This window comes from Alphaproteobacteria bacterium, assembly GCA_030739735.1.
Taxonomy (GTDB): domain Bacteria; phylum Pseudomonadota; class Alphaproteobacteria; order UBA7887; family UBA7887; genus UBA7887.
The window spans coordinates 1-112,416 of the sequence record JASLYQ010000003.1; the positions used below are offsets into that span (position 1 = coordinate 1).

The following is a 112,416-nucleotide window of genomic DNA, read 5'->3' on the forward strand; positions in this document are numbered from 1 at the left end:
GCGGTCCCCTTATTCTCGCGGGTACGGTGTCGTTGGGTTCTTCTGCCTGCGGTGTCGTTGTTGATGATTCCGATGTTGTCTCGCCGGCGTGTAACGAAGACGCTGTGTTGCGCCAGGATGATCGGCTTATCCTGCGTATTTACCACCCCAAGAATGGCGTACAACACGATCTCACGTACAAGATTATTGACAGATTTTCCTTGCCGCAGCCGTTTCGCGTTAGCCCCATCATCGATATGAACGGCAATCCGCGCTTCACCGAGTATATCGTCGAGGCCTATACGGACCGCGACGGTCGTGCTGGTGAGGTGGGCGACGGGGAGGTCTTCGCGACCAGTGGAGAAACAGTGTCGCTCGGAACTACGGACCTGGCTCTCGAGTTGACCGCTCAGTAAGCGCTCTTAGTTTTACGAAACTTCCGCCGCCCGCGTCAGCGCCACACGGGCATTGGCATCTGCAGTTTCCTGTATAAAGCTCGTCGCCACGGTCAACAAACCTCGGCTTTCCTCGCCGCCGGGCTGATGGCGGGCAAATTTCACCTGATCGCAACTCTTGAGAAAATTTTGCGTGAGTTCACGTTGCATGGCGACGAGGGCAACTGCGCTCGGTTCGGCGATGGCGCTGACGACCTCGTCGGTCGTACGTTCAGCGGCCCGTAGACCAAACCGCCAATCGAGATAGCGACGAAAAATGGCCGATAATCGCACGTGAAAAATATCGATCTCCTCGGCTGTTGCGAACCGCATGTCTTCCAGGTTGGCAAGAGCCGCGAGCGCCAGCTCATGGGCCGGCGCCATGGGCACAGGCTTCGCCCGGGGTGGCTGTGAGAGCCGTTGCCGTAGCCACAGGCCGAGCAGGATAGTCGTTAGGATACATGCCGCGACAATGGCATAGGGCTGCCATACGATCGGGGTCGGCGGTGGTGGCAGCAGGGTGACCGGCGGCAGGATGTCCTTAGGCTTGGTGATATCGGCGTCGGGGGGTAGCACTGATGTAACCTCAATCGCGATCGGTGCTGTGCGCATGAACTCTGACGTAACCGTATATCCACGCTCAAAATTTTCTACTTTGCACTCCTCGCGGTAAACACATGCAACGGAAGGCAGGTTACTCGAATCCAATATCGATAAGAGTAAGGTTGGCATTGAATGAAAGCCAGGTTCTGTCGGTTCAAGAATATAGCGCCGTTGACTTCTATGCAGCTGATCGCCGGAGTTTCTGATTGCTTTCTTTGGCACCTTGATTTCTTTGACGACTTTGAAGGCGCCCCATTCCCCACGGACATGGGGAAACGTCACCAGGTACCAAGGTAGGGTATCAACCGTGACCGTGACCTCGACCGGATTGACGATAGGCGTGACGCCGATGTTCGCCGATACCACTATCTTAGTTTTTTCGTCGCCGCTTTCGGCAATGAAACCGAGCTCGCGGCGCGGCACGCTATCGTCGATGCCTTGCGCATGACCCGGCCCTGCGTGGCTCACCACAAAAACTGTCAGGGCGATGAGGCTGAGGCACCTGATCATGGCCGGGTTCAGAACTCCGCTTGGCCGTATCCAAAGACTTGGAGGCTGCCGATCGTTAATCGCACGCCGGTTTACTCCGAGTGTCACTTTAGCCCGCAGCTTTCGCATTTTGTTGGTATGGATCAAGAGAAACGCTAGAGCGACGCGAGGAAGGCCAAGAGCGCGTCCCTGTCGGAGCTTGACAGCTCGATCACCGTGTCACGTGCTACCTGTGCTTCGCCACCATGCCAAAGCACGGCCTCCATGAGTCCACGTGCTCGTCCGTCATGCAGGAAATTGTTGTGCATATTGACGCGATGGACCAGGCCGATGCCCCATAGCGGCGGCGTGCGCCATTCCCTGCCGGAAGCGGCGTAATCCGGACGGCCGTCTGCCAGGCCTTCGCCCATGTCGTGCAGCAAGAGGTTCGTGTAGGGCTGAATGGTAATATTGGTGAGTTCGGGCAGGGCCGGATCTGAGCCCGTGCTGAGCGTCGGCGTGTGGCAGGCGGCACAGCCGATGTCGTCGAAGATCTCTGCGCCGCGGTGCGTTGCGGGGTCGTGGACGTCGCGCTTCGCCGGCACCCCCAAGGAACGGGTATAGAGTACCAGCGTCGCGAGGCGTGCGTCGTCGAGCTCCGGCGCATCAGTGATGTGGGTCTCGGCGCAGGCGGCCTGTGCTGCAGGGCAATTTTCCTGCGGAAAGACCGATGTGGTTAGTCCCATGTCGCCATGCGCGGCGGCCGCCACTTGGGTATAGAGGTTCGGCGTGTTCGCCTTCCAGCCGAAGCGGCCGATCGCTTGTTGCCCCGAGACGGGGTCCCATACTCTGTTGACGCGACCGGAAATTCCGTCGCTGTCCGCGTCATCCGGGTCAGCGTTAGCTTCGATTGTCGCTTGCTCCACCGCCTCTAGTAAGCCAAGGCCATAGATTGCTGGTGCCACGCGCGGCGATACCAGAACATCCGCGCCGACAGGGCCGTGTTGCAGGTCTCCAAAGGCGTAGACGGGTTGGCGCAGGCTGAAGGGCTCACCATCCGCAAAGCTACCGGTGATCTCGCGATATTCGATCGTCACGCGGCCTTCACGTGGCACGCCGACGATGCCCTTGTCCTGCAATTGACCACCGTAAACGGGGTGGGGCAGCGGCCCGCCATGCGCGGATTTGCCGGGCACGCTGAGCCTGACCAGCATCGATTCCATCGGCTTGTCCACAGTTGCCGGCGGCTGGCCGCGGCCGTCCTTCAAATGGCACCCGGAGCAAGAGTTTCTGTTGAAGGTCGGGCCTAAGCCGTCGAAGCCGTCCTGCACTGTGCTTCTTCCCGACCAGCGTACGCGAAATAATTTTCGACCCAAGGCGAAGGCGCGCAGCCGGTCTTGATCGAGCGTGGAGATTGGTGCAGAGAAGGCCTCCCGAGATCGAGAAAATGTTGTCGCTGTGCCGGCGGATAGTCCCGCCATGGCCAACTCCTCGGGTGCAATCGGAGCGCCGAAATTCAGCCAGGCCCAGCGATTGAACTCGGCGGCGTAGCTACCTTGCCCGGGGACCCATACATCCTCATCCGTAAGCTTGAGCATGGCCACGGGAGGCTCACCAGCCCGCGCCACGCTGCCCGCTGCCAGCGCCAGCCAGAAAAGACATAACGTGAAGATCCGTAACACAGACGATCCCTCCGGCGATTTTGCCAGGGTCACGCTATCATGCGGCCCTGCCTGACTCAATTTCTCGCCATCCGATCACGGCTTAAATAGCCTAAATGCTACGTTCGAAACGAGCCGTCTTGAGGCGCCTCAACCGGAGATGTTCACCTTGTCCTTCCTGGTCAAGGTTTCGTAAAGCTCGTCGCTGATCTGAAAGCTCTCTAGCGAAGATTGAAGACAGTGCCGCAGAGCGTGACGCTGTCATCGGTATGGGGTAGGTCGGCTTTCGCCGCTGCTGCCAATATGGCGGTACGGGCTTGGGTTGCAACATCGAGCGAGAGGATACCGTCGCCGCCGGGGCGGAAGCGCAGCTTGGCATTGGGTAGGGCGAGCGTGACCGGATCGATAAGATCGTGCTGCAGGATCTCCGCCCACTGCTGCGCCATGGTTGGCGGGTCGGCGGCCGCGATGTCGACGCCGGTAATCGCGCTGATCCGCCCAGTCTGCACATGGTCGCGCCAGTCAGGGCCGGCCGGGGGCCAGTCGCACATGGGCTCGTGGATTGCCGTGACGCCGGGTTGGGATTCGATCGACAGCAGAATACCCCCGACATCGTGTGGATGATATTGGCCCGCGATATGGTTTGGTCGGTCGATATTCCAAATGATGCGAATGCCCATATCGGCGATGCGCTGGCGGTCGCGGGCCGCATCGTCCGTTTGCAAGATCACCATATAGCCGCTGTCGCCGCCGCGTCTTGCCATGTAGCGGCCTGCGGCCGTGTTCTCCTCGACTGGCGAGACGATCTCCAGAAACTCGCCACCGATCGGGGCCAGGATGTTTTTGAGACCGAAGACGCCGACATTGGGGTCGCGATAGCCGACCTCGATACCGAGTATATCATGCAGGAGCGTGACTTGGGCCTCGAGATCCGTTGCGACAAGCGCGATTTGGCGAAGTCTCATTGCGTCTCCCTCATTCTCGGACCGGTGCTACTTGGTAGACCTCGCGGCAGATGAGCCCCGATGACACACCCTCGCGGCGTTTGCGTAGTGTGGCTAACCGCTGACCTTGCCGAGCGTCACCGCGCAGCGCGGCCAGGCGCAAGGCGTGCCGCTCCTCCTCCTCGATAAGCGTATCGGCGGTTTGCAGGAATCCGGCGGAGACGTCGATATGTTTCGTGATCCGCCAATTCACCATTTCCAGCATCGTCACGTAGTCGAAAGGGGTGTCAACGAAAGCTGGACCCGTGTCGGCGGCCTTTTCCGCTTCTGTTTTGCTGAGGCCGGGGCATATGGCAAGGACCGAGAATACCATGGCTCCGGTCGGACGAAGGACCCGTCGGCATTCGCGCAGGACATCGAGCTTGGCTTCCAGGCAGCACAGAACGTCGGAATGGTGGATCGCATCGAAGCTGTTGTCGGCAAAGGGAATCGCGCCGGCATCGGCACGCACCGGCTGACAGCGCCCCGCCGTGTCGTCTTCTGCCGCCCGGCGCGCAGCCGCCTGCAAGCCGCTAAAGGGTAGGTCGAGCAACATTGCCTCACAGCCGCTGGCCGAGGCTAGATAGAGACCTGGCCAACCGCAGCCGGTACCAACATCGAGCAGTCGCCTTCCGGGCGCCAATCCCAACATGTCCGCCGCCGTGTCGGCCTCCTCGCGGGTCGTCCAGCTGCTGGCACCATAGGTGCAGCCGCACACGGATTTCTCAATCTCATGGAGTAGGGCGTCGCCGGCGAGCTTGTATTCGTTCGAGAAGCCGTCGATCAGGGTAGTTTCGGCATCGGTCAGTGGCATGTGGTCTCTCGGCAGATACGTTAGTGAAAGGCGAGCACCGCCTCCATCGGTATGCCGCCAAACGCTGCAACCTCGCCACCGAAATCAGCGGCAAAGGCCAGCGCAGCCTCTCTGGTCGAGAATGGTACCGTTTCTACCGCGCCCATGCTACCGGCGCGACTACCGCTGACCATGTACCACGCGGTGGCGCCGTCTATCCGCGCGGACGGAGCCGCATTGTTCCAGTCGACCTCAACCATATCCATGATGTGGAAGGCGCTAACGCCCTGCGGCATCTCCTCACGGCGCTGGTAGGCGTTGCCCGCGCGGATCGGCATTCTCATCTAGGCTTTGACATAGAAGATAGCGAATGTGCCCAACGTGGCCTTTTTGCCAGCTTGTGAGCCTTTCGGCGGGCCGATATGTTGCGATTGCGAAAGGCACAAAACGACAGGCGAGTATGATGGGCGGTGTGGAAGTTACTGCCGGTGAAGGCGTAGCGGTCCCGATCGGCGAGACCTATCCTGAGATACGCGACGGCGTGCGTACGCTTTGCCAGGATTTCCCCGGTGAATACTGGCGCGCTCTCGATCGCGAGCGGGCCTATCCGACGGACTTCGTCAGGGCTTTGACCGAAGCGGGCTATCTGGCTGCTCTCATTCCCGAGGAGTATGGTGGTAGTGGCCTGCCCATTTCGGCAGCCGGCGCCGTGCTGGAGGAGATCCACCAGGCCGGCTGTAATGGCGCCGCCTGCCATGCTCAGATGTACACCATGGGTACCGTGCTCAAGCATGGCTCGGAGGCGCAGAAGCAGCAGTATCTGCCTAGCATCGCCTCCGGAGAGTTGCGCCTGCAGGCTTTTGCCGTGACCGAGCCGACCACGGGCTCCGATACCACCAATCTCCGCACTACGGCGGTACGCGACGGCAACGGCTATCGTGTCAACGGGCAAAAGGTCTGGATCAGCCGTACGGAGCATTCCGATCTCATGGTGCTGCTTGCGCGCACCACATCGCGCGAAGAGGTGGCATCGCGGCGTCAGGGCTTGTCGGTGTTTCTTGTCGATATGCGTAGCGCGGTCGGTGAGGGGCTCACCATCCGGCCGATCAGGACCATGATCAACCACGCCACGACAGAGCTGTTCTTCGACGACCTGCATATCCCAGCCGACACCTTGATCGGCGAGGAGGGGCGTGGCTTTGACTACATTCTCGATGGCATGAATGCCGAGCGCATCTTGATTTCCTGGGAAAGCCTGGGCGATGCCCGCTTTTTCATTGATCGCGCAAGCGCCTATGCCAGCGAGCGCGAAGTCTTCGGGGGGCCGATCGGGAAGAACCAGGGGGTACAGTTCCCCATCGCACGTGCCTGGGCGCAATTGCAGGCGGCTGAGATGATGGTCCGCAAGGCTGCGGCTTTGTTCGAAGCAGGCAAGCCCTGTGGGCCGGAAGCTAACACCGCGAAGCTGCTCGCCTCGGAAGCGTCGTGGGCCGCGGCCGAGGCCTGTCTACAGACCCACGGCGGCTTCGGCTTCGCCGAAGAATACGACATAGAGCGCAAATATCGTGAGGCGCGGCTCTATCAGATCGCGCCAATCTCGACCAATATGATCCTCGCTTATATCGGGCATAAGGTGCTTGGTATGCCGCGCTCGTACTGACCACGATGACGACCGAAGCGCCTCCTCTCGACGGCATCCTGGTCATTGCGCTCGAACAGGCGGTGGCGGGGCCGCTGTGTTCGTCGCGTTTGGCCGACGCCGGTGCCCGCGTTATCAAGATAGAGCGCTTGGAAGGCGATTTCGCGCGCAACTACGATCACGTAGTGGATGGTGAAAGCGCCTATTTCGTCTGGCTTAATCGCGGCGAAGAATCATTGACGTTGGATATAAAAAACCCTGGTGATCTATCTGTTTTAAAAGCAATATTAAGAAAAGCGGATATCTACATTCAGAACCTGGCGCCGGGTGCGGCGGCACGTGCCGGGGTTGGCAGCGAGGAGATGCGGGAGGCCAATCCGCAACTACGCACCATCGGCTGTCCAACGCAAAACGGCGAAGTAGGCGTGATCGCTCCAGCTCTCGTTGACCTAGCAGATGATACAACTTACCGGCCGGTGCCCGCTCTTGGCGAGCATTCTGAGGCCATACGCAAGGAGTTCGCAGCATGAGCGAGGCCCTGACCGACTGGGTGGGAAGCACCCGTGTCAGCGATGATCTGATTGCGCCGTTTCAGGCGCGCGGCATGGCGGCGGCGCTCGACTATGACAGCGCGCCGGGCGAGGGTGAGGCTTTGCCGCCAGGTTGGCACTGGCTCTATTTCCCCGATATCGCGGCGCAGTCGGCGCTCGGTCTGGACGGGCACGAGGCGCGCGGCGAGTTCCTGCCGCCTGTGCCGTTGCCGCGGCGCATGTGGGCCGGCAACAGATTGGTCTTTCACCGCCCCTTGATTATCGGTGCCAAGGCACGCCGGGAGTCGGATATTGTCTCGGTGGAGGAGAAGAGCGGTCGTGCCGGTGCGTTGGCCTTCGTCACTGTGCATCACCGCTACCTGTCGGGCGGTGAGCTGGCGCTGGAGGAATGGCATGACATCGTCTATCGCGTGCCTGCGGCGCTCGATGCCGAGCCGCCGCCGATCCAGGCGCCACCGTCGGAAAGGCAGTGGCGACGCGCGCTGGTGCCCGACGAAGTGATGCTGTTCCGCTATTCGGCCGTCACCTTCAACGGCCACCGTATCCATTATGACCATCCCTACGTAACCGAAGAGGAAGGCTACGAAGGCCTGATCGTGCACGGGCCACTGACCGCCAGCCTACTGCTCGACCTCGTGGCGCGCGAAGCGCCGGAGCGTACCCTCGCCGGTGTGCGTTTTCGCGCTATGCGGCCGGTCTATGCCGGCCGTGCCCTGATCGTGGAAGGTGCGGCGGACGGCGATGGCCGAGGATCTGCCTGGGCGGTGGATGCCGATGGCGCCATGGCCATGCGGGCCGATCTAACATTTGCTTGAGAGGACAGCAGTGGCCGCGCAGAATCCCGGACCTACCTCACACAGTTACGTCTCACAACGGCTACGTCTGCATTATGTGGACTGGGGCAACGAGGACGCGCCGCCGCTCCTAATGGTGCATGGCGGGCGCGATCACTGCCGCAACTGGGACTGGGTGGCCCAGGCGCTACGCGAGGAGTACCACATCATCGCGCCCGACCTGCGTGGCCACGGTGATTCCCAGTGGATGATTGGCGGCACCTACGAGCTAACCGACTACGTCTACGATATCGCCCAGCTCCTACATCAGACCAAGCTAATACCGGTCCGCATTCTCTCGCATTCTCTGGGCGGCATGATCTGCCTGCGCTATGCCGGGCTTTATCCGGAAAGCGTGACGCATCTGGTCTCGATCGAAGGCCTCGGCCCGTCGCCGCGGGTGATCGACGAGGCCATGGGCAAGCCGCTCGACGAGCGCCTGCGTAAGTGGGTCAATACCTTGCGCAAGATCTCCGGCCGCCTGCCCCGGCGCTATGCCAGCGTCGAGGACGCCTTGGCCCGCATGCAGGAAGAGAACCCGCATCTGTCGCCCCAGCAGGCGCGCCATCTCACCGTGCACGGCGTCAATCAGAACGAGGATGGGAGCTATAGCTGGAAGTTCGATAACTATGTCCGCATCTTCCCGCAGACGGGTTTGAGCGAAGCACAGGTGGCGCAGCTTTGGCGGCGCATCACATGTCCGGTGCTGCACGTGCGCGGCAGCGAAAGCTGGGCCAGCGATCCGGAGCAGGATGGCCGTGTAGACCACTTTCAGAACACGCGCGTGATCAATTTCGAGGGCGCTGGACACTGGGCGCACCATGATCGCACTGATGATTTTGTTGCTCTGATAAGAGACTTTCTAGCTGACTGAGGTTACCCCATGGAGACACGCAAGCTCGGCCACTCCGGCCTGACCGTTTCGCGCCTTTGCCTCGGCACGATGATGTTTGGTGGGCAGACCGACGAGAAGACTTCGCGGCGCATTATCGATATGTCGCGCGATGCCGGGATCAACTTTCTCGATACCGCGGACGCCTATAACGCCGGCAAGTCCGAGCGAGTGGTTGGGCGCGCCATCAAGGCAACCAGGGATCACTGGGTTGTGGCCACCAAAGTGGCGCAACCTATGCACCGAGACAATCCGAACATGCGCGGGTTGTCGCGTCGTTGGATCACGGAGGGGCTTGATGCCAGCCTCAAGCGCCTTGGCGTTGATGCCGTGGACATTCTCTATTTTCATCGTGACGATCGCACGGTGGCGACCGAGGAGGCTATCGATGCGGTGGCAACGGCTATCCGGGCGGGTAAGACACGCACCTTCGGGCTGTCGAATTTCCGCGCTTGGCGTCACGCCGATGTCGTGCGGCTCTGCGATGCCATGGGTGTGCCGCGTCCCGTCGTTAGCCAGCCCTATTACAACGCACTCAACCGCATGCCAGAGGTCGAGCTGCTAGAGGTTTGCGCCAATTTTGATATGGGTGTCGTGCCTTATAGCCCGGTCGCACGCGGCGTGCTGACGGGCAAGTACAAGCCCGGCACGGCACCGCGCAAGGGAACCCGCGCGGGTCGTTCTGACAAACGCATGATGCAGACAGAATTTCGCGAGGAGTCGCTGCAAATAGCCGAGAGGGTCGTGTCTCACACCAGCGATCGCGGCATGAACCCAGTGCATTACGCTATTAATTGGGTGCTAGCAAATCCGTTAGTTACAGCAACTATCGTCGGCCCGCGTACCGTCTCGCATATGAAGGATTATCTTGCCAGCAGCGAGCACGCTTGGACGGCTGAGGATGAGGAGCTGATCGCGGCTTCGGTGCCGGCGGGGAACCCCTCCACGCCAGGCTATACTGACCCGGAATATCCGCTGACGGGGCGGCCTGTGGAGGCAGGGTGAATGCACCGGATGGGTGTATCGCGATAGGCGTTATGGCCAAACAATCCATGGCGATCCTACGGTTTGATTTATCACCTGAGTAGAAGTGGTGTTGAAATTGCTAGGTTTTGCGCAGGTAAAGATCACGATCGAATAGCTTATGACCCTTCTCAAAGTTCAGCCTCTGGAATTGCCATGACGGTCGCCTTTGCGGCCATGATAGGTCTCGCTTCCGCCGCTGCTGGAGCCAAATATTGGCTGGCATAGTGGCGAGCGGTGTCGAGCTTGGCGGTGTAGAAGGCCTCGTCATCCGGAAAATGGTCGATCTTGGAGTCGGCGACCTGAGCGCTCTTGGCGAGCTGCCAACCGCCGGTGATCCAGCCCAGCATGCGCATGTAGCGTGTGGCGCCGGAAGCGGCGGCGACGGGATCCGCACGAAAGGTCTCGGCGATCCATTTCGTTGTTGCAGCAAGGGCGTCGATGGCAGGTGCGAGGTCGCTGCCGATGGCGGTCAGCGCTTCGTGGTCGCTGGCTGAGCAGGCGCGCGCCGTCTCTCGCATCTCTTCGATCATGGCCCGAGCTACACCGCCGCCGTCATGCTGCAGCTTGCGGCGCACCAGATCGAGGGCCTGGATACCATTGGTGCCTTCGTAGATCATAGTGATACGGGCATCGCGCAGGTGCTGGGCCGCACCCATCTCCTCGATATAGCCAATGCCGCCATGCACCTGCACGCCAATCGAGGCTACGGCGAAGCCCTGGTCGGTGCACCAGCCCTTGACCACTGGCGTGATGAGGTCGGCGTAGCCTTGCGCACGGGCGCGAGCTTCCGGGTTGGTCTTGCGTGTCGCGGCGTCCAACGCGCTGGCCAGCGAATAGCAAAGCAGGCGCATGGCCTCGATCTGGCTGCGCATGTCCATTAGCATACAGCGCACGTCGGGATGGCGGATGATAGCCACGGCCTCGTCTGAGCGTTCACCGATCATGGTGCCCTGGACGCGGTCGCGGGCATAGTCGAGCGCCGCCTGGTAGGCGCGCTCGGCGATCGCCAGCCCTTGCACGCCGACGCTGAGGCGGGCCGAGTTCATCATCGTGAACATGCACTGGATGCCGCGCTGCTCACCGCCGATCAGCTCCGCGTGAGCGCCGCCGTCGTCTCCATATGACATGACGCAGGTGGGGCTCGCCATGTGCCCCATCTTATGTTCCAGAGAGACTGGGCGCAGATCGTTATGCTGGCCGAGGCTGCCATCGTTGTTGACTAGCACTTTCGGCACGATGAATAGCGATATGCCCTTGACGCCTTCGGGCGCGCCTTGCGTGCGGGCGAGAACGAGATGGATGATGTTCTCGCTCATGTCCTGATCGCCGTGAGTGATGAAGATCTTGGTACCGGTGACACGCCAGCGTTCGCCGTCGCGCATCGCCCGGCTCTTGAGCGCGCCCACATCAGAGCCGGCGTTGGGCTCAGTCAGGTTCATCGTGCCTGCCCATTCGCCCGAGATCAGCTTGGGCAGGTATTTGGCTTTCTGCTCTGGTGTCCCGTGGGCCTCGATGGCTTCGATCGCGCCCTGGCTTAACATCAGTCCGTCGGCAAGCCCCATATTGGCCGACTGCCACATCTCGCCGATGGCCGTCGCCATGGTTACGCCGAGCCCCATGCCGCCGTGCTCTACGTTGCCGGCGACCGAGGGCCAGCCCGCCTCGCACCACTTGCCATAAGCCTCGACCACGCCATCGGGCATGCGCACGACGCCGTTGACCAGTTGCGCGCCTTCGAGGTCGCCTGGTTGGTTGAGGGGTGCGAAGACCTCGGAGGCGAACTTGCCTGCCTCGTCGAGCACCTGGCCCACTAGGATCGGCGTCAGTTGCTCCAGGCCATCGAGCTTGGACAGGGCGTCGAGGCCTATCACCTCTTCCAGCACGAATCGCATGTCGCGCAAGGGGGCCGTGTATCCAGTTGCCATGGGGGTCGCTCCGTGTCACGAGTTGGGTGTTAGAAGGGTGGGAGGTCTAGCGTCTCGCCGACGGCACGACCGAACGTGACCTGCTGCTCGTGGGTGAGACTGTGGTCGGCGACCCACACGCCGGTGGCCGATTGTCGCCCTGTTGGCGAAGGCCGCACTCAGATTACCTTGCCGGGGTTCATCAGCCCATGCGGATCGAGCGCCGCTTTGATCGCGCGCATCATCTCGATCTCGACGGGCTGGCGGTAATGGACCAGCGCCTCGCGCTTGAGCTGACCGATGCCGTGCTCTGCCGAGAAGCTGCCGCCCATCTCCATCACCAGGTCGTGGATGACGGCGTTAAGCTCTTCCCAGCGAGTGAGAAATTCCACTTTGTTGGCGCCTTCGGGTTGGGTGACGTTGAAGTGGATATTGCCGTCGCCGGCATGGCCGAAGGGAACGGGGCGGGCGGCTGGGATGGTCTCCTCGGTGAGCGCCGTGGCGCGGCGCAGGAACTCGGGCATGCGGCTCACCGGCACCGAGACGTCATGCTTGATGCTACCGCCTTCTGGTCTCTGAGCCTCGGAGACGTTCTCGCGTAGGGCCCAAAGCGCCCGGGCCTGCGCCTCGCTGGCAGCGATGGTGCCGTCTAGCACCAGGCCATCCGCCATGGCGGTTTCGAGAATAGTCTCCATCACCGCATCAAGCCCGGCGTTGCTGGCCGGCGAGGTCAGTTCGACGAGCACGTACCAGTCATAGTGTTGGGTGAGGGGGTCCATCGTACCGGGGATATTGCGCAGCACGAAATCGACGCAACGACGCGCTTCTAGCTCGAATGCCGTCACCGTGTCGCCGCTCGCCTCGCGGGCGCAGGTCAAAAGCGTTAGCGCGGCTTCCGGATCGGACACGGCTAGCCAGGCGGTGCATGTGCTGCGCGGAATCGGCGAAAGCTTGAGCATCGCCGCGGTGATGATGCCGAGTGTACCTTCAGCGCCGATGAAAAGTTGCTTGAGGTCGTACCCGGTATTGTCCTTGCGCAGCGCTCGCAGACCGTCCCAGATCTGGCCATTCGGCAGCACCACCTCGAGGCCCAGCACCTGCTCGCGTGCCATGCCGTAACGCAGCACGTTGGTGCCGCCGGCGTTGGTAGAGATATTGCCGCCGATGAGGCAGCTGCCTTCGGCCGCGAGACTGAGCGGGAGCAGGCGCTCGGCGTTCGCCGCTGCGGCTTGCAGATCTGCCAGAACGCAGCCAGCTTCAGCGCACAAAGAGTAATTGGCGGCATCGACCTCGCGGATTGTGGTCAGGCGTGAGAGCGAGAGTATGATCGCATCGCCGCTGTCGTTCGGCACCGAGCCGCCGACCATGGACGTGTTGCCGCCCTGGGGCACGATGGGAACGCGCGTGTCGGCGCACAACTGCACCACCGCGGCAACCTCCGCCGTGTTCGCGGGACGCACTAGGATCGACGTCTTGCCCCGATACTTCTCGCGTTGATCCAGCAAATGGGGCGCGAGTTGGTCTGGGTCGGTGATACAGCCGATATCGCCGACGATCGAGCGCAGGTGGTCGGTAATCATCATTGGCCGCGGTACCGAAACGACGACAATGTTTTGCCGTTGCGGGTCTTAGCGAGATCGTCGAGGAGGTGCAGCGTCACCTGGGATTCGAGGATGTTCGAGACTGCCAAAATGCTTTCGGTATGGTCCGGATTGGGAATGCCGACGAGGTGCAGATGCACAAGCCCCTCGACGCTGATCACATTGAGCTCGAAGGAGGAACTGTCATCTTCCTGAGCAGCAGAGATCGGCGGAAACAGAACTAAGCTCGCGGCGACGACGGCGGCACGCATGGCAAATCTCCCTCCAAATCGTAACGATCGGTACCACATTCGTCGGGTGGCCGGAACCGCTTCCGATATCGTAGTCTGCATGAGATGAGGTCGCAGCAGAAAGCGAATCTGGTGGAACCGTATCGGGAGACACTCATCGAAGTGGACGCGCGCGCCGACCAAAAGACGGGCTTTGCCGCCATCGCTGTCGCCTATGGCGAACCGCATCGCCATTGCCACACGCTCGAGCATATTGCTGTCTTTCGGAACGCATTGTACTTAGTTCGGCAATAGGTGCAAGAGTCGAGGTAGCTGGCGCTGATCATTTGGCTCGATAACGTCGTCTGTGACACACACCTTAGAGATAACGAAGTGTGCGGTGCCGCCTGAGCCGAGGCGTTCTGTGGTGGCGCCGGCCTGGACCACATGAGTCGGCCGATAGTGGACGTGATTCTAGCAACCAAATATGCGGCAATTGTGTCGGTGGAGACACCGCGCTACTCGTCGGTTTGAATCTCTCTATCTTAGGCCAAAATTCCCAGACCCTCGGCCGGTACGGCGCACAGATTAGGCATAAATACGCCTGGGTACCCGCGCTCGTCTATCGCCGAGCGCGCGGCGAAGTCGTGCAAGGCTTTCTCGGCCGCCCGCAACATATCTGAGCATGGACGCAAAGCGCCGGCTCGAGGATCAGACTCGTGCCAATTTGCGGCAAGCGCTTATCGTGCTGCAGCGCGCCTGAGCCGGTCGTTGATGGCGCCGCCGAGACCATCGTCGGGGATCGCGGTGACGGCGATAGCCCTAGCGCCGTAATCGTCGAGCGCGTGCAACATGGCGAAGAGATTGGCGGCAGCTTCGGCGAGATCGCCGGCGGGGCTGAGATTGTGCACGACAGAGGCGCCATCCAGGACACTCGGGCCGAAAGCAAGCAAGGCCTCGTCGGTGTCGACGCCCGTGGCGTTGAGACGCAGGGGTGTGTGCGGGGCATAGTGGCTGAGCAGCTGTCCCGGCGCTTTCGGGACGTGCGCATCACCTTTCCCGTCGCGGATATCGATGATGGTCGCGATGTCCTCGCGCGTGATGGCGCCCGGGCGTAGAAGGACGGCTGGGGTGACGGAGAGATCAACGATGGTCGATTCCACGCCGATGGAACACGGACCGCCGTCGAGGATGAAGTTGACTTTGCCGTCGAGATCATTGGCTACATGCTGCGCCGTGGTCGGGCTGAGACGGCCAGAGCTGTTGGCACTCGGCGCGGCAATCGGGCAGTCGACTTCCGCCAGCAAGGCCTGGGCAACTGCTGCAGCGGGGCATCGCAGGGCCACGGTGTCGAGGCCGCAGAGGGCGAGCATGGATATGGTGCAGTCAGGCCGCTTCGGCAGCACTAAAGTGAGGGGCCCCGGCCAATAGGCCTCGGTCAGCGTAGTCGCGTCCTGGTCGAAAACCGCCTGGCGCTCGGCCGCGGCGCGATCAACGACGTGGGCGATCAGCGGGTTGAATTCGGGCCTGCCCTTGGCTTTGAATATGCTTGCCACGGCATGGTCATTTGTGGCGTCGGCGCCAAGGCCGTAGACGGTTTCGGTGGGAAAGGCGACCAGGTCGCCGCCGCGCAGCTTCGCTGCCGCGTACGCAATCTCTTCCGGTGAGATGGCGCTCACGCGTCGAGCAACGGCGCCAGACGCTCGAAGGCCTCGGCCAGCAGCTCCGGCGACTTGGCATAGCAGATGCGCAGGTAATCCTCGCCGCCTTCACCGAAGGCTGTTCCCGGCGCCACGCCGACATTGGTTTCGTCCAGGATGCGCTTGGCAAAGACGCGGCTGTCGTCCACGCCATCGACCGCGAAGAAGGCGTAAAAGGCGGCCTCCGGGCGGGTCAGACGTACGCGGCGCATGGCGCCGAGGCGTTGCTGCACCATATCGCGGGCGATGCGATAGCGGTCCGCCATATTGGCTACGAAAGGCTCGCCGTCACGGATCGCCGTGATGCCGGCATACTGGGCGTTGGTGCTGGGGGAGGCCACGTTGTACTCGCTCAAGCTCTCCAGCGCCTGGCCGATCGAGGCCGGCGCTGTGATCCAGCCCAAGCGCCAGCCGGTCATGGCCCAAGTCTTGGAGAAGCTGTTGACTACTAGCATCAGATCCTCGGGCTCGGCGAGTTCGAGAAATGAGGGCGCATAGGGCCGGTCGTAGATGATGCGGGCATAGACCTCGTCGGCGATCAGCCAGATGCCACGCTGGCGACAACGGGAAAGCACTTCGGCCTGGGTCTTGCGGTCCATCATCCAGCCCGTCGGGTTGCTCGGCGAATTGACGCAGACGGCGCGGGTGCGCCCGTCACACGCCTCGAACAGGCGGTCGATATCGAGTGCCCAGCCGTCACCGCTACGTTGCAGCGGCACCTGGCGCGCCTCGCCGCCCATGATCTCGACGCAGCGGAAGAAATTGGGCCACAGCGGGGTGACAAAGACGATGTTGTCGCCCGGCTCTACAAGCAATTCGGCGATCATCATGAGCGCGTTCATGCCAGCCGAGGTCACTGTGATACGGTCGATGTCTAACGCCATGCCGTACAGGGCGTTGGTGTAGTCGCTGATTGTGTCGCGCAGCTCCGGCACGCCACGATTGTGGCTGTAAAAGGTCTCGCCGGCGCGCAAGGCCGCATCCGAGGCGGCGATGATGAAATCCGGCGTCGGCAGGTCGGGTTCGCCGAACCAGAGCGGGATGACGCCGGGCCGGTCCATGCCGACATGGGCAATCTCGCGGATGCCCGAGTGCTGCAGCTCACGCACTTGGGTGCGGATGTGATCGGTGGCACTCATAGGCAGCTTTCTTTCGCTGTGCCGGCATGTTTCTGTGCGAGCTGTGGCGCGTCGATCAGCTCGCATGCAGCGCGGCTGCAATGGCCTAGGCCCATCTGGTAGTCGACGAAGACCGGTCCCATAGGCGCCTTCTGAGAATAGGCGAGCATCGTCTCCGCCATAGCGCTGTTGGGCGTGGTGACCACGGCAACGGCGCCTAATCCGCTCACGATATCCGACATCAGCGCGATGGTGTTTGGATCATCGTCGACCACAACCAAGATCGACGGCTTGCCGAGATCGTAAAAGGCCATGACGCTCCAATATCGGCCATTTTTTGCCTGTGCGTAGATGCCTACATGTAGGCGCCGATTTGCCAGGGCACAAACTCGTTGTCGCCATAGCCAAGTGCCTCGCTCTTTGTGGGCTCGCCTGACGCTGTGGCGAGGATCTTGTGGAAGATGCGCTCGCCGACCTCCTCGACGCTCTCGTCGCCATCGACGATCGGTCCGCAATTGATATCCATGTCCTCTTCAAGGCGCTGATACATGGTGCTGTTGGAGGCAAGCTTTAAGATAGGTGTCGGCTTGCAGCCAAAGGCCGAGCCACGTCCGGTGGTGAAGCAGACCACGTTTGCGCCACCCGCCACCATGCCGTTGACCGAGGTCACATCGTAGCCTGGCGTGTTCATAAAACAGAAGCCCTTTTCCGTAACCAACTCGCCATATTGGTAGACATCGACTAGATTCGTCGTGCCGCCCTTGGCGACGGCGCCGAGGGACTTTTCCAGGATGGTTGTCAGCCCACCCGCCTTGTTGCCGGGCGAGGGATTGTTATTTAGCTCGGCGCCGTGTTTTTCGGCGTACTCCTCCCACCACAGGATATGCTTGACCAGCTTGTCGCCGACCGCTTTGGAGACCGCACGCCGGGTGAGCAGGTGCTCGGCTCCGTAGACCTCGGGCGTTTCTGCAAGCACCGCGGTGCCGCCATGACGTACCAACAGGTCCGCCGCGGCACCCAGTGCCGGATTGGCGGTGATGCCAGAATAGGCATCTGAGCCGCCGCATTCGAGACCCAGGACGATATGGCTCGCGGGCACGGCCTGGCGTTCAGCCTTGTCGGCCTCAGGCAGCATCTCGCGGATGCGCGCGATGCCCTCCTCGATGGTTTTGCGGGTGCCACCCGTGTCCTGGATGGTCATGGTTGAAAGCATTTTGCCAGTCTGCCAGCCGTGCTGTTCGATCATGCTCGAGATTTGGTTAACCTCGCAGCCGAGTCCGACGGCGACGACGCCGGCGAAGTTAGGGTGCGACTTGTAGCCGTTGAGTGTGTTCTGCAGGAACTCCCAGCCGATGCCGTAGTTGGACATGCCGCAGCCCGAGCCGTGGGTCAGCGCTACCACGCCGTCGATATTGGGATAGTTCGCCAGGGCATCGCCGCGAAAGGCGTCGGCAATATAATTTGCCACCGTCGCCGAGCAATTCACCGAACTGATGATGCCAATGTAGTTACGCGTTGCCACGCGACCGTCGGCACGCATGATGCCCTGGAAGGTAGCGCACTCCGCTTCCGGCACGAAAGCCGTATTGCAGGCATCGACGCCATAGGCGTAGTCACGCTTGAAGGCTTTCATCTCGACGTTCTGGGTGTGAACGTGCTGGCCGGCCGGAATCCCCTCGGTCGCGAAACCAATGATCTGGTTGTATTTGCGCACTGCCTCGCCCGCCGCGATAGCCTGTGTTGCCACCTTATGGCCGGCGGGTATCTCCGCGATGGCCAAAATCCCTTGGGGAGGAACGGGAGCGCCGGCGACGATGGTTTGTTTGGCTGTGACCACGTTGTCCGCCTGATGCAGGCGGACGGTCAGAACTTGGTCGGACATGCGAACCTCGCGAGCTTCTATAGTTCTGATAATTCGCAGCAAATATGGCCATTCCAGCACCTCGCGCAAGCACCGTTTGCCGACAATGGCAAAGTCCTTGCCGCCACAACCGTCGCGCCGGTATGGTCGCGCCGCCAGATCAGGAGGATAGCGACGGCATGCACGGGGTCGAAATCGGGTCGCGAGTGGCCCAGAAAAATAGTTTCATTCGATGAGCCTGGCAGGCAAAACGGCACTGATTACGGCTGCCGGCCAGGGTATCGGGCGCGCCACGGCCGAGCGCTTTCTGGCCGCCGGCGCAAAGCTTTGGGCAACGGATATCGATACTGCCAAGCTGGGGGGTCTCGATGGTGCCAAGACCTTCACCCTCGATGTCACCGATGCGCAAGCGGTTGCCTCTGCGTGCGAGCGCACGGGTCCTGTGGACATTCTATTCAATTGCGCCGGTTATGTCGCTGTCGGTAGTCTGCTCGACTGCGATGACGAGGACTGGGAACGCTCGTTCGACATCAACGTTGATTCCATGCGCCGGACCATCACCGCCTACCTGCCCGGGATGGTCGAGCAGGGCTACGGTCGCATCGTCAACATGGCCTCGGTCGCGTCCTCGGTGAGCGGGGTGAAAAGCCGTGCCGCATACGGCACTACCAAAGCGGCCGTTGTAGGTTTGACCAAGTCGGTTGCAATGGACTACATCGAGCATGGAATCACGTGCAATGCCGTTTGTCCTGGAACTGTTGAGACGCCATCGCTCGGAGAGCGTATTCAGGCCTTCGACGACCCCGAGGCCGCGCGGCGCATGTTTATCGATAGACAACCCATGGGCCGCCTCGCGCAGCCCGATGAAATCGCCGGACTCGTTGCCTATCTCGCATCAGAGTCCGCAGCGTTTATGACCGGCCAGGCAATCGTGGTGGATGGAGGCATTAGCCTCTAAATCACATGATTGCCCAGCTACTTTTGTAACTTTCTATCGGCCCTGAAGGGGTTGGGAGGCAACATGAAACTCGTACGTTACGGCCGCGCTGGTAGGGAAAAGCCTGGTCTCGTCGATGCCGACGGTAAGCTGCGCGACCTCAGCGGTAAGATCGACGACATAACGCCAGATCTGCTGAGCCCCAAGTGCATGGCCAAGCTTGCGCGCTACAACCCGAAGCGTCTGCCACTGGTAAAGGGGCGCCCGCGTCTCGGCGTGCCATGGTCACCGGTCGGCAAGATCATGTGCATCGGCCTCAACTATGTCGATCACGCCAAGGAGACCGGCAGTCCGATCCCCACGGAACCAATTCTCTTCATCAAGGCCAACAGCGCTCTCAATGGCCCGAACGATACCGTGATCATGCCCAAGGGCTCGAAGAAGTCAGATTGGGAGTGCGAGATGGGCGTGGTTATCGGCACTGCCGCCAACAACGTGACGCAGAAAGCCGCGCTAAGCCACGTTGCCGGTTACACCATCTGCAACGACGTTTCCGAGCGTGAGTGGCAGATGGAACACGGCCCGACCTGGACCAAGGGTAAGAGCTGCGACACCTTCGGGCCGATCGGCCCGTGGCTGGTCAGCGTCGACGAGGTGGAAAATCCGCAGCGCCTCGCCATGTGGCTCGACGTCAACGGTGAGCGCCGCCAGACAGGCAACACCAAGACCATGATCTTCGGCGTTGCCAAGCTGATTGCCTATCTCAGCAAGATCATGACGCTCAACCCGGGCGACGTGATCTCCACCGGCACGCCGCCCGGTGTTGGTGCTGGCATGAAGCCGCAGACCTTCCTCAAGAAGGGTGACGTGATGACCCTTGGCATCGAGGGTCTTGGCCGGCAGCGCCAGAAGGTCGAAGCCTGGAGCCGCAAATGAGCCAGGCATGAAGCCTTCCGTTCTGGTTGTGAGCTGGGCGTCGGAGGCGGTTCTCACCGATCTCCGGCGCCATTTCGATGTCTCACATGTCGATATTTTTGAGGATGGAGTGCCCGATGCGGCCGAGCTGGCACGCCTAGCCGAGGGCAAGGACGGTCTGCTGATCCATATGATTCCAGTGAGCTCCGACTTGCTCGTGGCGGGCAAGGGCAAGCTCAAGGTGTTGGCGAACGCTTCAGCCGGGGCCGACAATGTCGATCTCGAGACAGCGACCGCCGCTGGCATACAGGTCACCAATACCCCAGGGGTTCTCACGGACGCGGTGGCCGATTTCGGCATGGCCATGGTGCTTGCGGTCGGCCGACGTCTTGGCGAGGCTGAGCGCTATGCTCGTGCCGGCAAGCTCGACACTTTCTCGTTTCCCTTGTTCTGGGGCACTGCCTTGCAGGGCGAGACGCTCGGCATCGTCGGCATGGGCCGCATCGGCCAGGCGCTGGCGCGCCGAGCCAAAGGCTTCGGTATCGACATCGCCTATCACAACCGCAACCCCGTTGCGCCCGAGATCGAGGCTGAGCTTGGTGCGACCTGGATGCCGTTCGACCGACTGCTGGCCGAGGCCCGTTTCGTGCTGCTGTTGACGCCGTTGACGCCTGAGACACGGCACTTGATTGGCGCGCCGGAGCTCGCAGCAATGCGCAAGGACGGCTACCTGATCAATATCGCCCGCGGCCCCGTGGTGCATGAAGAGGCGCTGTTGACGGCGCTGCAAGAGGGCCAGATCGCTGGAGCGGGTCTCGATGTCTACGAGTTCGAGCCCAAGGTCACGGACGGCCTCAAGTCGCTCGATACTGTCTTTCTGACCCCGCATATCGCCAGCGCTACGGTGCAGTCGCGCCATGGCATGATCGAGATCGCGGCGGCGAATCTGAAGGCGGTGTTATTCGGCGAGCCCGTCCCCAATCCCGTGAACACGCTTGACTGAGGCAGGACATGGCACGCGCGATCGATCTTTCCGGTAAATCAGCGGTAGTGACGGGCGGTGCCTCCGGCATCGGCTACGGCATCGCCTTGGCGCTTCAGGAGGCTGGCGCCGAGGTCGCCGTGACCGGGCGCAGCAGCGAGACCATCAAGGCTTGCGAGCACAGCACGCCCTACGGTGAGTTTGCCGTCCATCGCCTCGATGTGACAAACGACCTGTCGATCGAGGAGTTCTTGTCGCAAATTCCGCGCATTGACATTCTTGTAAACAATGCCGGCACCATCGTGCGCCAGGGCAAGGAATACCAGCCTGACCAGTTCGCCCAGGTGGTCAACACCAATCTGATCGGTGCCATGCGCATGAGCCATGCCTGTCTCGGCAAGCTGGTCATCGCCAAGGGCGCGATCCTCAATATCGCCTCGATGTTCAGTTTCTATGGCTCGCTGGCGACGCCCGCCTATGCTGCGAGCAAGGCCGGGCTGGTTAATCTGACTAAGTCGCTGGCTATCGGCTGGGCGGCGCAGGGTCTGCGCGTCAACGCCATTGCGCCGGGTTGGATCGAGACCAAGCTGACTGCGAGTCTCTCGGAGAGCCAGCCCGAGCGCTACCAAACGATCATCGAGCGGACGCCCATGAAGCGCTGGGGAAGGCCGCAGGAGATCGGTGATGCAGCGCTGTTCCTGTGTTCGCCGGCGGCCTCGTTCATCACCGGCCACACCCTGATCGTTGATGGCGGTTACGCGGCGGCCTAAGCACCCGGTGCTAGCTGCTGCTTTGCAAACGGGGCATCCTTTCGGGGCCGGGGCGAAATGGCTTTAGGCGGATTGGCTCGAAGTGGTGCGGCCAAAGACGATATGTTTCAGCGCGTGCTTGACGCCTTCACTTTTGACCTTCTTGCTGCCCGTGAACAGGGTTTGAAAACAGCCTTTGTCCGGCGAACCGAGGAATGGGGAGATCTCGACCTATTCGATCAAGTCGATGAACCGGATCAAGTCCACGACGTCATCGCCGAGGACTTTCACGATCTGGTCGAAAAAATCGCGTCGTAGCCGCTGGTTTCAATGATTAGCGGCACGCGAGATAACTGAAACAGTAACCTGATTTGAATGCTTTGGCGGAAGTGCGTCGTGATCCGATTAACTAGCCTCCTATCCAGCGGCCTTGAAGTCGTTTAGGCATCTCTCAGCGGATAAGAACTCGCAGCCAGCGTTACTTCATCAGGTAGGCGATGATCTTGCTGCGGCTCGGCTCGGCGACCTTCAGGTACATGATGTCCGTGCCCTGAATCGAGAAGGTCTGGTCCGACCTCGGCTACGTACGTTGAGATGTATGATCTTGATCAAGGATCATTGGCGCTTGATTTGAGACTATCGGCGACTAGGTTAGATTGGCCTCGGGCCAAAGAACGGAAACGAGCTAATGAATTACGATAAGTACTTCTCTCAATCTCTTGATTCTCTTAGAGAAGAGGGGCGTTATCGAATATTCGCAGACTTGGCACGCCATGCTGGTAACTTTCCGAAAGCGACCTATTTTCAGAATGGCGGCGAACGCGATGTCGTGATCTGGTGCTCGAACGACTATCTCGGCATGGGCCAGCATCCCGATGTCGTTAGCGCCATGACCGAGGCTTTGCAGAAGGTCGGGGCCGGCGCCGGCGGCACACGCAATATCTCCGGCACGACCCATTATCACGTGTTGCTGGAGCGCGAACTGGCCGACCTGCACCGCAAGGACGCGGCGTTGCTGTTCACTTCTGGCTACATCTCGAATGACGCGACGCTCTCCACGCTGGGCTCGATCCTGCCAGGCTGCGTCATTCTCTCCGATGCTCTCAACCACGCTTCTATGATCCAGGGCGTGCGCCATTCCAAGGCGCCTAAAAAGATCTTCCGCCATAATGATCCTGGCCACCTTGATGAGCTCTTGGGCGAGCTTGATCCGGACGCGCCCAAGATCGTGGCCTTCGAGTCCGTCTACTCCATGGACGGCGATATCGCGCCCATCGGCGAGATCTGCGAGGTTGCCAAGCGTCATAACGCACTGACCTATCTCGACGAAGTCCATGCTGTCGGCATGTACGGTCCGCGCGGTGGTGGCGTTGCCGAGTGTGAGGGTCTGATGGAGCAGGTCGACGTCATCGAGGGCACGCTGGGTAAGGCATTCGGCGTCATGGGCGGCTATATCACGGCTTCCGCCTCGATCGTCGACGTGGTGCGCTCGTTCGCTTCTGGATTCATCTTCACCACCTCGTTGCCGCCGGCCGTGGCGGCGGGCGCTCTAGCAGCGGTCAAGCACCTTAAGGCCAGCAATGCCGAACGCGAGTGCCACCAGGAGCGAGCACGGACCCTTAAGCGGCGGCTCGCCGAGGTGGGCATACCGGTGATCGAGAACCGTAGCCACATCGTGCCGGTGATCGTGGGTGATCCCGTGCTCTGCAAGCGTGCCAGCGACGAGTTGTTGAGCGATCACGGGATCTACGTGCAGCCGATCAACTATCCGACCGTGCCGCGCGGCACGGAGCGGCTGCGCATCACGCCGTGCCCGCTGCATGATGACGCCATGATGGACCATCTGGTCGATTCCCTGCGCCGGGTCTGGGGTAATCTCGATATCAGCCGCGCCGCCGCCTGATTTGCGCATGGCTGGGGCGGCCTGGGACCCGACCGAGGTCATTTACGATTTCATCCAGGTCGGCGGCGCACTGAAGATCACAGCTGTTGATTTTGATACCGGCATCGAGGTTTCCACGGTCGGCTTGCCTGCCTTGAGTGAGCGGAGTTAATGGGACTTGCCTAGAGCAACCTGGAATATGTCCTCTTAAAGCAAGGCAAGATTCCGTCGCCATAAGCCGGTTCCCAATGAGGGGAATCTGCTCTAGGTGTGGAGCACCGCGGGCGGGGGGCGAATGGCCTATTTTCTTCAGCAACTGATCAACGGCGTGACGCTCGGCAGCATCTACGGGCTGATCGCGATCGGTTACACGATGGTCTACGGCATTATCGGCATGATCAATTTCGCCCACGGCGAGATTTACATGATCGGTGCCTTCGTCGCCATCATTAGCTTCACCATTCTTGGTGCCGCCGGCATAACCTGGGTGCCGCTGGCGCTGCTGCTGGTGCTGGTGGTGACGATGCTGTTTACCGCGCTCTACGGCTGGACGGTGGAGCGGGTGGCTTATCGGCCGTTGCGCGGCTCGCAACGCCTGGCGGCACTGATCTCGGCCATTGGCATGTCGCTCGCCCTGCAGAACTACGTACTGCTCAGCCAGGGCGCGGGCGTCAAGGCGATCAGCCCGATCATTGAAGGCAGGTTTGATGTCTACGAGGCCGACAACTTCCTCGTCACCCTGAGCTATATTCAAATCTTTATCGTCATTTTGACCGTGGTTCTAATGGCGGCTTTCGCCTCGCTGATCAGTGGCACTTCGTTGGGTCGGGCCCAGCGTGCCTGCGAACAGGACCGCACCATGGCCACCCTGCTTGGCATCGATGTCGACCGTACCATCTCGCTGACTTTCGTCATGGGGGCGGCGCTGGCGGCGGTGGCCGGAGTCATGGTGACGCTTTATTACGGCGTAATCGACTTCTTCATGGGGTTTATCGCCGGTCTCAAGGCCTTCACGGCGGCCGTTCTTGGCGGCATCGGCTCGCTGCCCGGCGCCATGCTGGGGGGCATGCTACTGGGCATGGTTGAGGCGTTTTGGTCCGGCTATTTCACTGTCGAATACAAAGACGTCGCGGCCTTCGGTATTCTTGTTCTGGTGCTTATCTTCCGTCCCTCGGGCCTGCTCGGTCGACCCGAGATCGAGAAGGTCTGAGGGCGTGGGCGAAATGACTGCCGTCCAAGCGCTACGGGAGGGGGCGCTCGCCGCCCTGGTGGCGGTGGCGCTGGCTGTGCCCATGCTCGGCCTCAAGCTTGAGCACGGCGTTGGTGGGCTCTCGGTGCATGGCCGCTGGGAGTTCCTGTTGCTGGCGGCGGCGATCGTCGGCCTTGGCCGAGGGCTGATGGTCTGCGCGGGCACCAGCGGTATCTTTGAGGGCTTGTGGCGTGGACGTGGCGGGAAGGCTGCGGCGCCGGGGCAGACCCTGTGGCAGCGCCACTGGGGCTATGCTGCGCTCGCAGCTTTGATCGCCGCCATCGCATTGCCTTTCATGCCTTTTGCCGACCGCTACGTGGTCGATACCGCAACCCAGGTGCTGATCTACGTGTTGTTGGGCTGGGGTCTTAACATTGTGGTTGGGCTCGCAGGCCTGCTCGATCTCGGCTATGTGGCGTTCTACGCCGTCGGTGCCTACAGCTTCGCACTGCTCGGTACCGAGTTCGGCTTCGGTTTCTGGATGTGCCTGCCGCTGGCCGGGGTCTTCGCCGCCAGTTTTGGCATCCTGCTGGGATATCCGGTGCTACGCTTGCGCGGCGACTACCTAGCCATCGTCACTCTTGGTTTCGGTGAGATCGTCCGCGTCGTTCTGGTCAACTGGGTCGATTTCTCGGGCGGCCCCAATGGCGTCACCGGCGTGCCGCGCCCCACCTTGTTCGGGCTCGAATTCACCAAGCGTGTCGGGGACGGCACGGCGTTTCACGATTACTTCGGCATCGACTATTCCGGCCAGTACCGCATCATCTTCCTCTATTTCATCATCCTCGGCATCGCGCTACTGACAAACTTCTTCGTGCTGCGTATCCGCAAGCTGCCATTGGGGCGTGCCTGGGAGGCTTTGCGAGAGGATGAGATTGCCTGCCGCGCGCTCGGCATCAACCCGGTCAACACCAAGCTCTCGGCCTTCGCGCTAGGTGCTATGTTTGGTGGTTTCGCGGGTTCGTTCTTCGCCACGCGCTCGGGCTTCATCAGCCCCGAGAGCTTTACCTTTATAGAATCCGCCATCATTCTCGCGATCGTCGTGCTCGGCGGCATGGGTAGCCAGATCGGCGTCGTGCTTGCGGCTGCGGCGATCATTCTGCTGCCCGAATTCCTGCGCGAGTTCTCGGAGTTCCGCATGCTTGCTTTCGGCAGTGCCATGGTGCTGATCATGATCTGGAAGCCGCGCGGCCTGCTCTCGCGGCGCCAGCCGACCATCCGCTTGGCGGGTCGGGAGGCGCCGCCATGAGCGTGTTGCTGACGGTCGAGCATCTTACCATGCGCTTCGGCGGCCTGGTGGCGATCGACGATCTCTCTTTCATTGCCGAGCCCGAGCAAATCACTGCCATCATCGGCCCCAACGGTGCCGGCAAGACCACCGTGTTCAACTGCCTGACCGGGTTCTACAAGCCGAGCGTCGGGCGCCTTGCCTTGCGCGGTCACGGCGATGAAACCTATCTGCTTGAGCGCATGGATGGATTTCGCAGCGCCCGCGCCGGAATCGCCCGCACGTTCCAGAACATCCGCCTGTTTCCCGCCATGTCAGTGCTGGAGAACCTGGTCGTCGCTCAGCACAACGCGCTAATGCGGGCCTCGGCTTTCTCCATCGCCGGGCTGCTCGGCTTGCCGGCCTACCGTGCCGCCGAGGACGAGGCAATAGAACTTGCCCGCCATTGGCTGGAACGCGTCGGCTTGGTCGAGCACGCTGATCGCGGCGCCAGCGAGCTGCCGTACGGTGCTCAACGACGCCTGGAGATCGCACGTGCCATGTGCACCCGCCCCGTGCTGCTTTGTCTCGACGAGCCAGCGGCCGGGCTCAACCCGCGCGAATCTGCCGAGCTGAATCAGCTGCTGCTCAATATCCGCGACGAGCAGCAAATCGGTATCTTGCTCATCGAGCATGACATGAACGTGGTCATGGGCATCTCCGACCACATCGTCGTACTCGATTACGGTAAGCTTATCGCCGACGGCGATCCGGCCACCGTGCGCGCCGATCCGGCCGTTATCCGCGCCTATTTGGGCGAGACCGAGGAGGGCGCGGCATGATGCTTTCGCTAGAAGGTGTGCACACACATTACGGGCCCATCGAGGCCTTGCGCGGTGTCGATCTCAGTGTCGGTGAAGGCGAGATAGTCACTTTGATCGGCGCCAATGGCGCCGGCAAGTCGACATTGTTGATGACCATTTGCGGCAACCCCCACGCTAGCGCCGGGCGCGTGCTCTTCGAAGGCGAGGAGATCACGGCGCTACCGACCTTCCAGATCGTCCGCCGCGGCATAGCGCAGTCGCCCGAAGGGCGACGCATCTTTCCTCGCATGACGGTGCTAGAAAATCTGCAAATGGGCGCCATCGTGGGCGAGGAAGCGAACTTTCAGGAAGATCTTGAAGCGGTTTTCGCCACCTTTCCCATTTTAGCCGAGCGCCGCGGCCAGCGAGGCGGCACACTCTCGGGTGGGGAACAGCAGATGCTCGCCATCGCTCGCGCCCTGATGAGCCGGCCGCGCCTGTTGCTGCTCGACGAGCCCTCGCTCGGCCTGGCGCCGTTGATCGTCAAGCAGATCTTTGCGATCATTGCCGAGATCAACCGCAGCCGTGGCATGACCATTCTGCTGGTTGAGCAGAATGCCTTTCACGCTCTGCGTCTTACGAACCGCGGCTATGTTATGGCCAACGGCAAGATCGTGTTGCAGGGCACGGGTGAGGAGTTGATGGCCAATGCCGAGGTCAAGTCGGCCTATCTCGAGGGAGGGCATTGAGCATGGGGATGTGGGGCGACGCGGCGACACTGACCGGCACCACGCTGGATGTCTGGATCGGTATCACCCTGGTCATCGCCGGCGGGGCGGCTCTGATGACGGGGCGCGCCATCGCCATAACCTGGCGTCCGCCCTGGCAGGTGATCTTGGCCTGTATTGGCTTGGGTCTGGGCGATCGTTTTCTGATTTACGGCCTCTTCGACGGTCCGCTGTTATTGCTGTCCGGCTATGTCATTGATACGGCTGTAATTATCTCCATCGGACTGGTCGCCTATCGCATTGCCATGGTGCGGCTAATGGTGAGGCAATATCCCTGGCTCTACCAGCAGACAGGGTCTTTTACCTATCGTCCGCATTAGGGGGCTTGGCAAAGTCGGTTTGAATCGCGATCTTTTGGGTAGGTTTCTGCCGGATCGGAGAGAGGTGAGGAAAGATGAAGACTTCAGTTCAACATACGCTGATCGTACTGGGCACGGCTGCCGCCTTGGCGACGCCGGCCATCGCCGACGAGATCATCATTGCCACCGCTGGGCCGGTGACGGGGCAGTACGCAATTTTCGGCGAGCAGATGGTGCGCGGCGCCGAGATGGCCGTGGCCGACATTAACGCCGCCGGTGGCGTGCTCGGCAAGAAACTGGTGTTGGAAATTGGCGACGACGGCTGCGAGGCCAAGCAGGCGGTGGCCGTGGCTAACCAGATGGTCAACAAGGGCGTGGTCTTCATGGCCGGGCATTTTTGCTCCTCGACCTCGATCCCCGCCTCCGAGACCTATTACGAGGAAGGTGTGTTGCAGATTTCGCCGGCCTCGACTAACCCGCTGCTGACGGAGCAGGGCTTCGACAATGTCTTTCGCACCTGCGGGCGCGACGACCAGCAAGGTGCCGTGGCCGGCTCCTTCCTGGCGGACCATTTCGCTGGCCAGAATATCGCCATCCTTCACGACAAGACGGCCTACGGCAAAGGCTTGGCCGACGAGACCCGCAAGCAGCTTGCGGGTCTCGGCATCAGCGAGGCGATGTACGAGGCTTATACGGCGGGCGAGAAGGACTATTCGGCGCTCGTCAGCAAGCTCAAGGCAGCCGGCATCGATGTCATCTATCTCGGTGGCTACCATACTGAGGCCGGGCTGATCGTCCGTCAGGCCCGGGCGCAAGGTTTGGAGGCGCGGTTGGTTTCGGGCGATGCCCTGGTGACCGAAGAGTTTTGGTCGATTACTGGCGATGCGGGCGAGGGCACGCTGTTTTCCTTCAGCCCCGATCCCGCCAAGAACCCCAATGCGGCCGATGTGGTCGAGCGTTTTCTGACCCAGGGTTATAAGCCCGAGGGCTACACACTCTACACTTACGCCGCCGTCCAGGTGTTCGCACAGGTGGCGGAAGCCGCGGGCTCGACCGATCTCGACGCACTGATCGCGGCGCTGCGTAGCGGTAGTTTTCAGACCGTGCTCGGCGATATCGGCTTCGACGACAAGGGCGATGTCTCGGCGCCGGGATACGTCTTCTACGAATGGAGCCAGGGCTCCTACGACTACACGGATATGTAGCCCGGTATTAGCTGCTGCGGGACAGCGGTAGGCGGTCGACGCCTGGGCTCCCCACCGTGGCGTGCTGCACCGTGCCGTCGGCGATAACCAGCATCGCTGAGGCGGCAGTCGCCCGTGGCACGGTATGGAACTAGGGGAATCGGCGGATCAGTGCGAATGCACTCCCAGTGCTTGCCTGGTGGCGCCGTCGAGAGGCAGATTCGTGGCCAGGGGAAAGAACTTCGACTCGGCCGCTCCAGCCATTCCGGCGCGGAACGGCAGGCTGCGAATGCGATGACCGCAACAAAGTGGGAAGGGCTGACCATGGCTAAACTGGCCCAAGCGCCATGCCAAAGAAAAGACCCAGAGGGCGCGTCCTGCGGGCCTTGAAATCGTTTTGCCGCGGCGTTAGCTCTTGGCGTGCCGCCTGCGGCTACTCGCCTTCTTCCGGCCGAGGCCGATCTTCTTGGCGAACTCCGAGCGTTGCTTGGCATAGTTTGGCGCGACCATCGGATAGTCGACAGGAAGATTCCACTTGGCGCGATAGTCTTCCGGAGACATGCTGTAGTTGGTGCGTAGATGGCGTTTTAGCATTTTCAGCTTCTTGCCATCTTCAAGACAAATAATGTAGTCGGGCGTTATCGAGCGACGCACTGAAACCGCAGGCTTCTGCGGCTGCCCTGTTGCCTCACTGGTGGATGGCTGCACACCATCGAGGGATGTATAAACGGTTTTAATCAGCTCCGGGATTTGATCCGCAGGCAAAGCATTGTGGCTCACATATGAGGACACAATGTTCGAAGTCATCCCCAGAACACTCTCGGGAGATACGTTACTCTTATTATCATGCGTCATTCTTTACATACTCTAGAAATATTGTCTCATATCTAGTATTTACTGCCAGTATGACTATGCCATGTCAATTGTAAAATCTTTCATCTCAGATCAATATATAATAAAATTTAATGGTTCTATTAAAGAAAAGAATAGGAAACAAATTAGAAATAATACTATTTGGAATACAACTTATTTTCTGGACAGAAATAGTCGGTCTTGATCTGGTGCGTGAACCCCACATGTGGTAATCAACCGCCAACCGGAAGCGATCAGACCACAAAATGCGAGATCTGCCGTGGCAAGCGAATCCCGATCGGACGTGATAGCCATTGCTGCCGACCATGCCGGCTATCCTTTGAAAACCGTGCTCGCTGAAGACTTGCGCGCGTCAGGCCTGAATGTGCTCGACCTGGGCACGAACTCGTCGAACTCCGTGGACTACCCAACCTATGGCAAAGTCCTGGTCAAAGCTCTTCTGGAAGGCAAGGCGGCTCGCGGCGTTTTGGTCTGTGGCACGGGCATCGGCATGGACATCACTGCGAATCGTTTCAAAGGTGTACGGGCGGCCAATTGCTATACGGCGGAAGTTGCGCGTCTGGCCCGTCAGCACAACAATGCAAATGTTCTCGTACTGGGGGGCCGCTTCATCGACCAGGAGACGGCAGGGCAATGTTTGCGCGCTTTTCTAGAAACCGATTTCGAAGGCGGCCGGCACCAGCGCCGTGTCGCCATGTTCGACGAAACCTAACCTCCTGCGGAATTGCCTAGATGAGCACATCGTCTTCCACCGCTTGCGAACCTATCTTCAGCATATCCGCTTACTTTGACGCCGATCCGGACCTGTTTGGTGCCATCGAGACCGAGCGCCATCGCCAGCAGGACCAGGTCGAGCTAATTGCTTCGGAGAACATCGTCAGCGAGGCGGTGTTGGCGGCACAGGGCTCGGTCCTGACCAACAAATATGCGGAAGGTTATCCGGGTCGACGCTACTATGGCGGTTGCGAGTTCGTCGATGTGGCCGAGCGCCTGGCAATTGAGCGTGCGACAAAGTTGTTTGATTGCGGCTGGGTCAACGTCCAACCCCATTCCGGCGCCCAGGCGAACCAGACCGTGATGCTGGGTTTGCTGCGGCCCGGTGATACGGTTTTGGGCATGTCGCTCGCGGCAGGCGGCCATCTCAGCCATGGCGCCAAGCCAAACATGTCCGGCAAGTGGCTTAACGCTGTTCAATACGGCGTGCGCGAGGCCGACGGGCGCATCGATATGGACGAGGTGGCGTGCCTAGCCGAAAAGCATCGTCCCGCCCTTATTATTGCAGGGGCGTCGGCTTATTCGCGTGAGATTGATTTTGCGGTTTTTAGGGCCATTGCTGACTCCGTCGACGCCTATCTCCATGTTGACATGGCGCATATCGCTGGCCTGGTCGCGGTCGGCGCTCATCCGAGCCCCTTGCCGCACGCCCATGTAGTTACCAGCACCACGCACAAGACTTTGCGCGGGCCGCGCGGCGGTATGGTCTTGAGCAATAATGCTGCCATCGGCAAGAAAATGGATTCGGCCCTGTTTCCGGGCCTTCAGGGAGGGCCGCTGATGCACGTCATTGCGGCCAAGGCAGTGGCGCTTGGCGAGGCGTTGCAGCCGACCTTCGCTGATTATATTCGTGCCGTGGTGGCCAATGCTCAGGCACTTGCCGGCACTCTGAAGGCGCGCGGCGTTGATATCGTGACCGGCGGCACCGATAACCACATGCTGTTGGTTGACCTCCGCAGAAAGGGCCTGACCGGCAAGGTCGTCGAGGCCGGATTGGAACGCGCCGGGCTCACTTGCAACAAGAATGCCGTGCCCTTCGATCCGCGGAAGCCTTCAGTGACTTCGGGTATCCGCCTCGGCAGCCCGGCGGCCACCAGCCGCGGCTTCGGTGTTGCCGAGTTCCGCCAAGTCGGCGAGTTGATCGGCAATGTTTTGGACGGGCTTGCCAAGAGGGGTCCCGACGGCGATGCCCAGGTCGAGGCGCGCACTCTCGGCGAGGTGCGCGAGCTCTGCCAGCGTTTCCCAATCTACCAGCATAGATAGGGCTCTAGAGTATGCGCTGTCCATTCTGCGGCGACAAAGACACTCAGGTTAAGGATTCGCGCCCGACCGAGGACAATGCGGTCATTCGCCGGCGCCGCTTTTGCCCCTCTTGCGGTTCGCGCTTCACGACCTTCGAGCGGGTGCAGCTGCGCGATCTGACCGTGGTCAAGAAGGATGGTACGCGCACGCCCTTCGACCGCGAGAAGCTGGCGCGCTCGATCGAAATCGCAGTGCGTAAGCGTCCCGTTGAGCCCGAACGCATAGAGCGCCTAGTCAGTGGCATTGTGCGCCGTCTGGAGAGTTCTGGCGAATCCGATATTCCCTCCAACGAGATTGGCGAGATGGTGATGGAGGCTTTGTCCGGTCTCGATCCGGTTGCCTTTGTGCGGTTCGCCTCGGTCTATCGCAATTTCCGCGAGGCCAGGGATTTCGAGGAGTTCGTCGAGCTGCTGCCCCGTGACAAGGAGGACTGAGCATCACAGGCACATGACCGCCGCGCTGACCCTGGCGCGGCGCGGCCTCGGCGCGGTCTGGCCCAATCCCGCCGTCGGCTGCATCCTGGTGCGTGAGCAGCAGGTGGTGGGACGCGGCTGGACCCAGCCTGGTGGCCGGCCGCACGCTGAAACCGAAGCCTTGCGGCGCGCTGGTGAGGCGGCAGTCGGCGCTACGGCCTATGTCACCCTCGAGCCCTGCGCCCATGAGGGGAAGACCCCACCTTGTGCCGACGCCTTGATCGAGGCCCGCATTGGGTGCTGCGTTGTGGCTACGGAGGATCCCGATCGGCGCGTGGGTGGGGCCGGCCTAGCGCGCCTCCGGGATGCCGGCATCCAGGTCATAGAGGGGCTCTGCCGCGAAGAAGCTAGGGACCTAAATGCCGGCTACCTGTTGCGTTGCGAGCAGGGGCGTCCCCTAGTGACCCTGAAGACAGCGACCACGCTCGACGGTCGTATCGCGACGGCGGGCGGCGACAGAGAATGGATAACGGCTGAGTTGGCGCGGGCCCGGGCGCATCTCCTGCGGGCCGAGCATGATGCGGTGATGGTCGGTGCGCGCACCGCCATGTCGGACCGACCGCGCCTGACCTGTCGGCTTCCTGGGCTCGCCGAACGTTCGCCGGTGCGCGTTGTGGCCGACAGCCGGTTGCGCCTGCCGCTCACCGACCCGCTGGTCGCCGAACACGAGGAGGCGCCAACTTGGATCGTGGCCTTGCAAAACGCCGATACGGCGCGCCGCCGCGCCTTTTCAGATTGCGGCGTTGAGGTGATTTCCGTGGCTGCTGACGACGGCGGTGTTTCTGTGGCTGCGACACTACAGGCTCTGGCCGCGCGGGGCATCACGCGGCTGCTGGTTGAAGGTGGCGGACGCCTGACCGCGAGCCTGATCGCCGCCGATTGCGTCGATCGCATCGCCTGGTTCCGGGCCGCCTCGGTGATTGGCGGCGATGGCGTGGCCGCCGTAGCAGGGCTGGGCCTGGATGCGATGGCCGACAAGCCACGTTTCGAGCGCATATCGCTCATGGCTCTTGGCGAGGATGTGCTGGAAACTTACGCTCGTCGGGAATAGTTTCTCGCCATGTTTACGGGATTGATCAGTGATGTGGGCAAGGTGCGCGCTCTCGAGCACTCCGGCGATTTGCGTCTGACCATCGGCACTGCGTTCGACATGGATGCGGTCGCTATCGGCGCTTCCATTGCCTGCTCAGGGGTCTGCTTGACGGTAGTCGACAAGGGCGCGGACTGGTTCGCTGTCGATGTCTCGGCCGAGTCCCTAGCCAAGACCACGCTTGGCGATTGGCAGGAGGGCCGTGCCATCAATCTGGAGCGCTCTTTGACCGTTGGCGACGAAATCGGCGGCCATCTGGTAAGCGGCCACGTGGACGGCGTGATCAAGGTGCTGTCGCGCAAGCCATCGGGAGATTCCGTTGTGTTGGCCTTCGTTTTACCGGAGTGGCTCGCGCCGTATGTGGCGCCCAAGGGCTCGATCGCCCTAGACGGCATCTCGTTGACCGTAAACTGGGTCATGGCCGATTGTTTCGAAGTCAATATCATTTTCTACACCCAGGAGGTGACGACCTTCGGCGCTCTTGCGGTAGGCGACTTGGTCAATGTGGAGATCGACATGCAGGCCCGTTACGCGCGTCGCGCACTGGCACATGCGGGGGTGGCGACATGAACGTGGTGGCTGATTCGACATCGATGGACTCGCCCTTCTCGCGGATCGAGGACCTGATCGACGACGCGCGTAACGGCCGCATGTTCGTTCTAGTTGATGATGAAGGTCGAGAGAACGAGGGCGATCTGATAGTGCCGGCTGAGTTCGCCACGCCAGAAGCGATCAATTTTATGGCTCGCCACGGTCGCGGGCTGGTCTGCTTGGCGCTATCGCCAGACCGCGCAACCAAGCTTGAACTCGAGCCGATGCAGCGGCGCAACGTCAAGCGCTTTGACACCGCGTTCACGGTCTCTATCGAGGCGACCGATGGAGTCTCTACGGGTATCTCCGCCTCTGACCGCGCCCATACCATCCACACCGCCATCGACCCCCGTAGCACCGCTACTGACATTACGACGCCCGGGCACGTCTTTCCCGTCGTGGCGCGCGATGGTGGTGTTTTGGTGCGCGCCGGCCACACTGAAGCGGCAGTCGATGTTGCGCGCCTCGCCGGCCTGGAGCCAGCTGGGGTGATCTGCGAGATCATGAATGACGACGGCTCTATGGCGCGACGCGACGATCTCATCGCCTATTGCCAGAAGCACGGTCTCAAGATCGGCACGATCGCCGACCTCATCGCCTATCGCCGTCGCGTCGACCGCGTTGTCGAGCGGTTGCTGGAGCGGGACTTTGAGAGCCGTTGGGGCGGCAACTTCCGCATGATCGTGTACGTCAATACTGCGGACGGGACCGAACACGCGGCACTGGTCAAGGGCAATCTTGGCGGCGATGCACCGGTGCTCGTGCGCATGCACCGGGTCAATCCGTTGATCGATATCATGGGCGACACCGCGACGGGGCGCGGCGATGAATTGCATCGGGCCATGGAGTTGATCGCCGAAGAAGGTCGTGGCGTCGTTGTAGTCATCCGTGCGGCACGCCCGGATTCGCTGTCGACGCTGCTTGAGGGGCACGAGATTGAGCCCGACGAGAGCGGCGGCGCCCTGCGTGCTTACGGCACCGGGGCGCAAATCCTGCTTGATCTCGGTATTCGCGAGATGGTGCTGCTGAGCAATTCCGAGCGCATAGTGGTCGGCCTCGGGGGCTTCGGTCTCAGCATCGCCGGACGCCGGCCGATCAAAGGCGGAGACTGAGATGGCGGGATTGCCTTTCGCCCCACGCGTGCTACTGGTGGTGGCGCGCTACTACGAAGACATCGCCGCCGAGCTCGAGGCCGGTGCGGTTGCTGCTCTCGAAGCCTCCGGGGCAAGTTGGGAGAGTGTCGCCGTACCCGGCGCGCTGGAGATACCCGGCGCAATTGCCAGCGCCCACCGCCTTGGCGCCTATGACGGCTATGTCGCACTCGGCTGCATCATCCGTGGTGAGACCAGCCACTATGATATTGTCGCCGGCGAGAGCGCACGCGGGTTGACCAGCCTTGCCATTGACCATGGTGCTGCGCTCGGCAATGGTATCTTAACTACCGAAGACTACGACCAGGCCATGAAGCGTGCCGCTGTGTTAGACGGCAACAAGGGCGCTGTAGCGGTTGAGGCATGTCTCGCCCTAATCGATTTGGCACGGCGTTTCGCGAGCGACGCGTGAGTGCTGCGGCTGACAGCGCGCTCGCGGCCCGACGCGGCGCCCGCCTGGCGGCTGTGCAAGCGATGTATCAGATTGATTTGGTCGGTACCGAGGCTGAGACCGTTGTTGCCGAGATGGCCGCGCGCCCATCGCCGACTGGCGCGCTTGATAAGGCTTTTTTGCGACGCCTCGCTGATGGTGCACTTGCGCATGCTGAGGCGCTAGATGCGGCGATCTCCGAGACTTTGCGCGAAGGCTGGTCACTTGCACGTCTGTCGCTCACCATGCGGGGAATTTTGCGCGTCGCGACCTACGAGATTCGAGATTGCCTCGATGTGCCACCGCGTGTTGCGGTCAGCGAATATGTTGCCATCGCGCACAGCTTTTTCGACGAGGACGAGGCGGGCTTCGTTAATGGCGCGCTGGAGACCTTGGCGCGGCGTCTGCGGGCGGTGGAATGGGCTGATGGCCAACAGGGCAAGTGAGTTCGCGCTGATCGAAACGCTCTTCCGCCCTCTGTCCGAGGGCTTTCCCGGCGCACTGGGACTTAAGGACGATGCGGCGTTATTATCGGCCGACGAAGAGCTGGCGGTGACCCAGGATGGCCTCGTCGCCGGGGTGCATTTTCCCCTGGACGAGACGCCAGAAGCGATCGCCGCCAAGGCACTGCGCGTAAACCTCAGCGACCTTGCCGCGATGGGCGCTGCGCCGCTAGCCTATCTGCTTACCCTAGCGCTACCGGACGAGATTGACGGGACTTGGCTGCGCCGCTTCTGTGCCAGCCTCGGCGAGGAGCAGGGGCGCTGGGGTATCATGCTTGCCGGTGGCGATACGGTCTCGACGCCCGGCCCACTGATGCTTTCTATCACTGCATTAGGCACAGTACCTGTTGGTGCCGCATTGCGTCGATCGGGTGCGCGGCCGGGGGATTCAGTCTATGTCTCGGGCACTATCGGCGATGGTGTTCTGGGCCTCGCGGTCCTGAGGGGAGAGTTGTCCGCTGCCGGGTGCGGGTCGCTCGTCGAGCGCCTGCGCCTACCGACACCTCGCGTGGCGCTCGGCCGCGCCCTCATCGGCGTGGCAAGCGCTTGCGCTGATATCTCTGACGGGCTCGTCGCCGATACCGGCCATATTGCTGAGGCCTCGGGTGTCGCCATCGCGATAGATGCCGCAGCGGTGCCCCTGTCGGATGCTGCCAAGGCGGTTGTGGCGGAGGAACCTGCCTGGTTTCCTCGCATGCTAACAGGTGGCGATGACTACGAGCTGGTGTTTACTGCAGGTGAAGCCGTCGCAGAGGGAATACCAATAGGTAGCGTCGAACCAGGGCGGGGTGTCACAGTCCTGGCCGCCGACGGCACTCCCATGACTTTCGACGATTGCGGCTACCGTCACTTCTGATCGTTCGGCAGGGTCAGCGAGCGAAAGATGTTCTCGACAGCCTCGCGGTGGGCGTCAAAATAAACTGCGTCGGTGCCGATATAGAGCAGCAGGTGCAGGATTTTTTCTGCATCAATGGCGCCGCAGGCTAGGCCACGATAGGCAAGACCGTCGCTAGAAAAAAAAGTGATATCGAAGCGAAAGCCCGAGAGGCTGCCAAAGGCGGCCGGGCGCAGATTGCTGAAATCGGCATCGTTGGTCCCGACCTGGGCCAGACTGGCGAGCACGAAGTCGGCGACATCACTGGCGCGCATGCTCGTACGGTAGCGCGGCACGCCGTCATCGGGCCGTGGGCTGCTGTTGTCGAATAGCGCGTCACCGTCCTTGATGGTCGCGTAAAGCCGCAAGTTTTGCAGCGGGAGGCCGTCGACTGTCCACTGTTCCATGGGCGCCAGGGGAAAGCGGCTCCAGGCGATGGGGGTGGTTACCTCGTAGGCGCCATTGATCGACTGCGTGCCTGGCTCCACCAAGGTTACCTGCTCGCAGGATGCGGCGAGTAACAGCGCCGCGGCGAAAACGAGCCTCATTTGAGTTCCTTGATATAGGCACGGATCATCGCCGTGTCCTTGGCTTGCGGAGCGGTTACGAGATAGCGGGTAAAGGCGCGCAGGGCCTCGCTATCGCGGCCGAGCGACCACAAGGTAAGCCCAAGCCCGCGATGGGCTACGGCTGGTGCCTCTGGGCTCACCACAGCCATACGATAGGCGGCCAAGGCCTTCTTAGTTTCGCCGCTGCGGCGGAACATCTCGCCGCGCCAGTAACTCGCCACGCCGTTATCGCCGAGGCGTTGCAGCACCACGTCCAGCGCGCCGTAGCGACCCTTGCCAATTTCCGCAGCGATCCACTCGTTGCGATGGCGTGCGACGGCTGCGTCAAAGCGCCCGGCGAAGCGCTCGCCACCCCGCATGTCGGCGAGCGCCGCAAGATTGGTTAGGCGCTCGTCGCTGGCCGGATGGGTTGAAAGCAGCACGGGCGGCGCTTGGTCTTCATCCATAGCGTCCTGCTCGGCCAGTGCATTGCGCCAGACGGCGGCAGCAGCCTCGGCATCGTAGCTGGCCGCGACGAGGCGTTCGAAGCCAAGGCTATCGGCCTCGCGCTCCTGCTCCCGCGAGTAACTAAGCAAGGCGAGCTGAGTGGCAAGCTGCACGAGATTGCCGGCGCCACCATAGCCCCCGACTGCTGCGGCGATCGAAAGGAATGTTACCGCTGATGTGGCCGCGCGCGTCGAGCGCCAGCGCTCAAGCGTGTGGCGGCGCTGATAGTGGGCGACCTCGTGGCCGAGCACGGCAGCGAGCTGGGCCTCGTTCTCGACGCGCAGTAGCAGGCCTGTCCAGACCGTCATAAAGCCGTTCGGTGCCATTGAGGCGTTGAAGCCTGCGCGCTCGACAACATAAACGCGGATGTCGCCGCAATAGTCGCTGGCGACGCGGCAGGCCACCTCTCTCACATAGGCTTGCAAGGTTTCATCTGCGACCAGAGCACCCGAGGTCAGGAGGGCACTCTCGGCTTGCTCCATCTCAGCCCATATGCCGCGCTCGTCGTGCTCCGCCACCACCTGGTCGGTGTCGCCGGGTGCGATGTCAGGCAATGACTGGGCGCAGGCGCTAGTGATCAGAAGCGTGCAGGCCGTCGCCAGAGTTCTCACAATGGCAGCCCATCGAGCAGCCGCCGTGTGGTCTCGCGCGCGCCCTTTTCCTGGCGCGGGTCGCCGACGCTGCTGTTGAGACTGTTGAACCAGATGATACGGCCGTCATTGAGGTCGACCAGGGAGATGAAACCGAATTGCTGACCACCCTGCACTACAGCGCCGAGCGCGGCGCCGATCACCATCAGGGCAACGCGCCCAGAACTGGAAAAGCTGTCGCGAAAAGTGAGGAAGAGGGCGTAGTCGGCCTCGTAATCCTCGCGCAAAACAGCGATGCCAGGGCCGAGGGTATAATCAAGCACCGGCTTGGTCGGCAACGCCAGGCTTGGCAGCTGACCGTGGAAGAGAATGGCCGAGCCGACGGCATCGTGCAGCTTGACCAATTGCTGATGCTCGGGGTGGTGACGCAGCAAGCTGTTCTGTGGCGGCGCGTAGGCGAGGACGTTGGCGGCGTGCTTCGCAAAATGCTCGCCAAGAGCTGTGGCGATGTTCTGGCGTGCTGTCTCGGTCCATTCCGCATTAGGCTCGAGCAACCCGGCGACGGTAATTTCGTACAGCGCAATATTGGTTGGCATTACCAGAACGGAAACCGTCTCCGCCGACCGTGCGAACTCAAGCTCTGGTAGCAGCGGATCCGTGCGCACGCAAGCCGCTAGCATCAGCAACAGAAAACCCAGCGATGTACCTGCTCTCATCATCTCCTGCTCATAGCACCCCAAGCGAGGTTCGTGCTACCTACCGGATATGAGGGGGGCAAGCCATTGTCTTTGGTGTACTGTTGGGCGCTCTGACCGCGTTCACCTGGGGTCGGCTGCGACAAGCCGTAGTGGCGGTGCTGGCGCCGATGCTGGTGGCGACCATGCTTCTCTCGGATATGATCAACAATGCCGCCATAACGCTGGTCATGGCGCCGATCGCCGTTGGCATTACCGAGACCCTGGGGGTCGGTCGCGATGCTTTTCTGATGGCGGTAGCAATGGGGGCAACGTGTTCTTTTTGACACCCATCGGCCGGCAGTCGAACACGTTGGTGATGGGGCCGGGCAGCTACCGCTTCGGTGACCATTGGCGTGTGGGTCTGCCGCTGGAAGTGGCGGTCGTGCTCGTTGGCGTGCCGATGATCGTGCTCGTACCGCCGATATGATTACCACATCATATAGGCGAGCTGGTCCATATTCAGGTAGAAGACGAGCCCGGATACCGCGAGGATGATGATACAAGCGTTCATGTCAAACCTTTCTGCGACGAACCTAACCTCGCGCTTCTGGACGGCACAGTGACGGGGATCACGGATACGGCATTGATCGGCATCGACTGGGGCACCACTGCCCTGCGTGCCTATCGCTTCGGCGGCGACGGCGCCGTCGTCGATCGCCGCGCCAGTGCGCACGGAATCTTGGCGGTCGCCGGGGGTGGCTTTGATGCGGTGTTTGAAGAAACAGTTGCGGGCTGGCCCGACTGCCCGGTGGTGATCTCCGGTATGATCACGAGCCGCCAGGGCTGGTTGGAGCTACCCTATCTGATGTGCCCGGCCCCGGTGGGCACTTTGGCGGATGCCCTGCACCGGCACCGATGCGAAAGCGGTCGCACCGTGCACTTCGTGACCGGCCTTAAGGTGCGCGACACCGCGGGTGTACCAGACGTGATGCGTGGTGAGGAAACGCAGATCCTCGGCGCTATCACGGTGGGCGCTACGGAGCCGCGCCTTCTGGTGCTGCCAGGTACCCATAGCAAGTGGGTCCTGGTCAAAGGTGACGAGGTATCCGGGTTCTCTACTTTCATGACCGGCGAAGTCTTTGCCGTGCTCAAGGAGCACTCGATACTCGGGCGCATGACGACCGGCGAGACGAGAGATCAAGCGGCCTGGCGGCGCGGTGTCGCGTACGGGCTCGACGAGAGCAGTGATCATGGAGGACTGTTGCGGCGTCTGTTCAGCGCCCGCAGTCTGGCGCTTTTCGATGAGCTGCCGCGGGCCGGCGTTGCGTCATACCTGTCCGGGTTGCTGCTGGGGGCGGAGGTGCGCGAGGCACGGCATTTCTTTGGCGCGCGCGTGAGTGGGGGGTCCGTGCTGTTGCTCGGTAGTGCCGCACTCTGCGATCTCTACGCCGAGGCGCTGGCGTTTGCCGGGTTATCGGCCGAGCGTGGACCCGACGATGCGGCAGCGCGGGGCCATTGGCGAATCGCCGCCGCTGCGGATTTGCTGACATGATGGATTTGGGCGCATTGCCGTTGGTCGCTATTTTGCGTGGTGTCGAGCCGGGGGAGGTGGTGGCGATCGGCGAGGCGCTAGTCGCGGAGGGTTTTCGTATCGTCGAGGTGCCGTTGAACTCGCCGCAACCGCTCGATAGCATCGCGAGACTGGTCAAAAATTTGGGCAATGACGTGCTCATCGGCGCCGGCACTGTGCGCGATCCGGACGACATCGCGCGCATCGCCAATGCCGGCGGGCGTCTCATCGTTATGCCCCACAGTGATGCGCGTGTGATTGCGGAGGCCAAGCGGCAGCATCTCTTCTGCCTGCCAGGGGTGGCGACGCCTACGGAGGCCTTTGCGGCACTCGCCTCCGGCGCCGACGGGCTTAAAATGTTTCCGGCCGAGGCGCTGCCGCCACTCACGCTTAAGGCCTGGCGCGCGGTGCTGCCGAAAGACTTGCCGTTGTTGCCGGTTGGCGGTATCGCGCCTAACACCATGGCCCCTTATGTCAGCGCAGGTGCTGCCGGATTCGGGCTTGGCTCGGCGCTGTACAAGCCAGGCATGACAGCGGGCGACGTGATGACGAGCGCTCGCGCTTTCGCCGACGCCTGGGCTGCGCTCAGTCGCTAAGCCGTCTGCAGATGGCGGCAAAGACGGCGTCGAACATAGCTGGTGTCAGGCGGCCGGTGTTCGTGTTGTAGCGTGAGCAATGATAGCTGTTGAAGAGCCGCAACCCTTCTCCCAGCGTGTGCTCGCCGCCGTGGCTGAAAGGATGGTCCCTCCGCTTTTTATCTCGTGTCGCTAGCACCGCATCATGGGCGATGTGTCCGAGTGCGAGCAGTATCCGCAAGCGTGGCATGGCGTTGATTTCCTGGCGCAGAAAATCGCGGCAGGCCTTGATCTCAGCCTTGATGGGCTTGTTGTCGGGCGGCACGCAGCGCACCGCATTGGTGATGCGGCAGTTGCACATAACGAGCCCGTCGTCTGGTCGGGCGTCGTAGACACCCTCGGCAAAGCCGTGCGCCAGCAGGGTCGGGTAGAGCAGGTCGCCCGCAGCGTCACCAGTGAAAGGACGCCCGGTGCGATTGGCCCCGCGCAGTCCTGGTGCTAGCCCGACCACGAGCAGTGCCGAGTCCACGGCGCCAAACGATGCCACCGGCGCATTGAGAGAATCCGGCAGGTGCCGGCGGTTGTCCGCGCGAAAAGTCACCAGCCGCGGACAGAGCGCGCAGTCCGGGCTTGGCTGTGTCATGGCGCTCATACCAGGGCTTGGCGATAAAGACCCATTGGATAGATCGAGACGGCTTCTCGAGCAGGAGCAGTGCACAGGGTGATGCGGGGACACCTTTCAAGCGTCGTGATGTATCCGGAAAGCCGACTCGGGTCACTGCGGGTCACTTTACGTGGGGTGATACGATGGCGCGTACGACTCTTAGCCCGCGGTGAAAATCGTGCGGTTAAGTGGGTCTTTATCATCGGCCCTTGATATCAAACCGGCGTAGTGTCGATCTCGTCGCCGGTGAGGTCAATATCGCCGTCATCCAGCGGCTCACCCACACCCTCTTCGTTGATGGTCCGATCGCCTTCGCTTTGTGGCTCACGCGACGGGCGCTGCTGCGAGTCGCGGCTGATCAAGTCGGCCAGATCCTTGAGCTCGACGAAGCGGTCAGCCTGGCGGCGTAGCTCGTCGGCGACCATAGGTGGTTGCGAGCGGATGGTCGAGATCACCGAGGCTCGGAGCCCCTTGCGCTGGATGGCTTCGATCAGGCGGCGGAAATCGCCGTCGCCGGAGAACAACACCACATGATCTAGATGTGGCGCCATTTCCATCACGTCGATGGCAAGCTCGATATCCATATTGCCTTTGATCTTGCGTCTGCCCTGGGCGTCAGTGAACTCCTTGGTTGGTTTGGTGACCATGGTGTAGCCGTTGTAATCAAGCCAATCGACTAGCGGCCGAATCGGCGAGTATTCCTGGTCGTCGAGTAGCGCCGTGTAATAGAACGCGCGTACCAATTGGCCTTGTTTTTGGAACAACTCCAGCAATCGCTTGTAATCGATATCGAAACCGAGCAAGCGGGCCGCGTTATACAGATTGGCGCCGTCGATAAAGAGGGCTATGCGTTCGTCGGGGTAAAAATGCATGAATCTTAATCCTAAAAAAATAACGTGCCGGTCAACGCTCCTCTGCCGCCGGCATCCGCCATGATGACGTTGAACAAGCGACCCATAGCGCGTGTTGGGTCGCGTGTGCAACAGATAAGGTCTTAATCGCAATGGGCAAGGGGCCAGCGAGGTGAATGCTATAATCGCGATTGGGTCGAATCTCCCGGCCGCCGATGGCACACCGCCACTTGCGGTTTGCCGCCGCGCGCTGGCGGCGATTGCGGCTGCTGTTGGCCCCGTACTGTCACATTCCGCCTGGTACCTCTCCGAGCCTATGCCGGCGTCGTCGCAGCCCTGGTTCGTCAACGGCGTTGCGGTGGTGCGCACGGAGTTGGCACCGGCAGCGCACTTGGCGGTGTTGCACGACATCGAGCAGGTGGCCGGTCGCCGCCGCCGCGGGCGCTGGGAAGCCCGCGTGCTTGACCTTGATTTGCTGGCCTGTGACGACCAGCTATGGGACGAGGATAAAGGTGGTGTTGTGCTGCCTCACCCTAGGCTTAGCGACCGGGCTTTTGTGCTGCTACCGCTGGCAGACGTGGCGCCGGATTGGCGCCATCCGGGTGACGGCCGCACGGTGACCGATATGTTGGCAGCACTGCCGTCCGGCCAACGCATTGCAAGGGTGCCTTGAGACGTGTTGATTCTGATCATGTTCGTCCCTAGTATCCGCCGGCTGGGCCAAACCGCATTTTTGTCATAGAAAATTAGCCGAGGAGCTGTCCATATGGCGCGCGTAACCGTCGAGGATTGCGTTACGAAGATTCCTAACCGTTTTGAACTTGTCATGCTTGCCTCACAAAGAGCGCGTGACATCGCCGCTGGTGGCGAGTTGACGGTCGATCGTGACAACGACAAGGATGCGGTGGTCGCTTTGCGCGAGATCGCTGACGAGAAGATGACCCAGAACGATCTGACAGAATCCCTGCTGCTCGGCCTCCAACGTCATGCCGAGAACGATGAGCTGGAAGAAGAGGTGATGGAGACCGGAGAGGGTGGCGATCTGCTCGGCGAAATCGAGGCGCGCGGTGGCAAGGTTGCTGGTATGCAGGTATTTGATGTTGGCCTCGGCGACGCTGCTGAAGGCAAGACGCCGACCAATCTTAGCAAGCTGTTTGGAGGCGGCGGCAGCGAGTGATCGGCGGGGCAGGGCAAAGGGGAGCCCGCGCGGCGACCGGCACGTAGTGTCGATGGCGGAAGCGGGGCAGCCATGATCCGCCAATACGAGCTTGTTGAGCGCGTGAGCAGCTACGACCCCGATGCTTCCGAAGCGTCTCTCAACCGCGCCTATGTCTTCTCCATGTCTCGGCACGGCTCGCAAACCCGGGCCTCAGGCGACCCCTATTTCTCCCATCCCGTCGAAGTGGCCGGCATTCTCACTGACCTCAAGCTTGACAGCGCTTCGATCATCACTGCGCTGCTGCACGACACCGTCGAGGACGGCGTCGCCAGCCAGGAAGAAGTTGAGGAGATGTTCGGTGACGAGATTGGCCGTCTGGTCGACGGTGTCACCAAGCTTGGCAAGATAGAGCTGCAGTCCCATAGCGAGCGCCAGGCGGAAAACTTTCGTAAGTTTCTGCTGGCGATGTCAGAAGATATACGCGTACTACTGATTAAGTTGGCCGATCGTCTACATAACATGCGCACACTACATTTTATTCCTAAGTCGAAAAAACGCCTGCGCATCGCTGTCGAGACAATGGACATCTATGTGCCCCTTGCCGAGCGTATCGGTATGCGGCGCATGAAGGATGAACTTGAGGATCTGGCATGTCGCGAGATCTATCCAGAGGCGCAACCTGTCGCGAGATCTATTGATTCTCTGACCCGGCGGCTGGATTTCCTACGTGATACTGAAGGCGAGACGATAGACCTTATTATCGGTGAACTCGAGAACACGCTCGCCGACGCTGGGGTTGAGGCCGAAGTCGATGGTCGCGAGAAGCGCCCTTATTCGATTTGGCGCAAGATGCAACGCAAGCATGTGCCGTTTGAGCAGGTGGCAGACGTTTTTGCCTTTCGCGTGGTGCTACACAGCATCGACGACTGTTACTGTGCGCTCGGCGCCGTGCACCGAGCCTATTCAATGGTCCCGGGCCGGTTCAAGGACTATATCTCGACGCCCAAGCAGAATGGTTATCAATCGATCCATACGGCTGTGATCGGCCCGCACAAGCAGCGCGTCGAAGTGCAGATCCGCACCGTTGAAATGCACGAGATCGCCGAATACGGTGTCGCTGCCCATTGGATATACAAGCATGGCAGCGACGATTCCGGCCAACGCGAGGGGCGGCAATATCGCTGGATTCGGCATCTGTTGGAGATCCTCGACCATGCTGGCGGGGCCGAGGAATTCCTCGAGCACACCAAGCTCGAGATGTTTAGCGACCAAGTGTTCTGCTTCTCACCAAAGGGTGATCTCATCAGCCTACCTGCCGGTGCAACACCGGTGGACTTCGCGTACGCCGTGCATTCTGATATCGGCGATACCTGCGTCGGTGCCAAGATCAACGGCCGCATGGCGCCGCTGCGCACGGAGCTGCACAATGGCGATCAGGTTGAGGTACTGCGCTCGAGCGTGCCGGCGCCAGACCCGAACTGGGAGAACTTTGTCGTGACTGGCAAGGCGCGGGCGCGCATCCGCCGCTTCGTTCGCCAGCGCGCTAACGATGAATATGCCAGCCTCGGCCGCTCGATCCTGGAAAAGACCTTCGCCGCGCATGAGCGCCCCTTTGCCGACCACATGTTGCGCCCGGTGCTGGCCAAGTTTGGTGGGAAAAAGCCACTCGACCTGATGGTCCGGGTTGGACGCGGCGTGATCAACGCCGAGGCCGCGCTCAATGCCGTCTATCCCGATCTCACGGATGGCGGTAAGGTCGTACCGATGTCGCGTCCGTTGGGTGAGGGCGAGGAGAAAAAGCGCGGCGGCGCGGTGCCGATCCGCGGTCTCACGCCGGGCATGGCCGTGCACGTGGCAGAATGCTGCTATCCTTTGCCCGGAGAGCGCATCGTCGGTCTCGTCACTGAGGGCAAAGGTGTGACGATCCACACCATCGATTGCGAGGTGTTGGAAAGCTTTTCTAACGTGCCGGAGCGCTGGCTCGATGTCTCCTGGAGCACGGACGGCGATGACGCCTACGCTCATACCGGACGCATGGTGACGGTGATCAACAACGTGCCGGGGAGCCTCAATGCGCTCACCGAGGCAATCGCGCAGACCGGCGGCAACATCACCAATCTGCGCATTAGCCGCCGGGCGCCGGATTTCTTCGAACTGGTTGTTGATGTCGAGGTCGAGGACGTGCGCCATCTCACCAGCATCATGGCGGCATTGCGCGCCAATCCAGCGATCTATCAGGTCGAGCGCGCCCATGGCTGAGCCATGCTAGGGCGCCGCGAGCGGCGTCTGCTACGGGACCGGGCGCGCGATGTCGTGTGGCCGCGCATCGGCTGGCGCCGGGCCGCGAGTTACTTTTCGCACCGTATCCGCCGCCTGCCGGGAAGCCCCTACAGCATCGCCGCGGGCTTCGCCTGCGGTGCGGCAGTGTCCTTCACTCCATTCCTCGGCTTTCACTTTGTCCTGGCGGCGCTGGCGTCGTGGATGATCGGTGCCAGTATTCTTGCCGCCGCCATCGGTACCGTGGTCGGCAATCCTTGGACCTTTCCCTTCATCTGGTTCATGGCCTACCGCCTCGGTTGTTTCATCCTGGGCATCGATACTGGCGAGACGCTGCCGCAGGGACTGCCGATGGAGTATGAAGGGCTATCGATGAAGTATATTTTTGACAACCCTGAGGCCGTTCTTCTACCCACCACTGTCGGCGGCGTGCCGCTTGGCGTGGTTGCCTGGGGAACCTCGTTCTGGCTTGTGCGCCGCGCTGTGGCACGCTATCAGCGCATTCGAAAAGCGAGCATTCGCCGCAAGATCGAGAGGCAGCAACGCAAAATGAACGCCGCCGTTAAACATGAGGAGCAAGCGGGGAAAGAAAGCGGGCAATGATCGGCAAGCCTCGTCTTGGTGTCAATATTGACCACGTGGCGACCATCCGCAACGCTCGTGGTGGCGCCCGTCCCGACCCACTGCGTGCGGCGCGCATGGCCGCCGAGGCCGGTGCCGACGGCATCACCGCCCATCTACGCGAAGATCGCCGCCATATCTCCGACAATGATATCCGTCGTATCAAGGCGGAGGTCGATCAGCCATTGAATCTGGAGATGGCGGCGACCGAGGAGATGCTCGCGATCGCGCTGGCAACGCGTCCGGACCAGGTCTGCTTGGTGCCCGAGAAACGCGCCGAGTTGACCACCGAGGGTGGGCTCGATGTGGCGGCGAACGATACGGTATTGGAGGATTACATTGCCAGGCTCGGCGACGCCGGTATTCGTGTCTCGCTTTTCATCGATCCCGAACGGGTGCAGATCGCTGTCGCCGAAAAACTCGGCGCCGATGTCGTAGAGCTCCATACCGGCAGTTATTGCGATGCGCCAGATGCCGCGCGCGAAGGTGAGTTGGCGCGCCTTGCCGCCGCGGCGACCGAGGCCGCCGGTCTGGGCCTGCAGGTTCATGCCGGACATGGCCTGAGCTATAGCACGGTAGGGCCGGTGGCGGCACTGGTGGAAGTGAGCGAGTTGAATATCGGCCATTTTCTCATCGGCGAGGCTATTTTCAGTGGTTTGGAAAGCGCCATCCGCCGTATGCGCGCGCTGATGGACACCGCCCGCGCCGAAGCTAGCGGTCAGCGCAGCGCATGATCCGTTCATGACCATCATCGGCATCGGCCACGACGTCTGCGACGCAACCCGCATCGTGGCCACCTTGGAGCGATTCGGGGAGCGCTTCACCCATCGTGTTTTCACGCCACTCGAGCGCGAGAAGTGCGAGCGTCGCCTGCGTCGTGCTGATTCCTACGCCCGGCGCTTCGCCGCCAAGGAAGCTTGCTCGAAAGCGCTCGGTACGGGCTTTCGCCATGGCGTCTATTGGCGCGACATCGGCGTCATTAATTTACCCGGTGGCAAGCCGACCCTGAAACTGACTGGCGGCGCGCTCGTGCGCCTACAGTCTCTGGTCCCGGACGGCCTAGAGCCGAAGATCGATGTTACTCTCACCGACGATCGGGATTTGGCTCATGCCTTCGTTCTGATCTCTACTGTGCAAGCGGAATAGGACGGATGGCAAAGGAAGAGAAACGGCGCAGCGCCTTTTGGGAGAGCTTCAAGACGGTCATCTATGCGGTGCTGATCGCGCTGGTCGTACGCACCTTCGCCTATGAGCCGTTTCATATTCCCTCGGGCTCGATGAAACCGACCTTGCTGATTGGCGACTATCTGTTCGTCTCCAAGTTCTCCTACGGCTACAGCAAATACTCGTTCTTCTACCCCCTGCCGGGCCTTAAAGGACGTATCTGGAACGGCGCACCTAAGCGCGGCGACATCATCGTCTTCAAGCTGCCGCGCGACAATTCCACCGACTACATCAAACGTCTGGTGGGGCTGCCGGGCGACCGCATTCAGGTGCAGGGTGGCATTCTATTAATCAACGATGAGCCGGTGCCGCGCCAGCGCATCGAGGATTTTGAACTCGTGGGCCGCGGCGGCTATTCGCGCAAGGTACAGCAATATATCGAAACCCTGCCGAACGACGTCAGCTATCGCGTGCTCGACAGCGATCCCTTCGGTGCCCTCGACAATACCGATGTCTATGTGGTGCCCGATCAGCATTACTTTTTCATGGGCGACAATCGGGATCATTCGTCGGACAGCCGTGTACTAAACAATGTCGGCTATGTGCCGGTCGAAAACCTGCTCGGCCAGGCTGAGATCCTGTTCTTTTCCACCGACGGCACGGCGCATTTTTGGGAAGTGTGGAGGTGGCCTTTTGCGATCCGCTTCTCACGCTTTTTCACCACCCTTTGAGCACCGCCGACGCCCTCGGCGTTTCCTTTACCGACCCCGCCTTGTTGCGCGAGGTTCTGACCCATCGCAGTCTTGTCGGGCAGACCAACAACCAACGGCTGGAATTTCTCGGCGACCGTGTGCTCGGTCTGATCGTTGCCGAGCGCCTGATGACACGATTCCCGCATGAGGACGAGGGCGACCTGGCGCCACGCCTTGCTGAACTCGTGAGTGCCGACAGCCTGACCGTGGTGTCGCGGACCATCGATCTCGGGCGGCATATGGATATGGCGCCGAGTGAGGCTGTGAGCGGTGGGCGCGAGAACGACGCCAATCTCGCCGATGCTTGTGAGGCGCTGATCGGTGCACTGTACCTCGACGGTGGCCTGGCCGCTGCTGCGGCCTTCGTTGAGTGCCATTGGCGGCCCCTGATCGAGGCCCAGATATTACCGCCCAAGGATGCCAAGACGGCATTGCAGGAATGGAGCCAGGCGCGCGGGTTGGGTCTGCCGCGCTACCGTCTGGTCTCCAGCGAAGGCCCCGACCACAAGCCCACCTTTCGTATGACCGCGGCCGTAGAGGGCCGGGGTGAGGGTGAAGGGGAGGCGCTCAGCAAACGGGAGGCCGAGCGCCGCGCTGCCGAGACGCTCCTTGCACGACTGGCGGGCGAGGATGGCTGAGCGGTCTTGTGGCTTCGTCGCCGTTCTCGGTGCGTCCAACGTCGGTAAGTCAACACTGGTCAACCGTTTGGTCGGCACTAAGGTCTCTATCGTAACGCCCAAGGTGCAGACGACCCGCAGCCGGGTGATCGGCATAGCACTTGTGGGCGACGCGCAGATTATCTTCATCGATACGCCCGGCATCTTTGTGCCAAAAAAGCGTCTGGAGCGGGCCATGGTCTCGGCGGCTTGGTCAGGCGCGCGCGATGCCGATATCGTACTCGTGCTGATCGATGCCAAGCACGGGCTCGACAAGCATAGTCGGCTCATCGTCGAGCATTTGTGTAAGGACGGTCGTCAGGCGCTCCTAGCCATCAACAAGATCGACACCGTCGAGCGGAATTCGCTGCTGAGAGTGGCGGCGGAATTCGATGCTGAGAAGCTTGCTGACGGTAGCGACATGTTTGCTGCTATATTCATGATCTCGGCCCTGACCGGCGATGGCGTTGATGATCTGCAAGAGGCCTTGGGCGGGCGCATGCGGGCCGGCCCCTGGCATTATCCCGCTGACCAGGCCGCCGACATGCCCATGCGCCTACTCGCCGCTGAGATTACACGCGAAAAGGTTTTTCTCCAATTACAGCAAGAGCTACCTTACGCGATCGCCGTGGAGACCGAGGCCTGGCGTGAGCGTGACGATGGCAGCGTACGAGTTGACCAGGTTCTCTACGTGCGCCGTGACAGCCAGAAGAGCATCGTGCTCGGCAAGGACGGGCGCCGGGTCAAGGCCATCGGCAGCGCGGCCAGGCACGAGCTTCAGGAAATGCTCGGTCGCTCCGCGCATCTCTTTATCCATGTCAAGGTCCGCGATGATTGGCAGGACAACCCTGAGCGCTACCGCGATATAGGCCTTAATTTTGACGTCTAAAGGATGTCTGTGGCAACAAGATCTTGGATTCTGGCATCATCGTAATCGAGCCATTCGCTGAGGATATCGGCGTTGTGCTGGCCGGGGCTAGGCACTGGGTGATAGAGGGCGGACGGGGTCTCTGATAACTTAGCGACGAATCCTTGCAGCGGCACTTTTTCGCCGTGGGCGTGCTCGACATCGATGATCTGGCCGCGGTGACGAAGTTGGGGATTAGCGAGCACATCGGCAATGGTGTTAACAGGCCCGCATGGTACACTCGCCACCTCCATGGCGGCGATGATCTCGTCGGCGCTGCGTGCGGCCACCCATTCACTGACGACCGCTTCCAGCGCCTCGGCATTCTCGCGCCGCCGGGTATTGTCGGCATAGGCGGGGTTTTCCAGTAGGTCCTCGCGGCCGATGGCGCGGCAAAAGCGGCCAAAGCGTGGATCGCCTCCGGCCATGATATGAACGTATTTTCCATCCGCAGTCAGAAAGCTGTTCGACGGCGCGCCGTAACGGTCGCGATTGCCCATACGGGTCGCAGCTTTGCCGAATATCGCTTGCTCCGGAATCACGGTCATCAACAAAGACAGGGCGCTGTCCATCAGGGCAACATCGACAAGTTGGCCGCGGCCACTTTGGTGGCGCCCCTGCACTGCAGCGAGGATGCCGACCACCGCGTGCAAGCCGGTCGAATGATCCACGACCGTGGTGCCCGCCAAGGTCGGCGGGCCATCCGGGTCGCCTGTCAGTTCCATGATGCCGCTGCCAGCCTGGGCGACGGCATCGAAGCAGGGCCGCTGTGCATGAGGGCCGTCTTGGCCGTGGCCCGAGATGCGGGCCATGATCAGGCGCGGATTGATGCCGCTCAGGGTCTCCCAGTCGCAACCCATGGCCTCCATCACGCCGGGGCGGAAATTCTCCACGAGAATATCCGCTTCGCTGACCAACTCGCGCAGGATCGCTTGTCCCTGCTCGCTACGCAAATTGAGCGTCAACGAACGCTTGTTGCGGTTGTAGGTGATGACAAACAGGCTGTCGCCGTCGACCAATGGCGGTAGCGAGCGGATATCCTCGCCGGTTTTCGGCTTCTCGACCTTGACCACCTGGGCACCCATGTCGCCGAGCATCATGGCGCAGAAGGGCCCGGCCACGAACCGCGACAAGTCGAGGACTTTTAGGTCTGCAAGGGGGCCGCTCATCTCGCCTCTGAGGATTGCTCTTACGGCCGCGATCATACGCAGAAATCGCAGCCGAGACGAGACGGGACTTGGTATTCCAACCGTGCCCTGCCAATCTGCGACCGAACAGATAAGGGAGAGCGCAAGTGACAACAGATTTGCTCGAAAGCGTACAGGACCGCGTGGCGACCCTGACTATGAATCGTCCTGATCGGCGCAATGCAATGTCGAGGGATATGTTGGAGGCCCTACTGGAGAGCTTGGTCCGGATCGGCGCCGATGGTGACGTGGGGGCGGTGATCCTGACCGGTGCAGGCGGTGCCTTTTGTGCCGGTGGCGACGTCAAGGCGATGGCCGAGGGCAAGGAGTTCGCCGAGGAAGGGCTCGAAGCCAAGGCCCGCGGCCTGCGCAGGGTGATGGAGGTCTCGCGCCTACTCCACGAGATGCCGAAGCCTGCCATTGCCTTGGTGCCCGGGGCGGCTGCCGGCGCAGGTCTGTCGCTGTGCCTCGCTTGCGACATGCGTATCGCCAGCGAGTCAGCGAAGTTCACTACCGCCTTCGCTCGCGTCGGCTATTCGGGTGATTTCGGCGGTAGCTATTATCTAACCTCACTGGTTGGCACTGCGAAGGCGCGCGAACTCTACTACATGGCCGATCTCGTGGATGCGCAGACCGCGCTCTCGCTCGGTATGGTCAACCGCGTGGTCACCGATGATGAGCTGGAAGCGGTGGGCAACGAGGTGGCCGAGCGTATCGCTGCCGGGCCGTCGATTGCGCTCGGCTACATGAAGCGCAATCTCAACGCCGCCGAGCATGTGGCGCTCGGTGAATTGCTCGATCTGGAGGCTTTGCACCACAGCCGCTGTGGCATGACTGAGGACCACAAGGAGGCCACCAAGGCTTTTGTCGAAAAGCGCCAGCCGGTCTTCCACGGGCGTTAAGCGCTGGAGTGGCATGACCATGGGGTCGTGATTTCGGCCCGCCGTCACGGTGAGGCGGCGTTAGTGCTGCATGTTCTGACCGAGCATCACGGTCGTCATGCCGGCCTGGTGCTGGGTGGGGCGGGGCGGCGCAAGCGCGGTACCTTCCAGCCAGGCAACGGGCTCGCCTGCCGTTGGCGGGCGCGCTTGCCCGAGCATCTCGGCAACTTCAGCGCCGAACTCGTGCGCGTGCGAGCCGGGCCGCTGCTGGGCGATGCGCCACGCCTCGCCGGGCTTGGGGCTGCCTGTGCTCTGGTCGATGCCGTGCTGCCCGAGCGTGAGCCCTATCCTGCCGTCTATCACGGGCTCCTAGCTTTGCTCGATAGTCTGATCGATGATGAGTACCCGCTGGAAGCTTGGGGCGCCGGCTATGTACGCTGGGAGCTTGGCGTGTTGGCTGTGCTTGGATTCGGCCTCGACCTTAGCGCTTGTGCCGCGACCGGCAGCAATAAAAGGCTGATCTGGGTCTCGCCCAAGTCGGGTTGTGCGGTCTCGGCCGCGGCAGGCGCCGACTATGCCGATCGGCTGCTGCGGCTGCCGCCGTTTCTCGTCGGCAGCGGCGCGGCGACAACGGCTGAAATCGCTGATGGGCTACGGCTCACGGGCCACTTTCTGACCCGGCATGGGCTGGTCCGCGACGATGCAGCGCTTCCGGCGGCGCGCGATCGGTTGAGTGAGATTTTCCGCTAGATGTAGTGGTTGTCCCCGCCTAGCCATGCTATCACTGGCCCATGGGCAAGAAAGCTAAGCTCCCCGAGCCGATCCCTGTCGATTTTGCCCAAACGCTCAGCGAACGATATCTGTCTTACGCGATGTCCACAATTATGGCGCGTTCGCTGCCTGACGTGCGCGACGGTCTCAAGCCCGTCCACCGGCGCTTGCTGCACGCCATGCGCCTACTCAGGCTTGACCCGCGCTCTGGCTTCAAGAAATGCGCCCGTGTCGTGGGCGATGTTATCGGCAAATACCACCCGCACGGAGAGGTCGCGGTTTATGACGCCATGGTACGCTTGGCCCAGGAGTTCGCGGTGCGCTACCCGCTGGTCGACGGCCAAGGCAATTTTGGCAGTATCGATGGTGATGGCGCGGCGGCTATGCGCTACACGGAAGCGCGACTAACCGAGGTTGCCGAAGCTCTGCTAGAAGGGCTTGATGAGGAAACGGTTGATTTTCGCGCTACCTATGATGGCGAGGAAGAGGAGCCGGTGGTGCTGCCGGCGACGTTTCCGAACCTGCTGGCAAATGGCGCTAGCGGCATCGCCGTCGGCATGGCGACGAGCATCCCGCCACACAACGCGCACGAGCTGTGCGATGCCCTGCTGCATCTGATCAAAAAACCGAACGCACGTATTGAGACACTGGTCGATCTCGTGCCGGGGCCGGATTTTCCCACCGGCGGCGTGCTGGTCGAGACGCGCGAGAGCATTGCCACCGCCTATAAAACCGGCCGTGGCGCCTTCCGCGTGCGCGCGCGTTGGCATGAGGAGAAGGCGAGCCACGGACGCTATCGCATTATCGTCACTGAGTTGCCCTATCAAGTGCAGAAGGCGCGCCTGATTGAGAAGGTCGCCGAGTTGATGACGGCCAAGAAGCTGCCCTGGCTGGCCGATATTGTCGACGAATCGGCAGAAGACATCCGTTTGGCGCTGGAGCCGCGCTCGCGCACGGTCGAGGCGGGGGCACTGATGGAATCACTTTTCCGCCTCAGTGATTTGGAGAGCCGCGTTTCACTTAATCTCAACGTTCTCGATGCCGACAACACACCCAAGGTGATGTCGTTGGCTGAGGTGCTGCAGGCGTTTCTCGACCACCGCCGCATCGTGTTACAGCGGCGCGGCCGCTATCGATTGGGGAAGATCAACACGCGATTGGAGGTGCTCAAAGGCTTCCTCGTCGCTTTCGTCAATCTGGGCAAGATAATCCGCATTATACGCGAGGACGATGAGCCCAAGGCTACCATGATGGCGCGCTGGGATCTGAGCGACGTGCAGGCTGAGGCGATCCTCAACATGCGTTTGCGCGCGCTACGCAGGCTGGAAGAGATAGCCATCCGCAAGGAGCTTGAAGGTCTCGGCGAGGAGCGCGATATGCTAACCGCGCTGCTCGCTGACGAAAAGCGGCAGTGGCGCGCTATCGGCAATGAGGTGAAGGACATCCGAGCGCGCTTTGGAAGGGACACCGTGCTCGGCGCCAGGCGCACCGAGATAGGCGAGGCACCGAGCGTTGAGGTGGTGCCACTCGAGGCCATGGTGGAGCGCGAACCGATCACCATCATCTGTTCAGAGAAAGGCTGGATTCGTACTGTTCGTGGTCACTTAGCGGAAGATACTGAGATTAAGATTAAGGAAGGCGATCGGATCTGGCGACGCCTGCACGCCCAGTCAACCGACAAGCTGGTGGTGTTTGCCACCAACGGCCGCTTCTATACCCTTCCTTGCGACCGCCTACCCGGCGGGCGTGGCTTTGGCGAACCACTCCGCTTAATGGTAGATCTCAGCAACGAGCACGATCTGGTCGAATTGATGGTGCACCAGCCTGACCAAAAGCTGTTGGTGGCGGCGAGCGACGGCCGCGGTTTTATCGTCGAGACCGATGAGATCGTGGCGCAAAAGCGTGGCGGACGTCAGGTGCTCAACGTTTCGGGTGAGGTTGAAGCTGTGGTCTGTGTGTTGGCTGAGGGCGACCGGTTGGCAGTGGTCGGTGAGAACCACAAGCTGCTTGTCTTTGGACTCGACGAATTGCCGGTGATGACCCGCGGGCGTGGTGTCATCCTGCAGAAGTATCGCGATGGCGGCTTATCGGATGCCCGCTGCTTCTCAGGTGGCGCAGGCCTGACCTGGCGTCAAGGCTCGCGCCTGCGTACCCTGACCGAATTGGGGGACTGGATTAGCAAGCGCGGCAATGCCGGCCGACTCGCCCCGAAAGGCTTCCCGCGCCACAATCGCTTTCGTTAGGAACTATTCTGCGGTGACAGCTGTCGCCAGTTTGAGCCGGCCGAGCATGCGGTTGGTGACAACAGTTACCACCTGCTCTATGCGCTCCGGCGTGAAATTCTCCCAACCCAGGCTGCGCAGCGCGATGGGCTGATTGCGGCAGATCATCAGGAAGTCTCCGACCAGGGCTTCGGTCACGATCCCAACATGCTCGAAATTCTGCTGACCCGTCGCAGCTTCAACTAGTTTGCGGACCACCCGGTGGCAAGGTAGGAAGACCATCTCGTAGATCTTCTCTTCGCCAGGAGATAGTAGCCCCAGCGCACGCGTGATCACGGCGACCCACCAGGTCTGCAGATCGAGGGGCAAACAGGTTTGCAGGAAGTCGCTGCCGAAGCGCGTGGTCGCCTCGGCCAGCAGCTCCCGATCACCGTCTGCGCCGTCGATCGCCATATCGAGCTCCGCGAAAATGCGGCCGATGTGCTCGTTGCTGCGCGCCACGACGTGATCGATAATCGCCTGTTGCAGGCCGTCCTTGCCGCCGAAGTAATAGGCGATGGCCGCAAGGTTTACGCCGGCGACACTGGTGATCCGACGGGTCGAGATCGAGTCGAAACCCTGCCTAGCGTAGAGAATTCCCGCGGTGTGCAGCAGCCGCTCGCTGCAACAGCTCGGATCCTCGCAAAGAACGTCGAGAACCGCATCAAGAGGTTCGGCCATGTTGAGCCGCCGTGTTATCCGGTTGCCGGGAGACTATAGACCAAGCTGACCCGTGTTTGTACAGGCTCCGCAGCAATCCCCTTGAGTTGACGGCAGAAAGCTCTACTTTGCGCCCTCGGATGGGGGAGGGTACGAGCTGATACAGCATTGGGGTGAAAGCGCCATATGGATGGCTTAATCCGTATCGCGCGTGCCATCGACGCGTTTAACGACTCTGTGGGCCGTGCCGTCTCCTGGCTGACCCTGGTGATGGTGCTGGCTACGGTCGTCATCGTCGTGCTGCGTTACGGCTTCGACACCGGCTTTATTTGGATGCAGGAGTCGGTGCGCTTTATGCACTCCTTTGTCTTTCTGCTCTGTGCCGCCTATACGTTGCTGCACAATGAGCACGTACGCGTTGACGTGCTCTACGCCAATATGTCGGAGCGCCGGAAGGCGATGGTTGACATTTTCGGCTCGCTCGTCTTCCTGATTCCGGTCTGCGTCATCATCATCCTGTTCTCCTGGAACTACGTGCTGAATAGCTGGGCAGAATGGGAAGGCTCGCTGGAGGAACGCGGTCTGCATGCGGTCTATCTGCTCAAGACCTGCATCTGGATCTTCGCTGCGGCAATGATCGCGCAGTCACTGTCGCGCATCATCCACGGTATTGCGATTATTTGCAGCGTCGAGCACGAAGTGTCTGGAGACCACGAGCAGGCGCTCTGAGCGATGGCTGATCCCTGGGTCTACGAGCTGATCATTGTGGCGATGATCCTGACGCTATGCGGTGCGTTAATGCTCGGTTTCCCTGTGGCCTTCACGCTCTCGGGCGTGGCTCTGATCTACGCCCTTGGCGGCGCCGCCTTCGGCATATTTGAGCTTGCTTTCGTGCAGGCTCTACCCAACCGCATGTACGGCATCATGACCAACGACTTGCTAATTGCGGTGCCGTTGTTCGTCTTCATGGGAGTGATGCTCGAGCGCTCGAGATTGGCGGAAGAGCTGCTCGAGACCATGGCGCTGGTGATGAGCGCCGTACGCGGGGGCCTCGGCATTGCCGTCAGCATTGTCGGCGCGCTTCTCGCGGCGTCGACGGGCATCGTCGGCGCCACGGTAGTGACCATGGGCCTGTTGTCGCTGCCGACCATGCTACGCCGGGGCTATGCGGCACCGATCGCCTGCGGCTCGATTTGCGCCGCAGGTACCCTCGGGCAGATCATCCCGCCCTCGATCGTACTGATCCTGCTCGGCGACCAGATATCAGCAGCCTACCAGCAGGCGCAGCTTGCGGCCGGCAACTTCGCGCCCGATCCTGTGTCCGTCGCCGACCTTTTCATCGGCGCCCTGATCCCGGGCTTTGCGTTGGTGCTGCTCTACATCCTCTGGCAGTTCATCTACGCCTCCATCTACCCCGACCGCATGCCCTCGGTGCCAGCCGAAGAGCGCGCTGCAATGGCTGGCAGTGAGCTGATGGGCCGGGTCTTCAAGGTGCTGCTGCCGCCGCTCTTGCTTATCGTGCTGGTGCTGGGCTCGATCCTGGTCGGGGTGGCAACGCCGACCGAAGCTGCTGGCGTCGGTGCTATGGGCGCCCTGTTGCTCGCGGCGATGCGGCGTCAGCTGACCATGGACAACCTGCTCGACGTCATGCGCTCGACGGCCAAAGTGTCGTCGATGGTTTTCGTCATCCTCATCGGCGCGCAGCTCTTCAGCCTCGTCTTCCGCGGTTTTCAGGGCGACGAGATCGTGGCTGAGTTCCTGCACGGGCTGCCGGGTGGGGTGTTCAGCGCCATGTTGCTGACTATGGCGCTGATGTTTGTGCTTGGCTTCTTTCTCGATTTCATCGAGATCGTTTTCGTGGTGGTTCCGATCGTCGGCCCGGCGCTGCTGATGAACGATATTAGCCCAGTCTGGTTCGCGATCATGATCGCGGTCAACATTCAGACCTCGTTCCTGACCCCACCCTTTGGCTTTGCGCTGTTCTACCTGCGCGGCGTCGCACCGCCGGAGGTCAAGACCACCGACATCTATCGCGGCGTCATCCCCTTCGTAATCATGCAACTCGCCATGCTTGGCATTCTCGCCACCTTCCCCGCTATGGCCACCTGGTTGCCGAAGGTGGTCTACGGCTGATACTCGACCTCGTCGTGGTGCAAGAAGCCGCGGCAGGTAGCGTCTGGCGCATCGCTGGGCAATTGTTCGTAGAGGCGAAGCTCAAGGACCACTTCCTCAAGCAACTGATCGGCTAGCTCGCTTGAGGTGTCGTCGTCGGTCCAGGGCTCTTCAATGCCGAAGGTGCGCTCCACGAAGCTACGGGCGCGGTTTGTCTGGCTGCCACCGGCGCTGGTCTCTGAGACCAGCAACTCTTCGCGCATCTTGGCCATCACCGTGCTGCAGGTCTCGGCGGACCGATATTGGCCTTGCGCCAGCACCACACCGATCAGCACCAGCTTGCCGCTTTCGCGATGTGCCAGCGGGTAGCCATAGCGGTAATCGACGGCCGGATATTTTAGGCTATAACTCTCGAAATCGTCGCCATAGTCTGAGAGGTCGTAGGTATAGGACCATAGCGGATTCTCGATCCTGTTAAGCATCCGCTCTAGCTTGACGAAGCCGACGTCGAAGGCGCTGGCTGGCCGCTTGCGAAGCAATTCCAGGGCACTGATCTCCTGGGCCACGGCATTGCTTCCGATAAGGGTGCAAAGCAGCAGGGTTGCAGGGGCTAGGCGGTGGGCCATGTCAACCCAGCGCCCGGTTGTTCATATAGCCCTGCTCGGCATACGGCGCGCGCTTCACGGCATCGGTACGGAAGCTCCACCAGCTGTCGAAGATGCGCTTGGCGATATCGCCCTCGCTAGCCGTCTCTTGCACCACGTCGACGGCGTTGGCGAAAGCGGTTTTCACGACATCGTCTGGAAAGTTACCGATGGTCACCCCGTGCTCTTCCACTAGGGTCGTCTGCGAGATGTTGTTGCCGGCGGTAAACTCGCTCACCGTGTAGTTGGCTTCGGCCGTACAGGCCGCCTCGACGATGGCCTTGAGATCGCTTGGGAGGGCATCGAATTTATCCTTTGAGAGCATCACCTCGAGGGATGAGGAGGGCTCGTGGAACCCGGGACCGTAATAGAACTTGGCGATTTTGTGAAAACCGAAGGCAAGGTCGTTCCAGGGGCCGACCCATTCGGTGGCGTCGATAACACCCGATTGCAAAGCGGGCATGATCTCGCCGCCGGGCATGTTGACCGCAGTTACGCCCATGCGGTTGACCACCTCAGCGCCAAGGCCGGGAATGCGCATCTTTAGGCCGTTGAGGTCTGCTAGTGAGTTTATTTCCTTCTGAAACCAGCCTCCCATTTGCACGCCAGAGCCGCCGGCCAAAAAGGCCTTGAGGCCGAATTCGGCATAAAGCTCGTCCCACAATGCCTGACCGCCGCCGTGGTGGATCCAACCCGAATGCTCCTGCTGGGTTAGTCCGCCCGGCACGGTGCAGAAAAATGGTGTGCTCTTGTGCTTTGCCACCCAATAGTACGACGCATCATGGCTCATCTCGGCGGTGCCTTCGCGCACCGCGTCGAAGGCCTCAAAGGCGGGAACAAGCTCTCCAGCAGCATAGAGGCGCACGACCATCTTGCCGTTGGACATGGCGCTGATGCGGTCGGCGACGCGCTGGGCGCCGGTGCCGAGGCCGGGGAAGTTCTTAGGCCAGGTGGTGACCATCTTCCATTCCACGGTGCCGCTGGTGGCGCCCGGTGCTTGGCCAGGTTGCTCTGGCGTACCTGCCACCATTGGCTCCGGCTTTTGTGCGGTTGCTAGATATGTCGCGCCGCCGGCGACCACGGCGCCTGTCGCAGCACCAATAAGAAAATCACGTCGGGATGCCATGGCTCTTCCTTTCCGGCTATAGGTTTCTTTGGTTGAGCGCGCCCTGCTCGGTGAACGGCGCTAGCGCCGCTACTTGGGCACGAAAGCGCGACCAGTTCTCGTAGATGCGGCGGTTGATATCGCCGAGCGCTGCGGTCTCCGCTACCACGTCCTCGGATAGTCGTCGCAATTCGCGGATTACCTCGTCTGGCATGGGGGTTGGCTCGATGCCGTGGTCGTCGCGCAGCGCGATCAGAGAGGCAGTGTTGCCGGCAGTAAATTCCGACAGCATGCGCTGGTTCTCCGCCGCCGCAGCTTGTGCGACGATGGTCTGTAAATGCACTGGCAGGTCGTCCCAGAGCGCGCGGTTAACCGTCAGCTCTAGGGTGGCCCCGGGCTCGTGGAATCCTGGGCCATAGTAATATTTGGCGATCTTATGGAAGCCGAAGGCGAGGTCGGACCAGGGCCCGGCGAACTCCACCGCATCGATCACGCCCGATTGCAGGCTCGGCATAATTTCAGCACCGGGAATGGTCACCGAGACGCCGCCGGCGCGATTGATCACTTCGCCGGCGAGGCCCGGAATGCGCATGCGTAGGCCCGAGAGGTCGTCGAGGCTCTCGATGGCCCGGTTGAACCAGCCGCCCATCTGCGTGCCAGTATTGCCGGCGGCAAAAGCCTTGAGCCCGTATTCGCCGTAAATCTCGTCCCACAAGTCTTGCCCGCCGCCATAGTCGAGCCAGGCGTTCTGCTCCTGCGCCACCAGCCCGGCAGGGACCACCGCGAAGAAGGCAAAACTCTTGTTCTTGCCGACCCAATAGGCAGCGCCGGCATGACCAAGCTCCGCCGTGCCTTCGCGTACTGCGTCGAAGATCTCGAAGGCAGGAACCAGCTCGCCGGAAGCATAAAGTCGCACCTCCAGCGCACCTTCCGACATCTCCGTGATGGCATTGGCGATGCGTTGTGCGCCGGTACCAAGACCGGGAAGGTTTTTCGGCCAGGCGGTGGCCATTTTCCAACGCCGTTTTCCTTGCGCAATCGCGGGCGTTGACAGGTTTGTCGCGGCTGCTGCGCCGCTGCCTGCAATCAGGGCGCGGCGGCTGACTTTGGCAATGCTCACGTCCGGCTCGCCCGCGCACGGTTGCCAATAAAGCCGAAGTCAGACAGCGGTTGATACTCGATGGCGCGCCTGCGAAAATTGCTCCAGCTCTCATAGATGCGACGATTGATGTCGCCTTCGCTCGCCGTCTCTGCATTAACCTCCTCGGAGATGTCGAACATGGCATTGAGAACATCGTCCGGGAAGTTGCGGACGTCGACTTCGTGCTCGCCGGTCAGCATTGGCAGTGTGTTGGTATTGCGTGCGAAATACTCCGCTGGCAAGATCATATTGGCTTCGTGGCATGCTACTTTAACAATGGCCTGGAGATCGCTCGGCAATGCCTGCCAGCGCGCTTCGTTTATCAGAAGCTCATTCGCCGTGCTACCCTCGTGGAAGCCGGGACCGTAGTAGTACTTGGCTACCTTGTAGAAGCCCATGGTCAGATCAACCCAAGGCCCGACCCATTCGGCAGCGTCGATGACGCCGGATTGCAAAGCGGGCATGATCTCGCCGCCCGGCATGTTGACGGTGGTGGCCCCGAGGCGGTTTAGCACTTCGGCGGCTAATCCCGGAATGCGGATTTTGAGACCCGAAAAATCCTCCAGCGAGTTGATCTCCTTTTGGTACCAACCGCCCATCTGGGTGCCGGTATTGCCGCTGAGGAAGCCACGCACGCCGAACGGCGCATAAAGCTCATCCCACAGCGCCTGGCCGCCGCCGTAGAGGATCCAGGCATTGTGCTCGCGCACGCTCAAGCCGCCTGGGACGGCACAGAAGAAGGGGATGCTCTTGTTCTTGGCGACCCAGTAATAGGCTGCATCGTGCGAGCAGTCGGCGGTGCCCTCGCGCACAGCGTCAAAGGATTCGAAGGCCGGCACCATCTCGCCGGCGGCGAACACCTTGACTGTGAGCCGGCCGTCGGACATCAGCCGGATGGCATCAGCCAACGCCTGCGCCGCGGTTCCGGCACCCGGGAAGTTCTTTGGCCAGGTGGTCAGCATCTTCCATTCGTGCAGGTTCGAATTGACGGCCGGCGCAGTGCCTGGCGTTTCCGGGGTTCCTGCTACCATCGGCGCAGGTCCTTTGGACGTTGCTAGATGGGCCGCGCTGCCGGCGATCACGGCACCAGTCGCTACGCCGCCGAGAAAATCTCGTCTGTTCATCCTTCCCTCCCCTGACTGGATTCCCCATCGCGCGTCAGGCGCACCCATTGCTCGTCGACCAGGCCTTCCAACGGTTGAAAACGCATTTTGTAGGCCATTTTTGGGCTCTCGGCGATCCAATAGCCGAGATAGACATATGGTAGCCCCAACTCGCGCGCCTGATCGATGTGCCAAAGAATGACGTAGGTGCCGGGGCTGGTGCGGCTGCGGTCGAGGGCAAAGAACTTGTAAACCCCGGACAGGCCGTCGCCTAAACGGTCGCTGAGCGAGGTCGCAGCGAGGCGCCCGTTCGCCTCGCGGAACTCGACAATATGGGTCTCGACCGGTGTGTCCTCGATCATGGCGCGGTAGTCGGTGAAGTCCATCAGCGCCATGTCGCCGTCGCTGTGGCGGCCGATCTCGTATGCGCGGAACAGTTCATATTGCTCTTCCGTAGCGACAGGTGGACGCAGGTTGGCCTCGAGATTCGCGTTGCGCCGCATGACGCGGCGCAGGGAGCGGCTGAGGCGAAAGTTGGCCACCGGCACGCGGACCGGCACGCAGGCGTGGCAGTCATGGCAGGCTGGGCGGTAGGCGATGGTATGGCTGCGTCGAAAGCCGGCTTGGCTAAGCAGGTCGTGCAAGCGCACCGCGCCGGGGCCGTTCAGCTCTGTGACAGCTTTCGCCTCCATGCGGCTCGGCACATAGGGGCAGGGCTGCTCTGCGGTGCCGTAGAAAAAGCGGATGGCGCATGGGTCTAGGTTCAACATTGTACGTCCGTCGGCGAATGGCTGTCAGAGGTCATAATACCACGGTGCGAACAGTGAGAAAGCGACCCACAATATCAAAATCAGTGGTGCGCCCGCCCGCACATAGTCGCTGAAGCGGTAATGGCCGGGCGCCATGACCAGAAGATTGGTCTGGTAGCCGATGGGCGAGGCGAAGGAGCAGCTGGCGGCGAAGATCACGGCATAGACGAAAACCATCGGCTCGATCCCCAGCTGGTGGGCGAGATTGATAGCGATGGGCGTGAAGAGAACCGCTGCAGCGTTGTTGCTGAGAAGATTGGTGAACAGCGCGATGACCGCAAAAAGCGCGGAAAGTATGATCGCGGGGCCGAATTGTGCGAGCCCGGCAATCATCTGGTGCGCCACGTAGGCAGCGGCACCCGTGGTCTCGAGTGCGGCCCCGAGCGCCAGGGTGGCCGCGACGATCATGACTACGGCGCCATCCACCGCACGCGTCGCCTGGCGCACGTTGAGACAGCCGGTCAGTAGCATCGTCGCTGCACCGGTCACCGCTGCGACCACGATTGGCAAGGTGCCGGTGGCTGCCACCGCTACCACAATGGCGAAGATCAGGCCGGCGCGGCGAGCGTGAAAATAGCGTGGCAGGGTCTGCTGTGACCATTCCAACAGCACCACATCGCGGTTGGCTCTGAGAGAGTGCACGTTGGCGCGTTGGCCCTGGATCAACAGCACGTCGCCGGCTTCCAAGCGGATCTCCGTTAGGCGTTGGCGAATCATGCGTGAGCGCCGCTGCACCCCGAGCACGATGCAGCCGTGCTGATAGCGGAAGCCGACATTCTCCAGCGCTTGGCCACAGAGCCGCGAAGCTGGTGTTACCATGACCTCGGCCAGGGCCTGCTCGCCGCCCTCCCAGGGCGCCTGCTCGCCGGTCTCCTCCGGCCATTGGCGGTCGGTGAGGCTTGGATGCAGGGCGCCGGGAAACTTAGCCAGGGCTTTAGTGAGGGCACTGCGCGTCGCCGCCACGACGACGACATCACCCGGCTCAAGCGCGACGCTGTCGAGGGGGGGCAGGAAGGCGTGTTCGCCCCGCTGCACCATGCGCACAGTGGTCTCGGGTAGGCTGCGGAACATGCCGGCAACAGGCCTCTCGCCGATCAGCGAGGAATCGTCCGCGATCTCGATCTGGGCGATGAACTGGCGCCCAGCTCCGGCGAGCTGCACGGCCATGTCGGCGCGGTCCGGCAACAGGCGCGGGGCGATGACAATGACGTAGAGCAGGCCGCAGCCGGCCAACACCATGCCGGGCACGACAAAATCAAAAAAGCCGATGCGCCCGAGACCCATCTCTTGGGCAACGCCGGCGACCAGCAGGTTGGTCGAGCTGCCGATCAAGGTGGTCATGCCGCCGAGGATTGAGGCGAAGCTCAGGGGGATCAGCAAGCGGCTTGCCGAGAGTTTGAGGCGTCCAGCAAGCGCGGTCATGATGGGAATGAAGATGACTACTACGGGGGTGTTGTTGAGCACGCTAGAGAGAACCGCAACAGGTAGTAGGCTGATCAAGAGCGCCAGCGCAGCGCTGCCACCGCTCGCTTGGTGCAACGACGTCGCGACGCCGTCGAGCGCGCCGGTCTGGATAAGGGCCTGGCCAACTACGAGCAGTCCGATGATGGTGATCAGGCCGGGATTAGCGAAGCCCTGCAGAAGGTTCGCGGCGCCGAGTAAGTTCTCGCCGTTGGGGCCGGGCAGCGGGGCCAGTCCGAACAGCACCATCAGGCCTGCCAGCAACATCGTCGCTGTTGCGACCATTGGAATGCGTTCGAGCATCAGGGCGATAATGGTTACTGGCACCAGGGCCAGCACCGCCCACATCTGCCAATAATGCCCGGCAATCAGGCTTTCCATGATCGTGTTCGGTGACTAGTTGCCCGCCGGCGGATCGAGCAGGCGCGCCTTGAGGGCCTTCGGTAGGGGTTCAGCCCGGCCACTTGCGTGTCCGACGCGCACCAGCACCGCGTCGCCCGAGGCATAGCAGGTGTTGTCGACGAAGATCGCTTCTGCCAGGCGCAACGAGGAGCGGCCGATCCGCAGCACGCGTACGCCTGTGCGCACATCGCCCGGATAGTGCATCTCGGCCAGAAAATCGATCGATAGGTGGGCGATCACGAAATCGTCCGCGTCCAGTTCGCCCTCGCGCACGCCGAGGTCGTTCATGAAAGAGATGCGGCCGGATTCAAAAAATCGCGCGAAGATAACATTGTTAATGTGGCCGAGGGAATCACAGTCCCCCCAGCGCAATATATCGCACTTCCAATAGGGATAGGCAGCGGGGTCCATGCGGTCGAAGTCCTCGCCCGCGTCTAACTGATGCGTGCTGTCCAGCATGGCCGCTATTGTGCGTAGCTTGGCCCTGTTTGCCAAGGGCAGAAGGGGTTATCGTAGAATCAATTTATTGATTTAAGAAATTAAAATAAGATAATGATTATATTTGTATTATTAAAATTGTGATACGACGTTATCGGGAACCACGACACCAACTGCATCATCGATCAGCACCACCTCACAGGCGCAGTTTGTGAGTTTATAGTGCGCCTTCATGTCCTTGCAGCCCTGCATGGCGATGCGGATGGCGGCCTCTTCATTCGCGACAGAATAGGAAAAGCCGAGCGCCTCGAAGATGGCCTCGTCTAGAAAGGTGGCATCGACCTTCTCCCAGGGAATGCAGGCGACACCAGCTTTGGTCGTCTGCATCTCTCTGTAATCGAAGCGCCAATGCTTCATGCTGCGGAGAAACACCTCGCCCGTCCGCGCTGCCACCGTGGCCCCGTCTTCGGCGCGCGTTACGCTGTCCGGCAAGGCCATCAGAGCCACTCCCGCCAACGCTACGAGTCCTGCAAAGCTTCGTGCCATGATGCGTACCCTTTTCGTCACGCGTCCGCTTTGCTAGCACGGACCTCGCAACGCAGACCTCGCTTGCTATTTCGTTTTGTAGCGTTGCCATTTCCCATCTCACTCGACAAAAACTGGAGAAAATGGAGAACCAGGAGAACCAGGAGAACCAGGAGAACCAGGAGAACCAGGAGAACCAGGAGTGCAAACAACTACGGTAACTAATTGAAACTAGTGGTGGGCACGGCTGGGATTGAACCAGCGACCCCCGCCGTGTGAAGACGGTGCTCTCCCGCTGAGCTACGTGCCCGATGCGGCTGACTTACGCCGGGCCGGCGCGGCCTGTCAAGCAGGGCGGGATTGGGGTGCAGGGTTCGGATGGCGCGGGTCATCAGCTTGGGGCAAGATGGCCAGGATGGATCAGGAACATAACACGATAGAAGGTGAGGGCCGCTGGCAAGGAGTGCTTGCGCTCGATGGCCCGGCATGACGCCCGCTACCTATGCCAAAGGTGGGCGCGGCGCGCGCATCGCCTACACCGTCAGCGATAGCCCGCTCGACCGGCTCTTGGTCGCAGCCACCGGTCGTGGCGTTTGCGCGGTCTATCTCGGCGACGACGACGGCGCGCTCGCTGACGAACTGCGCGAGGAGTTTCCCGAAGCAGAGGTCCATGCCGACGATGCTGCTCTGGCAGCGCATGTTGCGGCTGTGCTGTCGGCCGTCGAGACGGGACAAGCAGACCTGCCGCTCGACGTGCGAGCGAGTGCTTTCCAGGCCTGGGTTTGGCAGGCCTTACGGGATATTCCTCGCGGTCAAACGCGAAGCTATGCGGAGATTGCCAATGCCATCGGTGTGCCAGGGGCGGCGCGCGCCGTTGGCTCGGCCTGCGCCCGTAACCCGGTGAGCGTCGTGGTGCCCTGCCACCGCGTACTGCGCAGCGACGGTGGGCTCGGCGGCTATCGCTGGGGTTTGCCGCGCAAGCAACGCCTGCTCGAAATTGAGGCTGCGATCACAAATGCGAGGGGAGATAGAACATAAGTGCGGGGTTTGCTACGCTGGCGGGCTCCGTTTCTGCTGCGAGTCCCAGCCATGCGCGACCTGCCCCGACTTAAGCCCAAACCGATTCCTGTCATCCATCCGGTTCCGGAATATCTCGCCGAAGGCGAGCTGCGCGAGATTTATGCCGATACCAAGACCGTGCTGCAAGTTCCTTGGATGGGGGTGATAGCTATGGCCTTCGCCCATTATCCGACCTTCTACGGCCGCCTTTGGCGGGGTTTGCGCGAGAGCTTCGCCAGCACTGCTTTGGTCGATACCTGCGCGGCGTTGCGCTGCGATGTTGAGAACCGCGTCGCTACACTAGAGCCGCCACCGATCCGCGGAAGGCTTGAATCACTCGGCTATGCGGCGCGCGAGATCGCGGCCATCGATGATGTAATCGAGGTCTTCTCGCACGGTAACTTCCCCTACTGCCTGATGGCCACCATCGGGCGGTTGGCGATGGACGGCGAGGAGATTTGCCAGGGCGGTGCGGCAGTGCCCTTTGCTGGTCGCCACGCCCCAGATGTCGACGTACCCTTTCTGCTCATGGAGGAGCATCACGCGGACGAGCCTATACGCACGGTCTATGATGACGTGAAGGTGAAACTCGGCCTGCCTTTCGTCAACACCGACTATCGCGCGTTGGCCCGCTGGCCGAGCTATTTTGCGCTGGCCTGGGACGATTTGGCGGCCGTGGTGTCGACAGCTTACTATGAGCGCCTGGTCGCGGAGACCCATGCGCAGGTCGTTGCAGCGGCCCGCGCGCTACCCAATCCGCAAGGTCTGAGTGGCGCGGATCTGCGCGAGGCTGCGGTGGCCGATGCTCCGGCGACAGAGGTTCTGGCCGTGACACGTCTGTTCCAATGGCTGTTGCCGGGATTGTTGATGAACGTGGCCTATTTGCGCCATCAACTGGGGCAGGGAGGAAGCCGATGAGTGACAGCGGGATTCGTGGCGCTACGGCCTGCGTCTTCGATGCCTACGGCACGTTATTCGACGTGCACAGCGCGGTCGGTCGTCATCGGGACACCCTAGGCGAGGCGGCTGATGCGGTGTCGGTGACTTGGCGTGACAAGCAACTGCAATATTCTTGGCTGCGCAGCCTTATGGGCGCCTATGTGCCATTTTGGCAGGTGACGCGCGAGGCCCTCGACTATGCCTTCGCCGTGCAAGGGGTAGAGGATGATGCGTTGGCCGAGGCGCTGATGGGCGCCTATCTCGAGCTCGATGCCTATCCGGAGGTCAAAAGCACCCTGGAGACCCTGCGTGGACAGGGCATGAGCCTCGCCATCCTGTCAAACGGAAACCGCGAGATGCTCGATGCCGCGGTCGGCAATGCCGGGCTGAAGCCGTTGTTCGATGCCGTGCTCAGCGTTGAGGCCGTGGGCACCTTCAAACCCCATATCAGCGCTTATCAGCTCGGCTGCGATAGCTTCGGTGTGACGGCTGACGAGATATGTTTTTTGTCGTCGAACGCCTGGGATGTCTGCGGTGCAGCGCATTTTGGTTTCCAAGTTGCCTGGATCAACCGCTTCTCTCAGCCAGTCGAGCGGCTGCCAGGAGAGTGCAAGGCTGTGATCAAGACCCTTGACGAATTGCCGCCACTTATTTTCTAAAAACCTGCTGACAGCGCGAGGGCTCGCAGCACCTGCACATGTCCGGGCAGGCGGTTTTGGCGCTCGGTGTGAGGCCGGTGTTGTCTAACGCTTTGGCGCTGTCCAATCGCCGGCGTAGGACAATCGTGGACTGTCGATGGGCTGCCAGGGTCTCTCTTCAGCGTCGAGTGCGCCGTCGTGGCTTGGTGGCAGCCTTGCGCCCCGCATGCTCGATCTGGACGTCGAGCGAATTAACGCCATAAATCTTGCAAAAATCGACGACATGTTTCAGCACACGCCTTCTCCTTGTCTCTGTGGAGGGCAAGGCATCTCGGTGAGACCCGCACCGCTGGATAGGTCTGGCTAGATGCTGTCAGTAGCAGACCCGTGGTATCCACGATGAAGTGGCTATAGTGCATGAGAGATCAGTCTCTGACCAAGCTGCGATTGGCATTATCACTAGAACATAAGCAAAATAAATATTAAGCAGAATAATCGATAGTTAGCGAAATAAAAGTAAAAAGAGGAGATGGATGTCGCTGCACCTATAGACCTTTTTGACCCATCGCCATAAACTTCTCGCGGCGGCGAGCGCGCAAGTCTCCGCCGGCAATGCCGAGCAGGGGGCGCAACGCCGTCTCGATGGCATCGCCGACCGCATCCATGACTTGCTTTGGGTCGCGGTGGGCACCGCCGATGGGCTCGGGGACGATAGCGTCGATGACGCCGAGCTTCTCCAAATCCTCGGCCGTGAGCCGTAACGCCTCAGCTGCGTCTTGGGCCTTATCGCCGTTGCGCCAAAGGATCGAGGCGCAGCCCTCCGGCGAGATCACCGAATAGATCGCGTTCTCCAGCATTGCTACATGATCGCCCGCGGCGAGCGCCATGGCGCCGCCCGAACCGCCTTCGCCGACAATCACGCAGACCAAGGGCGTGCGCAGGTTGAGACAAGTCTCGATCGAGCGCGCGATGGCCTCGGCCTGGCCCCGCTCCTCTGCGCCGATGCCGGGATAGGCGCCAGGCGTATCGACCAGCATGATGACGGGCAGAGCAAAGCGCTCGGCAAGGCCCATCAGGCGCACCGCCTTGCGGTAGCCCTCGGGTTGGGCCATGCCGAAATTGTGCTGCACGCGGCCGTCCGTGTCGGCACCCTTCTCGTGACCAATGACCATTGCGGCATAGCCGCAGAAGCGCCCTAGGCCGCCGATAATGGCGCTATCTTCGCCGAACTTGCGGTCACCGGCCAGCGGCGTGAAATCTTCCAGTAGGTGCTCGACATAGTCACGGAAGTGGGGGCGATCCGGGTGACGCGCAACTTGTACCTTTTGCCACGGCGCGAGTTTTGCGTAGGTTTGGCGCAGCAGGCGATCGGCCTTGGATTGCAGGCGTGCCACCTCCTCGACAATATTGAGCTCACCATTGTCGGAGAGGTGACGAAGCTCCTTGATCTTGCCTTCGAGCTCGGCAATCGGTCGCTCGAAATCGAGGAATGTGTTCATCAAGTCATTTTAGCACAAAGTTATTAGCTCATTCTAAATTGGCGATCTGCTCGGCCTTTTCAACCAGATTGCGCGCTTGTTTGATGGAGGCAATATCGACCAGCCTGCCGTCGAGCGCCACTGCGCCTTTGCCTTCGGCGAGCGCTTGTTCCATAGCCAAAAGCACGCGACGGGCCTGGTCGACTTCTTCCGCTGGCGGGCTAAAGACCTCGTTGGCCAGCGCGATTTGCGAGGGATGGATCGCCCATTTTCCCTCGCAGCCCAGCACTGCTGCGCGACGTGCTTGGGCGCGAAACCCGTCGGCGTCGATGAAATCACCGAAAGGTCCGTCGATTGGACGCAGGCCGTTAGCTCGTGCCGCCACCACCATGCGGCTCAAGGGGTAGTGCCACATGTCACCCCAATGGACGTCGCGGCTGCCATCCGCGTCTGCGTGCGTTAGCACCGCATAGTCCTTGTTGGGCCCGCCGACAGAGGTGGTGCGTGCCTTCGTCGAGGCGGCGTAATCGGCAACCCCGAAGTGCAGTGATTCGTTGCGCGAGCTGGCAGCGGCGATCTCGTCGATATTGGCCATACCAAGCGCGGACTCGATGATCATCTCGAAGCCGATTCGCTTCTTGCGGCCCTTGGCGGTCTCTATCTGGGTCACCAGCATGTCGAGGGCATAGATATCGGCGGCGGTGCCGGCCTTGGGGATCATGATGAGATCGAGGGCCTCGCCCGCCTGCTCGAGCACGTCGACGACGTCGCGGTACATGTAATGGGTGTCGAGCCCGTTGATGCGCACCGAGAGCGTCTTGTCACCCCAATCGACATCGTTTATCGCCTCGACGACGTTTTTGCGAGCATGTTCCTTGTCGGCTGGGGCCACAGCGTCCTCAAGGTCGAGAAAAACTATATCGACCGGCGCCTTGGCCGCCTTTTCAAAAAACTCTGTGCGACTGCCGGGGACGGCTAGTTCGCTGCGGTTCAGGCGTGCTGGGACGGGCTCCGGGACGGTAAAGCTCATCGGGCGAACTCCGTTGGTATTACAGCTGGGTGAGGGGATGGTGAGCGTGCACCAGCGCACGTAGGCGCTCGTCTAGCACATGGGTGTAGATCTGGGTGGTAGAAATATCGGCGTGGCCGAGCATGGCCTGGACATTGCGCAGGTCGGCGCCGTGGGCTAGCAGGTGGCTAGCGAAGGCATGCCGCAGCACATGAGGCGAGACTTTCGCAGTATCGATGCCTGCCTCCATGGCCAGACCTTGCAGCAGCTGCGCGAAGCGCCGGCGCGTCAGGTGGCCGCTTTTGCCCCGAGAGGGAAAGAGCCAGGGTGAGGGGTCGCCGCCTGGCAGGAAGCGCTCACGCACCGTGGTGTAAGTGGCGATGGCTTCAGCCGCCGGCTCTCCGAGGGGCACAATGCGCTCCTTGTCGCCCTTGCCGCGCACCAGCAGCAGGGTCATGTTGCTTTCGAGCGCCGAGAGCGGCAGCCCGACCAACTCAGAGACGCGTAGGCCTGTCGCATAGAGACATTCCACCAACGCCGTCAGCCTGAGTGCCTGTGGCCCGGTTCGCGCGTGGGCTGCTTCGAGCAGCTGTTCGACATTGTCTTCGCTCAGCACTTTCGGCAGCGGCCGACCACGCAGTGGCGCGTCGATTGCGTTGGTGGGATCATCTTCGCACGCGGCCTCACTGACAAGGAAGGCGAACAGCTGGCGCAGACAGGAGAGGCGTCTCGCTGCAGTTCTAGCAGACAGCCCGCGTTTTGCTAGGTTGCCGATATAGTGGCGCAGATCGTCGCTGTCGGCATCGCGCAAGCTGCGCCCACGCTGAGCGAGGTATGCGCTGACGTCGCCGATATCGCGCCGATAGGCTGCAATTGTATTGGCGGCGGAGCCGCGCTCGGCAATTAACATTTCGAGGAAGGACTCGACGAGATGGCTGTCTGCACTCACGGTGCGCTGCCGATGAGCACCTCAAGAGCCACGGCTTCGGCGGCGTCGCCAAGCCCGACGGCGCGCAGGGCGCGAATCGCGGTGGCGAGTGTCAGGGCATCGGCATGGGCTGGGCCTGTCTCGCCGAAGGCCAGGATGATCAACAGCAGGGTCTCGCCACGCCGCTTGGCACGCGCCGCATCGCGTAAGGCATAACGGATGCCGACATTCGGAATTTCCGTCACCGTGTGCGACGGCCCGTCAAAGAACAAGGTCCAGGCGTCGTGGCCGATGGTGCGGCCGAGAGCATCAAGGACCATGAAAACGCGTGTTGCGACTGCCATCTTCGTCACTTCGTCGTGGCTTGTTGGCAAGTTGTGCCACCATTGCACGGCCATGTCCGCATTCCAGCTGCGGCCTATGCCGATATTGGCGGCGGCGAGCATCGGCAAGGTCTCGTTCTGCTGTGCGCGAGCAACTGCATCGTCGGCGGCCGCTAGGGTGAGGCCGAGATACCAGGCAACCGCAGCCTGCGGCCGGCCACTTGCGAGCAGGGCGCGCACAGCGCTCGGCGCTATCCACATCGTAGTCGGGGAAGGAGTGAGAGTCAGCAGGCTGACGCCGACGGCGCGCGCCAGGTGGGCGAAGCCGGGGCCGGCAGGATCCGGCGCCCACAATGCATCCAGCAATATTGCGCGCTGATCCGGATCCGCATGCCGGCGTATGGCTTGGAACAATAGCGCCCGGGCTAGGCTCGGCACGATGGTGCCGGCTACGCTGCCAGCATCGCGCAATTCGTCTTCGCTGAAGCTCCGCAGGCCATACAGATCGGCAAGCTCCGTCGGCGACAGTGCCCCGAGGGCGGCGGCACGCTCGCCTGCCGCAAGCCGTGTCTCGAGGACTAGATCGGTGTGCAGCGCCAGCGTCCTGAGCGCCGGTGCCGACGCGGTGTTCAAGGTTTTGGCGTCAAGCGGCGCCTCCGCAGCGACCGACATCGCCAGGTCGAGGCCAGTCGTGAGCGAGGGCACCGGGTCGCGGCCTTCGCCGAGCAGGGTCGCCGCCAGGGCTAGGCGCTCGGCATCGGCTGTCCCCGCCTGCTCGCGTGCCAGCGATAATGATAGTTGTGCCGTGTCATTCTCGCCGCTGCGTTGCTGGCAAAAGATCATGGCTTGCAGCCAGTGCGGATTGGCCGAGGCGCGGATCTCCGCCGCTGCTATGGCGCAGGCGTCGTCGAAGCGACCGCTCCAGAATAGGGCGTCGGCTTCCTGAGCCTTGACCGCGGGTGAGGCGCCACCGATTGGCACCAACGCCGCCAGCCGCACCGCATCTTCCGGTGCCCCGAGGCGAATCAGTGCTGCCAGGCGGGCGGCCAGAAAATCGCTCGGGGCCGGGCCTGCAGGGGCGGCGGCCGCGGTCAATAAGGCGCGGCGTGCCACGTCGCGCATGGTTGGCGAGGGTGCTGTGGTCGATAGGCGATCGAGCAGGGCGATCACGCGGTCCGTTCGTGCGCCCTGCCAGAGGTCATGCCCGAGCCCGCCATTGTTATCGTCAAGTAGTCCGATGGCCCCCACATTAACCACCTCCAGTTGGCTGATGGACACGCCTTCGAGCGGCTCGGGTTCCGCGGGCTCAGGCACGGCCAGCTGCTCCTCGGCAACGGGGTCGGGTAGCAAAAGCCGGCGCGGACCGGGCGGTGCCTCTTCAGCCGCTTCGGCCTCGGGTAGCATGGGTAGGGGCGCTGGCTCGTCCTGGGCGGTGAGGGCGCAGGGAAGAAGCAGCGCGAGAAGGAAAGCGGGCAGCCGGTGGTTAACGCGGAAAGCGGTCATCGTCGATCGTCTTCTTTACTGCCACGGTGGGTGGCGGGATGTCCCAGGTGGCAAGAAACGCGGTGCTGCCGATGGCGCCGAGTAGGATCAGTAGTCCGAAAAAGCGAGACAGAAAGCGCATTGCGGTCCGTTCTGGAAGGCCGACTTCGCTGCCGGTCAACACGGTTGGCACAGGGTTTGTCGGCCATGCTATAGTCGCGCCGATCTTTGATGGGACGCAGTCTACCGGCTCGCCTGGGGCGTTTCAACGCACTGCCGCTGCAGGGCACCCTGTTTCGAAGATCGCCTATGGCCGTGATGGACAGCACTTCAGACCCAAGCGCACACACGACGATCGTTCTGGTAGGGTTGATGGGAGCCGGCAAAAGCTCTGTCGGACGTCGCTTGGCGACTCGCCTGGGCTGTCCGTTCGTCGACGCGGATAGCGAGATTGAGACCGAGGCCGGGCAAACCATCAGCGAGATTTTCGCGCAACATGGCGAGGCTTATTTCCGCCGCCTCGAGCGCCGTGTGATCGGTCGTCTGCTGGCCGAGCGCGGGCAGGTTCTGGCCATCGGTGGCGGTGCCTTCATGGATTCCGAGATCCGTGCCCTGATCGCTGCCGGTGCTGTCAGTGTCTGGCTGCGGGCTGCGCTCGAAATCCTGCTGCCGCGTGTGATGCGACGCGACAATCGTCCGCTGCTCAAGCAGGGTGACCCTTGTGAGATCTTGGGCCGCTTGATCGTCGAGCGCTATCCGATCTATGCCGAGGCGGATATCACCGTCGACAGCACGGGCGGACCGCATGAGGTGGTAGTGCGGGATATCATGCAGGCTTTGGAGGAAGTGCGGTGACTAGCAGCGAGACTGTACGGGTGGACCTGGGCGAGCGCGCCTATGACATCGTCATCGGCTTCGGCGTGGTCGGTGACGCGGCGCTATACGTGGCGCCATTGCTGCAGCGTCCACAGGTCGTCGTGGTCAGCGACGATACGATTGCGCCGTTGCTGCTGGCGCCCTTGCGGAATTCGCTTTCCGCCGGTGGCATCGGTGTGGCAGAAATCCTGGTGCCGGCTGGTGAGCGCAGCAAATGCTTCGCTCAGCTAGAAGATCTGCTTGGCCGCATGCTAGCGCTGCCTGTGGGGCGCGATACCATGGTGCTGGCGCTCGGTGGCGGCGTGGTCGGCGATCTCGCCGGCTTCGCCGCCAGCATCGCCTTGCGCGGGCTCGACTTCGTGCATATCCCCACCACGCTGCTGGCCCAGGTGGACAGTTCTGTCGGCGGCAAGACGGCGATCGATACGGCGCATGGTAAGAATCTTGTCGGCACATTTCATCAACCGCGGCTGGTGCTGGCGGACACCGCCGCGCTCGACAGTCTGCCACGGCGCCAGATGCTTGCAGGGTATGCCGAGATGGCCAAGACGGCGTTGATTTGCGACGCCACGTTCTTTGCCTGGCTGGAAGACAATGCCGCTGCAGTGCTCGGCGACGGCAATGCTGAGGTGGTTGCGGCCGCGCGGCGGCACGCCATCGCCACATGCTGTCGCATTAAAGCCGAGCATGTGGCAGTTGACGAGCGCGAGACCGGCAAGCGGACTCTGCTCAATCTTGGACACACTTTCGGCCATGCCCTTGAGGCCGAGCTTGGCTATTCGGAGGCGCTGCTGCATGGCGAGGCGGTGGCCATAGGCATGGTTATGGCCTACGAGATGTCGGCTAGGCTCGGCATGTGCGAGGTGGCGAATGTGGCGCGCGTGCGAAATCATCTGGAGAGTGTCGGTCTGCCAACCGCGCCGCCGCCCCAGCACCGCTGGTCGGCAGCGGATCTGTTGGCGCACATGGCGCACGACAAGAAAGTGCGCAAAGGCAAGCCGGTTCTGGTACTGAGCCGCGGCATCGGCGAGGCCTTCGTCTATCGCGACGCGGGCGAAGCAGATATTCTGCCGGTGCTTGAGGCGGCGGTCGCCGGATGAGCGCATCATGACCACCACCCTAGTGCTCACGCTGGCCGCGATACTGGTGCTGCTCCTGACATCGGCTTTCTTTTCCGGCTCCGAGACGGCGCTAACCGCCGCCTCGCGCTCGCGTCTGCATCACTTGGCGCAGCGTGGCAACGCACGGGCCCGCCTAGTCGAGCGCCTGGTCGCGCGGCGCGAGCGCATGATCGGCGCCATCCTACTCGGCAACAATGCAGTCAATATTCTCGCGTCGGCGCTGGCCACTAGCCTGATGCTCGGGTTTTTTGGCGAGGCTGGCGTGGCCTACGCAACCATCGCCATGACGGCACTGATCTTCATTTTCGCGGAAGTGCTGCCTAAGACTGCCGCCATCCGCAATGCCGAACGCACTGCGCTTGCTGTGGCACCCGTGCTGCGCCCGGCGGTCTCGGTGCTGGCGCCGGCTGTGGCCGCTGTCGAGGTGGTGGTGGGGGCGATGTTGTGTTTCGGCGGCCGGCGCGAGGCAGGCAAGCGCCTAGTGCCCGTTGCTGACGAACTGCGCGGGCTGTTTGACCTGCATGCGCAGGAGGGTCATGTGCGCAAGCATTATCGCGACATGCTGCGCAGCATTCTCGACCTCTCAGAAGTCGAGGTGGCGGAGATCATGACCCACCGCAAGGTGATGGTGATGCTCAATGCAGACCTACCGATCCCCGAGGCCCTGGCGGCGGTGCTCGAAAGTCCCTTTACGCGCATACCTTTGTGGCGTGATAATCCGGACAACATCGTGGGTGTGTTGCATGCGAAAGCGATGCTGCGCGCCATGCGCCGCCACGGCGGCGAGGCCGAGGAACTTGATCTCGCGGACCTGGCAGCGGCGCCTTGGTTTGTTCCGGATACCACCAGCCTAGCCGAGCAATTGGCGGCGTTCCGCGCCCGCCACGAGCATTTCGCTCTGGTGGTCGACGAATATGGTAGCCTTGAAGGCCTTGTCACACTCGAAGATATTCTCGAGGAGATCGTCGGCGAGATATCGGACGAATACGACCGACCGCAGACTGATGTGCAGCGTCAGTCCGATGGCAGCTACGTGGTAAAAGGGGCGTTGACCATTCGCGACATTAACCGTGCGCTCGACTGCCGCATCCCAGACGAAGAGGCGGTGACAGTCGCCGGCCTGGTGATCCACGAAGCCGAGCGCATTCCCGGTGTCGGCGAGAGCTTTGAGTTGCATGGCTTTCGCTTCGAGGTGCTCGGGCGGGCCGAAAACCGCCTGACAGCCTTGCGGATGACGTCACTCAACAAGGCCTAGCGTTTGGTCTATGAGATGGTCATCATCATGCCATTGTAGTCTCCGCCGACCGCCAAACCAGTCATACCCGCCGCATAAGTGTGCCAGAGCTGTCCGCCGGCCGACCAGCTGGGGGATTTCGAGGGCCGCTTCACCGATATTGTGACCTGTCCGTTCACCAACGAGTGGCGCGGCTGGCCATGCATGCTGCACCAGCTCGTCGGCGGGCACGGTGGTTGTACCCATCTCAGCTAGTTTCTCGGGAGCACGGGAACAACCTGTTTCCAGACCTCTAGCTTTATCGCGCCACCTAACGTGGCGATGAGGCTTTGTCGGCTTCTTCGGGCGTTTGTGTCGTCAGAGAGAGGGCATGAAGACCGGCAGCGAATTCGTCGACCAGCAAGCCGTTAATCAGGCGCTGGCGCTCCACGAGCGATTGTCCGGCGAAAGCCTCGGCCACGATGTACACACGGAAATGGCTGTCGCCACCTGGCCGCGAGCCGGCATGGCCGGCATGCAGGCGGGATTCGTCGACGATGTCGAGTTGGCTCGGCGACAGCTCGTTGGCAATCTTTTGCCGTATTGATTCACCAATCGTCACGATCTGGCTCCTTGCCTTGTTTCGCGCCTGTAACCTCGTCATATTGGCCCTATGAAGGGCTCGAGAGCAACGCGCCAACAGAGAGTACATTCCTGGTTCGGGAAGAGCGTGGCGACGGCGCGCGGCTGTGAATGGCCCGATTGCCCCGAGATGGGCGATTATCGGGCACCGAAATCGCCGAACGAGTTGCGCGAATACCTATGGTTCTGCCTAGATCATGTACGCGAGTACAACAGGGGCTGGGACTATTTCGCAGGTCTCGACGAGGACGCCATCGAATCCATCCGCCGGCGCGATTCGGTGTGGCATCGCCCGACTTGGCCCCTTGGTGTGCGCCATGGCAATTTCGCCGACCACGGGCGGGACCCCTTCGGCTTCTTTAGGGATGATGGGGGAACGCCGCCGCCATGCTCTGATATGCCACGCGACGATGCCCTTGCCCAACTGGGGCTTGACCGGAATGTTACCCTGGAAGAGCTCAAAAGCCGCTATAAGGCGCTTGTCAAGCGTCACCATCCGGATGCAAATGGCGGCAGCAAGGCCTCGGAAGAACGGCTCAAGAGCATCAACGAGGCCTATACCTATTTGCTTAATGCCGTTGGCGCGTAACCTGCGAAGCGAACACCCCAGTTAGGACGGACTGAAGTATGCCCACCACTCAGGCCACCGCCGAGGCGGTGCAGAATGCGGATCGAATGCTCGATATCAAAGTGTCGGTGCGACAGACCTTCGGCATCGACACAGATATGGTCGTGCCGGGCTTTTCTGAGCCGGAAGAGCACGTGCCGGATTTTGACGACGCATATCAATTCGACCCCGAGACGACGCTGGCGATCCTGGCCGGCTTCGGCCATAACCGCCGCGTCATCATCCAGGGTTACCACGGCAGCGGCAAGTCAACCCATATCGAGCAGGTTGCGGCGCGGCTGAACTGGCCCACTGTTCGGGTCAATCTCGACAGTCATATCAGCCGTATCGATCTTGTCGGCAAGGACGCTATCGTGCTGCGTGACGGCCAACAGATCACCGAGTTTCGCGAGGGCATCCTGCCGTGGGCGCTGCAATCACCGACGGCGCTGGTGTTCGATGAATACGATGCCGGGCGACCCGACGTAATGTTTGTTATCCAGCGTGTGCTGGAGGTTGATGGCAAGCTGACCCTGCTCGACCAGAATCGGGTTATCCGTCCGCATCCGGGCTTCCGGCTGTTCGCGACCGCGAATACCGTCGGGCTCGGCGATACCACCGGCCTGTACCATGGTACACAGCAGATCAACCAGGGTCAGATGGACCGCTGGAACATTGTTGCCACCCTTAACTATCTACCGCATGAGCAGGAGACGGGGATCGTTGCCGCCAAGGTGCCGAACTTCGACAATGAGGATGGGCGCAAGCACTTGGAGGCCATGGTAGAGCTTGCCAACCTGACTCGCACAGGTTTCATCAACGGCGATATCTCCACCGTCATGTCGCCGCGCACCGTCATCACCTGGGCTGAGAACGCCGAAATCTTTAACGATTTCGCTTTCGGCTTCCGTGTCACGTTCCTAAACAAGTGCGACGAGAGTGAGCGTCCGGTGGTGGCCGAATACTATCAGCGCTGCATGGGCGAGGAACTCAAGGAGAGCGCCGTCAACCTTTTGGTCAGCTAAGGCTCGAAGCGCGTGTCCGGCGAGCGTAGGTCCGAGGCATTCAAGCGTGCGGTGGCAAGCACCACGCGGGCTATTGCCGTGGATGGCGAACTCGAAGTCAGCTTCGGCGCCAATGCCGCACGCCTCGACGGCGAGCGTGTGCTTCTGAGGGCGCCGTCGCGGGAGCTGAGTTCGGAAGAGATCGGTGGGCTGCGCGGAGAGGCTGATGCGCTGGCGCTGCGCAAACGTCATCATAATGCCGCCGTGCACAATTCTAGGCGCCCGCCGGGCCAGGTCGCCCAGGCCATTTACGACGGCTTGGAACAGGCTCGGTGCGAGGCCCTCGGTGCAAACAGCATGCGCGGGGTGGCAGATAACCTGGATGCGGCGGTGGCCAGCCGCTGTGAGAATTTGCGCCTCGACCAGATAGTACACAAGGACGATGCGCCGATCCACGAGGTGATCACGCTATTGGTGCGCGAAAAGCTCATAGGTATCGCACCACCGGAGAGCGCGCAGCGCGTCTGCAACCTCTGGCGGCCCTGGCTGGACGAGCGCGCGGCAGAAGACTTCGACGCCCTCTCCGGCCAGTTGCGCGACCAGGAGGGCTACGCCAAGCGCATGCGTAAGCTCATTGCCCATCTCGAGTTTGCCGATGAGGCTGAAAATGATCCGTCAAGCATGGAGGCTGATTCCGGCGATGATGATGCCGACGATCAGGATGCCGAGGCGCAGGGGGAGGGCGAGGGCTCGGACCAGCCCGTCGAGATGGAAGGTACGGCCGGTGAGGACGCGGACGATTCCGATGCGGATGACATTGCTGAGGTGGAAATTGAGGGCGTCGATGAGGCTAGCATGGACGGCGATGACGAGGCGCCTGCTGACGGCGAGCCCTGGCGTCCGCCATACGATCAGTCGAACCGGCGTTTGCCGCCTTATCATGCCTTTGTCGAAGAATTTGACGAGGTGGTTGAGGCGGGTGAGCTCAGCGAGCCGGACGAGCTAACGCGCCTGCGTGGGCACCTCGACCAGCAGCTTTCCAGCATGCAGGGTGTCATCACGCGGCTGGCCAACCGTTTGCAGCGGCGCCTGATGGCCAAGCAATTACGCTCTTGGGAATTTGATCTGGACGAGGGCATCCTCGATACGGCGCGCCTTGCGCGCGTCGTTACTAGTCCGACTTATCCGCTTTCCTACAAGCAGGAGAAAGAGACCACCTTCCGTGATACGGTGGTCACGCTGTTGATCGATAACTCAGGTTCCATGCGGGGGCGGCCGATATCGGTGGCGGCGATGAGCACAGATATTCTGGCCCGCACGCTGGAGCGCTGTGCGGTGAAGGTCGAGATCCTCGGCTTCACGACACGTGCTTGGAAGGGCGGGTGCGCACGCGAGAAATGGCTGGCAGACGGTAAGCCGTCAAATCCGGGCCGCCTCAACGAATTGCGGCACATCGTCTATAAGGCCGCCGACACGCCATGGCGGCGGGCGCGCAAGAATCTGGGGTTGATGCTGCGGGAAGGCCTGCTCAAGGAGAACATCGACGGCGAGGCGCTGCTCTGGGCCCACCAGCGTCTGCTAGTGCGGCACGAGCAGCGGCGCATCCTGATGGTTATATCGGACGGCGCGCCGGTCGACGATTCAACGCTATCGGTGAATGCGGGAAACTATCTCGACCGCCATCTGCGCGAGGTTATCCAGTGGATCGAGGTGGCATCGCCCGTGGAGCTGTTGGCAATCGGTATCGGTCACGACGTCACCCGCTACTATCGCCGGGCGGTGACCATCGTCGACGCCGAGCAGCTCGGTGGTGCTATGACCGACAAACTAGCGGAGCTGTTCGATGAAGAGCCGGACAGCATCGAGACCGCCTTCCACAGTGTGGCCTAGGACGGTGATTCTGGTCGCGCTGCTGGCTCTGCCGGTGGCGGCCGAGCCCATCGATGTTCGCTCACATACCATTTCCCTGACCCAGGGTGTCCAGGTCAAGGCCCGACTCGACGGACTGGTCTATCGCGGCGGCCTCGAGCTGACGTCCTCCGACACGCGCTTCGGCGGCTTGTCTGGTCTCGTGGTGTCGGATGACGGAGGGCACCTGCTTGCCATCAGCGACATCGGGCTGTGGCTCGAAGCGAGCCTGCATTATGACGACGAGGGCAATCTGTCGGGTGTGAGCAATGCCGAGGTCGCACCCCTACGGGCCGCCAGCGGGGCGGTCTTGCGCGGCAAGCGCGACGCCGATGCTGAGGCACTGACCGCGCTTGCCGATGGTAGCTACTTGGTCTCCTTTGAGCGTCGCCACAGAGTGCTCCGCTATGCCGCGCCCGGGGCTGACGGCATAGCGGTCTGGATGCCGGAGGCGCTGGCGTCGGTGGATGGCAATGGCGGGCTCGAAGCTTTGGTTCCATTGGGTGACGGGCGCCTGCTGGCACTTTGCGAGGACGAATTCGTCAGCGCTGGCAGGCTTGCCGGCTGGCGCATCGATGGCGAGAAAGCCGAGCCGGTAACCTGGCCCGGAGACGGCTATTTCAAGCCGACTGCCGCCAGCCGTCTGCCGGATGGCCGCGTGCTTGTGCTGGAGCGCGGCTACACCGCCTTCGCCGGCCCTAAGGGCCGCCTGATGCTCATTGAGAATGTGGCCGAAACGGCCCTAAGCCGCCGTGAGATTGCGCGCCTCCAGCCGCCCATCCAGGTCGACAATTACGAAGGGTTGGCAAGCCTCACCATGGCCGGGGAAACGCGGCTGTTCATTATCAGTGACGATAACTTCAACCCCCTGCAACGCACGTTGCTGCTGAGCTTCGCGCTTCCGGATTAGACGGCGACTTGTCCGGCCAGGCCGGCGCGGTGCGCCACGGCATCAGTTGGGCGCTGATCCGGGCGGCCGCTGCTCAAGCAGGGCGGCTTCCTGACGCGCGATACAGTGTCCGGCGGCGGCTTGCCATTGTGGCAGCCGACGCATTAGGGCGCGGTAGGGCAGTAGCAGGAGCGCGGCCATGGCTAGCTTGGCGACGTAGTCGCCAACGGCCCAGGTGACCCAGGGCAGGCCCGTGGCCGCGAAGGCGAGGGCAAAGAAGAGCAGCGTGTCGACGGCCGAGGCGATCAGCGATGAGGCCAGCGGCGCGCGCCACCATTTGAGTTGCCGCATACGGTGGAAAATCACCACGTCGAACAGCTGTGCCACCAGGAACGCCGTGCCGGAGGCGACGGCGATGCGTGGCGTGCTGGCGATGATCGACAGCACTACGGCGAGCAAAAAGCCGACTAAGATCACTTGGCGCGCCCGCGCCGGCCCGAAGGCACGATTCGATAAATCCGTGACCAGGAAAGCGAAGGGGTAGGTGAAGGCTCCCCAGGTTAGCCAGTCGTTGATAGGGAACTGGACGGCGATGTTCGAGACCACGACGACAGCGATCATCGCCGCCACGGGCAGTGCCAACTGTCGCCAAATCGGCAAGGGAGAGCTTATTCGGCCTGCGCGGCCGCCTTGGCGATGCGGTTTTTGAGCCGTCGGCCGAACGCGGTCAGCTCGTTGGTGCGCGCCTTAGCCAGGTAGGCATCGAGCCCGCCGCGGTGCTCCACCGTGCGCAAGGTGGCCGCGGCCACGCGCATGCGCACCGTCCGCCCCAAGGCGTCGCTATAGAGCGAGCAGGGCTGCAAATTGACCTGGTAGTGGCGCGGATTGCGGTTGTGCGCGTGACTTACATGCATGCCGCGCAAAGCACCGGTCCCTGACAATTGACAGCGTCGGGCCATCCTCAACCCCTGCAAATGTTACACCAAAGCTCCGGCAAGGTGCTGGAGAGCGCCGGTTTTATGCTACCGTCGCTGCTGCCGTCAAGAGGTGCGGTCGGTCTCATTGTGGCTCACACAGGGCAGGCGAGGTCTCTCCTCCTCAATTGGGTCTTCTCGAGGGTAGGGCTGCGCCGCCCGCCGGTAATCTCTCTCGCGTGATCGTCGCTACAGTTGCTAGTATTACGACATGGTTAAGCTCGACAAGATCTATACGCGTGGTGGCGATGCCGGAGAAACCTCTTTGGGCGAGGGTAGCCGGGTATCCAAGGATAGTCTGCGGGTCGAGGCCTACGGCACGGTCGATGAGGCCAATGCGGTGATCGGCGTGGCGCGTCTCGATTTAACCGGCGAGGTCGACGCCATGTTGGTGCGCGTCCAGAACGACCTTTTCGATCTCGGTGCCGATCTTTGTATTCCGCCGGGAACGGAACGGCGGCTGGCCCTGCGCGTGGGCGATGCCCAGGTGGCGCGGCTGGAAGCCGAGATTGATACTCTCAACGAGTGCCTGGCACCGCTAAACTCGTTCATCCTGCCGGGCGGCAGCGCAGCCTCGGCGCATCTGCACCTGGCACGTACGGTGGTGCGGCGGGCCGAGCGTCTAGTCTGCCGGCTGGCAGGCGAGGAAAAAGTCTCGGCGAACAGCACCGCCTATCTCAACCGCCTTTCGGACCACCTCTTCGTGCTTGCCCGCGCCCTTAACGACAAAGGCGCAGCGGACGTGCTCTGGCAACCGGGTGAAAACACCTAATAGACGTGGCGAGCCTGCGCGATGGGCTAATTTCGGCTATTACGGACTTGGCTCCGAGCTCAAGGAAAGGTAGCTCGATAAGAATCGTGAGACCAACTATGCCTAGGGCCCCTTAAGGCCAAGAGAGGGATGATAAAAAATGAAAACAGGCTTGGGCATCCTTACCGCCGCTGCTGTGCTGTGCCTTTCCGTTCTGCCTTTCGGCGCGGTGCACGAAGCCTCCGCTGGTATCGCCGAAGGCAAGCGCACCTTTTCGGTGCATTGCTCGCATTGCCACGGCCCCTTTGGGCACGGACTGTTCGGGCCCAGCCTGGTCGACCGCGAGACCCTGCACGGCAACACATACGGCGATATGCTGCTGGTTATCACCAACGGCGTGCCCAATACGGTCATGCGCTCATGGGGTCGTAACTTTTCTGATCAGCGCTTGCACGATGTCGCGACCTTCGTCTTCAGTCTTTACGGAACCGTGGTGGAAGATGGATTTGCGACGAAGAATTGCGCTGGCTGTCCGGCACGGTAACTGCCGTGGCCAAGACCTGTTTTCCGATGTTGCACACCAAGTTCCGACTCGACCTGAAGAAAAAGTTGCGCGCGTTCAAGTTGAAGGACAGCTACCTGAAGCGGGAGGTCAAGCTGTAGATCGCGCTGCTACGCGTGCAGCAGGCCTATGTCCGTCAGGGTCGGCCGGCGCGCCACAATCGTCTAAGGAGCCCGGGACGCTGCCGGCAAGGGCCGCAGCATTCGCAGACTGACCGCCAAGTTTGGTTCCCGCGCTTTCAAGGCCTTGCCGCTTCGAGGAGCGTCCACGCAACTGGGCCCGCTAGAGGACTGTGAAGAGGCTTAGCAGATCATGCCAACACCACCTCGACCAAGGATGTGTCGTGGATGGTGGTTTCGGCCAATCACAAATGGACGGTGCGTATCACGTCGTTGAATAGCTTATTGACCGGCTGTCACGTGCTGTTTATATCGAGCCGCCCGAAGTCAACTATGAGATGGTGCCGACGCCGAGTGCGAGCTGGGAATCAGTTCGAAAATTTAGGGCTTGAGCCGGCTGATCTGGTGGGGATCGCAGCCCGCTTCGATAGCTAAGCCGTCAGGATCTAGGACTTGCAAAGTGCGTTTGGAGACGACCAGCAGGTGGGCCTCACGCAGCTCGCGCAGGGTGCGGTTCACGTGCACTGAGGTCAGGCCCAGGGCGTCGCCGATATGCTCCTGGGTGAGCGGTAGTGGAATCTTAGAGCCGAGCGGTTCGGAGTGGCGTAGGCGCACTCGGTAATAGAGCTCAAGTAGGAATAATGCCACGCGCTCCCGCGCCGAGCGCCGGCCGATACTGGTCAACAGTTCCTCCACCCGCGCCTCGTCGCGGGCGATGGTCCAGAGCAGACGGCTGGCGAGATCCGGCTGCTCGCGGATCATGATTTTAACTTTTTCATACGGGAAAACGCAGAAACTGCAACCGGTCAGCGCCTGGGCCGCATTCTCGGCCGGCGCTGGTAAATCGGCCTGGAAGCCGATGAAGTCACCCGGCAGTAGCACCCGCGTGATCTGCCGCCGCCCGTCTTCCAGCAGGCGGTAATGGAACGCCCAGCCTTCCAGCAGGGTAAACAGCTCGACAACCGGTTCGCCCTGGCGGATGAAGTCGGTGCCGGCCGGGATTGTGCGGTGTCCCGTCTTGTAGCGTTCCATGATCGACAAGTCGGCATCGTCGAGCGGCTCGCAGATAGCTACCTCCCGCACCGGGCAGGCGGCGCAGGGACTGCCAGCCGGCAGCTCGCTAGTCGAGGCCGTCAGCTTGACGGTCAAGATTCTGGTGTTTCCAACTCCATGGCGCTGCGGCGCCTCCCCTTCGCCCTCTCGATCGCGTGGCTAATCTAGATCAAGGAAGCGCAATAGGCCAGCCGTCAATATGCTTGGAGTGTGGGGTCTTTTTTTGATCGTCTATAGCGTCGCTTTGGTGGCGGAGAGGCTCCATGTCCCATAAGGTTGCATTGCTCGTATCCGACGAGGCCGATAACGCGGCCCTGTCGCCGTTCTTCAGCTTGGCGCCTTGGCTGATGCTGGTGCGAAGCCACGGTGAGCGACCGGTCATCCAGCGCATCGACGACCATGACTCCGAGGGCTTGATTTCCTTTATCGCCGGCCTGGCACCGGCACTCATGATATGTGGGCATATCCCGAGTGATGCCGCAAAACGGTTCACCGATGCCGGGATTGACGTCCGCGTCGGCCCGTGCTCCGTACCTGCGATCAGCCTCGTGACACGCGCCCACGTGCTGCCGCACCCCAGAGCGACCACGACACCGAGCGACTGATTCCATACCCTTAGTCGCCGGAGTTTTCGTTCACCAGATCCAGCGCCACATCGACGATCATGTCTTCCTGACCGCCGACCATGCACCGCTTGCCCAGTTCTTCGAGGATGTTGCGGGTATCGATGTCATAGGTCTTTGACGCCGTTTCGGCATGGCGCAGGAAGCTCGAATAGACCCCAGCATGGCCGAGCGATAGGGTCTCGCGGTCGACCCGTACAGGCCGGTCTTGCAGTGGGCGGATCAGTTCCTCCGCTGCGTCCATTAAGGCATGCAGGTCGTAGTCGTGCTGCCAGCCCATGCGGTCAGCGACCGCCACGAAGACCTCGAGTGGCGTGTTGCCGGCGCCTGCGCCATGGCCGGCCAGCGAGGCATCAACCCGTGTCGCGCCATGCTGGACAGCGACTACAGAATTGGCGACGCCGAGCGAGAGGTTGTGGTGGGCATGGATGCCGCGCTGGGTTTCGGGCTGCAAGGCTTCAGCAAAGGCGTCGAAGCGATCTGCCACACCCTGCATGGTAAGAGCTCCTGCGGAATCGGTGACGTAGACGCAATGGGCGCCGTAGCTCTCCATCAGCTTAGCCTGTTCGACTAACGGGCCTGGCTCGTTCATGTGAGCCATCATCAGAAAACCCGAGACGTCCATGCCGATCTCTCGGGCACAGGTGATATGTTGCTTCGCGACGTCGGCTTCCGTGCAGTGGGTGGCGATACGCACCGAGCGCACGCCGGCATCGTAGGCACGCTTGAGGTCCTCGACCGTGCCAATGCCGGGGATCAGTAGCGTGGCGAGCGTGGCGTGCTCCAGCACTTCCGCGATGACTTCTATCCACTCTACATCCGTATGCGCGGCGAAGCCGTAATTGAAGCTTGAGCCATTGAGTCCGTCGCCGTGGCAAATCTCGATGGAATCAATGCGCGCGCGGTCGAGCGCTATGGCGATGGCCCGCACCGCGTCGAGACCAAATTGGTGGCGGATGGCATGCATCCCGTCGCGCAGGGTGACGTCTTGGAGGTATAGTTCCGGCATTCTCAACTCCGGTTCAAGGCGATGTAACGTTCGGCCGTCCTGAGTGCGGCCGAGGTCATGATGTCGAGATTACCCGCATAGGCCGGTAGATAATCACCCGCGCCTTCGACCTCGAGAAAGATAGAGGACTTGATGCCGGAAAAATCACCATAGCCCGGAATGTGCAGCGGATTGTTGTCACCGAAATGCTCGAACTGCACCTTCTGCTTGAGTCGGTAGCCGGGCACGTATTGCTGGACCTGGGTCACCATTTCGCCGACCGAGCGCTCTATCTCTTCCGGTTCACTGCCTTGGCTGAGGGTGAATACGGAATCGCGCATGATCAGCGGCGGTTCTGCAGGGTTGAGTACGATGATAGCCTTGCCGTGCCCGGCACCGCCGACGCGCTCCAGTCCGGAGGCGGTGGTGCGTGTGAACTCGTCGATATTGGCGCGCGTGCCGGGGCCGGCCGACTTGCTGGCGATGGAGGCGACGATCTCGGCATAGGGCAGGGTCTTCGCCACCCGACCCACCGCGTACACGATGGGGATGGTGGCCTGGCCGCCGCAGCTCACCATGTTGAGATTGGGCTCTGCGAAATGTTCCTCCATGTTGACAACGGGTACGACGTAAGGGCCGACCGCGGCGGGAGTCAGATCGACCATGCGCTTGCTATGTCTATGGCAGACTTCGGCGTGATGGGCGTGCGCCTTCGCCGAGGTGGCGTCGAAGACGAGCTCGATGGCGGCGAACTCTGGCATCTCGACGAGACCATCGATGCCTTTGGCGGTGGTCGCGATGCCGAGCTTGCGGGCCCGCGCTAAACCGTCCGACTCAGAATCGATACCGGCGATTGCCGCCATGCGCAGACTCTCCGATCTGTGCGTTACCTTGACCATCAGGTCAGTGCCGATATTGCCTGACCCGATAATTGCGCAGTTTACGTTTCCGCTCATGTTGTCTCCTATCTCAGGCGCCGGGCAGGGGGCCCAGATGTTTCGCCCAATGGGCCATAACCTCGAGCCCAAAGTCTGTGATCGGAATGCTCGGCTGGCGCGCCGCACCATTGCGCAAGCCGAGCCTTTGGGCAAGCAACTGCTTGCCATAGGCGATGAAGTTCTCAACCGAGCTCATCATGAACACGATCAGCGGCAATAGCTCACGGTGGATGCGCTCGGCCTCGGCGACATTTTCCGGCGTGCCGCTTTGCATCAGCTCGTATATGCGCACCTGCGGATCAAACAAATCTGGCGCAGGAATCATGCCAACGGCGCCAGCACGCAAGGTGTCCGGAAGTTGGATGCCGGCAAAGCCGCCGAAGATATCGAATGCGCCGTCGGTATCGTCGATCAGCTGTTGCACATAGGTAGCCGGACCTTCGCCTTTTAGCAGGCAGATATTCGGATGTTGGCGATTCAGTTCCTTGAGGCCGGCGTTCGAGAGGCTGGTGGCCATCAGACCTGGCGCATTCTGGATGGCCAGCGGCACTGCGGCGCCGTCAGAGACCCGGCCGAAGAAGCGCACATACTCGGCTTCGGGCACGCCGGCAACGGCGGGCGGCTGCAGGATAACCCAGTCGGCGCGGGCCGCCACTGCTGCTTTTACGAATTCGATTTGACCCGGAACGCTACCCTCGCCCACTGTCACCGCGTAAGGCACGCGCCCAGCGATATCCTCGCCGACCCAGTCGATGAGCTGACGGCGCTCGGTCACGTCGAGCTTACCGACCTCGGTGGCGAGCCCCATGACGGCTATGCCGTGTGCACCACCTGCGATACAGCCCTCGACCTGGCGGCGCGTGGCAGCGCGATCAAGACGCCCGTCTTCGTCAAAGAAGCTGTAGAGGATTGGATAAATCCCGTGGAAGTTCGTATGTGCCACCGTCTTGTTCCTCAATAGGTTGCGCGGCCGCCAGAGATATCATAGACGGCGCCAGTGCTGAAGCTGCAATCCTCTGACGATAGCCAAGCAATCAATGCTGCAACTTCTTCCGGCTGTCCAATTCTTCCCATGGGAATTTTGGAGATGAGATAGTTGTTTTGTTCGGGTGTATTCTGCTTGAGGATAGCTGTCTCGATAGCTGCGGGGGCGATGCAGTTGGCGATTACGCCCGTGCCAACTGTCTCCTTGCCGAGAGACTTGGTAAAACCGATCACGCCCGCTTTGGCCGCGCTGTAGTGGGAGGCATTGGGGTTACCCTCCTTACCGGCGATGGAGGAGATATTGACGATGCGGCCATAGCCAGCCTCGATCATCTGCGGCAGCACGGCGCGGCAGCAGAGGAAGGTGCCGGTGAGATCGATGTCGACTACGCGACGCCAGTCATCGATTGACATATTCCAGACCGTTGCATTGGTGCCGCCGATACCGGCGCTGTTAATGAGAATGTCTATCTTGTCGTGGGTGGCAAGGGTATAGGCGAGCGCGCGATCAACTGATGCCACGTCGCTGACATCCATGACGGCAGTTGCGAAGCCGTCCTTTTGGGCGTTAGCCAGCGCGGCCTCGTCGCGGTCCCACAGAACTGGGTTGGCGCCCGAGGCCAAAATGCGCTGTGCGGTCGCATGGCCGAGGCCGATGGCTCCACCCGTGATCACGGCCACTCGGCCGGCGAGATCTATGGCATTCATGACGGCTGTCTCTCCCACGGTTGCTCCCATGGCTTAATAAACCACGAATGGGATAACGGTAATTAGGATTCCATGCATTTCTGCAGTACTGCTGCCACCGTAAGTTCGTACTGGCCTCATTGGCTCGCTACGAAAAACAAAATTCTTTATCTGATCGAGCTTTGAAGTGCGTCTCTCAGGTCTAGTTTATTTAATGGGTCGCCGGAAATATCTTGTCTGTCTGCCAGTGGGTGGGACAGGTGTGTTAGGCTCGAAACACATGGAGGACCGAGGTATGCATAAACTTGTGATGGTCGCCTTCGCGGCTAGTTTGGCAATGCCGGTGATGGCGGCGGATATGAAGGCGCTGGTGGCCGAGAGCCGCGGAACCATCAAAGATTTTGTGAGCTCGCTTAAAGCCGCGCTGGTCGTCGCCGTCGAGTCAGGTGGGCCGCTGCATGCGATCGGTGTCTGTAATATGGATGCGCCGGCCATCGTGGCCAGCCAATCTGTGGCCTTCCGCGGCCGCGTGGGCCGCACCAGCCTGCGCCGTCGCAATCCCGCCAATGCTCCGGACAGTTGGGAGCACGATGTGCTCAATGCTTTCGAAGTGCGTCTGGCGGCGGGCGAGGGTATTTCCGGCATCGACCATGCCGAGGTGGTCAGGGAAAACGGGCGCACGGTATTCCGCTACATGAAGGCCATTCCCACTGGTGGTGTCTGCCTGACATGCCACGGCGACGACCTCGATCCCGAGATTGCCGCCGCGATCGACGCGCGCTATCCGGACGATCAGGCGCGAGGCTTCGCCATGGGTGATATCCGTGGCGCCTTCACCGTGCGCCGGCACCTTGACTGAGGCGACCGGCTGCCATCTATCACAAGGCGTTATCGATGTCGGCCAGGAAGCCGTGCACCTCTTCCATCATCGAATAGGTATAGAGCGGGATATGCTGTGGTGCTTGCGCATTGCCGCGGTCCTGTCTAATACCGGGGCGCCCAGACCCGTGCCCGACATCCGGAGGATATAATCGATGAGCGAGAGCCGTATCGGCGTTTATCCCGGCACTTTCGATCCGCCGACCCTGGGGCATATGGATATCGTCACCCGGGCGCTGCGCGTGGTTGACCGACTGGTGGTTGCAATCGCCATCAACGCGGGCAAGGGCCCTATGTTTGAGGTCGACGAGCGCGTGGCGATGGTCGAGGACTGCCTGCGTGCAGCTAGTATCGGTGAGCGCGTGTCAGTGGTGCCATTCAGCAATCTTTTGATGCATTTTACCTTGGAACAAAAGGCCGGCGTCATCATTCGTGGTCTGCGCGCCGTGTCCGACTTTGAATACGAGTTTCAGATGGCCGGCATGAATGCCCGCCTTGAGCCCGAGGTCGAAACCGTGTTTCTGATGGCCTCGGAAGGCATCCAGTTTATCTCTTCACGGCTGGTAAAGGAAATATTCCTGCTGGGGGGCGATGTGACACCCTTTGTGACGGAAAATGTTGCACGCTGCCTGGAGGAGCATATATCTCGGTAGGACCCCGGCCGCACCCGACCACAACGCCGCTAGCCCGGGAGGCACACATGCGACGATTTCTGCTGTCAATTCTTACAATAGCGAGCCTAGCCGTGACCGCAACGGAAACCACTGCCGCCGATCCTGAGAGCACCGTTTATATGGATCTTGAAGATGGCCGCGTGGTCATTGAATTGCGTCCCGACTTAGCACCCCAACATGTTTCCCGCATTAAGGAGTTGGCGCGTGCTGGCTTTTATGATGGGCTCACCTTCCACCGCGTCATTGAGGGCTTCATGGCCCAGGGTGGCGATCCTTCCGGTAATGGCACGGGCGGCTCGGGTCAGAACATTCCGGCGGAGTTCTCGCCGCCGAACGTGGCCCAGCACGTGCGCGGCACGATGTCTATGGCGCGCGCTCAACACCCTGACAGCGCCGATAGCCAGTTCTTCATCTGCTTCCAACCGGCGCCTTTTCTCGATGGCAAGTACACTATTTGGGGCCAGGTGGTGGAAGGCATGGAGTATGTCGATAACATCAAGCGCGGTGAGCCCGTGCGCGATCCCGACCATATTGTCAGCATGCGGGTTGCCGCCGACGTCGACTGAGCGATATCACTGCGCCTCTCGTGCGCGTTGACGCTTTCGATTTTGATCTACCCAAGGCGCTGATTGCTGAGCGCCCGGCCCGGCCGCGCGATTCGGCGCGGCTGCTATTGGTCGGTGATGAATGCCAGGATTATGTTGTTCGCAACTTGCCGGCGCTGCTGGCGCCGGGGGACCTGCTGGTAGTCAACGACACCAAGGTGCTGCCGGCCCGGCTCACCGGCCGGCGTGGCTCGGCCAAGGTTGAGGCGACGCTACATAAGCGCCTTGGCCAAGGCTGCTGGCGCGCTTTCGTGCGGCCGGCTAAGCGGGTGTCCACAGGCGACGAGATCGTCTTCGCGGCAGATCTGGCGGCGCGTGTGACGGCGCGGCCCTCGGGGCGCGAAGCGGATCTTGATTTTGTGTCGAGCGATACGTCTCTGCAGGTCGCTCTAGAGCGACATGGTACCATGCCCCTGCCGCCATACATTCTGCGGCCGGATGGCGCCGATGTGCGCGACCGCGAGGACTATCAGACATTGTTCGCGGCTCATCCGGGTGCGGTGGCTGCCCCTACGGCCGCGCTCCATTTCACGCCGGGGCTTGTTGATGCGCTTGCCGATCGCGGAATCGAAATGGCGAAGGTGACGCTGCATGTGGGGGCGGGAACCTTCCTCCCAGTCGATGTGGATGACACTGATGATCATCATATGCACGCGGAATACGGCGAGATTTCAGCTGAGACGGCGGCAAGGATAAACGCGGCGAAGCGCGTAGTGGCGGTGGGGACGACGGTGCTGCGTATTCTCGAGAGCGCGGTAGGAGAGGATGGTGTCCGGCCCTTTGCCGGCGAGACTGATATCTTCATTACGCCAGGCTTCCGCTTTCGCGCGGTAGATCGTTTACTAACGAATTTTCATCTGCCTCGCTCAACCCTGTTCATGCTGGTATCCGCGTTTGCCGGCCTCAAGCGCATGCAGGCGGCCTATGCCTATGCCATCGCCCAGGGCTTTCGCTTCTATTCCTATGGTGACGTTTGTCTTTTGAGGCGGGGCTCGGCATGACGGGGTTCGGGCTCACCGTGACGGCGCGTGACGGAGCGGCCCGCTGCGGCCATCTGGAGACCGCGCACGGTACCATTTTGACCCCAGCCTTCATGCCCGTTGGCACCGCCGGCACGGTCAAGGGAGTGATGCCCGAGGCAGTGGCGGCGAGTGGCGCGGATATCGTGCTTGGCAACACCTACCACCTGATGCTGCGTCCTGGCGTTGAGACGGTAGAAAAGCTCGGCGGTTTGCGCCGTTTCATGGGCTGGCCGGGGCCGGTGCTGACGGACTCGGGCGGTTTTCAGGTCATGTCGCTGGCTGCATTGCGCTCCCTCGATGAGGATGGCGTCGATTTTCAATCCCATATCGACGGCAGTCGCTGCCGCCTAACCCCAGAAAGCGCTATCGAGATCCAGCATCGCCTCGGGTCGACCATCACCATGGTGCTCGACGAATGCGTGCCTTATTCCGCCAGCGAGGACCAGGTCGAGGCGTCGATGCAACTTTCCATGCGTTGGGCTGGGCGCTGCCGCGAGGCCTTTGTTGAGCGGGAAGGCCACGCGCTTTTCGGCATCGTCCAGGGCGGCGTCCACCCGGCGCTGCGCCAACAGTCGGTGGCAGCGCTACGCAAGATAGGCTTCGACGGTTACGCTATCGGCGGCCTTGCGGTCGGTGAGGGACCAGAGTTGTTGTGCAAAATCAGCCGCTCGACTACCGCCCTATTGCCAGAGGACCGGCCGCGTTATCTCATGGGCGTGGGGCGGCCAGAGGACGTCGTGGCGGCGGTGGCTGCTGGCGTCGACATGTTCGATTGTGTGCTGCCGACCCGCTCAGGGCGCAACGGTCAAGCCTTCACGCGCCGCGGCAAGGTTAACATCCGCAATGCCCGCCACGCCGGCGATCCGCGCCCTCTCGAAGACGGCTGCGCCTGCCCGGTGTGTGCTGGTTACAGCCGCGGCTATCTGCATCATCTCGTGCGCAGTGACGAGATCCTCGGTGCGGTGCTCATGACAATGCATAATCTCACTCACTATCAGACCCTGATGGCCGCTTTGCGCGACGCTGTGGTGGCAGAGAGTTTGACGGCCTTCATAGAATCTTTTGTGGCCGGCCTGGAGGTCGGCGACATAGCGTCACTTTAAACGGTGAAAATTAATTATTTTATATAATAATATTATATCAGTGTAATAATCGAGTTGAATAATATAATAAATTAATAAACGTTAATAAGTAATTGAAAAAAATAATTAAAATTTGAACAAAATGATCATTGTCACTGATCTCCCGGCGTGGAAAGAGAGGTGGCAAAATAAATTAAAATTTTGATTTTTAATCAATAACTTGTGGGAGATATATCAAGCTGCACTAATCGCGCACGAAGGGGTTGCTGCGGCGCTCCTCGGCGAAGGTTGAGGTGGGGCCGTGGCCGGGGATGAAGGTGGTTTCGCCGCCAAGCGGCCAGAGCCGTTCTCGGATTGACCGCAGCAGCGTCTCGTGGTCGCCTTTTGGAAAATCGGTACGTCCGATGGAGCCCCGAAAGAGCACGTCGCCAACCTGGGCGAGCTTCGTGCCGGCATGGTAAAAGACGATATGGCCCGGCGTGTGTCCCGGGCAATGGATCACGTCGAGGGTGATCTTGCCAAAGTGCACCGTGTCGCCGCCGTTGAGCCAGCGCGATGGCGTGAAGCTTTCGGCACCCGCGAAGCCGAAGCGCTCGCCCTGTTCCTCGATGCCGTCGATCCCGAACTTGTCATCGATATGTGGGCCCTCGATGGATGCTCCAGTATGCTCACCAAGGACAGCCGTGCCGCCGACGTGATCAATATGCCCATGGGTGAGAAAAATCTGCGCAATTTCGGCCCCTTGCTCCTTGGCAACGGCTAGCACGTGCTCGATATCGCCACCGGGGTCGATGACGGCTGCCTTGCCCGTCTCGGTGCAAACGAGCAGGGTGCAATTCTGTTGAAAAGGCGTTACCGGTATTATTGTCGTACTCAGCTGTGACGTCATGGTTGCTCCGTTTCTGACGCCCCATGGTTAGCACATGTCAAAACCGGATCACTAGACCGTCATGCATATTGCCTTCAGCCGATTTTCGGTGTTCTATAGCCCACTGATTGCAACCTTCGCGGGCGCTCTCGATGTCTTTCAGCATGCGGGGTTGATCAGCACTCGCCACGCATACGAAAAAGTGGTGGTGGCTCCGCCAGTCTAAGCGTGCGCCCGGCCTCTTGTTGCCAAGCGTGACCCAGGCTCCGACGGGTGAGGCAGTATTGCCAAGATATTGCCTAATCACGGCGGAGATGGCCTGCACCGTTCCAACCGGGCTTGTTGCTTCTGTATCCCATAGATGTTCCTGCATCAGCAGCGTGCGAAACGCCTCGTGATGGTCGCTGCTGCTGCGGTAGAGTGCATCAGCGATGGTACCGATCGCCGCGTGGCAGCCGTCCTCTAGGCGGGCCTCCGCTTGCGCCACGCGCAACAGGGTACGTGCTTGGGGAAAATAGACCTGCTCCAGCGGGCGGCGTGTGAACCGCTCCACGTGAGGCTATTTGTTCAGGTCCGGCGATAGCAGTTGTTAGGTCATGGGCTACAACGAGATAGAAGCAGATGGGTTGCAACAAGAATTTAGGTTTTTACCCTTGGGCAGCAGCGCTTTAATTTTGGCTGATAACTATTGGCAATATTTGGTGCGGCGCTCATAAACTCTCAGGCGAGGAAAGGCGAGATATGGCGAAGGTCGGCTGGCGAGGTGGCAAATAATCGACGACGATGATGTCGTCGCCTATGGGCAATGGGTCGTGCGCCGCCGCTGGCTGGTCGCTGGCCTGTCGATCGTTATCGCCATTTTGTTGGCAAGCGGTGGGCGATTTCTTACGTTCTCGACTGATTACCGCGTTTTCTTCAGCGAGAAGAACCCGCAGCTCACGGCGTTCGAGACACTGCAGAACGTCTATTCCAAGGACGATAATCTGCTGGTCGCGATAAAGCCTGGGGAAGGAAACCTGTTTACCGCCGAGACCCTGGCGACAGTGGCGGCGTTTACCGAGGCTGCTTGGCAGACCCCGTTCTCGACCCGTGTCGACTCTCTGACCAACTATCAGCACAGCGAGGCCGATGGCGACGACTTGATCGTGGAGGAGCTGGTTGATGCCGATGCCGAACTCGGTGCGGAAGCACTCGCCCGGATCAAGGCGATTGCTCTTGCCGAGCCCCTCATCGTCGATCGCCTGACCAACCGTGACGGGCGCACAGCAGGCGTCAACATCACTATGATGTTCCCCCAGGCCAATATGACTGAAGTACCGGCTGTCATGGCACATATCCGCGCCCTGGTGGCTGAGTTTGCTGCAGCGCACCCCGAACTGCAATTCGTAATCAGCGGCAACACGGCGTTGAGCAATGCGTTTGCCGAGCTCAGCCAGTCGGACATGGAGAGCCTCGTGCCACTCATGTACGGCGCCCTGGTGCTCGTTATGATCTGCTTTCTGCGCTCGGTGGTGGGCACCATTGGTGCGGTGGTCGTGATCGGGCTGTCGGCCGCCGCAGCTATGGGCTTTGGCGGCTGGATCGGCGTGGTGCTGACGCCGCCATCGGTGACTGCGCCGACGATCATCCTCACCGTGGCTGTTGCCGACTCGATCCACATCCTGTCAACCATGCTGAAGGAGATGCGCCTTGGGCGTGGGCGTCATGAGGCCATCGTTGAGGCTCTGCGCATCAACATGCATCCAGTATTCCTTACCAGCCTGACCACCGCCATCGGCTTCGCCAGCCTGAATTTCTCCGATGCGCCGCCGTTCCGCGATCTCGGCAATCTCACGGCCTATGGAATTATTGCGGCTTGGCTCCTGTCGGTGACCCTGCTACCGGCGCTGATGGCGTTGCTGCCCGGCGGTGCCCGCGTGCGCGAGACCAAGGGCCCCGATATGCTTGAGCGCGGCATGGCCTCTCTTGCCGAGCTTGTCATCGCTAGGCGCAAGCCGCTGCTCTGGGGCACTAGTGCTGTGATCGTGGCACTCGTGACGATGATCCCGCGTATCGATCTGAACGATGCCTTTGTCGACTATTTCGACCGCGGTGTGCCGTTCCGCGATAACACGGACTTCATCATGGAGAACCTGACGGGCATCTACCAACTACACTATTCGCTTTCCGCCGGCGAGGCCGGAGCGATCGCTGAGCCGGACTATCTGGAGCGCGTAGACGCCTTTGCCGACTGGTTCACTGGGCAACCGGGGGCGCTGCATGTGAACAGCATCACCGATGTCATGCGGCGCCTAAACCGCAACATGCATGGCGACGATCCGGCGTACAATACGCTGCCGGACGATCGGTAACTTGCTGCGCAATATCTATTGCTGTACGAATTATCTTTGCCATACGGTCTGGATCTCAATAACCAGATCAATGTTGATAAATCGGCAACGCGTGTCGTAGTGACGACAGAAAACCTTACCACGCGAGAGTCCCGGGCTTTGATGGCACGCGCCGCGGTCTGGCTCGACAGGAATTTTCCGACTGCGAGGAAGGCCGAGGCAACGGGTCCTGTGGTCATGTTCTCCTACCTGTCGGAGCGCAACATCAACAGCATGATCCTCGGCACCATTGTCGCCATTCTGCTGATATCGACTTCGCTGATTCTGGCCCTGCGCGACTTGCGCCATGGCCTGGTTAGCTTGATCCCCAACACCGTGCCGGCGCTTATGGCCTTCGGCTTTTGGGGCATATTGGTGGGCGAGATCGGCGTTGCGGCCTCGGTTCTCGGTGCGGCTAGCCTCGGTATTATCGTCGATGACACAGTGCATTTTCTGAGTAAGTACCTGCGCGCGCGCCGTGAGCAGGGACTGTCGGCGGAAGATGCCGTCCGCTACGCGTTTGCTACGGTCGGTGTTGCCCTGACCGTCACTTCCTTTGTCTTGGTCGGAGGCTTTTCCGTACTTGCCCTATCGAACTTTCTGCCCAACGAGGTGATGGGCCTCATGATGGCTATCGCGATCGCCTGCGCGCTGCTGGCCGATTTCTTACTGCTGCCGCCGTTGCTCATCGCCATGGACGCAGGGAAGCGCTCGGCGGCCAATGCCAGTACCCGATCAGAACCGTAAGGCACGGAGTAGCCGCTGCGATTGTGGCCACGGAGCTCGTGCCGCCACTACTTTCCGGCACTTCCGTGACAGTGTTTTCACGTTACAGCAGGTTATGCGGGGCTACCCCTAGCAGCCGGCGTCAGCTCTCGGCAAGAAATGCGGCCAGCAAATACGCTGCTGCGGCGGTGGGACTTTCGTGGCCTTCTGATACGGCGTTCTCGACCTCGGGCAGGCAGGCGGCCACGGCGGGGGAGGTGCGCAAGCGTGCTGCGAGGGTCTCGCTGACTTCTGACCACATCCAAGCGAGCGCCTGTTCCGAGCGCCGTGCGGCCAGCTCGCCGGCGGTATCGAGCGCTTCTCGGTGGGCCTCGACGGCCTGCCAAACCTCGGGGATGCCGCCTCCCTCCAGCGCCGAGGCGGCGAGCACCGGGGCGCGCCAGTGGGGTGACGTCGAGCGCAACAGGTCGAGGGCGTTCTGGTAGTCAGCGCGGGTGCGCAATGCGATATCGGCCAAGTCTCCGTCGGCCTTGTTCACTACCAGCAAGTCGGTGCTCTCGATGATGCCGCGCTTAATGCCCTGTAACTCGTCACCGGCGGCAGGCGCCAACAGGAGCACAAACATGTCGACCATGTCGCGCACGGCGACCTCGACCTGGCCGACGCCGACGGTCTCGACGATCACCACGTCGAAGCCCGCTGCCTCGCAAAGCAGCAGCGCCTCGCGGCTGCGTCGAGCTACACCGCCGAGGCTTCCGCCAGAGGGGCTGGGGCGAATGAATGCTTGCGGCGACCGGCCAAGTTTCTCCATGCGTGTCTTGTCCCCGAGAATCGAGCCGCCCGCGTGGGCGCTGGTGGGGTCAATGGCAAGCACGGCAAGGCGGTGTCCGGCCTTAATTAGCTGTGTGCCGAGGGCCTCAATGAATGTCGATTTGCCCACCCCGGGCGCACCGGAGATGCCGAGCCGGATGGCCTTGCCGGTGTGCGGCATGAGAGATTCGAGCAGTGTTGTGGCGTCCGCACGATGATCGGTGTGGGTTGATTCAATGAGTGTGATGGCACGGGCGAGCGCCCGGCGGTCGCCGTTGCGGATTGCTTTGGCACGGTCTTCGGCGTTACTCACGCCGCACGCCGGCGCGCCTGAAGTAGGCCGAGAATCTCGCTCGCGGCAGCGGGGATGTTGGTTCCGGGCCCGAATATCGCACCGACACCGGCTGTCTTCAGCTCAGCGTGGTCGGGCTCGGGGATGACGCCGCCGCAAACTACGAACACGTCGCCCGCGCCTTGCGCACGCAGGCTCTCAATCATTTCCGGCACCAGCGTCTTGTGGCCGGCCGCCTGGCTGGAGATACCGACGATATGCACGTCGTTCTCCAGGGCCTGCCGCGCCGCCTCTTCTGGGGTCTGGAACAGCGGTCCGATGTCGATGTCAAAGCCGAGGTCGGCAAAGGCAGTGGCTATGATCTTGGCGCCGCGGTCATGGCCATCCTGGCCGAGCTTGACCACCAGCATCCGTGGATGCCGGCCCTCGTGCTCTGTGAAGGCGGCGACCTGGCTACGAATTTTAGCAAGATCCTCGTCCGGGTAAGCCGCACCATAAATACCTGTCACACCACCTGTTGAGGCGGTGTGGCGACCATATTCCTTCTCTAGCGCCATGGAGATCTCTCCCACCGTGGCACGTGCCTGCGCCGCATCTACCGAGAGTGCCAACAAGTTGCCGTCACCGCTGGCCGCTGCGGCCGTCAGCGCGTTGAGCGTCGTTCGGCAGGCGGTCTCGTCGCGCTCGCGACGCACCCGCTCCAGTCGTGCTACCTGGGCAGCGCGCACGGCGCTGTTATCGATCTGCAGGATGTGCATGGGCTCGTCATGCTCGGGCGCGAAGCGGTTAACCCCGACGATGACTTCCTCGCCGCGGTCAATGCGCGCCTGGCGCCGTGTCGCTGATTCCTCGATCCTTAGCTTGGGCATGCCGGCGGCCACCGCCTTGGTCATGCCGCCCATCGCCTCGACCTCGTCGATCAGCGCGCCCGCGTGCTCGATCAGGCTTGCGGTCAGGCTTTCAACGTAATACGAGCCGGCCAGCGGATCAACGACGGCAGGGATGCCTGTCTCGTGCTGCAGGATGAGCTGCGTGTTGCGTGCAATTCGTGCCGCGGACTCGCTCGGCAGCGCTACCGCCTCATCGAGCGCGTTAGTGTGCAGTGACTGGGTGCCGCCGAGCACGCCCGCCAACGCCTCGATGGTTGTGCGCACAACATTGTTGGTGGGGTCCTGTGCAGTCAGCGAGACGCCTGAGGTCTGGCAATGGGTGCGCAACATCAGCGAGCGCGCATCCTCGGGCGAGAATTCGGCACGCATGCGCTCGGCCCAGAGGTAGCGGGCGGCGCGTAGCTTGGCGATCTCCATAAAGAAATTCATGCCGAGGCAGAAGAAGAATGAAAGTCTCGGTGCGAACTTGTCCACTGGCAACCCGCTGGCGATCGCAGCGCGCACATATTCGAGCCCATCGGCAAGCGTGAAGGCAAGCTCCTGCACGCAGGTCGCGCCCGCCTCCTGCATATGGTAGCCCGAAATCGAGACCGAGTTGAAGCGCGGTATGTGCTCGGCCGTATAGGCGATGATGTCGGCGACGATGCGCATTGAGGGCTCGGGCGGATAGATGTAGGTGTTGCGAACCATAAACTCTTTGAGGATGTCATTCTGGATGGTCCCGGATAGGGTGGCCGGTGCCACACCCTGTTCATCCGCTGCGACGATATAGCCCGCCATGATCGGCAAAACAGCGCCGTTCATGGTCATTGAGACGCTCATCTCGTCAAGCGGAATGCCATCGAAGAGGATTTTCATGTCCTCAACCGTATCGATGGCTACGCCCGCCTTGCCGACATCGCCGGCGACGCGCGGATGGTCGGAGTCGTAGCCCCGATGGGTCGGAAGATCGAAGGCAACCGAAAGCCCCTTCTGACCACCGGCCAGGTTCTTCCGGTAAAAGGCATTGGATTCTTCGGCCGTTGAGAAGCCAGCATATTGCCGCACCGTCCACGGCCGTTGCGCGTACATGGTGGCACGCGGCCCGCGCACATAAGGTGCGATGCCGGGCATGGTGTTCAAATGTGCGAGGCCGTCCAGATCGTCCGCCGTATAGAGCGGCTTGACATCGATGCCTTCCAGCGTTGCCCAGGTCAGGTCGTTGAGCGTGCGTCCCTTAAGCTCACCCGCGGCGGCGGCCTGCCAATCGGCTGTGATTTTGCCAGCGGTCATCCATTTCCTCTTTCTCTGGCGCGGCGGCGGCGGAGTCTATAGCTTTTTCGGAACCGCGAACAGGGGAGGGAAACGTGAGTCTGCATCCGCAATTGATCGAGTTCCTGGCTAGGCTCGAAGAGGCCGGCTATCCGGACCAGACCACCGTGCCATTGGACGAGGCGCGTCAGATCACTGTCGATCGTGCGCAACGTTATTACGGCCCCGAGGAGCCTGTCGGGCGGGTGCTTAATTTCGAAATACCGGGACCTGCTGGGGCCTTGCCAGCACGCCTCTATGCGGTTGCCGGCGAGCATTTGCCGGTGGTGGTCTACTTCCATGGCGGTGGCTGGGTGCTGGGCGACCGCGACAGTCACGATAAGGGCGTGCGCGCGCTGACAAACGCGGCCGGCTGCCTGAGTATTTCGGTGGAATATCGCCTGGCACCGGAAAACTCGTTTCCGGCCGCGGTAGAAGACTGCTATGCGGCTTTGTGCTGGGTGGCGGAGAACGCCGGGCGGTTCGGTGGCGATAGTTCGCGTCTGGCCGTCGCCGGTGACAGCGCTGGGGGCAATCTCGCCACCGTTAGTGCTCTGATGACCAAGGCTGAGGGCGGACCTGATCTCGCTTTCCAGCTGCTCATCTATCCCGTGCTCGACAGCGCGCTGGATACGCCGTCGGCTCGGGAGCATGCTGAGGGACCGATGCTGACGGCCCAGCGCATGGCGTATTTCTGGGATGCCTATGTGCCGAATGCGGCGGACCGAGTTGATTGGCGCTGCGCGCCATTGCGCGCACCCGACCTCTCGGGTCTACCGCCCACCATGATCCTCGCCGCGCCTAACGATCCCTTGTACAGCGAGGGCGAGGCCTATGCCGCACGCCTGGCAGAAGCTGGCGTTGCGGTTGAGCATGTGCCGATGCCGGGCATGTGCCACGCTACCTTCCAAGCACCAGCTCTGCTCGAAGAATCGCGCCGCGGCATCGATCGCGCCGGGGCGGCGCTGAAAAGCGCCTTCGCAAGGTGATTCCGCTTCACGACGACAATCCGATACAATCCATCCCTATCATCACGATTGCACTGATCGCGGTATGCGGCGTTGTCTTTCTTGTCCAGGTTACGGCCGAGCCGCGCGCGGCGATAGAGCTGATCTATCGCTTCGGAGTCATTCCGACGGTGTTGTTGGGGGACACCGAGTTGCCCGAAGCGCTCGGTGCTTTGCCGGCCTGGGCGACCGTGGTCTCGTCCATGTTCCTACATGGGGGTTGGCTGCACATGCTCGGCAATATGCAGTATCCCTGACTGTTCGGAAACAATATCGAAGACGCCATGGGGCATGGTCGCTTCGTCGTCTTCTACCTGGTCTGCGGTATTCTGGCGACGCTGGCGCACGGCATCGCCGATGCCTGGTTCGGAGATCCCCACCATCGGAGCCAGTGGCGCCATCTCTGGCGTGCTCGACGCCTATCTCGTGCTGTATCCCCGCGCGCGTGTTCTGGTGTTGATCTTTCTTGGCTTCTTTGTGCAGACTGTGCGTTTGCTGGCGGTAATCGTGCTCGGCTTCTGGATCGTGCTGCAACTGTTTAGCGCGGTTACGCAATCGACCGAGGCGAGCGGCGTTGCTGTCTTCGCCCATATTGGTGGCTTTGTAGCTGGCATGGCGCTGATCAATTTGTTCAAACGCGGAGTCTAGTGGAAGTCTCGCGAGGCGACGGGAATGGCGTTGCTCTTGGCGAGAAGGTCGAGAAGACATGAGAGGTCGGTGACGTGCTTAGCTATGATGTGGGTGACCAGTCCCTCGCGTTGCAGGGTACCGTCCACCACGAGCAAGCGCGAACTCAGCACGGTGCGGCGATAGCGCTCAAAGACAGGCGGCCAGACGATGATATTGGCAACGCCGGTTTCGTCCTCGAGCGTGGCGAAGACCACGCCTTTTGCCGTGCCTGGGCGCTGGCGTACCAGCACCAGACCGGCGACCGTGACGCGCTTGCCGTTGGCCAGCTTGGCTAGGCGCTCGGCAGGGACGTTTCCGCGTTCGCCAAGCGTCTCGCGCAGTAGCGCTAGGGGGTGGGCCTTCAGCGACAGCCTGAGAAAGCGGTAGTCATCGCTAACCTCTTCACCGAGCTCGGCGGCAGGCAAGGTTACGGCCGGCTCGAAGTCGGCGACCCCGTCGCCGTGGTGGGGCTCGGCGGCAAACAGTGGCAGAGGTGGGGCCTCCAGGCCCTTGACCGCCCAGAGTGCCTGGCGTCGGGTTAGGCCAACTGAGCCGAAGGCATCGGCCTCGGCGAGACGGTTGAGTACCGTGGCCGGTAGACTTGAACGCTGCCACAGCTCGCGGATGCTGCGATAGCCTTCGCTGCGCAGTGACACCAGCCGTGCGCCCTCGTCCTTTGAAAGGCCCTTGATATGGCACAGGCCCAGGCGCAGGGTGACGCCGTCGGTGCTTGCTGTTTCAGGCTCCAGCGTGCAGTCCCATTCGCTGGCGTTTATATCGGGCGGGCGCACGGTGACGCCGTGCTCGCGGGCATCGCGTACCAGCTGTGTCGGGGCATAGAAGCCCATCGGCTGGCTGTTGAGAATAGCGGCCGCGAAGGCGGCAGGATAATGGCATTTAAGCCAGGCTGAAACATAGACTAGAAGCGCGAAGCTGGCGGCATGGGATTCCGGAAAGCCGTATTCTCCAAAGCCTTCAATTTGCTTAAAGCAGCGTTCGGCAAAGTCGCGTGGATAGTCGTTGGCGACCATGCCGTTAACCAACTTCTCGTGGAACTCGTGCACCAGGCCTGCTTTGCGAAAGGTTGCCATGGATCTACGCAATAAATCAGCTTCATTTGGCGTGAAGTCGGCGGCGACCACGGCGATGCGCATAGCCTGCTCCTGAAATAGCGGCACGCCGAGGGTCTTGCCGAGCACATCGGCCAGCTCAGGTGAGGGGAGGGCCACGTCCTCCTCGCCATTGCGTCGGCGTAGGTAGGGATGCACCATATCGCCCTGAATGGGGCCGGGGCGAACTATCGCTACCTCGATCACCAGGTCGTAGAATTTGCGCGGCTTGAGGCGCGGCAACATCGACATTTGGGCCCGGCTCTCGACCTGGAAAACGCCGACAGAATCCGCCCGACAGAGCATGTCGTAGACGGCCGGATCCTCGGGCGGCACATCGGCAAGCCCTAGCGGGAGGTTGTGGTGGGCGGCGAGCAGCGCTAGCGCCTTGCGGATGCAAGTCAGCATGCCGAGGCCGAGTACGTCGACCTTGAGCATGCCGAGCACATCGATGTCATCCTTGTCCCATTGGATGACCGTGCGGTTTTCCATCGCCGCATTCTCGATGGGCACACTGTCGGATAAAGCACCGCGGGTGATGACGAAGCCACCGACATGCTGCGAGAGGTGGCGGGGAAAGCCGATCAGCTCGCCCGCCAGATCAAGCGCGAGGCACAAGCGCCGGTCTGAACCGTTGAGGCCAAGCTCTGCAAGCTGCTCCCCTGACGGCAACTCGCGGCTGAAGCTCCACAGGCCCTTGGCCAGTGCCGCCACCAAATCGAGCGATAGCCCCATTGCCTTACCCACCTCTCGGATGGCGCTGCGGCCGCGATAGCGGATCACTACCGCGGTTAGTCCGGCGCGCTCGCGGCCGTATTTCTCGTAGATGTACTGGATAACTTCTTCGCGGCGCTCATGCTCGAAATCGACGTCGATGTCGGGCGGCTCGTCGCGTGCCGTCGAGATGAAACGCTCGAACAATACGTCGTGACGGTCCGGGTCGACGGTGGTAATGCCGAGGCAGTAGCAGACCGCCGAGTTGGCTGCTGAGCCGCGCCCTTGGCAGAGGATGTTACGGCTGCGGGCAAAACCGACGATGTCGTGCACGGTAAGGAAATAGGGGGCGTAGGACAGCTCAGCGATCAGTGTGAGTTCGTGGTCGAGCTGACCCTGCACTTTGGCCGGAACACCGTCCGGGTAGCGCTCGCGTGCTCCTGCATCCGTTAGCATGGCTAGGTGGCTGTCAGGAGTCTCGTCTTCCGGCACTACTTCGTCGGGATATTCGTAGGTCAGCTCGTTGAGAGAAAAATCGCAAGATTCAGCGATGGCAATGCTCTGTTCGATGGCGTGCGGATAGCGGGCGAACAGACGCGCCATCTCGTCGCCACTCTTAAGGTGGCGTTCGGCATTGGTGGCAAGGCGCAGACCCGCCTCGTCGATGGTGCAATGCTCGCGGATGCAGGTTAGTACGTCGGCGAGCCGCCGCCGGTTGGACAGGTGATAGCACACGTTGTTGGTGGCGACGAGCGGCAGGTCGACGGCCTCGGCCAATTCGGCCAGGGTTGCGAGACGATCCTCGTCGTAGCCATCGAAGCCATGGCTTGCGGCGAGGTGGCACTGCCCGCGATAGCGTTCGGCAAGTGCCGTCACGGCTTGCACGAAGCCGGCATCGGGAACGCCGTCAGGTGGCAGCAGTACCAGGATTTGGTCTTTGGCATGCTCCACCACATCAGCCCAGGTGAGATGGCATTCGCCCTTCGGCGCGCGGCGCCGGCCGAGAGTGAGCAGGCGTGACAACCTGCCATAAGCGGCGCGATCGTGCGGCAGGCAGAGTGCGCTCGGCCCGTCGACAAGGTCGAGTCGGGCGCCGATCAGCAGCCGGATATTGGCCTCTTTCGCAGCCGCATGCGCCCGCACTATGCCAGCTAGGGTGTTGCGGTCGCACACCGCCAAGGCCTCGATGCCGAGCGCCGCCGCCGTCGCCACCAACTCATGTGCGTGCGAGGCGCCTTCCAGAAAGCTAAAATTGCTGACGGCCTGCAGCTCAGCATAGGGGGTCACCCAAACACTCCATGTAGGTACCAGCGTGGCACCGGCGCGGCGGGGTGGTTGTAGGGGCCTTCACGATAGAGCCAGAAGCGGGCGCCGGTGATGTCCTCGACGCGGTAGTAGTCGCGCAAAGGCGCGTTCTCGTGCCACCACTCGTCGGCGATGCGCTCGGGCCCGCTGGCGCGGGCCACCTGGAAAATCTGACCGTGCCAGCGGAATAGCATGGGTGAGCCATCGGGCACCACCGCTACGGCCTCGATGGCGAGCGGCGGCTCGAACAGGCGTACTGGGCGTTGGTGTGGTGGCCAGGTGGCGTGCACTGTGTCGAGCGCAGCGCGGCGGATGACGGTACGCTCGGGGTAGTGACTGGCGCGTGGGGTGAGGCGCATCACAGCGTTTGTGCCGAGGCGATTGGTGAGGCGGTCGACGAGGGCGGCAAGGTCGTCGGAATCGTACGCACCTGCGAGATCACCCTGGTGTGCGGGCAGGGGATCGCTGGTGCTAGCAGCAAGCGTCACCACCTCGATGCCGGGGCTAGTGTTGAGGCCGTCGAGTTTTTCCGCCAGCAACCGCATCAGGGTGGCCTCGTCGCGGCTGGCCCGGCTGGTACCGACGCGCAAGCTTGTCGCCGTGCCGTCGATACGGAAGACGGTGGCGACAAGGCGGCGGACGCCGCGTCCGGCCCGCGCGAGATTGGCACAAAGCTCCGTGAGCAAGGCATCCATCGTGGCAGCGAGCAAGGTGGCATCGGCGATCGGCTCGGCGAAGGCGCGGCGTGCTTCATGCGTGGCCGGTGGTCGGCGCGGTGAGATCGGCTCGTGAATGCGCCCGAGCGCCTGGTCGAGGCGGCACGTCAAAACCTCGCCGAAGCGCGCGACAAGGGGGGCGCGCGGTAGGTGGCAGAGGTCGCCGATGTGCCCTAAGCCGACGCGGGTGAGCCCAGCGGCGGTCTCTTTGTCGAGCCTGAGAGCGGCGACAGGGAAGGCTGCTAGCGCTGTTTCGGCCTCGCTGTGGGCGACCACGCCGCCCTTGCCGAAGCGGGCCACAGCCCAGGCTGCGCCGGGACTATCGGCTAGCGCGGCGCGGGCATCGTAATGGCGGCGAACGTCGGCAAGCAGGCGGTTGAGCAGCGTTTCCTCGCCGCCGAACAGGTGGGCGCAGCCGCTGATATCGAACCACAGTGCGTCCGTGCCGCAGATCGCGACCCAGGGCGAAAACCGCAAAGCCCAATCGGCCAGCGCCTCAAGCGCGTGCATCGCCGCTATGGGCGCGGCCGGTGCGGTGGCGAGGCTTGGCAGCAGGGCTCGCGCGTCGGTCAGCGTCATGCCAGGTCTCAGCCCGGCCGTTTCGGCCGTGCGCGAGGTCGCCGCCAGACGCTCGGTCCCGGCCGCCACCACCACCAGCGCGAAAGGCTCAGCCGGCGCGGCGGAGGTTTGCGAGCGCCGTTGCGCGACGTCGGTTTGCCAATGGGGTAGCCAAAGCGAAATCACCCGTCTCATGGGTCCAGTCGAGCCTCCATTGCCGCGGAGCCGACCCGCCCCGGCAATGGGCCAAGGTGAGCCGCCAGCGTGTCATGCCGGGAGTGTCGCCGATGCTCGGCTGCGTCGGTGCCGGTGCCACCCGCCAGCGCGTGGTTGCGGTCGCTGCGCCCCGGGCGTTGGCCGGGGTCAACAGCAGGCAGGCGGTGTCGCGCTCGCGCGCGGCAAGGTGCAAGCGCCGGCTGGCGACGAGATCGGTGACATCGCTTTCGCACACCACTGCTGCTAGACAGTCCGCACGTAGGCTTTCCTCGGTCACCCACAGCGCCTTGGTGGGGCACCGCGCGCGCACTACGAGCAGACGGGAAGGGTCGAGACCGAAGGCCGGAAGCCCCGGCGCATAGAGATTATTGCTGCCGAGGCACCAGAGCACCAGCGGCCGCGCCGGTGTGGCGAGATGTGCCGCCAGCGCCGCGGCAAAGCCCGTAGCGGCTCCGCCTATTACCGTCTCGCCGGTGATCTCATGCAAGGCGCCACGCACCAGTCCGCCGCCGGGCAATGCGTCGTCTATCGCCGCCACACCAAACGGTACCAGTGTGCCAGGCGCCTTTGTCCCGCCTAGTTCGATGGCCCGGATCCGCGCCTGCAATGTTGCCAACCCGGCAGGCCGCCGTTGCATGATATCTCTTACTCCATATTTGTTCTCTTTTTGTTCTAATCGGAATTAAGCAACGGAGTCAAACGGAGTCTCGATTTCCGCAACCGCAATATGGCCTGTGTGTGATCGAGACTTGTGTATCAGACCTTGGTCTCGTTCTCGTCTTCGTCCGGTAGCGTCTCTGCGGTTTTGGGCTCTTCTTCTTCGGCTATTTTCTCGACCGCCTTAACAAAGCCTTTGCCAACCTCGTAGGCGGTGCGCACCATCTGGCCGACGCCGAGAGTGCGAAAATCGTCGTCGTAGTCGTTAAGGCCATCAAGATTGGCGAATATGGGATCGCTATTCCACAGCTTACGCAACGCGGCACGGCGCAGCGCCGCGGGTACGCGGCGGTCGAGAAAGGGAGTGAAGTCCGAGTCCGTCGTCAGTTCATCGATGGGGGGGAGCGCGGCGACCACCTCCTCCTCGGAGCGCTCGTCGGCTGCCGCTTCCTCGACAGCCTCTTCGGGGCGCTCGTCTTCGCGGTCGTCAGCCATGGCGCGCGCCTTTGCGCTTGCGCTTGATGAAAGGCTGGTCCACGTGATGTCGATCGATGAAGTGACCGACCAACGCCGTTACTTCAGGCGGCATGGCCACGGCCTCCACGCGCTCGTCGCTATCAACATCGTAATCCTCGGCCTCGTATGGGCAGGCTGTGACCACGAAGGGAAGTGGCGGCTGGTCTTCCGCCTCGCCCGGGCGCAGGCCGATGAAGACCTTCGGCAGGGTTTGCGAGAGGTTTACGCGATAGCCCTCGGTCTCCTTGCGGTGCAGGCCAAGGGGCAAGGTAGCGACGTGGTACAGGGTCGCCTCGCCATCGCGGCGCATCTCGCGCGGGCGAGTCAGTGGCGCCGCCCCTGGAATAACTGTCACCGCCCGCCACGACCACACGGCCCAGGGGTGATCGATCGGTCGGCGCTCCAGCACCACGCCGAGCGCCATGGTTTCCTGTGGGGCGGACATGCGGGGACTTTAGCCGATACGGGCGAGAATGTCCTCGGCGCGCGCCAGGTCGTCGGGTTTGTTGGCGTTGAAGAAAGGATCGTAGCGGTCTGCCTCGAAAGCGACCTCGGCCAGGCAATAGCGTGCGGTCCAGATATCGACCTTGCGGACACCTTCGTCCTGCATGGCGTGGCGCAGGTCTTCGCGCAAGACCACCGGCCAGAGCGCGAAGACCGGATGCACGCGCCCGTTCGAGCTAGCGCAGGCGATATCCGCGCCGTCTTCGATGGCAGCGGCGAGGCGCGCTACGAGATCGGCCGGAAAGATCGGTGCATCGGTGGCGAAACTCGCAACATGGCTGGCATGAGCCGCTGCCCAGTCCATCCCCGCCAAGACACCGGCTAGCGGTCCGGCATGGTTGGCGATGGTGTCGGCAATCACTGGCAGGCCAAAGGCCGCGAAGCGCGCCGCATCGCCATTGGCATTGATCGCAAGCGTCGCGATCTGAGGCTCTGCGCGCGCGATGGCATGGGCGAGCAGGGGCTCGCCAGCCAGCTCGCACAAACACTTGTCGCCACCTCCCATGCGCCGCGCCTTGCCCCCGGCAAGCAGCACGCCGGCGATACTACTCGGCATCCTGGGGCTGGCTGCTTTTGCGCCGCACGTGCGCTGGCTCTTCCGCTACTGTCTCCGGGTCGGCGTCGAAGATGAGGCGGTGTTCGCCGGCCAGGGCGACGAAGCGCTTGCCGCGGGCGCGGCCGATCAGGGTAAGGTTGGCCTGGCGGGCGAGCTCAACGCCCCAGGCGGTGAAGCCTGAGCGTGAGACGAGGATGGGGATGCCCATCTGCACGGTCTTGATGACCATCTCACTGGTTAGCCGGCCGGTGGTGTAGAAGATCTTGTCGGCCGCTGCTACGTCGTGGGTGAACATGTAGCCGGCGACCTTGTCGACCGCATTATGGCGGCCGACATCTTCCATGTAGAGTAGCGGTTTGTTTTCTCTCGCCAGGACACAGCCGTGAATCGCGCCGGCCTCGAGATAGAGGCTCGGTGTGGTGTTGATAATCTTGGCTAGGGCGTAGAGCCAGGAGGTGTGCAGGCTGCCTTGCGGCATGCACGTGTCTTCAAAATTCTCCATCAGGTCGCCGAACACGGTGCCCTGGGCGCAGCCCGAGGTGCGCGTCTTCTTTTTGAGCTTGTCTTCATAGTCGGTCTCGCGCGCGGTGCGCACTACGACTACGTCGACCTCCTCATCATACTCGATGGCGCTGATCTCGTCGTCGTCGCGCAGCATGCCCTGATTGCGCAGGAAGCCGACCGCCAGGTAATGGGGGTAATCCCCGATCGTCATCATGGTGACGATCTCCTGGGCATTGAGGAACAGCGTGAGCGGGCGCTCGACGATAACTCGCGTTTCGACTGCCTTGCCGCTCTGGTCGACACCGCGGACGGTCTCGGTGAGATGGGGAGCCTCGGGAATGGGCTTAAGTTGGTAAGAGTCCATCACGTCACTATGCCTCGGGTTCCACGCCTGTCAAACTGCGGGGCTGGGAGACGAGGGAGACGGACTGATGAAGATCGGCGGGCGCCGGGTGCTGGTTTGCGATTGCGCCGGCAGCATGGCGGTGGATGGCGAGGCGATCGCGCGCGCTTGCGAAGCTGATGCAGCGCCGCGGCTGCATTACGCGTTGTGCCGTGCCGATTTTGCCGCCTTTGAGGAAGCGGTGGGGCGCGGCGAGCCTTTGCTGGTGGCGTGTACACAAGAGGCACCACTGTTTTCCGAGGTGGCCGAAGATGCTGATATTGCCTTCCTCAACATTCGTGAGCGCGCCGGCTGGGCGCGCGAGGGCGATAGCGCCGGGGCGAAGGTGGCGGCCTTGCTTGCCGAAGCTGCCGTGCCCCAGCCACTGACGCCGGCCGTGACCTTCGAGTCCGCGGGCGAGGTTGTGGTCATCGGCCGGGACGAGCAGGTATTGGCCGCTGCGGAGCGGCTGTCTGGGCGGCTGTCTGTGCGCCTTCTGCTGGCGCCCGGGGTCGATGTGATGCCGCCGCTGCTGGCGCGCTTTCGCATCCACAGTGGGCAGGCGATATCAGCGAGCGGCCATCTCGGTGCCTTCTCACTGGTCGCAAACGGCTATGCAGATGCCGACCCCAGCTCCCGTAGTTGGCTGGCCTTCGGCCCACCTCGAGACGGCGCGACGCTCGACGCCGATCTAATCCTCGACCTGAGTGGTGGCACGCCGCTATTTCCAGCCCATGCCACGCGCGACGGCTATATGCGCCCTGATCCGGGGGATCCGCTGGCGGTCGAGCGCGCTCTGTTTGATCTGGCGGATATGGTGGGCAAGTTCGACAAGCCCCGCTACGTCGCCTTCGATGGCACCCTTTGTGCCCATAGCCGCAGCCGCAAAACGGGTTGCACGCGTTGTCTCGATGTCTGTCCCACCGGCGCCATCGTCCCGGCCGGGGACAGCATCGCCATTGACGCTGCGGTCTGTGCCGGCTGTGGTGGCTGCGAGACCGTCTGCCCGACAGGGGCCGTCGCCTATGCCCTGCCATCCGGCGAGACACTGACGGATCGGCTGCGCGCCTTGCTCACCACCTACCGCCGGGCCGGCGGCGAGGCGCCCGTGCTGCTGCTGCACGACCTCGCCGAGGGCGAGGCCTTGATCGCCGCCATCGCACGCTTCGGAGACGGGCTGCCGGCCAACGTCCTGCCCGTGGCACTCGACAGAACAACCGCATTGGCACCCGACGTTCTGTTGGCAGCTGCTGCTTTCGGGGCAGGGCGGGTGTTGATCCTTGTAGGCGGCCGTCAGGACGAGGCCCGGACTGGGCTCATGCAAGCCGTCTCGCTGTGCGAGTTCATCCTCCAAGGCTTCGGCTATGGCGCC

General features: G+C 61.7%; 118 protein-coding genes, 1 tRNA gene and 3 pseudogenes (1 of these 122 only partly in view). 69 read left to right on the top strand and 53 right to left on the bottom strand.

Features of this window, described 5'->3' with window-relative positions:
• A partial coding sequence (locus QF629_02320; protein ID MDP6012371.1) for a hypothetical protein occupies positions 1-395 on the top strand: 395 nt, incomplete at its 5' end.
• Between the two features lie 12 nt (positions 396-407).
• Here the strand turns inward: QF629_02320 and QF629_02325 are convergent.
• The 5 genes from QF629_02325 to QF629_02345 form a co-directional block, all read right to left on the bottom strand.
• The gene (locus QF629_02325) at positions 408-1,526 is read right to left on the bottom strand and encodes a hypothetical protein (protein MDP6012372.1); all 1,119 of its coding nucleotides are present in this window, start codon (positions 1,524-1,526) and stop codon (positions 408-410) included.
• Between the two features lie 134 nt (positions 1,527-1,660).
• The gene (locus QF629_02330) at positions 1,661-3,166 is read right to left on the bottom strand and encodes a di-heme oxidoredictase family protein (GenBank protein MDP6012373.1); all 1,506 of its coding nucleotides are present in this window, start codon (positions 3,164-3,166) and stop codon (positions 1,661-1,663) included.
• Between the two features lie 200 nt (positions 3,167-3,366).
• A complete protein-coding gene (locus QF629_02335) occupies positions 3,367-4,110 on the bottom strand; it encodes a VOC family protein (GenBank protein ID MDP6012374.1) in 744 nt (247 codons plus the stop codon).
• Positions 4,111-4,120: 10 nt separating this feature from the next.
• Entirely contained in the window at positions 4,121-4,942 is an 822-nt protein-coding gene (locus tag QF629_02340; GenBank protein ID MDP6012375.1) for a methyltransferase domain-containing protein, read from the bottom strand.
• A gap of 20 nt (positions 4,943-4,962) precedes the next feature.
• The gene (locus QF629_02345) at positions 4,963-5,265 is read right to left on the bottom strand and encodes a nitrous oxide reductase accessory protein NosL (GenBank protein MDP6012376.1); all 303 of its coding nucleotides are present in this window, start codon (positions 5,263-5,265) and stop codon (positions 4,963-4,965) included.
• Between the two features lie 116 nt (positions 5,266-5,381).
• Here QF629_02345 and QF629_02350 point away from each other — a divergent pair, with 116 nt between their 5' ends.
• The 5 genes and pseudogenes from QF629_02350 (at position 5,382) to QF629_02370 (ending at position 9,841) form a co-directional block, all read left to right on the top strand.
• On the top strand, positions 5,382-6,581 hold the full coding sequence (locus QF629_02350; GenBank protein ID MDP6012377.1) for an acyl-CoA dehydrogenase family protein: 1,200 nt from the start codon (positions 5,382-5,384) through the stop codon (positions 6,579-6,581).
• Positions 6,582-6,586: 5 nt separating this feature from the next.
• Positions 6,587-6,955: pseudogene (locus QF629_02355) on the top strand (CoA transferase).
• Positions 6,956-7,086: 131 nt separating this feature from the next.
• A complete protein-coding gene (locus QF629_02360) occupies positions 7,087-7,926 on the top strand; it encodes a MaoC family dehydratase N-terminal domain-containing protein (GenBank protein ID MDP6012378.1) in 840 nt (279 codons plus the stop codon).
• Positions 7,927-7,936: 10 nt separating this feature from the next.
• A complete protein-coding gene (locus tag QF629_02365; GenBank protein ID MDP6012379.1) occupies positions 7,937-8,818 on the top strand; it encodes an alpha/beta hydrolase in 882 nt (293 codons plus the stop codon).
• A 9-nt stretch (positions 8,819-8,827) separates the two neighbouring features.
• Positions 8,828-9,841 carry an aldo/keto reductase gene (locus QF629_02370; GenBank protein ID MDP6012380.1) on the top strand — a complete coding sequence of 338 codons (1,014 nt, stop codon included), beginning with the start codon at positions 8,828-8,830 and terminating at the stop codon, positions 9,839-9,841.
• A gap of 149 nt (positions 9,842-9,990) precedes the next feature.
• Here the strand turns inward: QF629_02370 and QF629_02375 are convergent, their stop codons facing one another.
• The 7 genes from QF629_02375 to QF629_02405 all read right to left on the bottom strand — a co-directional run bounded on the left by QF629_02375 (position 9,991) and on the right by QF629_02405 (position 18,276).
• The gene (locus QF629_02375) at positions 9,991-11,787 is read right to left on the bottom strand and encodes an acyl-CoA dehydrogenase (protein MDP6012381.1); all 1,797 of its coding nucleotides are present in this window, start codon (positions 11,785-11,787) and stop codon (positions 9,991-9,993) included.
• Positions 11,788-11,945: 158 nt separating this feature from the next.
• Positions 11,946-13,349: an FAD-binding oxidoreductase gene (locus QF629_02380; protein MDP6012382.1), complete on the bottom strand. Its 1,404-nt coding sequence runs from the start codon at positions 13,347-13,349 to the stop codon at positions 11,946-11,948.
• Entirely contained in the window at positions 13,346-13,618 is a 273-nt protein-coding gene (locus QF629_02385) for a hypothetical protein (GenBank protein MDP6012383.1), read from the bottom strand. Before QF629_02385 ends, QF629_02380 begins: the two co-directional genes overlap by 4 nt.
• Positions 13,619-14,316: 698 nt before the next feature.
• A complete protein-coding gene (locus QF629_02390; protein ID MDP6012384.1) occupies positions 14,317-15,255 on the bottom strand; it encodes an L-threonylcarbamoyladenylate synthase in 939 nt (312 codons plus the stop codon).
• Complete coding sequence (locus QF629_02395; protein MDP6012385.1) at positions 15,252-16,415, bottom strand: pyridoxal phosphate-dependent aminotransferase; 1,164 nt, start codon at positions 16,413-16,415, stop codon at positions 15,252-15,254. Before QF629_02395 ends, QF629_02390 begins: the two co-directional genes overlap by 4 nt.
• Positions 16,412-16,708, bottom strand: a complete 297-nt coding sequence (locus tag QF629_02400; GenBank protein ID MDP6012386.1) for a hypothetical protein — start codon at positions 16,706-16,708, stop codon at positions 16,412-16,414. Before QF629_02400 ends, QF629_02395 begins: the two co-directional genes overlap by 4 nt.
• A 41-nt stretch (positions 16,709-16,749) precedes the next feature.
• Positions 16,750-18,276: an altronate dehydratase family protein gene (locus QF629_02405; GenBank protein MDP6012387.1), complete on the bottom strand. Its 1,527-nt coding sequence runs from the start codon at positions 18,274-18,276 to the stop codon at positions 16,750-16,752.
• A gap of 211 nt (positions 18,277-18,487) precedes the next feature.
• On the opposite strand from QF629_02405, the gene QF629_02410 reads away from it, so the two are divergent.
• The 13 genes from QF629_02410 (at position 18,488) to QF629_02470 (ending at position 29,271) form a co-directional block, all read left to right on the top strand.
• Complete coding sequence (locus QF629_02410; protein ID MDP6012388.1) at positions 18,488-19,213, top strand: SDR family oxidoreductase; 726 nt, start codon at positions 18,488-18,490, stop codon at positions 19,211-19,213.
• Positions 19,214-19,276: 63 nt separating this feature from the next.
• Positions 19,277-20,128 carry a fumarylacetoacetate hydrolase family protein gene (locus tag QF629_02415; GenBank protein MDP6012389.1) on the top strand — a complete coding sequence of 284 codons (852 nt, stop codon included), beginning with the start codon at positions 19,277-19,279 and terminating at the stop codon, positions 20,126-20,128.
• A gap of 7 nt (positions 20,129-20,135) precedes the next feature.
• Positions 20,136-21,110: a D-glycerate dehydrogenase gene (locus tag QF629_02420; GenBank protein ID MDP6012390.1), complete on the top strand. Its 975-nt coding sequence runs from the start codon at positions 20,136-20,138 to the stop codon at positions 21,108-21,110.
• Positions 21,111-21,118: 8 nt separating this feature from the next.
• On the top strand, positions 21,119-21,859 hold the full coding sequence (locus QF629_02425; protein ID MDP6012391.1) for an SDR family oxidoreductase: 741 nt from the start codon (positions 21,119-21,121) through the stop codon (positions 21,857-21,859).
• A gap of 102 nt (positions 21,860-21,961) precedes the next feature.
• On the top strand, positions 21,962-22,156 hold the full coding sequence (locus tag QF629_02430) for a hypothetical protein (protein MDP6012392.1): 195 nt from the start codon (positions 21,962-21,964) through the stop codon (positions 22,154-22,156).
• Positions 22,157-22,526: 370 nt separating this feature from the next.
• Entirely contained in the window at positions 22,527-23,741 is a 1,215-nt protein-coding gene (hemA, locus tag QF629_02435; protein MDP6012393.1) for a 5-aminolevulinate synthase, read from the top strand.
• Positions 23,742-23,748: 7 nt separating this feature from the next.
• Complete coding sequence (locus tag QF629_02440) at positions 23,749-23,892, top strand: hypothetical protein (protein ID MDP6012394.1); 144 nt, start codon at positions 23,749-23,751, stop codon at positions 23,890-23,892.
• 123 nt (positions 23,893-24,015) lie between these two features.
• A complete protein-coding gene (locus tag QF629_02445; protein MDP6012395.1) occupies positions 24,016-24,930 on the top strand; it encodes a branched-chain amino acid ABC transporter permease LivH in 915 nt (304 codons plus the stop codon).
• A gap of 13 nt (positions 24,931-24,943) precedes the next feature.
• On the top strand, positions 24,944-26,218 hold the full coding sequence (livM, locus tag QF629_02450; protein ID MDP6012396.1) for a high-affinity branched-chain amino acid ABC transporter permease LivM: 1,275 nt from the start codon (positions 24,944-24,946) through the stop codon (positions 26,216-26,218).
• On the top strand, positions 26,215-27,018 hold the full coding sequence (locus QF629_02455) for an ATP-binding cassette domain-containing protein (protein MDP6012397.1): 804 nt from the start codon (positions 26,215-26,217) through the stop codon (positions 27,016-27,018). Before livM ends, QF629_02455 begins: the two co-directional genes overlap by 4 nt.
• Positions 27,018-27,728, top strand: coding sequence for an ABC transporter ATP-binding protein (locus QF629_02460; protein MDP6012398.1), 711 nt, complete (start codon positions 27,018-27,020; stop codon positions 27,726-27,728). The genes QF629_02455 and QF629_02460 overlap by 1 nt, the downstream gene beginning before the upstream one ends.
• Before the next feature lie 2 nt (positions 27,729-27,730).
• Positions 27,731-28,087, top strand: a complete 357-nt coding sequence (locus QF629_02465) for a hypothetical protein (GenBank protein MDP6012399.1) — start codon at positions 27,731-27,733, stop codon at positions 28,085-28,087.
• 74 nt (positions 28,088-28,161) lie between these two features.
• Positions 28,162-29,271, top strand: a complete 1,110-nt coding sequence (locus QF629_02470) for a branched-chain amino acid ABC transporter substrate-binding protein (protein MDP6012400.1) — start codon at positions 28,162-28,164, stop codon at positions 29,269-29,271.
• Between the two features lie 387 nt (positions 29,272-29,658).
• Here QF629_02470 and QF629_02475 read toward each other — a convergent pair whose 3' ends face one another.
• A complete protein-coding gene (locus tag QF629_02475) occupies positions 29,659-30,105 on the bottom strand; it encodes a MucR family transcriptional regulator (GenBank protein ID MDP6012401.1) in 447 nt (148 codons plus the stop codon).
• Between the two features lie 277 nt (positions 30,106-30,382).
• On the opposite strand from QF629_02475, the gene rpiB reads away from it, so the two are divergent.
• Genes rpiB through thiL form a run of 9 tightly spaced genes read left to right on the top strand, consistent with a single transcriptional unit; the run spans position 30,383 to position 37,293 of the window.
• Positions 30,383-30,835, top strand: coding sequence for a ribose 5-phosphate isomerase B (gene rpiB / locus QF629_02480; protein MDP6012402.1), 453 nt, complete (start codon positions 30,383-30,385; stop codon positions 30,833-30,835).
• 20 nt (positions 30,836-30,855) lie between these two features.
• Positions 30,856-32,160 carry a serine hydroxymethyltransferase gene (gene glyA, locus QF629_02485; protein ID MDP6012403.1) on the top strand — a complete coding sequence of 435 codons (1,305 nt, stop codon included), beginning with the start codon at positions 30,856-30,858 and terminating at the stop codon, positions 32,158-32,160.
• Positions 32,161-32,171: 11 nt separating this feature from the next.
• A complete protein-coding gene (gene nrdR, locus QF629_02490; protein MDP6012404.1) occupies positions 32,172-32,633 on the top strand; it encodes a transcriptional regulator NrdR in 462 nt (153 codons plus the stop codon).
• The gene (gene ribD / locus QF629_02495) at positions 32,617-33,723 is read left to right on the top strand and encodes a bifunctional diaminohydroxyphosphoribosylaminopyrimidine deaminase/5-amino-6-(5-phosphoribosylamino)uracil reductase RibD (protein ID MDP6012405.1); all 1,107 of its coding nucleotides are present in this window, start codon (positions 32,617-32,619) and stop codon (positions 33,721-33,723) included. Before nrdR ends, ribD begins: the two co-directional genes overlap by 17 nt.
• 9 nt (positions 33,724-33,732) lie before the next feature.
• Positions 33,733-34,332: a riboflavin synthase gene (locus tag QF629_02500; GenBank protein ID MDP6012406.1), complete on the top strand. Its 600-nt coding sequence runs from the start codon at positions 33,733-33,735 to the stop codon at positions 34,330-34,332.
• A complete protein-coding gene (gene ribB / locus QF629_02505) occupies positions 34,329-35,465 on the top strand; it encodes a 3,4-dihydroxy-2-butanone-4-phosphate synthase (protein MDP6012407.1) in 1,137 nt (378 codons plus the stop codon). The genes QF629_02500 and ribB overlap by 4 nt, the downstream gene beginning before the upstream one ends.
• 1 nt (position 35,466) lies before the next feature.
• Positions 35,467-35,916 carry a 6,7-dimethyl-8-ribityllumazine synthase gene (gene ribH / locus QF629_02510; protein MDP6012408.1) on the top strand — a complete coding sequence of 150 codons (450 nt, stop codon included), beginning with the start codon at positions 35,467-35,469 and terminating at the stop codon, positions 35,914-35,916.
• Positions 35,913-36,380 (top strand): transcription antitermination factor NusB, encoded by a 468-nt coding sequence (gene nusB / locus QF629_02515; GenBank protein ID MDP6012409.1) that lies wholly within the window; start codon positions 35,913-35,915, stop codon positions 36,378-36,380. The genes ribH and nusB overlap by 4 nt, the downstream gene beginning before the upstream one ends.
• Positions 36,361-37,293 (top strand): thiamine-phosphate kinase, encoded by a 933-nt coding sequence (thiL, locus tag QF629_02520; protein ID MDP6012410.1) that lies wholly within the window; start codon positions 36,361-36,363, stop codon positions 37,291-37,293. Before nusB ends, thiL begins: the two co-directional genes overlap by 20 nt.
• Here thiL and QF629_02525 read toward each other — a convergent pair.
• From QF629_02525 to QF629_02535, 3 genes are read right to left on the bottom strand one after another with little or no spacing between them, the layout of a single operon-like run.
• Positions 37,284-37,859 (bottom strand): hypothetical protein, encoded by a 576-nt coding sequence (locus QF629_02525; GenBank protein ID MDP6012411.1) that lies wholly within the window; start codon positions 37,857-37,859, stop codon positions 37,284-37,286. The two genes, thiL and QF629_02525, sit on opposite strands and share 10 nt — an antisense overlap.
• Positions 37,856-38,977: a M48 family metalloprotease gene (locus tag QF629_02530; GenBank protein ID MDP6012412.1), complete on the bottom strand. Its 1,122-nt coding sequence runs from the start codon at positions 38,975-38,977 to the stop codon at positions 37,856-37,858. The genes QF629_02525 and QF629_02530 overlap by 4 nt, the downstream gene beginning before the upstream one ends.
• Positions 38,974-39,675: a hypothetical protein gene (locus tag QF629_02535; protein ID MDP6012413.1), complete on the bottom strand. Its 702-nt coding sequence runs from the start codon at positions 39,673-39,675 to the stop codon at positions 38,974-38,976. The genes QF629_02530 and QF629_02535 overlap by 4 nt, the downstream gene beginning before the upstream one ends.
• 134 nt (positions 39,676-39,809) lie before the next feature.
• Between QF629_02535 and QF629_02540 the strand changes: the two are divergent.
• From QF629_02540 to QF629_02550, 3 genes and pseudogenes are all read left to right on the top strand, one after another.
• A pseudogene (locus QF629_02540) lies at positions 39,810-40,120 on the top strand (anion permease).
• 132 nt (positions 40,121-40,252) lie between these two features.
• Complete coding sequence (locus tag QF629_02545) at positions 40,253-41,185, top strand: 2-dehydro-3-deoxygalactonokinase (protein ID MDP6012414.1); 933 nt, start codon at positions 40,253-40,255, stop codon at positions 41,183-41,185.
• Positions 41,182-41,799, top strand: a complete 618-nt coding sequence (locus tag QF629_02550; protein MDP6012415.1) for a 2-dehydro-3-deoxy-6-phosphogalactonate aldolase — start codon at positions 41,182-41,184, stop codon at positions 41,797-41,799. The genes QF629_02545 and QF629_02550 overlap by 4 nt, the downstream gene beginning before the upstream one ends.
• Here QF629_02550 and QF629_02555 read toward each other — a convergent pair.
• The gene (locus QF629_02555) at positions 41,789-42,430 is read right to left on the bottom strand and encodes a uracil-DNA glycosylase (GenBank protein ID MDP6012416.1); all 642 of its coding nucleotides are present in this window, start codon (positions 42,428-42,430) and stop codon (positions 41,789-41,791) included. The two genes, QF629_02550 and QF629_02555, sit on opposite strands and share 11 nt — an antisense overlap.
• A gap of 227 nt (positions 42,431-42,657) precedes the next feature.
• On the bottom strand, positions 42,658-43,314 hold the full coding sequence (locus QF629_02560) for an NYN domain-containing protein (GenBank protein MDP6012417.1): 657 nt from the start codon (positions 43,312-43,314) through the stop codon (positions 42,658-42,660).
• A gap of 151 nt (positions 43,315-43,465) precedes the next feature.
• On the opposite strand from QF629_02560, the gene folK reads away from it, so the two are divergent.
• From folK to era, 9 genes and pseudogenes are all read left to right on the top strand, one after another.
• Positions 43,466-43,966, top strand: a complete 501-nt coding sequence (gene folK / locus QF629_02565; protein ID MDP6012418.1) for a 2-amino-4-hydroxy-6-hydroxymethyldihydropteridine diphosphokinase — start codon at positions 43,466-43,468, stop codon at positions 43,964-43,966.
• 93 nt (positions 43,967-44,059) lie between these two features.
• Positions 44,060-44,317, top strand: a pseudogene (rpoZ, locus tag QF629_02570) (DNA-directed RNA polymerase subunit omega).
• Positions 44,318-44,542: 225 nt separating this feature from the next.
• A complete protein-coding gene (locus tag QF629_02575; GenBank protein MDP6012419.1) occupies positions 44,543-46,711 on the top strand; it encodes a bifunctional (p)ppGpp synthetase/guanosine-3',5'-bis(diphosphate) 3'-pyrophosphohydrolase in 2,169 nt (722 codons plus the stop codon).
• Between the two features lie 3 nt (positions 46,712-46,714).
• Positions 46,715-47,332, top strand: a complete 618-nt coding sequence (locus QF629_02580) for a DUF2062 domain-containing protein (GenBank protein ID MDP6012420.1) — start codon at positions 46,715-46,717, stop codon at positions 47,330-47,332.
• Entirely contained in the window at positions 47,329-48,084 is a 756-nt protein-coding gene (locus QF629_02585; protein MDP6012421.1) for a pyridoxine 5'-phosphate synthase, read from the top strand. The genes QF629_02580 and QF629_02585 overlap by 4 nt, the downstream gene beginning before the upstream one ends.
• A 7-nt stretch (positions 48,085-48,091) precedes the next feature.
• Positions 48,092-48,496, top strand: coding sequence for a holo-ACP synthase (acpS, locus tag QF629_02590; protein MDP6012422.1), 405 nt, complete (start codon positions 48,092-48,094; stop codon positions 48,494-48,496).
• Positions 48,497-48,501: 5 nt separating this feature from the next.
• A complete protein-coding gene (lepB, locus tag QF629_02595) occupies positions 48,502-49,245 on the top strand; it encodes a signal peptidase I (GenBank protein ID MDP6012423.1) in 744 nt (247 codons plus the stop codon).
• Positions 49,242-49,904, top strand: a complete 663-nt coding sequence (rnc, locus tag QF629_02600; GenBank protein MDP6012424.1) for a ribonuclease III — start codon at positions 49,242-49,244, stop codon at positions 49,902-49,904. Before lepB ends, rnc begins: the two co-directional genes overlap by 4 nt.
• Positions 49,897-50,811, top strand: coding sequence for a GTPase Era (gene era, locus QF629_02605; protein ID MDP6012425.1), 915 nt, complete (start codon positions 49,897-49,899; stop codon positions 50,809-50,811). The genes rnc and era overlap by 8 nt, the downstream gene beginning before the upstream one ends.
• On the opposite strand, the gene QF629_02610 is transcribed toward era, so the two are convergent.
• Positions 50,808-51,998: a CoA transferase gene (locus tag QF629_02610; GenBank protein MDP6012426.1), complete on the bottom strand. Its 1,191-nt coding sequence runs from the start codon at positions 51,996-51,998 to the stop codon at positions 50,808-50,810. The genes era and QF629_02610 overlap by 4 nt on opposite strands.
• A 125-nt stretch (positions 51,999-52,123) precedes the next feature.
• Between QF629_02610 and QF629_02615 the strand changes: the two genes are divergently transcribed.
• Genes QF629_02615 through parC form a run of 3 tightly spaced genes read left to right on the top strand, consistent with a single transcriptional unit; the run spans position 52,124 to position 55,911 of the window.
• The gene (locus tag QF629_02615) at positions 52,124-52,918 is read left to right on the top strand and encodes an enoyl-CoA hydratase (protein MDP6012427.1); all 795 of its coding nucleotides are present in this window, start codon (positions 52,124-52,126) and stop codon (positions 52,916-52,918) included.
• A gap of 3 nt (positions 52,919-52,921) precedes the next feature.
• Positions 52,922-53,647 (top strand): DNA repair protein RecO, encoded by a 726-nt coding sequence (recO, locus tag QF629_02620; protein ID MDP6012428.1) that lies wholly within the window; start codon positions 52,922-52,924, stop codon positions 53,645-53,647.
• A gap of 41 nt (positions 53,648-53,688) precedes the next feature.
• Positions 53,689-55,911 (top strand): DNA topoisomerase IV subunit A, encoded by a 2,223-nt coding sequence (gene parC / locus QF629_02625; GenBank protein ID MDP6012429.1) that lies wholly within the window; start codon positions 53,689-53,691, stop codon positions 55,909-55,911.
• 3 nt (positions 55,912-55,914) lie between these two features.
• Here the strand turns inward: parC and QF629_02630 are convergent, their stop codons facing one another.
• Positions 55,915-56,610, bottom strand: coding sequence for a CerR family C-terminal domain-containing protein (locus QF629_02630; GenBank protein MDP6012430.1), 696 nt, complete (start codon positions 56,608-56,610; stop codon positions 55,915-55,917).
• Positions 56,611-56,775: 165 nt separating this feature from the next.
• On the opposite strand from QF629_02630, the gene QF629_02635 reads away from it, so the two are divergent.
• Together QF629_02635 and QF629_02640 are read left to right on the top strand one after the other, a co-directional pair.
• A complete protein-coding gene (locus QF629_02635) occupies positions 56,776-57,318 on the top strand; it encodes a TRAP transporter small permease subunit (GenBank protein ID MDP6012431.1) in 543 nt (180 codons plus the stop codon).
• A 3-nt stretch (positions 57,319-57,321) separates the two neighbouring features.
• The gene (locus QF629_02640; GenBank protein MDP6012432.1) at positions 57,322-58,722 is read left to right on the top strand and encodes a TRAP transporter large permease subunit; all 1,401 of its coding nucleotides are present in this window, start codon (positions 57,322-57,324) and stop codon (positions 58,720-58,722) included.
• Here the strand turns inward: QF629_02640 and QF629_02645 are convergent.
• The 9 genes from QF629_02645 to QF629_02685 form a co-directional block, all read right to left on the bottom strand.
• A complete protein-coding gene (locus QF629_02645; protein MDP6012433.1) occupies positions 58,713-59,327 on the bottom strand; it encodes a hypothetical protein in 615 nt (204 codons plus the stop codon). The genes QF629_02640 and QF629_02645 overlap by 10 nt on opposite strands.
• A gap of 1 nt (position 59,328) precedes the next feature.
• Positions 59,329-60,471: a TRAP transporter substrate-binding protein gene (locus QF629_02650; protein ID MDP6012434.1), complete on the bottom strand. Its 1,143-nt coding sequence runs from the start codon at positions 60,469-60,471 to the stop codon at positions 59,329-59,331.
• Between the two features lie 16 nt (positions 60,472-60,487).
• Entirely contained in the window at positions 60,488-61,570 is a 1,083-nt protein-coding gene (locus QF629_02655) for a TRAP transporter substrate-binding protein (protein MDP6012435.1), read from the bottom strand.
• Entirely contained in the window at positions 61,567-62,715 is a 1,149-nt protein-coding gene (locus tag QF629_02660) for a TRAP transporter substrate-binding protein (GenBank protein ID MDP6012436.1), read from the bottom strand. Before QF629_02660 ends, QF629_02655 begins: the two co-directional genes overlap by 4 nt.
• Positions 62,712-63,464, bottom strand: a complete 753-nt coding sequence (locus QF629_02665) for an arginyltransferase (protein ID MDP6012437.1) — start codon at positions 63,462-63,464, stop codon at positions 62,712-62,714. Before QF629_02665 ends, QF629_02660 begins: the two co-directional genes overlap by 4 nt.
• Before the next feature lie 24 nt (positions 63,465-63,488).
• On the bottom strand, positions 63,489-65,345 hold the full coding sequence (locus QF629_02670) for an SLC13 family permease (protein MDP6012438.1): 1,857 nt from the start codon (positions 65,343-65,345) through the stop codon (positions 63,489-63,491).
• A gap of 15 nt (positions 65,346-65,360) precedes the next feature.
• Positions 65,361-65,825, bottom strand: coding sequence for a thioesterase family protein (locus tag QF629_02675; GenBank protein MDP6012439.1), 465 nt, complete (start codon positions 65,823-65,825; stop codon positions 65,361-65,363).
• 111 nt (positions 65,826-65,936) lie between these two features.
• Positions 65,937-66,350 carry a hypothetical protein gene (locus tag QF629_02680; protein ID MDP6012440.1) on the bottom strand — a complete coding sequence of 138 codons (414 nt, stop codon included), beginning with the start codon at positions 66,348-66,350 and terminating at the stop codon, positions 65,937-65,939.
• 214 nt (positions 66,351-66,564) lie between these two features.
• A tRNA-Val gene (locus QF629_02685) sits at positions 66,565-66,639 on the bottom strand.
• Positions 66,640-66,815: 176 nt separating this feature from the next.
• Between QF629_02685 and QF629_02690 the strand changes: the two genes are divergently transcribed.
• The 3 genes from QF629_02690 to QF629_02700 are packed head-to-tail and all read left to right on the top strand — an operon-like array spanning position 66,816 to position 68,986.
• Entirely contained in the window at positions 66,816-67,367 is a 552-nt protein-coding gene (locus QF629_02690) for a methylated-DNA--[protein]-cysteine S-methyltransferase (protein MDP6012441.1), read from the top strand.
• A gap of 51 nt (positions 67,368-67,418) precedes the next feature.
• Positions 67,419-68,306, top strand: a complete 888-nt coding sequence (locus tag QF629_02695) for a hypothetical protein (GenBank protein ID MDP6012442.1) — start codon at positions 67,419-67,421, stop codon at positions 68,304-68,306.
• A complete protein-coding gene (locus QF629_02700) occupies positions 68,303-68,986 on the top strand; it encodes a haloacid dehalogenase type II (GenBank protein MDP6012443.1) in 684 nt (227 codons plus the stop codon). The genes QF629_02695 and QF629_02700 overlap by 4 nt, the downstream gene beginning before the upstream one ends.
• Before the next feature lie 524 nt (positions 68,987-69,510).
• Here QF629_02700 and QF629_02705 read toward each other — a convergent pair.
• From QF629_02705 to QF629_02725, 5 genes are read right to left on the bottom strand one after another with little or no spacing between them, the layout of a single operon-like run.
• Complete coding sequence (locus QF629_02705; GenBank protein MDP6012444.1) at positions 69,511-70,464, bottom strand: acetyl-CoA carboxylase carboxyltransferase subunit alpha; 954 nt, start codon at positions 70,462-70,464, stop codon at positions 69,511-69,513.
• 28 nt (positions 70,465-70,492) lie between these two features.
• A complete protein-coding gene (locus QF629_02710; GenBank protein ID MDP6012445.1) occupies positions 70,493-71,473 on the bottom strand; it encodes a CoA ester lyase in 981 nt (326 codons plus the stop codon).
• Between the two features lie 19 nt (positions 71,474-71,492).
• Positions 71,493-72,401 carry a site-specific tyrosine recombinase XerD gene (xerD, locus tag QF629_02715; GenBank protein MDP6012446.1) on the bottom strand — a complete coding sequence of 303 codons (909 nt, stop codon included), beginning with the start codon at positions 72,399-72,401 and terminating at the stop codon, positions 71,493-71,495.
• The gene (locus QF629_02720; protein ID MDP6012447.1) at positions 72,398-74,206 is read right to left on the bottom strand and encodes a hypothetical protein; all 1,809 of its coding nucleotides are present in this window, start codon (positions 74,204-74,206) and stop codon (positions 72,398-72,400) included. Before QF629_02720 ends, xerD begins: the two co-directional genes overlap by 4 nt.
• Positions 74,187-74,327: a hypothetical protein gene (locus QF629_02725; protein ID MDP6012448.1), complete on the bottom strand. Its 141-nt coding sequence runs from the start codon at positions 74,325-74,327 to the stop codon at positions 74,187-74,189. The genes QF629_02720 and QF629_02725 overlap by 20 nt, the downstream gene beginning before the upstream one ends.
• Positions 74,328-74,503: 176 nt before the next feature.
• Here QF629_02725 and QF629_02730 point away from each other — a divergent pair, with 176 nt between their 5' ends.
• Genes QF629_02730 through QF629_02740 form a run of 3 tightly spaced genes read left to right on the top strand, consistent with a single transcriptional unit; the run spans position 74,504 to position 77,437 of the window.
• Positions 74,504-75,040 (top strand): shikimate kinase, encoded by a 537-nt coding sequence (locus tag QF629_02730; protein ID MDP6012449.1) that lies wholly within the window; start codon positions 74,504-74,506, stop codon positions 75,038-75,040.
• The gene (gene aroB / locus QF629_02735; GenBank protein ID MDP6012450.1) at positions 75,037-76,161 is read left to right on the top strand and encodes a 3-dehydroquinate synthase; all 1,125 of its coding nucleotides are present in this window, start codon (positions 75,037-75,039) and stop codon (positions 76,159-76,161) included. Before QF629_02730 ends, aroB begins: the two co-directional genes overlap by 4 nt.
• A gap of 7 nt (positions 76,162-76,168) precedes the next feature.
• Positions 76,169-77,437: an HlyC/CorC family transporter gene (locus tag QF629_02740; GenBank protein MDP6012451.1), complete on the top strand. Its 1,269-nt coding sequence runs from the start codon at positions 76,169-76,171 to the stop codon at positions 77,435-77,437.
• A 289-nt stretch (positions 77,438-77,726) separates the two neighbouring features.
• On the opposite strand, the gene QF629_02745 is transcribed toward QF629_02740, so the two are convergent.
• Positions 77,727-78,017 (bottom strand): BolA family protein, encoded by a 291-nt coding sequence (locus QF629_02745; protein ID MDP6012452.1) that lies wholly within the window; start codon positions 78,015-78,017, stop codon positions 77,727-77,729.
• A gap of 108 nt (positions 78,018-78,125) precedes the next feature.
• On the opposite strand from QF629_02745, the gene QF629_02750 reads away from it, so the two are divergent.
• From QF629_02750 to QF629_02765, 4 genes are read left to right on the top strand one after another with little or no spacing between them, the layout of a single operon-like run.
• Complete coding sequence (locus tag QF629_02750; GenBank protein ID MDP6012453.1) at positions 78,126-78,626, top strand: DnaJ domain-containing protein; 501 nt, start codon at positions 78,126-78,128, stop codon at positions 78,624-78,626.
• Positions 78,627-78,664: 38 nt separating this feature from the next.
• The gene (cobS, locus tag QF629_02755; protein MDP6012454.1) at positions 78,665-79,669 is read left to right on the top strand and encodes a cobaltochelatase subunit CobS; all 1,005 of its coding nucleotides are present in this window, start codon (positions 78,665-78,667) and stop codon (positions 79,667-79,669) included.
• Between the two features lie 12 nt (positions 79,670-79,681).
• Positions 79,682-81,538: a cobaltochelatase subunit CobT gene (gene cobT / locus QF629_02760; GenBank protein MDP6012455.1), complete on the top strand. Its 1,857-nt coding sequence runs from the start codon at positions 79,682-79,684 to the stop codon at positions 81,536-81,538.
• A 4-nt stretch (positions 81,539-81,542) separates the two neighbouring features.
• On the top strand, positions 81,543-82,466 hold the full coding sequence (locus tag QF629_02765) for an esterase-like activity of phytase family protein (GenBank protein MDP6012456.1): 924 nt from the start codon (positions 81,543-81,545) through the stop codon (positions 82,464-82,466).
• 42 nt (positions 82,467-82,508) lie between these two features.
• On the opposite strand, the gene QF629_02770 is transcribed toward QF629_02765, so the two are convergent.
• The gene (locus QF629_02770; protein MDP6012457.1) at positions 82,509-83,066 is read right to left on the bottom strand and encodes a queuosine precursor transporter; all 558 of its coding nucleotides are present in this window, start codon (positions 83,064-83,066) and stop codon (positions 82,509-82,511) included.
• 47 nt (positions 83,067-83,113) lie between these two features.
• On the bottom strand, positions 83,114-83,404 hold the full coding sequence (gene rpmB / locus QF629_02775; GenBank protein MDP6012458.1) for a 50S ribosomal protein L28: 291 nt from the start codon (positions 83,402-83,404) through the stop codon (positions 83,114-83,116).
• 226 nt (positions 83,405-83,630) lie between these two features.
• On the opposite strand from rpmB, the gene QF629_02780 reads away from it, so the two are divergent.
• Both QF629_02780 and QF629_02785 read left to right on the top strand, forming a co-directional pair.
• Positions 83,631-84,191, top strand: coding sequence for a cob(I)yrinic acid a,c-diamide adenosyltransferase (locus QF629_02780; protein ID MDP6012459.1), 561 nt, complete (start codon positions 83,631-83,633; stop codon positions 84,189-84,191).
• A 139-nt stretch (positions 84,192-84,330) separates the two neighbouring features.
• A complete protein-coding gene (locus QF629_02785) occupies positions 84,331-84,714 on the top strand; it encodes a c-type cytochrome (protein MDP6012460.1) in 384 nt (127 codons plus the stop codon).
• A 518-nt stretch (positions 84,715-85,232) separates the two neighbouring features.
• Here QF629_02785 and QF629_02790 read toward each other — a convergent pair.
• Entirely contained in the window at positions 85,233-86,000 is a 768-nt protein-coding gene (locus QF629_02790) for a Crp/Fnr family transcriptional regulator (GenBank protein ID MDP6012461.1), read from the bottom strand.
• Positions 86,001-86,167: 167 nt separating this feature from the next.
• On the opposite strand from QF629_02790, the gene QF629_02795 reads away from it, so the two are divergent.
• Positions 86,168-86,509, top strand: a complete 342-nt coding sequence (locus QF629_02795; GenBank protein MDP6012462.1) for a hypothetical protein — start codon at positions 86,168-86,170, stop codon at positions 86,507-86,509.
• A 10-nt stretch (positions 86,510-86,519) separates the two neighbouring features.
• On the opposite strand, the gene dmpG is transcribed toward QF629_02795, so the two are convergent.
• Genes dmpG through QF629_02815 form a run of 4 tightly spaced genes read right to left on the bottom strand, consistent with a single transcriptional unit; the run spans position 86,520 to position 90,145 of the window.
• Complete coding sequence (dmpG, locus tag QF629_02800; GenBank protein ID MDP6012463.1) at positions 86,520-87,536, bottom strand: 4-hydroxy-2-oxovalerate aldolase; 1,017 nt, start codon at positions 87,534-87,536, stop codon at positions 86,520-86,522.
• Positions 87,537-87,538: 2 nt separating this feature from the next.
• Positions 87,539-88,471: an acetaldehyde dehydrogenase (acetylating) gene (locus QF629_02805; GenBank protein MDP6012464.1), complete on the bottom strand. Its 933-nt coding sequence runs from the start codon at positions 88,469-88,471 to the stop codon at positions 87,539-87,541.
• Positions 88,472-88,484: 13 nt separating this feature from the next.
• Complete coding sequence (locus tag QF629_02810; protein MDP6012465.1) at positions 88,485-89,396, bottom strand: dihydrodipicolinate synthase family protein; 912 nt, start codon at positions 89,394-89,396, stop codon at positions 88,485-88,487.
• A gap of 11 nt (positions 89,397-89,407) precedes the next feature.
• The gene (locus QF629_02815; protein MDP6012466.1) at positions 89,408-90,145 is read right to left on the bottom strand and encodes an SDR family NAD(P)-dependent oxidoreductase; all 738 of its coding nucleotides are present in this window, start codon (positions 90,143-90,145) and stop codon (positions 89,408-89,410) included.
• Between the two features lie 274 nt (positions 90,146-90,419).
• Here QF629_02815 and QF629_02820 point away from each other — a divergent pair, with 274 nt between their 5' ends.
• From QF629_02820 to tgt, 5 genes are all read left to right on the top strand, one after another.
• The gene (locus tag QF629_02820; GenBank protein MDP6012467.1) at positions 90,420-90,983 is read left to right on the top strand and encodes a DUF3365 domain-containing protein; all 564 of its coding nucleotides are present in this window, start codon (positions 90,420-90,422) and stop codon (positions 90,981-90,983) included.
• Positions 90,984-91,158: 175 nt separating this feature from the next.
• On the top strand, positions 91,159-91,656 hold the full coding sequence (coaD, locus tag QF629_02825) for a pantetheine-phosphate adenylyltransferase (GenBank protein MDP6012468.1): 498 nt from the start codon (positions 91,159-91,161) through the stop codon (positions 91,654-91,656).
• A gap of 47 nt (positions 91,657-91,703) precedes the next feature.
• Positions 91,704-92,243, top strand: a complete 540-nt coding sequence (locus tag QF629_02830; protein MDP6012469.1) for a peptidylprolyl isomerase — start codon at positions 91,704-91,706, stop codon at positions 92,241-92,243.
• A gap of 20 nt (positions 92,244-92,263) precedes the next feature.
• Complete coding sequence (queA, locus tag QF629_02835; protein MDP6012470.1) at positions 92,264-93,283, top strand: tRNA preQ1(34) S-adenosylmethionine ribosyltransferase-isomerase QueA; 1,020 nt, start codon at positions 92,264-92,266, stop codon at positions 93,281-93,283.
• Entirely contained in the window at positions 93,280-94,407 is a 1,128-nt protein-coding gene (tgt, locus tag QF629_02840; protein ID MDP6012471.1) for a tRNA guanosine(34) transglycosylase Tgt, read from the top strand. The genes queA and tgt overlap by 4 nt, the downstream gene beginning before the upstream one ends.
• Positions 94,408-94,630: 223 nt before the next feature.
• Here tgt and QF629_02845 read toward each other — a convergent pair whose 3' ends face one another.
• Positions 94,631-95,263 (bottom strand): MBL fold metallo-hydrolase, encoded by a 633-nt coding sequence (locus QF629_02845; protein ID MDP6012472.1) that lies wholly within the window; start codon positions 95,261-95,263, stop codon positions 94,631-94,633.
• Positions 95,264-95,312: 49 nt separating this feature from the next.
• A complete protein-coding gene (locus QF629_02850) occupies positions 95,313-95,807 on the bottom strand; it encodes a hypothetical protein (protein ID MDP6012473.1) in 495 nt (164 codons plus the stop codon).
• Positions 95,808-96,066: 259 nt separating this feature from the next.
• Between QF629_02850 and QF629_02855 the strand changes: the two genes are divergently transcribed.
• A complete protein-coding gene (locus tag QF629_02855; GenBank protein ID MDP6012474.1) occupies positions 96,067-97,605 on the top strand; it encodes an MMPL family transporter in 1,539 nt (512 codons plus the stop codon).
• Positions 97,606-97,641: 36 nt separating this feature from the next.
• Positions 97,642-98,370 (top strand): MMPL family transporter, encoded by a 729-nt coding sequence (locus QF629_02860; GenBank protein MDP6012475.1) that lies wholly within the window; start codon positions 97,642-97,644, stop codon positions 98,368-98,370.
• 121 nt (positions 98,371-98,491) lie between these two features.
• Here QF629_02860 and meaB read toward each other — a convergent pair whose 3' ends face one another.
• On the bottom strand, positions 98,492-99,472 hold the full coding sequence (gene meaB / locus QF629_02865; protein MDP6012476.1) for a methylmalonyl Co-A mutase-associated GTPase MeaB: 981 nt from the start codon (positions 99,470-99,472) through the stop codon (positions 98,492-98,494).
• Positions 99,469-101,613 carry a methylmalonyl-CoA mutase gene (scpA, locus tag QF629_02870; protein ID MDP6012477.1) on the bottom strand — a complete coding sequence of 715 codons (2,145 nt, stop codon included), beginning with the start codon at positions 101,611-101,613 and terminating at the stop codon, positions 99,469-99,471. Before scpA ends, meaB begins: the two co-directional genes overlap by 4 nt.
• 74 nt (positions 101,614-101,687) lie before the next feature.
• Here scpA and QF629_02875 point away from each other — a divergent pair, with 74 nt between their 5' ends.
• From QF629_02875 to QF629_02885, 3 genes are all read left to right on the top strand, one after another.
• Entirely contained in the window at positions 101,688-102,620 is a 933-nt protein-coding gene (locus QF629_02875; protein MDP6012478.1) for an alpha/beta hydrolase, read from the top strand.
• Positions 102,617-102,895: a rhomboid family intramembrane serine protease gene (locus QF629_02880; GenBank protein MDP6012479.1), complete on the top strand. Its 279-nt coding sequence runs from the start codon at positions 102,617-102,619 to the stop codon at positions 102,893-102,895. The genes QF629_02875 and QF629_02880 overlap by 4 nt, the downstream gene beginning before the upstream one ends.
• 100 nt (positions 102,896-102,995) lie before the next feature.
• Positions 102,996-103,286: a rhomboid family intramembrane serine protease gene (locus tag QF629_02885; GenBank protein ID MDP6012480.1), complete on the top strand. Its 291-nt coding sequence runs from the start codon at positions 102,996-102,998 to the stop codon at positions 103,284-103,286.
• On the opposite strand, the gene QF629_02890 is transcribed toward QF629_02885, so the two are convergent.
• The 7 genes from QF629_02890 to QF629_02920 all read right to left on the bottom strand — a co-directional run bounded on the left by QF629_02890 (position 103,283) and on the right by QF629_02920 (position 111,026).
• Entirely contained in the window at positions 103,283-106,417 is a 3,135-nt protein-coding gene (locus QF629_02890; protein ID MDP6012481.1) for an error-prone DNA polymerase, read from the bottom strand. The two genes, QF629_02885 and QF629_02890, sit on opposite strands and share 4 nt — an antisense overlap.
• Positions 106,414-107,904: a DNA polymerase Y family protein gene (locus QF629_02895; GenBank protein ID MDP6012482.1), complete on the bottom strand. Its 1,491-nt coding sequence runs from the start codon at positions 107,902-107,904 to the stop codon at positions 106,414-106,416. The genes QF629_02890 and QF629_02895 overlap by 4 nt, the downstream gene beginning before the upstream one ends.
• Entirely contained in the window at positions 107,819-108,562 is a 744-nt protein-coding gene (locus tag QF629_02900; protein ID MDP6012483.1) for a hypothetical protein, read from the bottom strand. The genes QF629_02895 and QF629_02900 overlap by 86 nt, the downstream gene beginning before the upstream one ends.
• A 119-nt stretch (positions 108,563-108,681) precedes the next feature.
• Positions 108,682-109,077, bottom strand: a complete 396-nt coding sequence (locus QF629_02905) for a DUF3306 domain-containing protein (GenBank protein ID MDP6012484.1) — start codon at positions 109,075-109,077, stop codon at positions 108,682-108,684.
• Entirely contained in the window at positions 109,070-109,543 is a 474-nt protein-coding gene (locus tag QF629_02910; protein ID MDP6012485.1) for a DUF3305 domain-containing protein, read from the bottom strand. The genes QF629_02905 and QF629_02910 overlap by 8 nt, the downstream gene beginning before the upstream one ends.
• A 9-nt stretch (positions 109,544-109,552) precedes the next feature.
• Entirely contained in the window at positions 109,553-110,158 is a 606-nt protein-coding gene (mobA, locus tag QF629_02915) for a molybdenum cofactor guanylyltransferase MobA (protein ID MDP6012486.1), read from the bottom strand.
• Complete coding sequence (locus QF629_02920; GenBank protein MDP6012487.1) at positions 110,148-111,026, bottom strand: formate dehydrogenase accessory sulfurtransferase FdhD; 879 nt, start codon at positions 111,024-111,026, stop codon at positions 110,148-110,150. The genes mobA and QF629_02920 overlap by 11 nt, the downstream gene beginning before the upstream one ends.
• Positions 111,027-111,093: 67 nt before the next feature.
• Here QF629_02920 and QF629_02925 point away from each other — a divergent pair, with 67 nt between their 5' ends.
• Positions 111,094-112,416 carry the 5' portion of a 4Fe-4S binding protein gene (locus QF629_02925; protein ID MDP6012488.1) on the top strand. Its footprint extends 648 nt past the window's final position, so the window shows 1,323 of its 1,971 coding nt (coding positions 1-1,323); it begins with the start codon at positions 111,094-111,096; its stop codon lies off the right edge, out of view.

What these genes read in the sequence shown, in the direction of transcription:
- QF629_02325 (MDP6012372.1), bottom strand. Translation starts at nt 1,526, where the DNA reads ATGATCAGGTGCCTCAGCCTCATCGCCCTGACAGTTTTTGTGGTGAGC.
- QF629_02335 (MDP6012374.1), bottom strand. Translation starts at nt 4,110, where the DNA reads ATGAGACTTCGCCAAATCGCGCTTGTCGCAACGGATCTCGAGGCCCAA.
- QF629_02340 (MDP6012375.1), bottom strand. Translation starts at nt 4,942, where the DNA reads ATGCCACTGACCGATGCCGAAACTACCCTGATCGACGGCTTCTCGAAC.
- QF629_02345 (MDP6012376.1), bottom strand. Translation starts at nt 5,265, where the DNA reads ATGAGAATGCCGATCCGCGCGGGCAACGCCTACCAGCGCCGTGAGGAG.
- QF629_02350 (MDP6012377.1), top strand. Translation starts at nt 5,382, where the DNA reads ATGATGGGCGGTGTGGAAGTTACTGCCGGTGAAGGCGTAGCGGTCCCG.
- QF629_02360 (MDP6012378.1), top strand. Translation starts at nt 7,087, where the DNA reads ATGAGCGAGGCCCTGACCGACTGGGTGGGAAGCACCCGTGTCAGCGAT.
- QF629_02370 (MDP6012380.1), top strand. Translation starts at nt 8,828, where the DNA reads ATGGAGACACGCAAGCTCGGCCACTCCGGCCTGACCGTTTCGCGCCTT.
- QF629_02375 (MDP6012381.1), bottom strand. Translation starts at nt 11,787, where the DNA reads ATGGCAACTGGATACACGGCCCCCTTGCGCGACATGCGATTCGTGCTG.
- QF629_02380 (MDP6012382.1), bottom strand. Translation starts at nt 13,349, where the DNA reads ATGATGATTACCGACCACCTGCGCTCGATCGTCGGCGATATCGGCTGT.
- QF629_02385 (MDP6012383.1), bottom strand. Translation starts at nt 13,618, where the DNA reads ATGCGTGCCGCCGTCGTCGCCGCGAGCTTAGTTCTGTTTCCGCCGATC.
- QF629_02395 (MDP6012385.1), bottom strand. Translation starts at nt 16,415, where the DNA reads ATGAGTGCCACCGATCACATCCGCACCCAAGTGCGTGAGCTGCAGCAC.
- QF629_02400 (MDP6012386.1), bottom strand. Translation starts at nt 16,708, where the DNA reads ATGGCCTTTTACGATCTCGGCAAGCCGTCGATCTTGGTTGTGGTCGAC.
- QF629_02405 (MDP6012387.1), bottom strand. Translation starts at nt 18,276, where the DNA reads ATGTCCGACCAAGTTCTGACCGTCCGCCTGCATCAGGCGGACAACGTG.
- QF629_02410 (MDP6012388.1), top strand. Translation starts at nt 18,488, where the DNA reads ATGAGCCTGGCAGGCAAAACGGCACTGATTACGGCTGCCGGCCAGGGT.
- QF629_02415 (MDP6012389.1), top strand. Translation starts at nt 19,277, where the DNA reads ATGAAACTCGTACGTTACGGCCGCGCTGGTAGGGAAAAGCCTGGTCTC.
- QF629_02420 (MDP6012390.1), top strand. Translation starts at nt 20,136, where the DNA reads ATGAAGCCTTCCGTTCTGGTTGTGAGCTGGGCGTCGGAGGCGGTTCTC.
- QF629_02425 (MDP6012391.1), top strand. Translation starts at nt 21,119, where the DNA reads ATGGCACGCGCGATCGATCTTTCCGGTAAATCAGCGGTAGTGACGGGC.
- QF629_02430 (MDP6012392.1), top strand. Translation starts at nt 21,962, where the DNA reads ATGTTTCAGCGCGTGCTTGACGCCTTCACTTTTGACCTTCTTGCTGCC.
- hemA (MDP6012393.1), top strand. Translation starts at nt 22,527, where the DNA reads ATGAATTACGATAAGTACTTCTCTCAATCTCTTGATTCTCTTAGAGAA.
- QF629_02440 (MDP6012394.1), top strand. Translation starts at nt 23,749, where the DNA reads ATGGCTGGGGCGGCCTGGGACCCGACCGAGGTCATTTACGATTTCATC.
- QF629_02445 (MDP6012395.1), top strand. Translation starts at nt 24,016, where the DNA reads ATGGCCTATTTTCTTCAGCAACTGATCAACGGCGTGACGCTCGGCAGC.
- livM (MDP6012396.1), top strand. Translation starts at nt 24,944, where the DNA reads ATGACTGCCGTCCAAGCGCTACGGGAGGGGGCGCTCGCCGCCCTGGTG.
- QF629_02455 (MDP6012397.1), top strand. Translation starts at nt 26,215, where the DNA reads ATGAGCGTGTTGCTGACGGTCGAGCATCTTACCATGCGCTTCGGCGGC.
- QF629_02460 (MDP6012398.1), top strand. Translation starts at nt 27,018, where the DNA reads ATGCTTTCGCTAGAAGGTGTGCACACACATTACGGGCCCATCGAGGCC.
- QF629_02465 (MDP6012399.1), top strand. Translation starts at nt 27,731, where the DNA reads ATGGGGATGTGGGGCGACGCGGCGACACTGACCGGCACCACGCTGGAT.
- QF629_02470 (MDP6012400.1), top strand. Translation starts at nt 28,162, where the DNA reads ATGAAGACTTCAGTTCAACATACGCTGATCGTACTGGGCACGGCTGCC.
- QF629_02475 (MDP6012401.1), bottom strand. Translation starts at nt 30,105, where the DNA reads ATGACGCATGATAATAAGAGTAACGTATCTCCCGAGAGTGTTCTGGGG.
- glyA (MDP6012403.1), top strand. Translation starts at nt 30,856, where the DNA reads ATGAGCACATCGTCTTCCACCGCTTGCGAACCTATCTTCAGCATATCC.
- nrdR (MDP6012404.1), top strand. Translation starts at nt 32,172, where the DNA reads ATGCGCTGTCCATTCTGCGGCGACAAAGACACTCAGGTTAAGGATTCG.
- QF629_02500 (MDP6012406.1), top strand. Translation starts at nt 33,733, where the DNA reads ATGTTTACGGGATTGATCAGTGATGTGGGCAAGGTGCGCGCTCTCGAG.
- ribB (MDP6012407.1), top strand. Translation starts at nt 34,329, where the DNA reads ATGAACGTGGTGGCTGATTCGACATCGATGGACTCGCCCTTCTCGCGG.
- ribH (MDP6012408.1), top strand. Translation starts at nt 35,467, where the DNA reads ATGGCGGGATTGCCTTTCGCCCCACGCGTGCTACTGGTGGTGGCGCGC.
- thiL (MDP6012410.1), top strand. Translation starts at nt 36,361, where the DNA reads ATGGCCAACAGGGCAAGTGAGTTCGCGCTGATCGAAACGCTCTTCCGC.
- QF629_02525 (MDP6012411.1), bottom strand. Translation starts at nt 37,859, where the DNA reads ATGAGGCTCGTTTTCGCCGCGGCGCTGTTACTCGCCGCATCCTGCGAG.
- QF629_02535 (MDP6012413.1), bottom strand. Translation starts at nt 39,675, where the DNA reads ATGATGAGAGCAGGTACATCGCTGGGTTTTCTGTTGCTGATGCTAGCG.
- QF629_02550 (MDP6012415.1), top strand. Translation starts at nt 41,182, where the DNA reads ATGATGGATTTGGGCGCATTGCCGTTGGTCGCTATTTTGCGTGGTGTC.
- QF629_02555 (MDP6012416.1), bottom strand. Translation starts at nt 42,430, where the DNA reads ATGAGCGCCATGACACAGCCAAGCCCGGACTGCGCGCTCTGTCCGCGG.
- QF629_02560 (MDP6012417.1), bottom strand. Translation starts at nt 43,314, where the DNA reads ATGCATTTTTACCCCGACGAACGCATAGCCCTCTTTATCGACGGCGCC.
- QF629_02575 (MDP6012419.1), top strand. Translation starts at nt 44,543, where the DNA reads ATGATCCGCCAATACGAGCTTGTTGAGCGCGTGAGCAGCTACGACCCC.
- QF629_02580 (MDP6012420.1), top strand. Translation starts at nt 46,715, where the DNA reads ATGCTAGGGCGCCGCGAGCGGCGTCTGCTACGGGACCGGGCGCGCGAT.
- QF629_02585 (MDP6012421.1), top strand. Translation starts at nt 47,329, where the DNA reads ATGATCGGCAAGCCTCGTCTTGGTGTCAATATTGACCACGTGGCGACC.
- acpS (MDP6012422.1), top strand. Translation starts at nt 48,092, where the DNA reads ATGACCATCATCGGCATCGGCCACGACGTCTGCGACGCAACCCGCATC.
- lepB (MDP6012423.1), top strand. Translation starts at nt 48,502, where the DNA reads ATGGCAAAGGAAGAGAAACGGCGCAGCGCCTTTTGGGAGAGCTTCAAG.
- era (MDP6012425.1), top strand. Translation starts at nt 49,897, where the DNA reads ATGGCTGAGCGGTCTTGTGGCTTCGTCGCCGTTCTCGGTGCGTCCAAC.
- QF629_02610 (MDP6012426.1), bottom strand. Translation starts at nt 51,998, where the DNA reads ATGAGCGGCCCCCTTGCAGACCTAAAAGTCCTCGACTTGTCGCGGTTC.
- parC (MDP6012429.1), top strand. Translation starts at nt 53,689, where the DNA reads ATGGGCAAGAAAGCTAAGCTCCCCGAGCCGATCCCTGTCGATTTTGCC.
- QF629_02630 (MDP6012430.1), bottom strand. Translation starts at nt 56,610, where the DNA reads ATGGCCGAACCTCTTGATGCGGTTCTCGACGTTCTTTGCGAGGATCCG.
- QF629_02635 (MDP6012431.1), top strand. Translation starts at nt 56,776, where the DNA reads ATGGATGGCTTAATCCGTATCGCGCGTGCCATCGACGCGTTTAACGAC.
- QF629_02640 (MDP6012432.1), top strand. Translation starts at nt 57,322, where the DNA reads ATGGCTGATCCCTGGGTCTACGAGCTGATCATTGTGGCGATGATCCTG.
- QF629_02645 (MDP6012433.1), bottom strand. Translation starts at nt 59,327, where the DNA reads ATGGCCCACCGCCTAGCCCCTGCAACCCTGCTGCTTTGCACCCTTATC.
- QF629_02650 (MDP6012434.1), bottom strand. Translation starts at nt 60,471, where the DNA reads ATGGCATCCCGACGTGATTTTCTTATTGGTGCTGCGACAGGCGCCGTG.
- QF629_02660 (MDP6012436.1), bottom strand. Translation starts at nt 62,715, where the DNA reads ATGAACAGACGAGATTTTCTCGGCGGCGTAGCGACTGGTGCCGTGATC.
- QF629_02665 (MDP6012437.1), bottom strand. Translation starts at nt 63,464, where the DNA reads ATGTTGAACCTAGACCCATGCGCCATCCGCTTTTTCTACGGCACCGCA.
- QF629_02670 (MDP6012438.1), bottom strand. Translation starts at nt 65,345, where the DNA reads ATGGAAAGCCTGATTGCCGGGCATTATTGGCAGATGTGGGCGGTGCTG.
- QF629_02675 (MDP6012439.1), bottom strand. Translation starts at nt 65,825, where the DNA reads ATGCTGGACAGCACGCATCAGTTAGACGCGGGCGAGGACTTCGACCGC.
- QF629_02680 (MDP6012440.1), bottom strand. Translation starts at nt 66,350, where the DNA reads ATGGCACGAAGCTTTGCAGGACTCGTAGCGTTGGCGGGAGTGGCTCTG.
- QF629_02690 (MDP6012441.1), top strand. Translation starts at nt 66,816, where the DNA reads ATGACGCCCGCTACCTATGCCAAAGGTGGGCGCGGCGCGCGCATCGCC.
- QF629_02695 (MDP6012442.1), top strand. Translation starts at nt 67,419, where the DNA reads ATGCGCGACCTGCCCCGACTTAAGCCCAAACCGATTCCTGTCATCCAT.
- QF629_02700 (MDP6012443.1), top strand. Translation starts at nt 68,303, where the DNA reads ATGAGTGACAGCGGGATTCGTGGCGCTACGGCCTGCGTCTTCGATGCC.
- QF629_02705 (MDP6012444.1), bottom strand. Translation starts at nt 70,464, where the DNA reads ATGAACACATTCCTCGATTTCGAGCGACCGATTGCCGAGCTCGAAGGC.
- QF629_02710 (MDP6012445.1), bottom strand. Translation starts at nt 71,473, where the DNA reads ATGAGCTTTACCGTCCCGGAGCCCGTCCCAGCACGCCTGAACCGCAGC.
- QF629_02720 (MDP6012447.1), bottom strand. Translation starts at nt 74,206, where the DNA reads ATGACCGCTTTCCGCGTTAACCACCGGCTGCCCGCTTTCCTTCTCGCG.
- QF629_02725 (MDP6012448.1), bottom strand. Translation starts at nt 74,327, where the DNA reads ATGCGCTTTCTGTCTCGCTTTTTCGGACTACTGATCCTACTCGGCGCC.
- QF629_02730 (MDP6012449.1), top strand. Translation starts at nt 74,504, where the DNA reads ATGGACAGCACTTCAGACCCAAGCGCACACACGACGATCGTTCTGGTA.
- QF629_02740 (MDP6012451.1), top strand. Translation starts at nt 76,169, where the DNA reads ATGACCACCACCCTAGTGCTCACGCTGGCCGCGATACTGGTGCTGCTC.
- cobS (MDP6012454.1), top strand. Translation starts at nt 78,665, where the DNA reads ATGCCCACCACTCAGGCCACCGCCGAGGCGGTGCAGAATGCGGATCGA.
- QF629_02770 (MDP6012457.1), bottom strand. Translation starts at nt 83,066, where the DNA reads ATGATCGCTGTCGTCGTGGTCTCGAACATCGCCGTCCAGTTCCCTATC.
- rpmB (MDP6012458.1), bottom strand. Translation starts at nt 83,404, where the DNA reads ATGGCCCGACGCTGTCAATTGTCAGGGACCGGTGCTTTGCGCGGCATG.
- QF629_02780 (MDP6012459.1), top strand. Translation starts at nt 83,631, where the DNA reads ATGGTTAAGCTCGACAAGATCTATACGCGTGGTGGCGATGCCGGAGAA.
- QF629_02785 (MDP6012460.1), top strand. Translation starts at nt 84,331, where the DNA reads ATGAAAACAGGCTTGGGCATCCTTACCGCCGCTGCTGTGCTGTGCCTT.
- QF629_02795 (MDP6012462.1), top strand. Translation starts at nt 86,168, where the DNA reads ATGTCCCATAAGGTTGCATTGCTCGTATCCGACGAGGCCGATAACGCG.
- dmpG (MDP6012463.1), bottom strand. Translation starts at nt 87,536, where the DNA reads ATGCCGGAACTATACCTCCAAGACGTCACCCTGCGCGACGGGATGCAT.
- QF629_02805 (MDP6012464.1), bottom strand. Translation starts at nt 88,471, where the DNA reads ATGAGCGGAAACGTAAACTGCGCAATTATCGGGTCAGGCAATATCGGC.
- QF629_02815 (MDP6012466.1), bottom strand. Translation starts at nt 90,145, where the DNA reads ATGAATGCCATAGATCTCGCCGGCCGAGTGGCCGTGATCACGGGTGGA.
- QF629_02820 (MDP6012467.1), top strand. Translation starts at nt 90,420, where the DNA reads ATGCATAAACTTGTGATGGTCGCCTTCGCGGCTAGTTTGGCAATGCCG.
- coaD (MDP6012468.1), top strand. Translation starts at nt 91,159, where the DNA reads ATGAGCGAGAGCCGTATCGGCGTTTATCCCGGCACTTTCGATCCGCCG.
- QF629_02830 (MDP6012469.1), top strand. Translation starts at nt 91,704, where the DNA reads ATGCGACGATTTCTGCTGTCAATTCTTACAATAGCGAGCCTAGCCGTG.
- tgt (MDP6012471.1), top strand. Translation starts at nt 93,280, where the DNA reads ATGACGGGGTTCGGGCTCACCGTGACGGCGCGTGACGGAGCGGCCCGC.
- scpA (MDP6012477.1), bottom strand. Translation starts at nt 101,613, where the DNA reads ATGACCGCTGGCAAAATCACAGCCGATTGGCAGGCCGCCGCCGCGGGT.
- QF629_02885 (MDP6012480.1), top strand. Translation starts at nt 102,996, where the DNA reads ATGCCTGGTTCGGAGATCCCCACCATCGGAGCCAGTGGCGCCATCTCT.
- QF629_02895 (MDP6012482.1), bottom strand. Translation starts at nt 107,904, where the DNA reads ATGAGACGGGTGATTTCGCTTTGGCTACCCCATTGGCAAACCGACGTC.
- QF629_02900 (MDP6012483.1), bottom strand. Translation starts at nt 108,562, where the DNA reads ATGCAACGGCGGCCTGCCGGGTTGGCAACATTGCAGGCGCGGATCCGG.
- QF629_02905 (MDP6012484.1), bottom strand. Translation starts at nt 109,077, where the DNA reads ATGGCTGACGACCGCGAAGACGAGCGCCCCGAAGAGGCTGTCGAGGAA.
- QF629_02910 (MDP6012485.1), bottom strand. Translation starts at nt 109,543, where the DNA reads ATGTCCGCCCCACAGGAAACCATGGCGCTCGGCGTGGTGCTGGAGCGC.
- mobA (MDP6012486.1), bottom strand. Translation starts at nt 110,158, where the DNA reads ATGCCGAGTAGTATCGCCGGCGTGCTGCTTGCCGGGGGCAAGGCGCGG.
- QF629_02920 (MDP6012487.1), bottom strand. Translation starts at nt 111,026, where the DNA reads ATGGACTCTTACCAACTTAAGCCCATTCCCGAGGCTCCCCATCTCACC.